Annotated in this window: 113 protein-coding genes and 1 pseudogene (2 of these 114 running past the window's edge); 68 read left to right on the top strand and 46 right to left on the bottom strand. The window is 72.9% G+C overall.

The window, feature by feature from the left end; genetic code table 11:
• From MET2598_RS0114550 to MET2598_RS0114540, 3 genes are all read left to right on the top strand, one after another.
• Positions 1–139, top strand: the 3' portion of a protein-coding gene (locus tag MET2598_RS0114550; RefSeq protein WP_018261303.1) for a hypothetical protein. 68 nt of this gene lie to the left of the window's left edge; the window shows 139 of its 207 coding nt (coding positions 69–207); the start codon falls outside the window, past its left edge; it ends in the stop codon at positions 137–139.
• A gap of 211 nt (positions 140–350) precedes the next feature.
• A complete protein-coding gene (locus tag MET2598_RS0114545; protein ID WP_012335192.1) occupies positions 351–560 on the top strand; it encodes a cold-shock protein in 210 nt (69 codons plus the stop codon).
• A 164-nt stretch (positions 561–724) separates the two neighbouring features.
• A complete protein-coding gene (locus tag MET2598_RS0114540; protein WP_012335191.1) occupies positions 725–952 on the top strand; it encodes a hypothetical protein in 228 nt (75 codons plus the stop codon).
• Between the two features lie 129 nt (positions 953–1,081).
• Here MET2598_RS0114540 and MET2598_RS0114535 read toward each other — a convergent pair whose 3' ends face one another.
• A complete protein-coding gene (locus MET2598_RS0114535; RefSeq protein WP_012335190.1) occupies positions 1,082–1,309 on the bottom strand; it encodes a hypothetical protein in 228 nt (75 codons plus the stop codon).
• A 187-nt stretch (positions 1,310–1,496) separates the two neighbouring features.
• Between MET2598_RS0114535 and MET2598_RS0114530 the strand changes: the two genes are divergently transcribed.
• On the top strand, positions 1,497–1,973 hold the full coding sequence (locus tag MET2598_RS0114530; RefSeq protein ID WP_018261301.1) for a MucR family transcriptional regulator: 477 nt from the start codon (positions 1,497–1,499) through the stop codon (positions 1,971–1,973).
• Positions 1,974–2,121: 148 nt separating this feature from the next.
• Here MET2598_RS0114530 and MET2598_RS0114525 read toward each other — a convergent pair whose 3' ends face one another.
• Positions 2,122–3,063, bottom strand: coding sequence for an alpha/beta hydrolase (locus tag MET2598_RS0114525; RefSeq protein ID WP_012335188.1), 942 nt, complete (start codon positions 3,061–3,063; stop codon positions 2,122–2,124).
• Between the two features lie 267 nt (positions 3,064–3,330).
• On the opposite strand from MET2598_RS0114525, the gene MET2598_RS0114520 reads away from it, so the two are divergent.
• Complete coding sequence (locus MET2598_RS0114520) at positions 3,331–3,780, top strand: cupin domain-containing protein (protein WP_018261300.1); 450 nt, start codon at positions 3,331–3,333, stop codon at positions 3,778–3,780.
• Between the two features lie 99 nt (positions 3,781–3,879).
• The gene (locus tag MET2598_RS0114515; RefSeq protein ID WP_036270376.1) at positions 3,880–4,746 is read left to right on the top strand and encodes a branched-chain amino acid aminotransferase; all 867 of its coding nucleotides are present in this window, start codon (positions 3,880–3,882) and stop codon (positions 4,744–4,746) included.
• Between the two features lie 105 nt (positions 4,747–4,851).
• Here the strand turns inward: MET2598_RS0114515 and MET2598_RS0114510 are convergent, their stop codons facing one another.
• The 3 genes from MET2598_RS0114510 to MET2598_RS0114500 form a co-directional block, all read right to left on the bottom strand.
• Positions 4,852–6,660: an NADPH-dependent assimilatory sulfite reductase hemoprotein subunit gene (locus MET2598_RS0114510; RefSeq protein WP_018261298.1), complete on the bottom strand. Its 1,809-nt coding sequence runs from the start codon at positions 6,658–6,660 to the stop codon at positions 4,852–4,854.
• A 216-nt stretch (positions 6,661–6,876) separates the two neighbouring features.
• Positions 6,877–8,646: a diflavin oxidoreductase gene (locus MET2598_RS0114505; protein ID WP_018261297.1), complete on the bottom strand. Its 1,770-nt coding sequence runs from the start codon at positions 8,644–8,646 to the stop codon at positions 6,877–6,879.
• 109 nt (positions 8,647–8,755) lie between these two features.
• Positions 8,756–9,253, bottom strand: a complete 498-nt coding sequence (locus tag MET2598_RS0114500; protein WP_012335183.1) for an Lrp/AsnC family transcriptional regulator — start codon at positions 9,251–9,253, stop codon at positions 8,756–8,758.
• Between the two features lie 277 nt (positions 9,254–9,530).
• Here MET2598_RS0114500 and MET2598_RS0114495 point away from each other — a divergent pair, with 277 nt between their 5' ends.
• The 7 genes and pseudogenes from MET2598_RS0114495 (at position 9,531) to MET2598_RS0114470 (ending at position 16,534) form a co-directional block, all read left to right on the top strand.
• Positions 9,531–10,322, top strand: coding sequence for a phosphoadenylyl-sulfate reductase (locus MET2598_RS0114495; RefSeq protein WP_018261296.1), 792 nt, complete (start codon positions 9,531–9,533; stop codon positions 10,320–10,322).
• A complete protein-coding gene (cysD, locus tag MET2598_RS0114490; RefSeq protein WP_012335181.1) occupies positions 10,319–11,254 on the top strand; it encodes a sulfate adenylyltransferase subunit CysD in 936 nt (311 codons plus the stop codon). Before MET2598_RS0114495 ends, cysD begins: the two co-directional genes overlap by 4 nt.
• A pseudogene (gene cysN, locus MET2598_RS42785) lies at positions 11,254–12,648 on the top strand (sulfate adenylyltransferase subunit CysN); the annotation flags it as partial. The gene cysD and the pseudogene cysN, both read left to right, overlap by 1 nt.
• A complete protein-coding gene (locus MET2598_RS42780; RefSeq protein ID WP_265576664.1) occupies positions 12,631–13,659 on the top strand; it encodes a sulfate ABC transporter substrate-binding protein in 1,029 nt (342 codons plus the stop codon). The pseudogene cysN and the gene MET2598_RS42780, both read left to right, overlap by 18 nt.
• Positions 13,656–14,552 (top strand): sulfate ABC transporter permease subunit CysT, encoded by an 897-nt coding sequence (cysT, locus tag MET2598_RS0114480; RefSeq protein ID WP_018261294.1) that lies wholly within the window; start codon positions 13,656–13,658, stop codon positions 14,550–14,552. Before MET2598_RS42780 ends, cysT begins: the two co-directional genes overlap by 4 nt.
• Positions 14,545–15,402, top strand: coding sequence for a sulfate ABC transporter permease subunit CysW (gene cysW, locus MET2598_RS0114475; RefSeq protein WP_012335178.1), 858 nt, complete (start codon positions 14,545–14,547; stop codon positions 15,400–15,402). The genes cysT and cysW overlap by 8 nt, the downstream gene beginning before the upstream one ends.
• A 1-nt stretch (position 15,403) precedes the next feature.
• A complete protein-coding gene (locus MET2598_RS0114470; protein WP_012335177.1) occupies positions 15,404–16,534 on the top strand; it encodes a sulfate/molybdate ABC transporter ATP-binding protein in 1,131 nt (376 codons plus the stop codon).
• Positions 16,535–16,606: 72 nt separating this feature from the next.
• On the opposite strand, the gene MET2598_RS0114465 is transcribed toward MET2598_RS0114470, so the two are convergent.
• Positions 16,607–17,176: a glutathione peroxidase gene (locus tag MET2598_RS0114465; RefSeq protein WP_012335176.1), complete on the bottom strand. Its 570-nt coding sequence runs from the start codon at positions 17,174–17,176 to the stop codon at positions 16,607–16,609.
• Between the two features lie 207 nt (positions 17,177–17,383).
• Here MET2598_RS0114465 and MET2598_RS0114460 point away from each other — a divergent pair, with 207 nt between their 5' ends.
• Both MET2598_RS0114460 and MET2598_RS0114455 read left to right on the top strand, forming a co-directional pair.
• Positions 17,384–17,581, top strand: a complete 198-nt coding sequence (locus MET2598_RS0114460; protein WP_012335175.1) for a hypothetical protein — start codon at positions 17,384–17,386, stop codon at positions 17,579–17,581.
• 123 nt (positions 17,582–17,704) lie between these two features.
• Complete coding sequence (locus tag MET2598_RS0114455) at positions 17,705–18,310, top strand: TetR/AcrR family transcriptional regulator (RefSeq protein ID WP_012335174.1); 606 nt, start codon at positions 17,705–17,707, stop codon at positions 18,308–18,310.
• Positions 18,311–18,321: 11 nt separating this feature from the next.
• Here MET2598_RS0114455 and thpR read toward each other — a convergent pair whose 3' ends face one another.
• Positions 18,322–18,864, bottom strand: a complete 543-nt coding sequence (gene thpR, locus MET2598_RS0114450) for an RNA 2',3'-cyclic phosphodiesterase (RefSeq protein ID WP_012335173.1) — start codon at positions 18,862–18,864, stop codon at positions 18,322–18,324.
• A gap of 55 nt (positions 18,865–18,919) precedes the next feature.
• Complete coding sequence (locus tag MET2598_RS0114445; RefSeq protein WP_018261293.1) at positions 18,920–19,681, bottom strand: arylesterase; 762 nt, start codon at positions 19,679–19,681, stop codon at positions 18,920–18,922.
• Positions 19,682–19,735: 54 nt separating this feature from the next.
• Here MET2598_RS0114445 and MET2598_RS0114440 point away from each other — a divergent pair, with 54 nt between their 5' ends.
• The 13 genes from MET2598_RS0114440 to MET2598_RS0114380 all read left to right on the top strand — a co-directional run bounded on the left by MET2598_RS0114440 (position 19,736) and on the right by MET2598_RS0114380 (position 34,171).
• The gene (locus tag MET2598_RS0114440; protein WP_012335171.1) at positions 19,736–20,431 is read left to right on the top strand and encodes an ABC transporter ATP-binding protein; all 696 of its coding nucleotides are present in this window, start codon (positions 19,736–19,738) and stop codon (positions 20,429–20,431) included.
• Between the two features lie 189 nt (positions 20,432–20,620).
• Complete coding sequence (locus tag MET2598_RS0114435; protein WP_018261292.1) at positions 20,621–23,206, top strand: ABC transporter permease; 2,586 nt, start codon at positions 20,621–20,623, stop codon at positions 23,204–23,206.
• A gap of 191 nt (positions 23,207–23,397) precedes the next feature.
• Entirely contained in the window at positions 23,398–24,222 is an 825-nt protein-coding gene (locus MET2598_RS0114430) for a Bax inhibitor-1/YccA family protein (protein ID WP_012335169.1), read from the top strand.
• A gap of 432 nt (positions 24,223–24,654) precedes the next feature.
• The gene (locus tag MET2598_RS0114425; RefSeq protein WP_012335168.1) at positions 24,655–25,599 is read left to right on the top strand and encodes an aliphatic sulfonate ABC transporter substrate-binding protein; all 945 of its coding nucleotides are present in this window, start codon (positions 24,655–24,657) and stop codon (positions 25,597–25,599) included.
• 155 nt (positions 25,600–25,754) lie between these two features.
• Positions 25,755–25,991, top strand: a complete 237-nt coding sequence (locus MET2598_RS0114420; protein ID WP_012335167.1) for a hypothetical protein — start codon at positions 25,755–25,757, stop codon at positions 25,989–25,991.
• 5 nt (positions 25,992–25,996) lie between these two features.
• The gene (locus MET2598_RS0114415) at positions 25,997–26,245 is read left to right on the top strand and encodes a hypothetical protein (RefSeq protein WP_018261290.1); all 249 of its coding nucleotides are present in this window, start codon (positions 25,997–25,999) and stop codon (positions 26,243–26,245) included.
• A 171-nt stretch (positions 26,246–26,416) separates the two neighbouring features.
• A complete protein-coding gene (gene groES, locus MET2598_RS0114410) occupies positions 26,417–26,731 on the top strand; it encodes a co-chaperone GroES (RefSeq protein WP_012335165.1) in 315 nt (104 codons plus the stop codon).
• 43 nt (positions 26,732–26,774) lie between these two features.
• On the top strand, positions 26,775–28,430 hold the full coding sequence (groL, locus tag MET2598_RS0114405; protein ID WP_018261289.1) for a chaperonin GroEL: 1,656 nt from the start codon (positions 26,775–26,777) through the stop codon (positions 28,428–28,430).
• 366 nt (positions 28,431–28,796) lie between these two features.
• Positions 28,797–29,531: a LuxR family transcriptional regulator gene (locus MET2598_RS0114400; protein WP_026190720.1), complete on the top strand. Its 735-nt coding sequence runs from the start codon at positions 28,797–28,799 to the stop codon at positions 29,529–29,531.
• Positions 29,532–29,610: 79 nt separating this feature from the next.
• Complete coding sequence (locus tag MET2598_RS0114395) at positions 29,611–30,216, top strand: acyl-homoserine-lactone synthase (protein WP_018261287.1); 606 nt, start codon at positions 29,611–29,613, stop codon at positions 30,214–30,216.
• A 38-nt stretch (positions 30,217–30,254) separates the two neighbouring features.
• On the top strand, positions 30,255–30,491 hold the full coding sequence (locus MET2598_RS0114390; RefSeq protein WP_012335161.1) for a hypothetical protein: 237 nt from the start codon (positions 30,255–30,257) through the stop codon (positions 30,489–30,491).
• A 191-nt stretch (positions 30,492–30,682) separates the two neighbouring features.
• Positions 30,683–31,852 carry a multidrug effflux MFS transporter gene (locus MET2598_RS0114385; RefSeq protein WP_018261286.1) on the top strand — a complete coding sequence of 390 codons (1,170 nt, stop codon included), beginning with the start codon at positions 30,683–30,685 and terminating at the stop codon, positions 31,850–31,852.
• 309 nt (positions 31,853–32,161) lie between these two features.
• The gene (locus MET2598_RS0114380) at positions 32,162–34,171 is read left to right on the top strand and encodes a putative bifunctional diguanylate cyclase/phosphodiesterase (protein WP_020493655.1); all 2,010 of its coding nucleotides are present in this window, start codon (positions 32,162–32,164) and stop codon (positions 34,169–34,171) included.
• 124 nt (positions 34,172–34,295) lie between these two features.
• Here MET2598_RS0114380 and MET2598_RS39160 read toward each other — a convergent pair whose 3' ends face one another.
• Both MET2598_RS39160 and MET2598_RS0114370 read right to left on the bottom strand, forming a co-directional pair.
• Complete coding sequence (locus MET2598_RS39160; protein ID WP_198293016.1) at positions 34,296–34,466, bottom strand: DUF2256 domain-containing protein; 171 nt, start codon at positions 34,464–34,466, stop codon at positions 34,296–34,298.
• A 3-nt stretch (positions 34,467–34,469) separates the two neighbouring features.
• Positions 34,470–35,336: a methionyl-tRNA formyltransferase gene (locus MET2598_RS0114370; RefSeq protein WP_012335157.1), complete on the bottom strand. Its 867-nt coding sequence runs from the start codon at positions 35,334–35,336 to the stop codon at positions 34,470–34,472.
• A 131-nt stretch (positions 35,337–35,467) separates the two neighbouring features.
• Here MET2598_RS0114370 and MET2598_RS0114365 point away from each other — a divergent pair, with 131 nt between their 5' ends.
• Together MET2598_RS0114365 and MET2598_RS0114360 are read left to right on the top strand one after the other, a co-directional pair.
• A complete protein-coding gene (locus MET2598_RS0114365; RefSeq protein WP_012335156.1) occupies positions 35,468–36,214 on the top strand; it encodes an SDR family NAD(P)-dependent oxidoreductase in 747 nt (248 codons plus the stop codon).
• A 6-nt stretch (positions 36,215–36,220) separates the two neighbouring features.
• Entirely contained in the window at positions 36,221–37,822 is a 1,602-nt protein-coding gene (locus MET2598_RS0114360) for a cryptochrome/photolyase family protein (protein ID WP_018261284.1), read from the top strand.
• Here MET2598_RS0114360 and bcsS read toward each other — a convergent pair.
• Positions 37,745–38,491, bottom strand: a complete 747-nt coding sequence (gene bcsS, locus MET2598_RS0114355) for a cellulose biosynthesis protein BcsS (RefSeq protein ID WP_018261283.1) — start codon at positions 38,489–38,491, stop codon at positions 37,745–37,747. The two genes, MET2598_RS0114360 and bcsS, sit on opposite strands and share 78 nt — an antisense overlap.
• Before the next feature lie 317 nt (positions 38,492–38,808).
• Here bcsS and MET2598_RS0114350 point away from each other — a divergent pair, with 317 nt between their 5' ends.
• On the top strand, positions 38,809–39,078 hold the full coding sequence (locus MET2598_RS0114350; RefSeq protein WP_012335153.1) for an usg protein: 270 nt from the start codon (positions 38,809–38,811) through the stop codon (positions 39,076–39,078).
• A 254-nt stretch (positions 39,079–39,332) separates the two neighbouring features.
• Complete coding sequence (locus tag MET2598_RS0114345) at positions 39,333–39,944, top strand: exopolysaccharide biosynthesis protein (protein WP_018261282.1); 612 nt, start codon at positions 39,333–39,335, stop codon at positions 39,942–39,944.
• A gap of 134 nt (positions 39,945–40,078) precedes the next feature.
• Here MET2598_RS0114345 and MET2598_RS0114340 read toward each other — a convergent pair whose 3' ends face one another.
• The 13 genes from MET2598_RS0114340 to MET2598_RS0114275 form a co-directional block, all read right to left on the bottom strand.
• Positions 40,079–40,684 carry a nucleotidyltransferase family protein gene (locus MET2598_RS0114340; RefSeq protein WP_018261281.1) on the bottom strand — a complete coding sequence of 202 codons (606 nt, stop codon included), beginning with the start codon at positions 40,682–40,684 and terminating at the stop codon, positions 40,079–40,081.
• The gene (locus tag MET2598_RS0114335; protein WP_012335150.1) at positions 40,681–41,709 is read right to left on the bottom strand and encodes a molybdopterin-binding protein; all 1,029 of its coding nucleotides are present in this window, start codon (positions 41,707–41,709) and stop codon (positions 40,681–40,683) included. Before MET2598_RS0114335 ends, MET2598_RS0114340 begins: the two co-directional genes overlap by 4 nt.
• A gap of 9 nt (positions 41,710–41,718) precedes the next feature.
• Complete coding sequence (locus MET2598_RS0114330) at positions 41,719–42,405, bottom strand: XdhC family protein (protein ID WP_012335149.1); 687 nt, start codon at positions 42,403–42,405, stop codon at positions 41,719–41,721.
• A gap of 36 nt (positions 42,406–42,441) precedes the next feature.
• Entirely contained in the window at positions 42,442–42,765 is a 324-nt protein-coding gene (locus tag MET2598_RS0114325; protein ID WP_012335148.1) for an XdhC family protein, read from the bottom strand.
• Between the two features lie 49 nt (positions 42,766–42,814).
• The gene (locus tag MET2598_RS0114320) at positions 42,815–43,999 is read right to left on the bottom strand and encodes a vWA domain-containing protein (protein WP_012335147.1); all 1,185 of its coding nucleotides are present in this window, start codon (positions 43,997–43,999) and stop codon (positions 42,815–42,817) included.
• On the bottom strand, positions 43,996–44,898 hold the full coding sequence (locus MET2598_RS0114315; RefSeq protein WP_012335146.1) for an AAA family ATPase: 903 nt from the start codon (positions 44,896–44,898) through the stop codon (positions 43,996–43,998). The genes MET2598_RS0114320 and MET2598_RS0114315 overlap by 4 nt, the downstream gene beginning before the upstream one ends.
• The gene (locus MET2598_RS0114310) at positions 44,895–45,224 is read right to left on the bottom strand and encodes a HigA family addiction module antitoxin (protein WP_012335145.1); all 330 of its coding nucleotides are present in this window, start codon (positions 45,222–45,224) and stop codon (positions 44,895–44,897) included. Before MET2598_RS0114310 ends, MET2598_RS0114315 begins: the two co-directional genes overlap by 4 nt.
• A gap of 188 nt (positions 45,225–45,412) precedes the next feature.
• Positions 45,413–46,216 (bottom strand): FAD binding domain-containing protein, encoded by an 804-nt coding sequence (locus MET2598_RS0114300; RefSeq protein ID WP_018261279.1) that lies wholly within the window; start codon positions 46,214–46,216, stop codon positions 45,413–45,415.
• A 16-nt stretch (positions 46,217–46,232) separates the two neighbouring features.
• Positions 46,233–48,602: a xanthine dehydrogenase family protein molybdopterin-binding subunit gene (locus MET2598_RS0114295; RefSeq protein WP_018261278.1), complete on the bottom strand. Its 2,370-nt coding sequence runs from the start codon at positions 48,600–48,602 to the stop codon at positions 46,233–46,235.
• A gap of 76 nt (positions 48,603–48,678) precedes the next feature.
• Positions 48,679–49,179, bottom strand: a complete 501-nt coding sequence (locus MET2598_RS0114290; RefSeq protein ID WP_018261277.1) for a (2Fe-2S)-binding protein — start codon at positions 49,177–49,179, stop codon at positions 48,679–48,681.
• A gap of 227 nt (positions 49,180–49,406) precedes the next feature.
• Positions 49,407–50,516, bottom strand: coding sequence for a UDP-galactopyranose mutase (gene glf / locus MET2598_RS0114285; RefSeq protein ID WP_018261276.1), 1,110 nt, complete (start codon positions 50,514–50,516; stop codon positions 49,407–49,409).
• Between the two features lie 175 nt (positions 50,517–50,691).
• Complete coding sequence (locus tag MET2598_RS0114280; protein ID WP_018261275.1) at positions 50,692–51,573, bottom strand: DUF707 domain-containing protein; 882 nt, start codon at positions 51,571–51,573, stop codon at positions 50,692–50,694.
• A 276-nt stretch (positions 51,574–51,849) separates the two neighbouring features.
• Entirely contained in the window at positions 51,850–52,314 is a 465-nt protein-coding gene (locus tag MET2598_RS0114275; protein WP_012335139.1) for a CoxG family protein, read from the bottom strand.
• 301 nt (positions 52,315–52,615) lie between these two features.
• Here MET2598_RS0114275 and MET2598_RS0114270 point away from each other — a divergent pair, with 301 nt between their 5' ends.
• The 9 genes from MET2598_RS0114270 to rpe all read left to right on the top strand — a co-directional run bounded on the left by MET2598_RS0114270 (position 52,616) and on the right by rpe (position 60,223).
• Positions 52,616–53,536, top strand: coding sequence for a branched-chain amino acid ABC transporter permease (locus tag MET2598_RS0114270; RefSeq protein ID WP_018261274.1), 921 nt, complete (start codon positions 52,616–52,618; stop codon positions 53,534–53,536).
• Positions 53,536–54,963, top strand: coding sequence for a high-affinity branched-chain amino acid ABC transporter permease LivM (gene livM / locus MET2598_RS0114265; RefSeq protein ID WP_018261273.1), 1,428 nt, complete (start codon positions 53,536–53,538; stop codon positions 54,961–54,963). The genes MET2598_RS0114270 and livM overlap by 1 nt, the downstream gene beginning before the upstream one ends.
• Entirely contained in the window at positions 54,963–55,820 is an 858-nt protein-coding gene (locus MET2598_RS0114260; protein ID WP_012335136.1) for an ABC transporter ATP-binding protein, read from the top strand. Before livM ends, MET2598_RS0114260 begins: the two co-directional genes overlap by 1 nt.
• Positions 55,817–56,518, top strand: a complete 702-nt coding sequence (locus tag MET2598_RS0114255) for a LysE family translocator (protein WP_018261272.1) — start codon at positions 55,817–55,819, stop codon at positions 56,516–56,518. Before MET2598_RS0114260 ends, MET2598_RS0114255 begins: the two co-directional genes overlap by 4 nt.
• Positions 56,515–57,291, top strand: a complete 777-nt coding sequence (locus tag MET2598_RS0114250) for an ABC transporter ATP-binding protein (protein WP_012335134.1) — start codon at positions 56,515–56,517, stop codon at positions 57,289–57,291. Before MET2598_RS0114255 ends, MET2598_RS0114250 begins: the two co-directional genes overlap by 4 nt.
• Entirely contained in the window at positions 57,291–57,650 is a 360-nt protein-coding gene (locus MET2598_RS0114245; RefSeq protein ID WP_012335133.1) for a DUF6867 family protein, read from the top strand. Before MET2598_RS0114250 ends, MET2598_RS0114245 begins: the two co-directional genes overlap by 1 nt.
• A gap of 127 nt (positions 57,651–57,777) precedes the next feature.
• The gene (locus MET2598_RS0114240) at positions 57,778–58,905 is read left to right on the top strand and encodes a branched-chain amino acid ABC transporter substrate-binding protein (RefSeq protein WP_026190718.1); all 1,128 of its coding nucleotides are present in this window, start codon (positions 57,778–57,780) and stop codon (positions 58,903–58,905) included.
• A 256-nt stretch (positions 58,906–59,161) separates the two neighbouring features.
• Positions 59,162–59,440, top strand: a complete 279-nt coding sequence (gene infA / locus MET2598_RS0114235) for a translation initiation factor IF-1 (RefSeq protein ID WP_012335131.1) — start codon at positions 59,162–59,164, stop codon at positions 59,438–59,440.
• 99 nt (positions 59,441–59,539) lie between these two features.
• Positions 59,540–60,223: a ribulose-phosphate 3-epimerase gene (gene rpe, locus MET2598_RS0114230; protein WP_018261270.1), complete on the top strand. Its 684-nt coding sequence runs from the start codon at positions 59,540–59,542 to the stop codon at positions 60,221–60,223.
• A gap of 33 nt (positions 60,224–60,256) precedes the next feature.
• Here the strand turns inward: rpe and MET2598_RS0114225 are convergent, their stop codons facing one another.
• Positions 60,257–61,420, bottom strand: coding sequence for a pyridoxal phosphate-dependent aminotransferase (locus MET2598_RS0114225; protein WP_018261269.1), 1,164 nt, complete (start codon positions 61,418–61,420; stop codon positions 60,257–60,259).
• Between the two features lie 247 nt (positions 61,421–61,667).
• On the opposite strand from MET2598_RS0114225, the gene MET2598_RS0114220 reads away from it, so the two are divergent.
• The 4 genes from MET2598_RS0114220 (at position 61,668) to aat (ending at position 65,273) form a co-directional block, all read left to right on the top strand.
• A complete protein-coding gene (locus MET2598_RS0114220; RefSeq protein ID WP_018261268.1) occupies positions 61,668–62,441 on the top strand; it encodes a DsbA family protein in 774 nt (257 codons plus the stop codon).
• Between the two features lie 140 nt (positions 62,442–62,581).
• Positions 62,582–63,061, top strand: a complete 480-nt coding sequence (gene accB / locus MET2598_RS0114215) for an acetyl-CoA carboxylase biotin carboxyl carrier protein (protein ID WP_012335127.1) — start codon at positions 62,582–62,584, stop codon at positions 63,059–63,061.
• Positions 63,062–63,071: 10 nt separating this feature from the next.
• Entirely contained in the window at positions 63,072–64,427 is a 1,356-nt protein-coding gene (gene accC, locus MET2598_RS0114210) for an acetyl-CoA carboxylase biotin carboxylase subunit (RefSeq protein WP_012335126.1), read from the top strand.
• Positions 64,428–64,586: 159 nt separating this feature from the next.
• Positions 64,587–65,273, top strand: coding sequence for a leucyl/phenylalanyl-tRNA--protein transferase (gene aat / locus MET2598_RS0114205; RefSeq protein ID WP_012335125.1), 687 nt, complete (start codon positions 64,587–64,589; stop codon positions 65,271–65,273).
• 177 nt (positions 65,274–65,450) lie between these two features.
• On the opposite strand, the gene MET2598_RS0114200 is transcribed toward aat, so the two are convergent.
• The 3 genes from MET2598_RS0114200 to MET2598_RS0114190 all read right to left on the bottom strand — a co-directional run bounded on the left by MET2598_RS0114200 (position 65,451) and on the right by MET2598_RS0114190 (position 69,539).
• A complete protein-coding gene (locus MET2598_RS0114200; RefSeq protein WP_198293015.1) occupies positions 65,451–66,362 on the bottom strand; it encodes an amino acid ABC transporter substrate-binding protein in 912 nt (303 codons plus the stop codon).
• A 2-nt stretch (positions 66,363–66,364) separates the two neighbouring features.
• On the bottom strand, positions 66,365–67,648 hold the full coding sequence (locus MET2598_RS0114195; protein ID WP_012335123.1) for a dicarboxylate/amino acid:cation symporter: 1,284 nt from the start codon (positions 67,646–67,648) through the stop codon (positions 66,365–66,367).
• 226 nt (positions 67,649–67,874) lie between these two features.
• A complete protein-coding gene (locus tag MET2598_RS0114190) occupies positions 67,875–69,539 on the bottom strand; it encodes an electron transfer flavoprotein-ubiquinone oxidoreductase (protein WP_018261267.1) in 1,665 nt (554 codons plus the stop codon).
• 211 nt (positions 69,540–69,750) lie between these two features.
• Between MET2598_RS0114190 and MET2598_RS0114185 the strand changes: the two genes are divergently transcribed.
• From MET2598_RS0114185 to moaB, 3 genes are all read left to right on the top strand, one after another.
• Positions 69,751–70,617, top strand: a complete 867-nt coding sequence (locus MET2598_RS0114185) for a uracil-DNA glycosylase (RefSeq protein WP_018261266.1) — start codon at positions 69,751–69,753, stop codon at positions 70,615–70,617.
• Between the two features lie 88 nt (positions 70,618–70,705).
• Positions 70,706–71,599 carry a KPN_02809 family neutral zinc metallopeptidase gene (gene ypfJ / locus MET2598_RS0114180; RefSeq protein ID WP_018261265.1) on the top strand — a complete coding sequence of 298 codons (894 nt, stop codon included), beginning with the start codon at positions 70,706–70,708 and terminating at the stop codon, positions 71,597–71,599.
• A gap of 97 nt (positions 71,600–71,696) precedes the next feature.
• Entirely contained in the window at positions 71,697–72,242 is a 546-nt protein-coding gene (gene moaB, locus MET2598_RS0114175; RefSeq protein WP_018261264.1) for a molybdenum cofactor biosynthesis protein B, read from the top strand.
• Positions 72,243–72,432: 190 nt separating this feature from the next.
• Here the strand turns inward: moaB and MET2598_RS0114170 are convergent, their stop codons facing one another.
• Positions 72,433–72,951 carry a hypothetical protein gene (locus tag MET2598_RS0114170; RefSeq protein ID WP_018261263.1) on the bottom strand — a complete coding sequence of 173 codons (519 nt, stop codon included), beginning with the start codon at positions 72,949–72,951 and terminating at the stop codon, positions 72,433–72,435.
• Between the two features lie 111 nt (positions 72,952–73,062).
• Between MET2598_RS0114170 and MET2598_RS0114165 the strand changes: the two genes are divergently transcribed.
• The 3 genes from MET2598_RS0114165 to MET2598_RS0114155 all read left to right on the top strand — a co-directional run bounded on the left by MET2598_RS0114165 (position 73,063) and on the right by MET2598_RS0114155 (position 75,299).
• Complete coding sequence (locus MET2598_RS0114165; RefSeq protein WP_012335117.1) at positions 73,063–74,199, top strand: PA0069 family radical SAM protein; 1,137 nt, start codon at positions 73,063–73,065, stop codon at positions 74,197–74,199.
• A gap of 173 nt (positions 74,200–74,372) precedes the next feature.
• On the top strand, positions 74,373–74,615 hold the full coding sequence (locus tag MET2598_RS0114160; protein WP_236728719.1) for a hypothetical protein: 243 nt from the start codon (positions 74,373–74,375) through the stop codon (positions 74,613–74,615).
• Between the two features lie 219 nt (positions 74,616–74,834).
• Positions 74,835–75,299, top strand: a complete 465-nt coding sequence (locus tag MET2598_RS0114155) for a helix-turn-helix transcriptional regulator (RefSeq protein ID WP_018261261.1) — start codon at positions 74,835–74,837, stop codon at positions 75,297–75,299.
• A gap of 430 nt (positions 75,300–75,729) precedes the next feature.
• Here the strand turns inward: MET2598_RS0114155 and MET2598_RS0114150 are convergent, their stop codons facing one another.
• Complete coding sequence (locus MET2598_RS0114150; protein ID WP_236728718.1) at positions 75,730–76,218, bottom strand: hypothetical protein; 489 nt, start codon at positions 76,216–76,218, stop codon at positions 75,730–75,732.
• 423 nt (positions 76,219–76,641) lie between these two features.
• Complete coding sequence (locus MET2598_RS0114145) at positions 76,642–77,541, bottom strand: LysR substrate-binding domain-containing protein (RefSeq protein ID WP_012335113.1); 900 nt, start codon at positions 77,539–77,541, stop codon at positions 76,642–76,644.
• 208 nt (positions 77,542–77,749) lie between these two features.
• On the opposite strand from MET2598_RS0114145, the gene bioB reads away from it, so the two are divergent.
• Positions 77,750–78,748 (top strand): biotin synthase BioB, encoded by a 999-nt coding sequence (gene bioB, locus MET2598_RS0114140; RefSeq protein WP_012335112.1) that lies wholly within the window; start codon positions 77,750–77,752, stop codon positions 78,746–78,748.
• 28 nt (positions 78,749–78,776) lie between these two features.
• On the opposite strand, the gene MET2598_RS0114135 is transcribed toward bioB, so the two are convergent.
• The 11 genes from MET2598_RS0114135 to tpiA all read right to left on the bottom strand — a co-directional run bounded on the left by MET2598_RS0114135 (position 78,777) and on the right by tpiA (position 88,877).
• Complete coding sequence (locus tag MET2598_RS0114135; RefSeq protein ID WP_018261260.1) at positions 78,777–79,643, bottom strand: SGNH/GDSL hydrolase family protein; 867 nt, start codon at positions 79,641–79,643, stop codon at positions 78,777–78,779.
• Complete coding sequence (locus MET2598_RS0114130; RefSeq protein ID WP_012335110.1) at positions 79,604–80,704, bottom strand: OpgC family protein; 1,101 nt, start codon at positions 80,702–80,704, stop codon at positions 79,604–79,606. Before MET2598_RS0114130 ends, MET2598_RS0114135 begins: the two co-directional genes overlap by 40 nt.
• A 99-nt stretch (positions 80,705–80,803) precedes the next feature.
• Positions 80,804–81,187: a hypothetical protein gene (locus MET2598_RS0114125; protein WP_012335109.1), complete on the bottom strand. Its 384-nt coding sequence runs from the start codon at positions 81,185–81,187 to the stop codon at positions 80,804–80,806.
• On the bottom strand, positions 81,184–82,779 hold the full coding sequence (locus tag MET2598_RS0114120) for a S10 family peptidase (protein ID WP_018261259.1): 1,596 nt from the start codon (positions 82,777–82,779) through the stop codon (positions 81,184–81,186). Before MET2598_RS0114120 ends, MET2598_RS0114125 begins: the two co-directional genes overlap by 4 nt.
• Before the next feature lie 127 nt (positions 82,780–82,906).
• A complete protein-coding gene (locus tag MET2598_RS0114115; protein ID WP_012335107.1) occupies positions 82,907–83,359 on the bottom strand; it encodes a DNA polymerase III subunit chi in 453 nt (150 codons plus the stop codon).
• A 31-nt stretch (positions 83,360–83,390) separates the two neighbouring features.
• Positions 83,391–84,545, bottom strand: a complete 1,155-nt coding sequence (locus MET2598_RS0114110; protein ID WP_018261258.1) for a glutathionylspermidine synthase family protein — start codon at positions 84,543–84,545, stop codon at positions 83,391–83,393.
• A complete protein-coding gene (locus MET2598_RS0114105; protein WP_018261257.1) occupies positions 84,545–85,162 on the bottom strand; it encodes a DUF1190 domain-containing protein in 618 nt (205 codons plus the stop codon). The genes MET2598_RS0114110 and MET2598_RS0114105 overlap by 1 nt, the downstream gene beginning before the upstream one ends.
• Before the next feature lies 1 nt (position 85,163).
• Positions 85,164–85,565: a DUF350 domain-containing protein gene (locus tag MET2598_RS0114100; protein WP_018261256.1), complete on the bottom strand. Its 402-nt coding sequence runs from the start codon at positions 85,563–85,565 to the stop codon at positions 85,164–85,166.
• Positions 85,566–85,729: 164 nt separating this feature from the next.
• Positions 85,730–87,358: a CTP synthase gene (locus MET2598_RS0114095; protein ID WP_012335103.1), complete on the bottom strand. Its 1,629-nt coding sequence runs from the start codon at positions 87,356–87,358 to the stop codon at positions 85,730–85,732.
• Positions 87,359–87,513: 155 nt separating this feature from the next.
• A complete protein-coding gene (gene secG, locus MET2598_RS0114090) occupies positions 87,514–87,942 on the bottom strand; it encodes a preprotein translocase subunit SecG (RefSeq protein ID WP_012335102.1) in 429 nt (142 codons plus the stop codon).
• A gap of 173 nt (positions 87,943–88,115) precedes the next feature.
• Complete coding sequence (tpiA, locus tag MET2598_RS0114085) at positions 88,116–88,877, bottom strand: triose-phosphate isomerase (protein WP_012335101.1); 762 nt, start codon at positions 88,875–88,877, stop codon at positions 88,116–88,118.
• A 161-nt stretch (positions 88,878–89,038) separates the two neighbouring features.
• Here tpiA and MET2598_RS0114080 point away from each other — a divergent pair, with 161 nt between their 5' ends.
• From MET2598_RS0114080 to MET2598_RS0114045, 8 genes are all read left to right on the top strand, one after another.
• Positions 89,039–90,937 carry a peptidyl-prolyl cis-trans isomerase gene (locus MET2598_RS0114080; protein ID WP_018261254.1) on the top strand — a complete coding sequence of 633 codons (1,899 nt, stop codon included), beginning with the start codon at positions 89,039–89,041 and terminating at the stop codon, positions 90,935–90,937.
• A 70-nt stretch (positions 90,938–91,007) separates the two neighbouring features.
• A complete protein-coding gene (gene trpE / locus MET2598_RS0114075) occupies positions 91,008–92,522 on the top strand; it encodes an anthranilate synthase component I (protein WP_018261253.1) in 1,515 nt (504 codons plus the stop codon).
• A gap of 39 nt (positions 92,523–92,561) precedes the next feature.
• Positions 92,562–92,786, top strand: a complete 225-nt coding sequence (locus MET2598_RS0114070) for a type II toxin-antitoxin system HigB family toxin (protein ID WP_012335098.1) — start codon at positions 92,562–92,564, stop codon at positions 92,784–92,786.
• 112 nt (positions 92,787–92,898) lie between these two features.
• Positions 92,899–93,519: an anthranilate synthase component II gene (locus MET2598_RS0114065; RefSeq protein WP_018261252.1), complete on the top strand. Its 621-nt coding sequence runs from the start codon at positions 92,899–92,901 to the stop codon at positions 93,517–93,519.
• A 41-nt stretch (positions 93,520–93,560) separates the two neighbouring features.
• Complete coding sequence (gene trpD, locus MET2598_RS0114060; protein WP_012335096.1) at positions 93,561–94,574, top strand: anthranilate phosphoribosyltransferase; 1,014 nt, start codon at positions 93,561–93,563, stop codon at positions 94,572–94,574.
• Between the two features lie 21 nt (positions 94,575–94,595).
• Positions 94,596–95,453: an indole-3-glycerol phosphate synthase TrpC gene (trpC, locus tag MET2598_RS0114055; protein ID WP_012335095.1), complete on the top strand. Its 858-nt coding sequence runs from the start codon at positions 94,596–94,598 to the stop codon at positions 95,451–95,453.
• A gap of 100 nt (positions 95,454–95,553) precedes the next feature.
• Positions 95,554–96,036: a cyclic pyranopterin monophosphate synthase MoaC gene (gene moaC / locus MET2598_RS0114050; protein WP_012335094.1), complete on the top strand. Its 483-nt coding sequence runs from the start codon at positions 95,554–95,556 to the stop codon at positions 96,034–96,036.
• The gene (locus MET2598_RS0114045; RefSeq protein ID WP_018261251.1) at positions 96,033–97,256 is read left to right on the top strand and encodes a molybdopterin molybdotransferase MoeA; all 1,224 of its coding nucleotides are present in this window, start codon (positions 96,033–96,035) and stop codon (positions 97,254–97,256) included. Before moaC ends, MET2598_RS0114045 begins: the two co-directional genes overlap by 4 nt.
• A 34-nt stretch (positions 97,257–97,290) precedes the next feature.
• Here MET2598_RS0114045 and MET2598_RS0114040 read toward each other — a convergent pair whose 3' ends face one another.
• Complete coding sequence (locus MET2598_RS0114040) at positions 97,291–97,554, bottom strand: hypothetical protein (protein WP_012335092.1); 264 nt, start codon at positions 97,552–97,554, stop codon at positions 97,291–97,293.
• A gap of 423 nt (positions 97,555–97,977) precedes the next feature.
• Here MET2598_RS0114040 and MET2598_RS0114035 point away from each other — a divergent pair, with 423 nt between their 5' ends.
• Together MET2598_RS0114035 and MET2598_RS0114030 are read left to right on the top strand one after the other, a co-directional pair.
• Positions 97,978–98,523, top strand: coding sequence for a sigma-70 family RNA polymerase sigma factor (locus MET2598_RS0114035; protein ID WP_012335091.1), 546 nt, complete (start codon positions 97,978–97,980; stop codon positions 98,521–98,523).
• A gap of 139 nt (positions 98,524–98,662) precedes the next feature.
• Positions 98,663–102,448 carry a glycosyltransferase gene (locus MET2598_RS0114030; protein ID WP_018261250.1) on the top strand — a complete coding sequence of 1,262 codons (3,786 nt, stop codon included), beginning with the start codon at positions 98,663–98,665 and terminating at the stop codon, positions 102,446–102,448.
• Positions 102,449–102,560: 112 nt separating this feature from the next.
• Here MET2598_RS0114030 and MET2598_RS0114025 read toward each other — a convergent pair whose 3' ends face one another.
• Genes MET2598_RS0114025 through MET2598_RS42155 form a run of 3 tightly spaced genes read right to left on the bottom strand, consistent with a single transcriptional unit; the run spans position 102,561 to position 104,466 of the window.
• Positions 102,561–103,427: a metal ABC transporter permease gene (locus MET2598_RS0114025; protein WP_012335089.1), complete on the bottom strand. Its 867-nt coding sequence runs from the start codon at positions 103,425–103,427 to the stop codon at positions 102,561–102,563.
• Positions 103,424–104,317, bottom strand: a complete 894-nt coding sequence (locus tag MET2598_RS0114020) for a metal ABC transporter ATP-binding protein (protein ID WP_018261249.1) — start codon at positions 104,315–104,317, stop codon at positions 103,424–103,426. The genes MET2598_RS0114025 and MET2598_RS0114020 overlap by 4 nt, the downstream gene beginning before the upstream one ends.
• Entirely contained in the window at positions 104,314–104,466 is a 153-nt protein-coding gene (locus MET2598_RS42155; protein WP_018261248.1) for a hypothetical protein, read from the bottom strand. Before MET2598_RS42155 ends, MET2598_RS0114020 begins: the two co-directional genes overlap by 4 nt.
• Before the next feature lie 148 nt (positions 104,467–104,614).
• Here MET2598_RS42155 and MET2598_RS0114010 point away from each other — a divergent pair, with 148 nt between their 5' ends.
• From MET2598_RS0114010 to MET2598_RS0113985, 6 genes are all read left to right on the top strand, one after another.
• Positions 104,615–105,136, top strand: coding sequence for a Fur family transcriptional regulator (locus MET2598_RS0114010; protein WP_012335086.1), 522 nt, complete (start codon positions 104,615–104,617; stop codon positions 105,134–105,136).
• Between the two features lie 414 nt (positions 105,137–105,550).
• Positions 105,551–107,026 carry a helix-turn-helix transcriptional regulator gene (locus MET2598_RS0114005; protein WP_018261247.1) on the top strand — a complete coding sequence of 492 codons (1,476 nt, stop codon included), beginning with the start codon at positions 105,551–105,553 and terminating at the stop codon, positions 107,024–107,026.
• A gap of 193 nt (positions 107,027–107,219) precedes the next feature.
• The gene (locus MET2598_RS0114000) at positions 107,220–107,564 is read left to right on the top strand and encodes a CsbD family protein (protein ID WP_018261246.1); all 345 of its coding nucleotides are present in this window, start codon (positions 107,220–107,222) and stop codon (positions 107,562–107,564) included.
• 54 nt (positions 107,565–107,618) lie between these two features.
• Positions 107,619–108,497 carry a hypothetical protein gene (locus MET2598_RS0113995; RefSeq protein ID WP_018261245.1) on the top strand — a complete coding sequence of 293 codons (879 nt, stop codon included), beginning with the start codon at positions 107,619–107,621 and terminating at the stop codon, positions 108,495–108,497.
• An 88-nt stretch (positions 108,498–108,585) separates the two neighbouring features.
• Positions 108,586–108,789, top strand: a complete 204-nt coding sequence (locus MET2598_RS0113990; RefSeq protein ID WP_018261244.1) for a CsbD family protein — start codon at positions 108,586–108,588, stop codon at positions 108,787–108,789.
• 59 nt (positions 108,790–108,848) lie between these two features.
• A protein-coding gene (locus MET2598_RS0113985; RefSeq protein WP_018261243.1) for a CsbD family protein crosses the window boundary here: on the top strand, positions 108,849–109,128 show its 5' portion. 59 nt of this gene lie beyond the right edge of the window; 280 of the gene's 339 nt are visible here — the first part of the coding sequence; the start codon lies at positions 108,849–108,851; the stop codon falls past the right edge of the window.

The raw sequence follows: 109,128 nt of genomic DNA, 5'->3' as shown, positions 1-109,128 counted from the left end.
CACCAGCAAGGGCATGACCCGGGCCGGCGCCGATCCGGAGGAGCTCGAAGGCGACAACACCGTCGAGGGCGACGTCGCCAACGACGTCACGCCCCAGGGCGGCATCGACCCCAACCAGCGCGGGCGCACCAATCCGTGAGCCGCTCGGCGCGTCCCGCGCCGCGCCGCGCGGCCTTGTTCCGGCCCCATACGCTCCCTACATGGGGTTCAGCGAATCGGGCCGACGACTTGCGCCTGATGCAAGCCGGGCCGGTCGGCCCATCGCTCTCCCCACCGCAGACGCCGTCGCGCCGAACAGCCCGTCAGGCCGCTTCGGTCGGGGATTCCTGCACGAGACGAGGACGACGTTAGTGAATACCGGAACTGTCAAGTGGTTCAACGACCAGAAGGGCTACGGCTTCATCCAGCCGGATGACGGGGGCAAGGACGTGTTCGTCCACATCTCCGCCGTGGAGCGGGCCGGCCTGCGCGGACTCGCCGAGGGGCAGAAAGTCTCCTACGAGCTGCAGACCGACAAGCGTAGCGGGAAGGTCGCCGCCGCCAACCTTCAGGCCGCCTGAGGGACGTGTTCCCGGCGGGCCGCTCGACGGCCCGCCTCCCAAGCGGCGGGCCGCCCGGCCCGTCCGCGGGCGGTGCGCCGCCCCGGCGTCGAACAGTTCCGGCGCCCACCAGGACGTCACAGGCGCTCGCTCACGAGCGCTGCAATGAGACAAGAAAAGACATCATGATATTCGAGTACACGCGGCGCTGCGGCGCCCCCACCGTCTTTAACGACGGCGTCACGTTCCATGTCGACCAGATCAGCCGCGTCCATGACGGCAACGGACCGGTCGACGTGAGTCACCTCATCGACAGGAGCTACGGCTACCACTCGTCGCGCGAGCTGCGCTGGCACCTCGCGGAGCGCTTCGGCCTGACGCCGAACGCCGTGGCCCTGCGCGAGGCGCACTGACCTTCCAAGAGACTCCTCCCCGAGAGACTCCTCCCACGAGGACCCGGATCATGCCCGAGGCGGGCCGGCGCGGGGCGCCGGCCCGCCTCTTCGCGTGAAGCGGACCTTCCTGCCCCGCGCGGCGCGGGCTCATGCCGCAGCGTTGCTGGTGCCGGCATCGGTCACGCGGGTCGCGAACGCGATGACGTTGCTCGCCTGAAGGGCCGAACCGCCGGATTCGCGCCCCTCCGACAGATGTTGCGTCCGCTGGGGCCCCGCGAATGCGATCCAGCGGGCGATCTTGCCCTTGGGATTGCGCTCGTGAACGCGCTGCATCCGCCGACGGGCCCAGGGCGGCACGGGACCGAAATCGCTCAAATCTGCCTCCATTCACCACGTTGCCAGCAGAGGCGATTGACATGTCTCCGTCATCACCCATTTGGGTGACTGACCTTGAACTAATCCGATCGGCTTCGGCCGCAGCCGGGCCTTCGCGGGTCGGACTAGGTCGAAGGTATGAGGCGCCGCGGGTCGGCGCCGGGACGAACGAGCAGAGGACAGCCTGATGACGGCGGAGAAGACTGGAGATGGCGGGAACGACGTCGCGCTCGCGAGCGACATCGTCTCGGCCTACGTGACGCGCAACGCGGTGCCGCCCACGGCGCTGCCGGAACTCCTGAGTTCCGTGCACGCGGCCCTGCGCGGTCTGCGCCACGGCGTGGCCGCCGAGCCCGAGAAGCTCGTGCCGCCCGTCTCCATCCGCAAGTCGGTCACGCCGGACTACATCATCAGCCTGGAGGACGGCCGGCAGTACAAGTCGCTGAAGCGTCACCTCGCGACGCGCGGCCTGACGCCCGAGCAGTACCGCCGCAAGTGGAACCTGCCGCCGGACTACCCGATGGTGGCGGCGAACTACGCGGCGCAGCGCTCCGAACTGGCCAAGAGCATCGGCCTCGGCCTCAAGCGCCGCCCGGCGGCCGCCCTGCGCGCCGCGCCGGACTCGGTCGTGACCTCGGCGGCGCGCCGCCGCCGGAAGGCCTGAACCCGGCCGTCGCGGCCGGCCCCGTCCGGTTCCGGCCCGGAGCGGCCCGGATTCGCGGCGGATCGGCGGACGATGCCGCGTGCGCCGAGCCTCAAGGCTCGGCGCCAGCGATCCGGGACCGATCGACCGGGCCGGGGCGCCGATGGGCTCAGGGAGCCGGCGCCCGCGCCGGTCCGCCCTCGGCGAGGGCCGCGCGCAGGGCGGCGCCGATCGCGTCGAGGGCGCGGCCCGCCTCCGGCAGGATGCCGGCCATCCCGTAGAAGTGGTGGATCATGCCGGGGTGGCAGGTGTGCCGCACGGGGATGCCCGCCCGCGCGAGGCGGGCCGCGTAGGCGGCGCCGTCGTCCCGGACCATGTCGCATTCCGCCGTGTGGATGTGCGCCGGCGGCAGCCCGGCCAGGGACGGGGCCCGCAGGGGCGAGAGGCGCGGATCGGCCGGATCGGCGCCCGCCGCGTAGGCGGCGATGTCGTGCGCCAGCGTCGCCCGGTCGAGACCGTGGCCCTCCCCGTAGAGGCGGTAGGATTCCCCCTCCCCGGCCGCGTCCAGGACGGGGCAGAGCAGGAGCTGCAGGGCGATGGCGGGCCCGCCCGCGCGCGCCGCCTGGCACAGGCCCGCCGCGAGGTTGGCCCCGGCCGAATCCCCCCCGACCGCGAGGCGCGTCGCGTCGAGGCCGCGGGCCGCCGCGAGGCCGGGCAGCGCCGCGAGCGCCGCGAGCGCATCCTCGCAGGCCGCCGGGAACGGATGCTCGGGCGCGAGCCGGTAGGTGGTGGCGAGGAGGGCGCAGCCGCTCGCCGCCGCGAGGCGCCGGGCGATCCCGTCATGGGCATCGAGGCTGCCGCCGACGAAGCCGCCGCCGTGGAAGTAGAGCAGGACCGCCCCGGTCGCCTCCACGGGCCGATAGAGCCGGGCGGCCAGGGACCCGGCCGGGCCGGCGAGGTCGAGATCCTCGACCGCGGCGACCGGGACCGGCGCCCCGGCCAGCCGGCCGAGCCCCTCCAGGCTCGCGCGCCGGCCTTCGAGCGTCGTCGCCCGCCCCCCCACGAAGGCGATCACCTCGAGATAGCGGCGAAGCCGCGGATCGAGCGCCATTAATCTTAATCCTCCGAAGTGTCGCCCACCTCCTCATTGTCCTCGGAGAAAGTGGAGGGCGAGATTGCGGCCAGACATTCCTTAGAAACAATGGCGGCGATCCGGCATTTTCCGCGGATCGGATTCAGGGTTCTTCAACGGCGTCATGTCACTGTTCGGTGTCGAAGGAACCGAACGGTGCATCGCGGGCCGGCCTCTTCCCCGGAGAGCGCCCGCCCTGCGCGCAACGCCGGAAAGCGCCCGGAACCGCAGAGGAGGTTCAAGATCATGTCGCTGCCGCCGATCGTCTACTGCCCCACCGAAGTCGCGCTCAAGTCCGCCCCGATCAATCCCCACTGGGTCCGGTCGGGAACGCCGGAAGCCCGCAACGCCCTCCTGTCGCGCAGCGCGGACGGCATGGCGAGCACCCTGCTCTGGGACTGCACGGCGGGCGAGTTCGTCTGGCACTACGATATCGACGAGACGCTCTACTTCCTCGAAGGCTCCGCCATCATCGGCGACGCCGACAACCCGCCCCGGCGCTACGTCGCGGGCGACGTGCTGTTCCTGCCCAAGGGGGCGATCGCGCACTGGCAGGTGGATTCCTACGTCAAGAAGGTGGCCTTCTGCCGCCGGGTGCAGCCGAAGCTGGTCGGGGTCGCGATCAGGGGGGCGGCCTTCCTGAAGCGCAAGCTCACCGGCGGCGGGATCCCGGCCCCGGTCTCGATCGGCGCCTGACGCAACGGAGCCATGCCGCGGCGGCGCGCGGGCCGGTCTGGACCGCCCCGTCCTGCGCGGGTCTGATGGCGGGCTCGCACCACGCGCCGCGGGGCGCCGATGACGGAGACGACTTTGTCCGAGACAACCTGGACCTTCTTCGAGGATCAGTGGCATCCGGGCAATGTCCGGATGATGGGCCCGCGCACGCACGGCGCGTGGCTCGGCTCCACCGTGTTCGACGGCGCCCGCTCCTTCGAGGGGGTGACCCCCGACCTCGACCTGCACCTCGCCCGGGTCAACCGCTCCGCGACCGCCATGGGCCTGAAGCCGGTCGTCGCCGTCGAGACCTGGCGCGACCTGGTGCGCGAGGGCTTGGCCCGGTTCGACGCGCGCACGCCCCTCTACATCCGGCCGATGTACTGGGCGGAGAGCGGCTTCGCGGGCGGCGTGCGCTTCGATCCGGAATCCACCAACTGGTGCCTGTGCCTCTACGAGGCGCCGATGCCGGTGCCGGGGCGGCTGTCGGTGACGCTCTCGCCCTTCCGCCGGCCGACCGCCGAGACGGCGCCGGTCGAGGCCAAGGCCGGCTGCCTCTACCCGAACGGGGCGCGGGCGCTGGCGGAGGCCCAGAGCCGCGGCTTCGGCAATTGCCTGGTGCGCGACGCGCTCGGCAACATCGCGGAATTCGCCAATGCCAACGCCTTCCTGGTGCGGGACGGCGTCGTCGCCACGCCGGCGGCGAACGGCAGCTACCTGGCGGGCGTCACCCGCAACCGCGTCATCGGCCTGCTGCGCGAGGCCGGCGTGACGGTGGCCGAGACCACCCTCACCTACGCGGATTTCGCCGCGGCGGACGAGATCTTCTCGACCGGCAACTTCTCGAAGGTAATGCCGGTGACGGGGATCGACGGGCGGGAATTGGAGCCCGGCCCGATCTACCAGCGGGCGCGGGACCTCTACTGGGCCTACGCCCACGGCGGATAGGCCGCGGAGCGCCTTCCGAGGCGGAATGGCCCAGGACCATTCCCCTCGGATTCGCGGTTCCGCAGCCTCGCCCAGCGCGCCGGTGACCGCCTCGGCGAGCGCGGCTCAGGCCACCGCCCGGAGCGGCCCGGTCCGGTCGTGGAAATCCGGGCCGTTGACCGTCCTCGCGACGTAGCCGGCGCGGATCACGAAGTCGCCGAAGCGCTCGCCCGGGATGCGCTCCCGCGCGTAGGCCGCGAAGAGCGGGTCGAGCAGGGCCGGGATGTCCGCCGCCGCCACGTCGTCGGCGTAGAGCTTGGACAGGCGCGAGCCGTCGAAGGCCGCCCCGAGATAGACGTTGTAGCGCTCGGGGCCGCGGCCGACGAAGCCGATCTCGGCGATGAAGGGCCGCGCGCAGCCGTTCGGGCAGCCGGTCATCCGGACGGTGATGTCCTCGTGCCGGAGGCCGTGCGCCGCGAGGCGCTCCTCCAGGCGGGTGAGCAGGTCCGGCATGAAGCGCTCGCTCTCGGCGAGGGCGAGCCCGCAGGTCGGCAGCGCCACGCAGGCGAGGCTGTTGCGGCGCAGGGCGCCCGCCCCGATGGTGAGGCCGTATTCCGCGACCAGCCGGTCGATCTCGGCGCGCGCCCCCGCCGGCACGTTCGCCACGATGACGTTCTGGTTGCCGGTGAGCCGGAAATCGCCCTCGTGGATCTCCGCGATGCGGCGCAGGCCCGAGAGGTAGCGCGGCCCGCCCTCGACGTCCCTGATGCGGCCGGACGGCACGTAGAGGGTGAGGTGGTGGCGCCCGTCCTCGCCCTCGACCCAGCCGTAGCGGTCGCCGTTGCCGGTGAACTGGAACGGCTTCGGCTCCCGCAGGGGCTTGCCGACCCGCCGCTCGACCTCGGCCCGGAAGGCCGCGAGGCCGTAGCGCTCGATCGTGTACTTGAGGCGGGCGTTCTTGCGGGACTTGCGGTTGCCCCAGTCGCGCTGGACGGTCATGACCGCCTCGGCCACCTTGAGGGCGTCGGCGGGCTCGCAGAAGCCCAGCAGGTCGGCGGTGCGCGGGAAGGTGTCGGGCTCGCCGTGGGTCATGCCCATGCCGCCGCCCACCGTCACGTTCCAGCCCTTGAGCGCGTTCTTCTTGTCCAGGATGGCGATGAAGCCGAGGTCGTGGGCGAACACGTCGACCTCGTTGGAGGGCGGCACCGCCACCACGGTCTTGAACTTCCGCGGCAGGTAGGTCCGGCCGTAGACCGGCTCCGCCGCCTCGTCCTCGCCGCCCGCCACGCGCTCGCCGTCGAGCCAGATCTCGCGCCAGGCGTTGGTCTTGGGCAGGAGCGAGTCGGAGATGTCCTTGGCGAGCCGGTAGGCGGCCGCGTGGGCGCCGGTCTGGGCCGGGTTCGTGGCCGCCATCACGTTGCGGTTGACGTCGCCGCAGGCCGCGATCGTGTCGAGCAGCACCGCGTCGATCGCCTGCAGGGTGCGCTTCAGGTTCGACTTGATCACGCCGTGGTACTGGAAGGTCTGGCGCGTCGTCGCCCGCAGGGTGCCGTTGGCGTAGGTGCGGGCAATGTCGTCGAGGGCGAGCCACTGCCTGGGCGACACCACCCCGCCCGCGATGCGCAGGCGGATCATGAAGGAGTAGGCCTTCTCCAGCTTCTTCCTGGTCCGCTCGGGCCGCAGGTCGCGGTCGTCCTGCAGGTACATGCCGTGGAACTTCACGAGCTGACCGTCATCCTCCGAGATGGCGCCGGTCGCGTGCTTGAGGAGCCCGTCCGCCAGGGTGCCGCGGAGGTAGCCGCTCGCGATCTTGATGTGCTCGTTCGCCGACAGGGCGGCGGCGCGGGCCGCCTCCGCGTCGGTGATCGGCCGCTCGGCCGGCGGCGTCTCGTAGGCCCGCGCGGGGGCGGGGGAGGCGGTCTTGGTGTCGTCCATGGCGGCGATCCGTGCCAGACGCGAAACCCCTCTCGGGCGGGAGAGGGGATGCCGCGATCGTCGTGGGAAACAGGGTGTCGTGCCAGCGGTCACGTCTCATGACCGCCGGGTCCGTTCTCGAATGGTCGCCGAGCCATTTGTCGTCGAGCGGCCGGCTCGTGTCGACCCTTCGAGAGGCTCAACGGCCCGATGCGGCGGCATCCCGGGCCGTCCGCATCAGTAAACGTCCTGCTGGTAGCGCTTGGCCTTCTCCAGGGCGGCCACGGCCGCCTCCGCCGCCTCGGGCGACAGGGCCCTCACCTCCGCGTAGGCCCGCACCAGGGCGGCCCGCACGTCCTTGGCCATCGCCTTGGCGTCGCCGCAGATGTAGAAGTGGGCGCCGTTCTCCAGCCACTCCACCACCTCGCGGCGCTGGGCGTAGAGCCGGTCCTGCACGTAGATCTTCTCGGGCTGGTCGCGCGAGAAGGCGACGTCGATGCGGTGGAGCGAGCCGTCCTCCAGGGCGTCCTGCCATTCGAGCTGGTACAGGAAGTCGTGGGTGAAGCGGCGGTCGCCGAAGAACAGCCAGTTGCGGCCCGGCGCCGCGGTGGCGCGGCGCTCCTGGACGAAGGCCCGGAACGGCGCGACGCCCGTGCCCGGCCCCACCATGATGATGTCCGTCGCCGGGTCGGCCGGCAGGCGGAAATGCCTGTTGGGCTTCACGCGCACCTTCAGCTTGGCGCCGGTGCGGATGCGGTCGGCGACGTGCACCGAGGCGACGCCCGTCCGGGCGCGGCCGTGGCTGGTGTAGCGCACCGCCGCGATCGTCAGGTGGGCCTCGTCCCCCACCTCCTTGCGCGAGGAGGCGATCGAGTAGGCCCGCGGCGGCAGCGGCCGGGTGATCTCGGCGAGGCCCTCGGCCGAGAGCTTGGCCGGGTAGGTCTCGAGCAGGTCGATCAGGTGGCGGCCCTCGATCCAGGCCCGCACCTCGTTCGCCTCGAGGAGGCGGCGCGCCTCCGCGTGGCCCGTCGCCTTGACGAAGCGCTCCACCGTGGCGGCCGAGAGCGTGGTGATGTCGCGCTCCGCGAGCAGGGCCCGGCGCAGCGCGTCGTCGCCCTCCAGGCCCGCCGCCCTCAGGATCTCCTCGACGAGGGCCGGGTCGTTCTCGGGGTAGAGTTCGAGGGAATCGCCCGGCTCGTAGGCCGGCGCGCCGTCCTCGAAGGCCAGCGCGAGGTGGACCGTCTCCTTGTCGGAGCGCGAGGAGTTCAGGTTGACGTGCTCGATCACCTCGGCGGTGACCGGCTCGCGGCTGACCTCCGGCGCCTCCCCGGGCGCCGCGCGGGCGAAATCCACCGCCACGACGTTGCCGGCGGGTTCGGCCGGGGCCAGGGCCCTGAGCGCGTCCTTGATCCAGCCGGCGGCGGGCTTGTCGAAGTCGAGGTCGCAATCGACCCGCGGAAGCACCCGCCGGCCGCCCAGCGCCTCGAAGCGCGCGTCGAGGCGCTTCCCGACCGCGCAGAACTCCGCGTAGGAGGTGTCGCCGAGCGCCAGGACCCCGAACTCGACCCCGTCGAGGCGCGGCGCGCCCTCCGCCATGATCTCGTTGTAGGCCCGCACGGCGCGCGCGGGCGGCTCGCCCTCGCCCCAGGTCGCGGCGATCAGGACGACCCGCTTCTCCCGCGGCAGGGCGGCGACGTCGAGATCGGCGAAATCGACCACCTTCGGCTTGAAGCCGGCCTTGCGGGCGAGCTTGGCGACGTCGCCCGCCAGCTTCTCCGAGTTCCCCGACTCGCTCGCGAACAGGATCGTCAGCGGCTCGGCCGCCCGCGGGGGCGCGGCGGGCTGCGGGGCCTCGGCGGGGGCGCCCGCGGCGGCGTCGAGCCCGGCCAGGAAGCCGGTGAGCCACGCGCGCTGGAGCGGCGTCGCCGCCCCCAGGGCGGCGTCGAGATGGGCCCGCTCGGCATCGCCGAACGGGGCCGTGCGGGGGAGAAGGGCGGATCGAGACATGCCCGCACCATGTGTGGCCAGGGCGGCCCCGAGTCAATGGGAATGTTCTTTTTAGAGAACGGGCCGGCCGGAGATCAACCTCACCGCCGCGCCGTACCGCGGGAGAAAATTATTTCCCCCCGGTCGCGGCGACCAGCGCGGGCGTGAAGGGCGCGGTCGGGAGCGGCAGCGCCGTCGTGCTCTTCACCTTCTCCATGGCGAAGCGCGAGGTGACGTTCTTGAGCGGCAGCGAGCCGATCAGCCGCTTGTAGAAGGCGTCGTAGGCCTGCATGTCCGACACCACGACCCGCAGCATGTAGTCGACGTCCCCTGCCATCCGGTAGAATTCGAGCACCTCCGGCATGGCGGCCACCGCCGAGGCGAAGCGGTCGAGCCACTCGCGGGAATGGTCGCTCGTCTCCACGGAGACGAAGACCGTGAGGCCGAGGCCGAGCTTGACCGGGTCGAGCACCGCCACGCGGCGATCGATCACCCCGTCCGCCTCCAGGCGCTGGATGCGCTTCCAGCAGGGCGTCTGCGACAAGCCGACGCGCTCGCCGATCTGGGCGATCGAGAGCGTCGCGTCCTGCTGGAGCAGGGCCAGGATCTTCAGGTCGATGGCATCCACGCGGGAAGCTCCGGTTTCTTGGAAGGATGTGTGGCCGGCTGCCGGGCTTCGGAGAAGAACATTCTCGCTCCGCCACCGTCCAGGGCCCGCGCGGCCCGCCTGACGCGCCTCGGCCGCGCCGCGGCGCAGCGAAACCCCGTGTACGCGGGGCCCCAAGCCTTGACACTGTTCGGTATAGCGAACACTTAGCGGGTCCGACAAGGCGCGTTCCGCTGCGTGTCCCCCGCAGCGGGTCCCCGCAGCGGGTCCCCGCAACGAGTGCCCGAAACGAGTGCCCATGACAGACGCCCTCGACCGCGCGGCGCAGGAGCTCAGCCTCGCGCTCGCCCCCCTCGACATCGCCGCCCGGCTCGCGCTGATCGACCGGCGCGTCGAGGGCCGCCTGGTCTTCACCACGAGCTTCGGGCTCGAGGACCAGGCGCTGACGCATCACCTGCGCATGGCGCGGTCGCGGGCCGAGATCGTCACCCTCGACACCGGCCGGCTCTTCCCCGAGACCTACGACGTCTGGGCCGAGACCGAGGCCGCCTACGATGTCCGCATCCGCGCCTACGTGCCCGACCGCGAGGCCGAGGAGCGCTTCGTGGCGCAGCAGGGGATCAACGGCTTCCGGCACTCGGTGGAGGCAAGGCAGGCCTGCTGCGGCCTGCGCAAGGTGGTGCCGCTCGGCCGCGCCCTCGCGGGCGCCGCGGCCTGGATCACCGGGCTGCGCGCCGGCCAGTCGGCGAACCGCGCCGAGACCCCGCTCGCGGAGGCCGACGCGGCGCGGGGTCTCATCAAGATCAACCCGCTCGCCGACTGGTCGCGGGAGGACGTGGCCCGCGTCGTCCACGAGAATTACGTCCCCTACAACGTCCTGCACGACCGGGGCTTCCCGTCGATCGGCTGCGCGCCCTGCACGCGCGCCGTGAAGGTCGGCGAGCCCGAGCGGGCCGGGCGCTGGTGGTGGGAGCAGGAATCCAAGAAGGAGTGCGGGCTGCACGTCGCCGGCGCCCCGGACCGCGGTGCCACCGCGCCGGCGCAATCGTCCGTCAGCCTGCCCTCGTCGAAGCCGGAGTTGGCCGCATGAGCGTCGCGCTCAGATCCTTCGCGGAGACCTCTCCGCGCCTCACCCACCTGCAGCGCCTGGAGGCGGAGAGCATCCACATCATGCGGGAGACGGTCGCCGAGACCGAGAACCCGGTGATGCTCTACTCGATCGGGAAGGACTCGTCGGTCCTGCTGCACCTCGCGCTGAAGGCCTTCGCGCCGGGCCGGCTGCCCTTCCCGCTGCTGCACATCGACACGACCTGGAAGTTCCGCGAGATGATCGCCTTCCGCGACCGGCGCGCGAAGGAACTCGGCCTCGACCTCCTGGTCTACACGAACCCGGACGGGCTCGCCCGCGGCATCGGCCCGGTGAGCCACGGCTCCGAGGTCCACACCGACGTGATGAAGACCCAGGCCCTGCGCCAGGCGCTGGACAAGCACAGGTTCGACGCGGCCTTCGGCGGCGCGCGGCGCGACGAGGAGGCCTCGCGCGCCAAGGAGCGCGTCGTCTCGCTGCGCACCGCCCAGCACCGCTGGGACCCGAAGCGCCAGCGCGCCGAGCCCTGGCACCTCTACAACCTCAAGAAGAGGCGCGGCGAATCCCTGCGCGTCTTCCCGCTCTCGAACTGGACCGAGCTCGACATCTGGCTCTACATCGAGCGGGAGAACATCCCGATCGTGCCGCTCTACTACGCGGCCGAGCGGCCGGTGGTGCGCCGCGAGGGTCAGCTGATCATGGTCGACGACGCGCGCCTGCCGCTGGAGCCGGGCGAGACGCCCGAACTGCGCAAGGTCCGCTTCCGCACGCTGGGCTGCTACCCGCTCACCGGGGCGGTGGAGAGCGAGGCCGCGACCCTGCCGGAGATCATCGGCGAGACGCTGGCCGCCCGCACCTCCGAGCGCCAGGGCCGGGTGATCGACAAGGACGGGGCGGGCGCGATGGAGCGCAAGAAGCAGGAAGGCTACTTCTGATGACGGTGCACCAGTCCACCCGCGCCTTCGGCTACGAGGCCTTCCTCGCCGCCCACCAGCGCAAGGAGGTGCTGCGCTTCATCGCCTGCGGCTCCGTCGACGACGGCAAGTCGACCCTGATCGGGCGCCTGCTGCACGACACCAAGCAGATCTTCGACGACCAAGTGAGCGCGCTGGAGCGCGATTCCCGCCGCCACGGCACGCGCGGCGGCGAGATCGACCTCGCGCTCTTGGTCGACGGCCTGCAGGCGGAGCGCGAGCAGGGCATCACCATCGACGTCGCCTACCGGTTCTTCTCGACCGAGCGGCGCTCCTTCATCGTCGCCGACACGCCCGGCCACGAGCAGTACACCCGCAACATGGCGACCGGCGCCTCGACGGCCGACGTCGCGGTGCTGCTCGTCGATGCCCGCAAGGGCCTGAGCCGGCAGACGCGGCGCCACGCGCTCCTGGTCTCGATGCTGGGCATCCGGCGCGTCGTGCTCGCCGTCAACAAGATGGACCTGATCGGCTGGTCGGAGACCCGCTTCGAGGCGATCGCGGGCGAGTTCCGCGCCTTCGCGGCCCCGCTCGGCTTCGCCGACGTGACGGCGATCCCGCTCTCGGCCGCGAACGGCGACAACGTCGTGCTGCCGGGCGCCGCCGCGCCCTGGTATGCCGGCCCGCCGCTGCTGCAGCACCTGGAGGAGGTGCCGGCCCACGCGGAGGAGGCCGCCCCCTTCCGCATGGCGGTGCAGTGGGTGAACCGGCCGAACCCCGATTTCCGCGGCTTCTCCGGAATGATCGCCTCGGGCCGGGTGGCGCCGGGCGACGCCGTCGCGCTGCTGCCCTCGGGCCAAGCCTCAACCATCGCGCGGATCTTCACGGCGGACGGCGACCTCGACGAGGCCGTGGCCGGCCAGTCGGTGACGCTGGTCCTCGCCGACGAGCGCGACGCCTCGCGCGGCAGCGTGATCGCGGCGGCGGGCGCCCCGCCGCGGGTCGCCGACCGGCTCGACGTGCGCCTGTTCTGGGCGCGGGAGAGCGAGGTCGCGGCAGGCGCGACCCTCGTCGCCAAGATCGGCACCGCGACGGCGAACGCGACCGTCGAGCGCATCGTCTCGCGCATCGATCCCGAGACCGGCCTGTCGGAGCCCGCCGAGCGGCTCGCCGTGAACGACATCGGCGACGTGGTGCTCAGCCTCGACCGGCCGGTGGCGGTGGACGCCTACCGGGAGAACCGCGACACCGGCAGCCTGATCCTGATCGACCGCGACTCCACCGACACGGCCGCCCTCGGCCTCGTCCAAGTCCCGGCCCAGGGCCCGGCCCAGAGTCCGGCCCAAGGCCCGGCGCGAGACCCGGTCGCCGCCCGCCGCGGCGGGTTCCTCTCCGGCCTGCGCCGGCTGTTCGGGGCGAAGGGGCTCGCGCTCCTCGCCGGGGCGGCCCTCCTCGGCCTCGCCGCGCCCGCGCGGGTCGAGGCGCAGGCGGTGCTGCTCAACGTCTCGTACGATCCGACCCGGGAGCTCTACCGGGCGATCGACGCCGCCTTCGCGGCCGAGTGGAAGCAGAAGACCGGCGAGAGCGTGACCGTGCGCGCCTCCCACGGCGGCTCGGGCGCGCAGGCCCGGGCGGTGATCGACGGGCTCCCCGCCGACGTCGTGACGCTGGCCCTCGCCAGCGACATCGACGCGATCGCGGCCCGCACCGGGAAGATCCCGGCGGACTGGCAGAAGCGCCTGCCCCACAACGCGACGCCCTATACGTCGACCATCGTGTTCCTGGTGCGCAAGGGCAACCCGAAAGCCATCAAGGACTGGAACGACCTGGTGAGGCCGGGGATCCAGGTGATCACCCCGAACCCGAAGACCTCGGGCGGCGCGCGCTGGAACTACCTCGCGGCCTACGCCTACGGGCTCGCCCAGAACGGCAACGACGACGCCAGGGCCAAGGCCTTCGTGGCGGCCCTGTTCAAGAACGTGCCGGTCCTCGATACCGGCGCGCGCGGCGCCACGACGACCTTCGTGCAGCGCGGCCTCGGCGACGTCCTGATCGCCTGGGAGAACGAGGCCTTCCTGGCCGACGAGGAGTTCGGGAAGGGCAAGTTCGACATCGTCGTCCCCTCGCTCTCGATCCTGGCCGAGCCGCCGGTGGCGCTCGTCGACGGCAACGTCGACCAGAAGGGCACCCGCCGCCAGGCCGAGGCCTACCTGCAATTCCTGTACGGCAAACAGGCCCAGGCCCTCATCGCCAAGAACTTCTACCGCCCGCGCGACGAATCCGCCGCCGCCAAGGAGGACCTCGCCCGCTTCCCGAAGCTGAAGCTCGTCACCATCGACGACACCTTCGGCGGCTGGGGCAAGGCGCAGAAGACCCATTTCGACGATGGCGGCGTCTTCGACGCGATCCTGAAGGCGCGGCAGTGAGCACGGCCTCGGCCCTGGGATCGCCCGGCGCCGGGCCGGCGCCGGCGGCGCGGGCCGCCCGGCGGACGTTCCGGCAGCCGAGCGCCCTGCCGGGCTTCCGCCTGACCTTCGGCTTCGCCGTCGCCTACCTGAGCCTGCTGGTGCTGATCCCGCTCGCGGTGCTGCTGCTGCGCGCCTCGGCGATCGGCCCGGCCGGCCTGTGGGCCCTCCTCACCGACGCGCGCAACCTCGCGGCCCTGCGCACCTCCTTCGGCCTGTCGCTGGCGGCGGCGGCGATCGACGCGGTGTTCGGGCTGCTCATCGCCTGGGTGCTGACCCGCTACCGCTTCCCCGGCCGCCGGGTGATCGACGCGCTCGTCGACCTGCCCTTCGCGCTGCCGACCGCGGTCGCCGGCATCTGCCTCGCGACGCTCTATTCCGGCAACGGCTGGCTCGGCGCGCCCCTGGAGGCGCTCGGCCTCAAGGTCGCCTACACGCCGCTCGGCATCCTGGTGGCACTCGTCTTCGTCGGCCTGCCCTTCTGCGTGCGCACGGTGCAGCCCCTGGTCGCCGAGATCGACAAGTCGAGCGAGGAGGCCGCCGCGATCCTGGGCGCGTCGCGCCCGCGCGCCCTCGCCACCGTGATCCTGCCGCCGCTCCTGCCGGCCGTGCTCACCGGCTTCGCCCTCGCCTTCGCGCGGGCGGTGGGGGAGTACGGCTCGGTGATCTTCGTCGCCGGCAACCTGCCCTACGTGTCCGAGATCGCGCCGCTCCTGATCGTGATCAAGCTGGAAGAGTTCAACTACACGGGCGCGACCGCGATCGCCGCCGTGATGCTGCTGATGTCGTTCGGGGCGCTGCTCACCATCAACCTGATCCAGGATCACAGCCGGCGGAGGTTCGGCCATGTCTGAGCCGGTCTCCCGCCCGGCCTACCTGACCGAGCCGCGCGGCGTGCGCCTCGCGCTCGTCCTGGCGGCCCTGGCCTTCCTCGCCCTGTTCCTGCTGCTGCCCCTCGTCGTGGTGTTCACGGAGGCGCTGAGCCGCGGCCTCGCCACCTACCTGGCGACCTTCGCGGAGCCGGACGCGCAGGCGGCGATCCGCCTGACGCTGCTAGTCGCGGTGATCGCGGTGCCGCTCAACGTGGCGTTCGGGATCGCCGCCTCCTGGGCCGTCGCGAAGTTCGACTTTCGCGGCCGCAACCTCCTGATCACCCTGATCGACCTGCCCTTCTCGGTCTCGCCGGTCGTCGCCGGGCTGATCTACGTGCTGATCTTCGGCTCCCAGGGCCTGTTCGGGCCCTTCCTGCAGCGCCACGGCATCGAGGTGATCTTCGCGGTGCCGGGGATCGTGCTGGCGACGGTCTTCGTCACGTTCCCGTTCGTGGCGCGCGAGCTGATCCCGCTGATGCAGGACCAGGGCACCACCGACGAGGAGGCCGCGTTGACCCTCGGGGCGAGCCCCTGGCGGGTCTTCCGGACGGTCACGCTGCCCAACATCCGCTGGGCGCTGCTCTACGGCGTCCTGCTCTGCAACGCCCGTGCGATGGGCGAGTTCGGTGCCGTCTCGGTGGTCTCGGGACGGATCCGTGGCCTCACCAACACCATGCCGCTCCACGTCGAGATCCTCTACAATGAGTACAACTACGTCGCGGCTTTCGGGATCGCCTCGCTCCTGGCTCTCCTCGCCCTCATCACTCTGGCGGGGAAGACTTTCCTGGAATGGCGCCACGCCGACGCCCTTGCGGGCCGGGGAGCGCACTGAGATGGTGGCGGGCTACGCCGACGCCCTCGCCGCGCCCCGCGTGCAGGCCCGCGGCGGGGAGGCCGCGGCCGCGCGCACCATGAGCAGCACCGGCACCGAGGTGCGGGTCGAGGGCATCGTCAAGAGCTACAGCGGCGACGGCCCGGCGGCCCTCGAAGGGGTGAGCCTGACCATCGCGCCGGGCGAGCTCCTGGCGCTGCTCGGCCCCTCGGGCTCGGGCAAGACCACGCTGCTGCGGGTGATCGCGGGGCTGGAGATCCCGGATGCGGGCCGGGTGTTCTTCGGGCCGCGCGACACGACCGACGTGCCGGTGCAGCGGCGCGGCGTCGGCTTCGTGTTCCAGCACTACGCGCTGTTCCGGCACCTGACGGTGTTCGAGAACATCGCCTACGGCCTGCGGGCGCGCGAGCGCGCGCGGCGGCCCTCCGAGGCCGAGATCAAGCGCCGGGTCGGCCACCTGCTCGACCTCGTGCAGCTGCCGACCCTGGCGGGGCGCTACCCGGCCCAGCTCTCGGGCGGCCAGCGCCAGCGCGTGGCGCTCGCCCGGGCGCTGGCGGTCGAGCCCTCGGTGCTGCTCCTCGACGAGCCCTTCGGGGCCCTCGACGCGCAGGTGCGCAAGGACCTGCGGCGCTGGCTGCGGGAGATCCACCGCGAGACCGGCCAGACCACGGTCTTCGTCACCCACGACCAGGACGAGGCGCTCGAACTCGCCGACCGGATCGCGATCCTCAACCTGGGCCGCATCGAGCAGGTCGGCGCGCCGCACGAGGTCCAGGACGACCCGGCCTCGCGCTTCGTGATGTCCTTCGTCGGGGAGACGGCGCGGCTCGACGCCGAGATCCGGGCGGGCCGCGTCCATGTCGAGGGGCGGCCGACCCTGGCGGCCTCGCCCGACTGGCCGGAGGGGCCGGTCGATCTCTGCCTGCGCCCCTGGCACATGAGCGTGGGCCAGGGCGAGGCGGCCCTGTTCGGCACCGTGCGCGAGTGGCGCCGCACCGCCCGCGGGACGGTGGCGGAGATCCAGCTCGACGGCGCCGACGGGGCGGTCGAGGTCAAGGTGACGGAGGTCTACCGCAAGGGCGACCGGGTGGCGCTCACGGCGAGCGAGGCCCGGGTGTTCCCGCGGGGCTGATCCGGTTCGCTGCCGAACCGACCGGCGCGAGGCCCCTCGCGGCGGGCGGGGTGACGGGGCGCCCGCCTCCCCTCACCCGGCCTGCGGCTCCAGTTCCCGCGCGATCGCCGTGATGACCCGCGGGTCCGTCGGCTCGACCGCGGTCGCGAAGGCCGCCGCCACGTGGCCGTCCCGCCCCACCAGGTACTTGTGGAAGTTCCAGTGCGGCGTCTCGCCGGGCCGCTCGCCCGCGGCCCAGCGGTAGAACGGGTGCGCCCCCGGTCCCGTCACCGAGGTCTTGGCCACGACCGGGAAGGTCACGCCGTGGGAGCGCCGCATCGCCTCCCGGATCGCGGCGCCGTCCAGGGGCTCCTGGCGCCCGAAATCCCCCGAGGGCACGCCGATCACCGTCAGCCCGCGCGGGCCGAAGCGCGTCCAGAGCTGCTGCAGCCCGGCGAGCTGCGGCGCGAACCCGCAGGCCGTGGCCGTGTTGACGACGAGGATCGGCTTGCCTTCCATCTCCGCCAGGGCGAGGACGGTGCCGTCCACCGTCTCGAACGAGAACGAGGCGGCCGTCAGGCCGGTCGGGGAAGGGGCGGCCCGGGCCGGCAGCGCCAGCAGGCCGCCGAGCAGGGCGAGCGCCTCGCGGCGGGCGATCGACATGGTTGGGGTCTCCGCATCGGATGACCCGCGCAAGATCGGCCGGGGCGGCCGCGCCGGCAAGGCGTCGGCGCCGCGCTCACGAGAATGTTGACCGCGCCCGTCCGGCAAGACCGGCCAAGCTGAGCCGTAGCGCGGCGCAGCACGCCGCACGATGAACTTTCCGTTCCCGGCCACGTTGGTGCGAGAGCGACGCTCGCGGAGACGATCATGGACCGGCACGAGATCCTGGACTATTTCGAGCACCGGCGCGACGGGGGATGGGTCTGCACCCGGCCCTTCACCTTGACCACGCGGCGCGAGAGCATCCCGATCCGTCCCGGCATGCGCTTCGCGTACGGCATGCGCGTCGGCGGCGTTGATCTGGCGGAATACCTGGAGCAGCTGGGCTCGCAATTCGGCTCGTGAGCCGGCCGATCCGGCTCTTGAGCCGGCCGGGGTGACGCAAATGCGCGACAGCCCGGGCAAACCGCCCGGGGGCGGGGCGATGCACTTTTGAACCGGTCCAAGGTCATCGTATAGGCTCGTCCGATGATCGCTGCCGAGCCGCCGGACGAGTCCACCGCGCCCACCACCCGCTGCCGCATCCTGGCGACGGCCGCCCGCTTCTTTCAGGAGATCGGCTACCAGAAGACCACGGTGGCCGACATCGCCAAGACCCTCGGCATGAGCCCGGCCAACGTCTACCGCTTCTTCGACTCGAAGAAGGCGATCAACGAGGCCGTGGTCGAGCGCCTGACCGGCGAGGTCGAGGCGATGATCGCCGCGGTGGCCGACCGGCCCGGCCCCGCCTCCGAGCGCCTGCGCGCGATCATCCACACCCTCCACCGCGACAGCGCCGAGCGCATCACCGCCAATCCGCGCATGCACGAGATGGTGGAGGCGGCGATGACCGAGAGCTGGGGCGTCTGCCACCACCACGTCGACCGCATCACCGCCGTGCTGGAGCGGGTGATCACCGAGGGGGTCGCCGCGGGCGAGTTCCGGGTGGGCGATCCGGCCCAGGCGGCCCGCTACGTGCAGACGGCGATCCTGCGCTACTGCCACCCGGTCCTGATCCAGCGCTGCCCCGGCGACGTCGCCCCGCCCCTCGACGGGATGATCGACTTCCTGCTGGCGGGCCTGCGGGCGGCGTGAGCCGCGGCGGCTCACGCCTCCAGCGGATAGGCGGCCTCGACCACGTAGGGCCCGCCCCCCACCGAGTCCCGCGACGAGTAGAGCACGACCCGCTCCGCCGTGAAGGCGAGCGGCGCGAAGACGCCCTGCTCGGCGAGGTACTGCGCCACCCCCTCGCGGGTCGCCTGCCGGCGCAGCCGCGCCAGGGTGACGTGGGGCGTGAAGCGCCGCGTCTCGGGCTTGAGGCCGAGGCGGCGCATCAGCCGCTCCTGCTCGGCCCGGACCTCGTCGAGGGCCGGCGAGGGCGCGACCCGGGCGTGGACGGAATGCGGCCGGTCGCCCCCGAAGCTCGCGAGCCCGTCGAGGACGACGGGGAGCGCCCCGCGCGGGCGGGTCTCGCCCAAGCCCTCGGCGATCTCCTCGGCGAGCCCCCCGTCCACGTCGCCGATGAAGCGCAGGGTGATGTGGTAGTCGGCGGGCTCGACCCAGCGGGCGCCCGGCAGGCCGAAGCGGTGGCGGCTGAGCGCCGCGCCCGTCTCGGGCGGGATCTCGAGGCCGGTGAACAGGCGCGGCATGGAACTCTCCGTCCTCTCGGTGCGGGGCGCCGCCGGGGCGCGTCGCCGGGCGCGGTCAGGGCGCCTTGCCGAGGCGCGCCGCGAAGGTCTCGACGGTGGGCAGGATGCCGGCGACGATGCGCTCGACGCCCCGGGCGGTCGGGTGCAGCCCGTCCGCCAGGGTCAGGCCGCGATCACCCGCGACCCCGTCGAGGAAGAACGGGTAGAGGACGAGCCCGTAGCGCTCCGCGAGGCGCGGATAGATCGCGTCGAACCGCGCCACGTAGTCCGGGCCGAGATTGCGCCCCGCCTTCATGCCGGCGAGCAGCACGGGGATGCCCCGCCCCCTCAGCCGCGCCACGATGGCGTCGAGGTTCCTCTCGGCGACCGCCGGGTCGGTGCCGCGCAGCATGTCGTTGGCGCCGAGTTCGAGGATGACGCCGTCGGTGCCCTCCGGCACCGACCAGTCGAGCCGGTCGAGCCCGCCCGTGGTGGTGTCGCCCGACACGCCCGCATTCTCGACCGTGACGGCGAGTCCCTTCGCCTTCAGGGCGCGCTCCAGAACGGTCGGGAAGGCCGCCTCGGCCGGCAGGCCGTAGCCGGCCGTGAGGCTGTCGCCGAGCGCGACGAGGTGCAGCGCGCGCTCCGCGGCGCGGGCGGGGGCGGCGGGGAGCGTCATCGCGGCGCAGAGGAGCAGGCAGAGGAGCGGGCGGAGGACCGGGAATGTCGCGAGACCGCCATGGTCGCGGCCTAGGCGCTGGCGGAGGCGGCGGCGACCGACCATATCGGTCGGGCGCCCGCCCGCGCGGTCGTCCGCGCGGTCGTCAATGCGGCTCAACTCTCATCCCTCCGGCGTTCTCCGCGACGCCCCCCACAGATCGGCGACGGATCCATGACCGACAAGGCCAGCGCACCGGCCATCGCCCTCGACGGCGTCGAGCTCAGCCTCGGGCGGGGCGCGGCGCGGGTCCACATCCTGCGGGGCATCTCCCTCGCGGTGGCGTCCGGCGAGGCGGTGGGCCTGGTCGGACCCTCGGGCTCGGGCAAGTCGACCCTGCTGATGACCATGGCGGGCCTGGAGCGGCCGGATTCCGGGCGCGTCCTCGTCGAGGGCACGGACCTGTCGCGGCTCGACGAGGACGCCCTCGCCCGGTTCCGCGGACGGCGGATCGGCATCGTATTCCAGTCCTTCCACCTCGTGCCGACGATGACGGCGCTGGAGAACGTGGCGCTCCCCCTCGAACTCGCCGACCTGCCGGACGCGCAGGCGCGGGCCGAGCGGGACCTCGCGGCGGTCGGCCTCGCCCACCGCCTGCACCATTACCCGGCCCAGCTCTCGGGCGGCGAGCAGCAGCGGGTCGCCATCGCGCGGGCGGTGGCGCCGGACCCGGCGATCCTGGTGGCCGACGAGCCGACCGGCAACCTCGACGAGGCGACGGGCGCCGCGATCGTCGAGCTGCTCTTCGCCCTCAAGCGCGACCGCGGCGCCACCCTGGTGCTGGTGACCCACGATCCCGGCCTCGCCCGGCTCTGCGACCGCACGGTGCGCCTGCGCTCCGGGCGGATCGAGGCCGCGGCGGCGGCGTGACCGCGTGTCGGCCTCCCCCGCGACCGCGCCGTCCTCCCCCGCGCGGGGAGGGACCATCGCCCGGCCGTCGCCGCGAGGCCGGCCCGGGCGGCGGGGCGTGATCCCGCCCGGGCCGCTTGCTGCCCGCGCCCTTGCCGCCCGCGCCCCTCGCCCCCGCAGGGCATCCCCAGCCTCCCGCAGGACACCCCCATGCACGGCAGCCTGCCTCCCCTGAGCGCCCCCGGGCGCCGCCCGGCGGTCCCGTCGCGGCTCCCGCTGATCCTGCGCCTCGCCCTGCGCGAGCTGCGCGGGGGGCTCGGCGGCTTCGCGGTCTTCCTCGCCTGCCTGGCCATCGGGGTCGCGGCGATCTCCGGCGTCGCCTCGGTGTCGCGCTCCCTCACCCGGGGCCTCGCCGAGCAGGGCCGGACCATCCTGGGCGGCGACCTCGCCTTCGGGTTGATCCACCGGGAGGCGAGCCCGGCGGAGCGGGCCGTCCTGGAGGCGAAGGGCCGCGTCTCCGTGGTGGCCTTCACCCGCGCCATGGCGGTGGCGGGGGAGAAGGGCGCGGCGCTCGTCGAGCTGAAGGCCGTCGGGCCGGATTACCCTTCCTCCGGCGACCTCGTCACCGCGCCGGCCCTCCCGCGCGAGACCCTGCTGGCGGAGCGCGACGGCGCCTTCGGGGCGGCGGTCGATCCCGCCCTCCTCGCCCGCCTCGACCTCAAGATCGGCGACCGGGTCACGGTCGGGAGCGCCACGATCGCGCTCAGGGCCGTGCTGCAGGCCGAGCCGGACAAGATCGCCAACGGGATCGGCTTCGGGCCGCGCCTGCTGACCAGCGAGGCGGCCCTGCGGGCCTCGGGCCTGCTCCAGCCCGGCAGCCTCAACCGCTGGGTCTACCGGGTCCGGCTCGCCGATCCCTCCGACGCGGAGGTCGAGCGGGCCGCGGACGCGGTGCGCGCCGCCCTGCCGGAGGCGGGCTGGGAGATCCGCTCGCGGCTCAACGCCGATCCGCGCTTCGCCCGCAGCGTCGAGCGCTTCACCCAGTTCCTCACCCTGGTCGGGCTCACGGCCCTGATGGTGGGCGGCGTCGGCGTCGCCAACGCGGTGCGCGGCTTCGTCGAGCGCAAGCGCGCCTCGATCGCCACCCTGAAGAGCCTCGGCGCCCCCGGCGGGCAGGTCGTCGCCCTCTACCTGACGCAGGTCATGCTGATCGCCGCGATCGGCATCGCGATCGGGCTCGCGGTCGGCACCGCCCTGCCCTACGGGCTCGTCCTCGCCTTCGCGGACCTGCTGCCGGTGCCGCTCACGCCCACGCTCGCCCCCGGCGAACTGGCGGTGTCGTCCCTCTACGGGTTCCTCACCGCCCTGGCCTTCGCGATCGGACCCCTCGGGCGCGCCCACGACGTCGCGGTGTCGGGGCTGTTCCGCGACACGGTCGATCCCGAGCGGCGCTGGCCGCGCCCGCGCTACCTCGTCGTGCTCGGCCTCGCCCTCGCGGGGCTGGTGGCGCTCGCCCTCCTCACCGCCTTCGACCGCCGGGTCGCCCTGATCTTCATCGTGGCGGCGGGCCTCGCCTTCGGCCTGCTGCGGGGCGTCGCCCTCGCCCTGATGGCGCTGGCCCGCCGGCTGCCGCGCCCGCGCGGCGCCGCGCCGCGGCTCGCCCTCGCCAATCTCCACCGCCCGGGCGCGCTCACGCCCTCGATCGTGCTCTCGCTCGGGCTCGGCATCACGCTCCTGGTGGCGCTGAGCCTGATCGACGCCAGCATCACCCGCACCCTGACCCGCTCGCTGCCCTCCCGGGCGCCGAGCCTGTTCTTCCTCGACATTCCGGGCCGGGACGCCGCGGCCTTCGACCAGTTCCTCGGCGGCGAGGCGCCGCGGGGCAAGATCGAGCGGGCGCCGATGATGCGCGGGCGCATCGTCGCCCTCAACGGGCGGCCGGCGAGCGAGATCAAGGCGCCGGAGGACGCCGCCTGGGTGCTCGACGGCGACCGGGGCATCACCTACGCGCAGGACCTCCCCGACGGCTCGCGGGTGACCGAGGGGGCGTGGTGGAATCCCGAGCAGGCCGCGACGCCGCTGGTCTCCTTCGACGACCAGCTCGGCCGGGCCCTCGGCCTCAAGGTCGGCGACAGCGTCACGGTCAACGTGCTCGGCCGCAACCTCACCGTGAAGATCGCCAATCTGCGCCACGTGGAATGGCGCACCCTCGGCATCAACTTCGTGATGGTGTTCTCGCCCGGCACCTTCCGGGGGGCGCCGCACGCCGACCTCGCGACCCTGACCCTGCCGGAGGGCCCGGACCCGGCCCTGGAGGCGAGGATCCTGCGGGAGGCCGCCCTGCGCTTCCCGTCGGTGACCAGCGTGCGGGTGAAGGACGCCCTCGACGCGGTGAACGACATCGTCGGCAAGCTCGTCTTCGCGATCCGCGGCGCGAGCGGCGTCGCCCTCGTGGCGAGCCTGTTCGTGCTCGCGGGCGCGCTGGCGGCGGGCCACCGGGCGCGCCTCTACGACGCGGTCGTGCTCAAGGTGCTCGGGGCGACGCGGATGCGGCTGCTCGGCGCCTACGCCCTCGAATACGGGGTGCTCGGCCTCGCCACCGCCCTGTTCGGCCTCGCCGCCGGCACGCTCGCCGCCTTCGTCATCGTCACCCAGGTGATGCGTATCGATTTCCGGCTCGATCTATCCGGGGCGCTCCTCGCCTGCGCCCTCGCGGTGGTGGCGGTCGGTCTCGGGCTCGCCGGGACCTTCAGGATCCTCGGTCAGAAGCCGGCGCCTTACTTACGAAATCTGTGAGCGTTTAATCCCTCGAACCGGCTGCGGCCGATTGACGGCCCCCTTCTCTGGGGTGCGGGGCCGGCACCGACCCTTGTGCGGACAAGCCCGGCCTCTCATATTCGGCGCACGACGCCCGGTTTCGGCGTCCGAGGATCGCGTGAGCCTCGATCACGAACTCCCACGCTAGAGAGCTTCCGAAGGAATCTCCCATGGCATTCGAGAACAGCCCGTTCCGGCAGGGCGGCGCGACCGGGTACGGAGCCCCCTCGGGCTACGCCCGCGGCCAAGTCGAGGTCGACCAGGGCCTGCGCGCGTTCATGCTCGGCGTCTACAACAACATGGTGCTCGGCCTCGCCGTCTCGGCGCTGGTCGCGCTCGGCGTCAACAAGCTCGCCACCACCGCCGTTCCGGCGGAGGCGGCCCGCAACGGCGCCGGCCAGATGGTGCGGATCGGCGGCCAGTACCTGACGCAGTTCGGCATCACCCTCTACACCACGCCCCTGATGTGGGTGGTGGCGCTGGCGCCGCTCGCCTTCATCTTCTTCTTCTCCTTCCGCATGGACCGGATGTCGGCGGCGAGCGCCCGCACGACCTTCCTGGCCTTCGCGGCGGTGATGGGCGCCTCGCTCTCCACGCTGCTGCTCCGCTACACCGGGGCCAGCGTGGTGCAGGTCTTCTTCATCACCGCGGCGGCGTTCGGCGGTCTCAGCCTCTACGGCTACACCACCGCGCGCAGCCTGTCGGGGATCGGCTCGTTCCTGGTCATGGGCCTGATCGGCCTCGTGATCGCGAGCCTGGTCAACATCTTCCTCGCCTCGAGCGCGCTGCAATTCGCCATCTCGGTGATCGGCCTGCTCATCTTCGCCGGCCTGACCGCCTACGACACGCAGAAGCTGAAGGAAATGTACCTGTACGGCAACTTCGACCAGGAGGCTGCCGCCAAGGTCTCGGTGTTCGGCGCGCTGACGCTGTACCTGGACTTCATCAACATGTTCCAGTTCCTGCTCGCCCTGATGGGCAACCGGAACGAGTAACGCTCGCATCTCTGCGGGGCCTCGCGGACCCCGGCCGCCCCCGGCGGCCGGGGTTTTTGCTGCGCGGGGGCGGTCGGGCGGGGCGCCGTTGCGGGACGCCCGCGACGGGGTGATCGGCCCCCGGCCGACCGCGCCCGCTCGCCGGCTCCCTCCCCGCCCGCACCTGGGCGCGAATGCCGCAATCGTGGGACGGTGTTTTCGCCTCCCGCCCCCGGAGCGCGAGCTTTCTTCCGGACGGATCCGCTTCGGAAGAACAAAATTGGCGATATCGTCAGGTCTACTCGCCGCGGACCGTCGCACATTCCCGTGCTGCGCCGTCTAGATATCGCGCGAAGTCTTGATTCCCCCTGCGGTCGCCTTAAGCGAGAGGGCTGTGTTCGGGTCTCCGAACACGGGATCCGCGATCCCGGACACCCTCGAAGGACCTGCCCCATGCGACGCAGAGACCTCCTCGCCGGCGCCTCGGCGCTCCTCGCCGCCGGCGGCCTTCCCGCCCGCGCGGCCGCGGCCCTCCCCAGGGAGCTGCGCCTCGGCTTCCAGAAATCCGGCCTGTTCGTCTCGGCCCGCCAGCGCGGCGTCTACGAGGCGCATTTCCGGCCGCTCGGCGTCCCGGTGCGCTGGGTCGAGTTCCAGTTCGGCCCGCCCATGCTGGAGGCGCTGAACCTCGGCGCCATCGACTTCGCCACGGTGGGCAACGCCCCGCCGATCTTCGCCCAGGCCGCCTCCGGCAACCTCCTGTACGTGGCCGCCCAGGAGGCGGGCGGCGAGGCCGTGATCGTGCCCGAGGGCTCGGGGCTGCGCAGCCTCGCCGACCTCAGGGGCCGCACGGTCGGGGTGCCCAAGGGATCGAGCGCCCACGCCACCCTGGTGGCGGCGGTCGAGAAGGGCGGCCTCGGCTGGGGCGACATCAACCCGGTCTACCTCGCCCCCGCGGACGGCGTCGCGGCCTTCGCCCGCGGCGCGATCGACGCGTGGTCGATCTGGGATCCCTACCTGGCGATCGCGGAGGGCAAGGGGGCCCGCGTCCTCGCCCACAACCACGAGGTGGCGAACCCGCACAGCTTCTACCTCGCCAACCGGGCCTTCGCCGAGACCTACCCGGAGGTGGTCGGTCAGATCGCGGACGTGCTGGCGCGGGAAGCCGCCTGGGCCGAGGCCAACCGCGACGCCTACGCGCGGACGTTGCACGAGGCGCAGGGCATCCAACTCGAGGTCGAGGCGGCGATCGTCGCCCGCACCCGCTTCCGGATCAAGCCGATCGACGAGGCGGTCCTGGACGGCCAGCAGGCCACCGCCGACCGCTTCCACCGCCTCGGCCTGATCCCGCGCGCGATCCGGGTCCGCGACATCGCCTGGGCCTGGATCCCCAAGGCCTGATCCGCGCCGGCCGGTTAACGAAATATTGCGTCGCGCCGGCGCGACGCAACATTTCGCCCCGAACCGCCGCGTCCGACGCAAAATCCCGGACATGGCCGCCCCCTATACGCAGCTCAGCTTGAAATCAGGGACGGAACGGGGCGGGGGCGGTCATGATGGGCGTGGCGAGACTGATCCTGTTGGGCGCGATGCTGGCGGCCGGCATCGTCGTGATGGCGAACGGGCACGGGCCGCGCCCGGCCGCCCTCAGCCATGCGGCGCCGGCCCCGGCGGCGCCGGACGCCTGCGCGGGCGCCGCCTGGCCCTACCGTCCGGCGGCCTGCACCGGGACCGCGCCGCGGCCCGCCGTGCGGGTGATCGGCGCCGCGCCCCTGCGCCTCGCCGAGCGCTGACGCCGATGCCCCATTTCAGCGCCGACCTCCTGGAGGGCGACCCGGACGGCGCCGCCCTCCTGCGCGAGATCCTCGGCGCCGGCGCCCGGGACCGCTGCAGCGCCTGCGCGCCCACGCCCCTCTTCGCCGCCCCGCCGCCCCCGCCGCCGAACGGGCGCGCCCCGCGCGCGCCCCGCCCGGAGGGCCGCGCCTCGCGCCCGCGGGTCCGCCGCCAGCTGCGCGAGCGGCGCGCCGGGCTCGCGCCCCCGGCCTGACCCGCCCCCGCGCCGGGCGGCCCTGCCTGGCACTCCCGAACAGGGAGTGCCAAAATTTTTTCGGCGCCCCCTTGAACGGCGGTGTCCGCGCTCCCAGCTTGGCGGCGGCCGGGCGGCTCAGGCGAGAGCCCGGCCCTGTACGACATGGTTGAGAAGCGCTGGAGACACTCGATGACGTTCCAACCGCTCCATGATCGCGTGGTGGTCCGCCGCATCGACGCGGAGGAGAAGACCAAGGGCGGCATCATCATCCCGGACACCGCCAAGGAGAAGCCCCAGGAGGGCGAGGTCGTCGCCGTCGGGCCGGGCGCCCGCGACGAGGCCGGCAAGCTCGTCCCCCTCGACGTGAAGGCGGGCGACCGGGTGCTGTTCGGCAAGTGGTCGGGCACCGAGGTCCGCATCGACGGGCAGGACCTCTTGATCATGAAGGAATCCGACATCCTCGGCATCCTGGTGGCGACCGAGGCCGTCAAGAAGGCCGCCTGAGCGGGGCCTTCGATCCACGTCATGTCTCCCGAGGAGTGACATTATGGCAGCCAAAGACGTTCGTTTCTCCGCCGATGCCCGCGAGAAGATGCTGCGCGGCGTCGACATCCTGGCCAACGCCGTCAAGGTGACGCTCGGCCCGAAGGGCCGCAACGTGGTGATCGAGAAGAGCTTCGGGGCTCCGCGGATCACCAAGGACGGCGTGACGGTCGCCAAGGAGATCGAGCTCGCCGACAAGTTCGAGAACATGGGCGCCCAGATGGTGCGCGAAGTGGCCTCGAAGACCAACGACCTCGCGGGTGACGGCACCACCACGGCGACCGTGCTGGCCCAGGCCATCGTCAAGGAAGGCGCCAAGTACGTCGCCGCCGGCATGAACCCGATGGACCTCAAGCGCGGCATCGACCTCGCCGTCGCCGCCGTCGCCGAGGACCTGAAGCAGAACTCCCGCAAGATCACCCGCAACGACGAGATCGCCCAGATCGGCACCATCTCGGCCAACGGCGACGCGGAGATCGGCCGCATGCTCGCCGAGGCGATGCAGAAGGTCGGCAACGAGGGCGTGATCACGGTCGAGGAGGCCAAGACGGCCGAGACCGAGCTCGACGTCGTCGAGGGCATGCAGTTCGACCGCGGCTACCTCTCCCCGTACTTTATCACGAACGCGGAGAAGATGATCGCCGAGCTCGAGGATCCCTACATCCTGATCCACGAGAAGAAGCTGTCGTCGCTGCAGGCGATGCTGCCGGTGCTCGAGGCGGTGGTGCAGACCGGCAAGCCGCTGCTGATCGTGGCCGAGGACATCGAGGGCGAGGCGCTGGCCACGCTGGTGGTCAACAAGCTGCGCGGCGGTCTGAAGGTGGCGGCCGTGAAGGCGCCGGGCTTCGGCGACCGGCGCAAGGCGATGCTGGAGGACATCGCGATCCTGACCGCCGGTCAGATGATCGCGGAGGATCTCGGCATCAAGCTGGAGAACGTGACGCTCCCGATGCTCGGGCGGGCCAAGCGGGTGCGGATCGAGAAGGAGAACACCACGATCATCGATGGGGCCGGGGAGAAGGCGGACATCGAGGCGCGGGTGGCGCAGATCAAGGCGCAGATCGAGGAGACGACCTCGGACTACGACCGGGAGAAGCTGCAGGAGCGCTTGGCGAAGCTGGCCGGGGGCGTGGCGGTGATCCGGGTCGGCGGCGCGACCGAGGTCGAGGTCAAGGAGAAGAAGGACCGCGTCGACGACGCCATGCACGCGACCCGCGCGGCCGTGGAGGAGGGCATCGTCCCGGGCGGCGGCGCCGCCCTCCTGCGCGCCAAGGCCGCGGCCCAGGGCGTGAAGAGCGACAACGCCGACGTCCAGGCCGGCATCAACATCGTGGTGCGGGCCCTTGAGGCCCCGATCCGCCAGATCGCCGAGAATGCCGGCGTCGAGGGCTCGATCGTGGTCGGCAAGGTCGCCGAGAACGGCTCGGCCACCTTCGGCTTCGACGCGCAGAACGAGACCTACGTCGACCTGATCGAGGCCGGCATTGTCGACCCCGTCAAGGTCGTGCGCACCGCCCTGCAAGACGCCGCCTCGGTGGCCGGCCTGCTGGTGACGACCGAGGCGATGGTCGCCGACGCGCCCAAGAAGGAGGCCCCGCCGGCCATGCCGGGCGGCGGCGGCATGGGCGGCATGGGCGGCATGGGCGGTATGGATTTCTGAGCCGTCCCACCACCGACTCGGAGCGAAGGGCCGCCGCGAGGTGGCCCTTCTGCGTTCCGGCCCGCCGGCGGTTGACAACCATCATTAACCATGGTTCGGACCGCTGCAGCTTATGGTGGTTTTCCTGGACAAGAAAATCTTTCTCTTCGGTTTCCGTGCCCTCCATGTCCCCAGGTGTCCAAGTTCTCGGGGCTTTTCGCAGTGCCCGGGTTGAGGCAGGATCGGGCAGCTCTGGGCGTTCTGCTCGGCGTTTGTCACGGAATTTGCATCGAAATCTTGCGGCAGGCGGGGGATGGTGGGGGATGGCGGCGGCCCGCGCCCCGGCTCCGGCCTGCCCGCGCGGCCCGGCGCCGGAAGGGGACGATGATGTCTAAGCGATCGCTCGATCTCTCTCGCGAGGTTCTCCAGGCCATCCACCGCACGGCGACGCCCGAGAATGTCCGCGACCAGCTCCTCAGGACCCTGGCGGGGGTGGGCGTCGAGCACGTGCTGCTCGCCACCCTGCGGATCTGCGACGCGGTGCCCTGCGATCGCCGCCCGACCGTGTTCGCCGGCACCTACCCGGACGAGTGGGCGCGGCGCTACTATGCCCGGGACTACATACTCCACGACCCGGTGGTGCGCGGCGTCGGCGAGCGCGGCAGCGGCTTCGCGTGGTCCGATCCGGGCCTCTGCGCCCCCGACGACCGCGCCGCCCGCCGCGTCCTCGACGAGGCGGGCGAGTTCGGCCTGCGCGAGGGCTTCACCCTGCCGCTCCTGACCCTGGAGGGCGACACGGCGGGCGTCAGCTTCGTCGGCGAGAAGCTCGACCTCAGCCCCGCCGTGCGCGGCATGCTCACCCTCGTGGGGACCTACGCGCTCGGTCAGGTGCTGCTGCTCGCCAAGGGCGAGACGGGCCCCCTCGCCGAGCCGCTCTCCCCGCGCGAGCGCGAGAGCCTGCAATGGGCCGCGGACGGCAAGTCCGACCAGGAGATCGCCGACGCCATGGGCATCTCCGCGCACGGCGCGATCCGCCACCTGCGCGCCGTGCGCCGCAAGCTCGGCACCACGAGCCGCGCCCATGCGGTTGCATTGGGATTGCGACTCGGTATCATCAGTTGAATTCCCAAAGTACAAGTTCTTGGACTATGGCGGCCCGCTGCCATGCGTAGAAGGGACTCCGCACCACCGGAGCCTCCCGATGATTCACGTTGTCGATGCCACCAACATCCACCTCTACGCGGCCGAGATGGAGCAGGCCTACCGGCTCCGCCACGACATCTTCGTCAAGGACAAAGGCTGGAGCGATCTGAGGAGGCCGGATCAACGGGAGGTTGATCAGTTCGATGACGAGCACGCGGTTCATCTTCTTGCCATTCAGGAGGATGACCTTGTCGGATACTCTCGCCTCCTGCCGACCACGCGGCCCTATCTGCTCTCCTCCGTCCTGCCCGAGCTGTGCGACGGGCCCGCGCCGTCGGCGCCGCACATCTGGGAATGGGGCCGGATCTGCGTCTCGGACCGGGCCCGCATCTCCGGCCGACGCCTGAACCCGGTCGCGCTCGCGCTGACCACCGGGATCGTCGAGTGGGGCCTGCCGCGGGGCGTCTCCCGCTTCATCTCGCAGAACCCGACCTCCTGGCTCCTGCGCCTGATCCAGCTCCACTTCCGCGCCTTCCCGCTCGGCCTGCCGCGGGTGATCGAGGGCGAGGAGATCATCGCCGTCGAGGCGGGCTTCGACGAGCGCACCCTGCGCCAGCTCCGGGCCGTGCGCGGCGCCGACCGGCCGGTCCTGGCCGCCGCCTGACCCCCTCGCCCAGTCCAGCCCCCGCCAGGAATCCCCCGATGCACCGCGATTCACCCTCCGCGCGCCCGCTCCTGCCCGAGGGCGCGCGCCGCTCCGACGACGTCCAGGCCGAACTCGCGATCCTGCGCGCCGCCGCCGCAGCGATCGACCTGCAGTTCCTCCCCGACCCGGCGGTGGCCGGCCGGCCGGCCGTCCAGGCGCTGATCCGCGCCGCCTGGGAGGTGTTTCGCGAGTCCGGCCGGGACGATGCCAGCGGCGAGCCCAAGCTCAACTGATGGAGGACGGGGCGGAACCCTGCCATGCCGATCCGGCATGGGAGTCCCGGCGCGGCTCGACTTAAGCTCGCGGTCCGCGGGGCGAGGCCGCGGGCGCGGCGCGACGCCGCGCGCGGGGCCCTCCCCGCGGAGGGAGGCGCCAGCGCGCCGGCGCGGGTCTCTCGCGTCCAGCCAGGGGATGCGACGAGACCGTGACGAAGGACGCGCCCGCCCGGGCCTCGCTGCCGCTGCTCGTCGCCGTGACGATGACCGGGACCGTGGCGCTGCACATCTTCGTGCCGGTGCTCCCGGCCGCGGCGGCGGATCTCGGCACCTCGCCGGTCGTGGCGCAGCTGACGATCACCCTCTACCTCGTCGGCCTCGCCTGCGGACAACTCGTCTACGGCCCCCTCTCCGACCGCTACGGCCGCCGCCCGGTGCTGATCGCCGGGATGGCGCTCTACCTCGCGGGGCTGCTCCTGGCGATCCCGGCGCGCAGCATCGGCGTCCTGGTGGCGGCGCGGGTGCTGCAATCGCTCGGGGCCTGCGGCGCCCTCGTGCTCGGCCGCGCCATGGTGCGCGACGTCTCGACCGCGGAGGACGCCACGCGCAAGCTCGCGCTCCTCACCATGGCGATGACCCTGACGCCCGCCCTCGCGCCGGCGATCGGCGGCGTCGTGGGCGGGGCCCTCGGCTGGCGGGCGGTGTTCGTGCTCCTCGCCGCCCTGGTCGCCGTCCTCGGCACCCTCGTGCTGCGCGGCCTGCCGGAGACGAACCGGCACCCGGTCGCCCTGCCGGGCCTCTCGGCCGTCGCCGCCTCCTACCTGCGCCTCCTCGGGGCGCCGGTCTACCGCGCCTACGTGGTGGCGGGCGCCTGCGCGGGGACGAGCCTCTACGCCTTCCTGGCGGTGGCGCCCTTCCTGCTCGGCGAGCGGCTGGGCCGGACGCCGCAGCAGGTCGGGTTCGACTGCCTGCTCGTCGTCGCCGGCATGGTGGCGGGGGCGTGGATCGCCGGCCGCCTCGCCGGGCGGATGCCGATCCGGCGCGCCGCGCGCCTCGGCAACGGCCTGTGCTTCGCCGGGGCGCTGGCGCTGCTCGCCGTCGATCGCGGCGGCGCGCTCGGCGTGGCGACCCTGATCCTGCCCCTCGTCCTCTACGCGGTCGGGATCGGGCTCCTCGGTCCGAACGCCGTGGCGGGGCTGATGAATGTCGACCCGCACGCCGCCGGGGCCGCGTCGAGCCTCTACGGCTTCCTGCAGATGACCCTCGGGGCCGCGTTCACGGTCTCGGTCGCGGCGTGGCACGACGGCACCGCGACGCCGGTCGCCGTGACCCTGCTCGCGGCGGCCAGCCTGGCGGCCCTGGCCCTCCGGCGGGGCTGAGGCGGGCCGGCCCCGATCCCGGTCGTGCAGCCGTCGCCCGCCGCCGCGGCTTTTGCTTGGGCCGTCCTGACTTCGCCCCAGTGCCGAGCCGGAGGATTATGCAAGCCTTAGGAATTGATCGGCAAAGCTCGACGACGAGCATCTTCGGTTTCTAGGCTGCACTCGCGGCAACCGGGGCGTGAATCGCGATCCGGGTGCTTCGACGTTGGGGAATGGCGCATGCCCGATCTGAGGTCCGCGGAACCCGGGGACGCATCGGCGCCGCACGACGTCCCCGGTCATCCGACCGGCCCGCGGGGGCCGGGCCCGATGCGGTCCCTTCTGGCCGCGGCATGGTCGGCCCTCGCGCGGGGCGCCGACGACGCCCTGCGGGCGCGCGGGCTCGGCGCCGAGGCGGCCGACCCGCTCCGGGACCGCATCCGCGTCGCGCAATTCGCCGAGATCAAGAAGCAGATCCCCGCGCTCTACGCCTGCCTGACGGCGAACGCCGTCGCCGTCGCCTTCACGCATGCGCGGCTGGCGCCGCCCTGGCTGACGGTCGGGGTGCTCGCCCTCCTGGTCCCGATCTGCATCGGCCGCGGCATCCACTGGTACCGGCTCGACGCCGGGCGGGTCGACGCGGCCGAGGCGGCGGCCCGCATGCGCCGGACGGTCGTCCTCACCGCCTTCCTGTCCCTCGCCTTCGTGGTCTGGGCCGTCATGCTCGACGGCTACGGCGGCCCCTTCGAGCGCGGCCACGTCGCGCTCTTCGTGGCCATCACGGTCATCGCCTGCATCTTCTGCCTGATGCACCTGCCGGCATGCGCCCTCCTCGTCACCGCGATCGTCACCGCGGCCTTCCTGGCGCACTACCTCACGACCGGCAACGCGGTCTTCGGCGCCATCTCGCTCAACCTCGCTTTCGTGGTGATGGTGATGGTGCGCGTGCTGCGCGCCAACTACGACTCGTTCCTGAAGCTGATCCATTCCCAGGCCGCCCTGATCCGCAAGCAGGAGGAGATGCGGCTCCTGGCCGAGGAGAATTTCCGCCTCGCCCACACCGACAGCCTCACGGGGCTGCCGAACCGGCGCTACTTCTTCGCGGCCCTCGACGGCCTGCGCGACGGGCCGGACCGGGCGGAGCTGGCCCTGGCGATCTTCGACCTCGACCACTTCAAGTCCATCAACGACAGCTACGGGCATTCGGCCGGCGACCGCGTCCTCGCCGAGACCGGCCGCCGCCTGGGGAGCCTCGCGGGGAAGGCCGTCAGGGTGGCCCGTCTCGGCGGCGACGAGTTCGGCGCCCTGATCGACGCGCGGGCCCTCGGCCGCGACGTCGCCGCCTTCTGCCGGGAGGTCTCGGACCTGCTGAGGCAGCCGTTCCGCGCCGGCGACATCCTCCTGTCCCCCGGCTGCTCCTGCGGCGTCGCCTTCGCCAGCGCCGCCGACCGCGACGGCGCCGCCCTGTTCGACCACGCCGACCACGCCCTCTACCAGTCCAAGCAGCATCGCCGCGGCGCCGTGACGGTCTACTCGAAGGAGCAGGACGACCTGATCCAGGCCGAGCGCGCCGTCGAGGCGGCGCTGCAGGCGGCGGGACTGGAGGCCGAGCTGGAGCTGCACTACCAGCCGGTCTACGACCTGGCCTCCGGGTCGGTTCGGACGGTGGAGGCGCTGGCGCGCTGGCGGAGCCCGCTCCTCGGCGCGGTCCCGCCGAGCCGGTTCATCCCGGTCGCGGAGCGCTGCGGCCTGATTCACCGGCTGACGCTCCTGCTCCTGGAGAAGGCGCTCGGCGAGATCGACCACCTGCCGCAAGCGGTCGGCCTGTCCTTCAACCTGTCCTCGCACGATCTCAGCTCGCCCGAGGCGACCGACGCGATCGTCGCGCTCATCCTGCGCAGCGGCGTCGCGCCGAGCCGCCTGACCTTCGAGCTGACCGAGACGGCGCTGATGGCCGACCTGGAGGCGGCGGGCCGCTCGGTCGGCAAGCTCCGCGCCCTGGGCAGCCGGATCGCCCTCGACGATTTCGGCACCGGCCATTCGAGCCTCGGCTACGTGCACCGGCTGGGGCTCGACCGGATCAAGATCGACCGCAGCTTCGTGGCGAGCGTCGACACGCCCACCGGCGAGGCGATCGTGAAGACGATCCTGCACCTCTGCACGTATCTCGGCCTGGAATGCGTCGCCGAGGGCGTGGAGACGGAAGAGCAGCTCGACCGCCTGCGGGGCTTCGGCTGCCGCCTGGTCCAGGGCTACCTGCTCGGCAAGCCGGCGCCCCTGCGCGAGCTCTGCCCGACGCCCGGCTCCGGCGGGATCCTGCCGCGGTCGCGCGCCGCCTGATACCGGACCCGCTTTGATCAAGCGGATCCCGTATGCCAAGCCCGCGCGGCGCCTGAGCGAAGCCGACATCCGCATGGCCGAAATCGGAGATGGCGAAGCCATCAACCGGAGGTCGGATGACGGCTCAGGACCGGCTCCGCCCCGCCCCGCCCCGCTTCGCCTCCCGGCGGCAGCGATCCGAGCAGTAGCGCACCTCCTCCCAGACCCGCTCCCACTTGCGCCGCCACGCGAAGGGCCGGCCGCATTGGGCGCAGATCTTCTCGGGCAGGTCGCCCTTGCGGCGCATCGGCGGCACGGCTCAGCGGCCGGTCTGGCCGGCCTCCGCCAGCGGCAGCGTGCTCCAGCGGGTGATCTGCACGAAGCCGTCCCGGGCGGCCACCAGCACGTGGCGGCGGTGGCGGTGCACGATCGCGCCCGGCGCGTAGCGGTGCGGCTCGACCCAGCCGTCGGCCGCCGCCACGAAGACCCGGGCGTCGTTGAGCCGCGCCACGGTCTCGATCGTCCCGAAGGCCCGCACCTTGCGCAGCACCGCGGCGACGGGCTGGCGGAAATCGAGGGTGCGGTCCGCATCCGTCACCCGCGGCCAGTAGGAGCCGTCGCCCTGCGGCTCCGGGGCCCGCCAGCGGGCGGGCAGGTCGCGGGCGATCGGTCCGGCGGCCAGCCGCATCGCGGCGATCTGGCAGCGGGCGAGCAGCGTCTCGTGGGTCTCGCCGGGCGAGAGCGGGAAGAGCTCCTGGGCGAGGATGTCGCCGGTGTCGAACCCCTCCTCGGCGAGGACGTGGGCGGTGACGCCCCAGGTCTCGTAGGAATCGAGGATCGCCTTGAACAGCGGGTAGGGGCCGCGGCCGGTCGGCAGCGGCGAGGGGTGGAAGTTGAGCGCGTAGCGCACCCGGCCCGGCCAGCCGGTGATCAGCCAGGGATAGCCCGCGACGACGAGCGCCCAGTCGCGGCCGTGCTCCTGGGTCAGCGCGTCGAGATCCGCCGGCCGCACCCGCGAGAGCTGGATCGGCACGCGGTGGCGGCGCGCCAGCGTCACCACGCTGTCGTTGAAGTCGTAGATGCCGTCGCAGGGCCGGGTGAAGAGCTTGATCGGCTGCCAGCCGGCCCCCGCCAGGGCCTCGAAGACGCCGCCGAGAAAGTCGATCCCCGCGAAGGCGAACTTCATGCCCCTGGCTCCCCCGGATCGCCGCCGGCCCCTGCGGCAGTTCAGCTCGGCTGACCCGAGCCCGTCCCGCCATACCTAGCGCCGGACGCGGGCCAAGGGGAGCCGCAAGGCGCGCGGCAAAGGGGGGCGGCATGACGGGCGGGGCGGCACGGGTTCTGATCTTCGGCGGCACGGGCGGGATCGGCCTCGCCGCGGCCCGGGCGCTGCGGGCGCGCGGCCGGCCCCTCCACCTCGTCGCCCGCGACGCGGGCCGGCTCGCGGCGGCCGCCGCCGAACTCGGCGACACGACCGTGACGGCGGGCGACGTCACCGACCCGGCCACCGCCGCGCGCGCCGCCGCGCAGGCCGGGGACGCGCTCGGCGGCCTCGTCTACGCGGTCGGCAGCATCACCCTGCGGCCGGTCGCGCGGCTGCGGGCGGAGGAGATCGAGGCCGATTTCCGCCTCAACGCGCTCGGCGCCTTCCTGGCCGTGCAGGCCGCCGCGCCCGCGCTGCGGGAGGGGGCCGGGACGGGCACGAGCGGGGTCGTGCTGTTCTCCACGGTCGCGGTCGCCCAGGGCTTTTCCGCCCATGCCAGCGTGGCGATGGCCAAGGGCGCCGTCGAGGGCCTCGCCCGCGCGCTCGCGGCCGAACTCGCCCCGAGCGTGCGCGTGAACGTCGTCGCCCCCTCCCTCACCCGCACGCCGCTCGCCGCGCCGCTCACCGCCAACGAGACGGTGGCGAACGGCATCGCCGGCATGCACGCGCTCCAGCGCCTCGGCCGGCCCGAGGATGCGGGCGGCCTCGCGGCCTTCCTGGTCGGCGAGGAGGCCGGCTGGATCACCGGCCAGGTGATCGGCGTCGATGGCGGGCGCTCGCGCGTCCGCACCAGGGGCTGAGGCGCCGTGCGGACGCTGCGCTTCGTGCTGGGCGACCAGCTCCACCCGCGCCTCGCCGGCCTGACCGACCTCGACCCGGCCCGCGACGTGGTGCTGATGGCCGAAGTCGCCGAGGAGGCGACCTATGTCCGCCACCACAAGCAGAAGATCGCGCTCGTCCTCTCGGCCATGCGCCACTTCGCGGCGGAGCTGAGGGCGCGCGGCGTCGCGGTCGACTACGTGGCGCTGGAGGATGCGGGCAATACCGGCTCCTTCGGTGGGGAACTCGCCCGCGCGGTCGCCCGCCACCGGCCCGACCGGGTGGTGGTGACCGAGCCCGGCGAGTGGCGGGTGCTCGCGATGATGCGGGATTGGTCGGAGACGCTCGGCGTTCCGGTCGAGATCCGCGCCGACACCCGCTTCCTCTGCCCGCGCGAGGCCTTCGCGCGCTGGGCGGAGGGGCGCGCGAGCCTGCGCATGGAGACCTTCTACCGGGCGATGCGCCGCCGGACCGGCTTCCTGATGCGGGACGGCGCCCCGGTCGGCGGGCGCTGGAACTTCGACCAGGAGAACCGCCGCAAGCTTCCGGCCGATCACCGCCTCCCCGCGCGCCTGCGCTTCCCGCCCGACGCGGTCACCCGGGAGGTGATCGCCCTCGTGGCCCGGCGCTTCCCCGGGCATTTCGGCGATCTCGACGGGTTCGGCTGGCCGGTGACGCGGGAGCAGGCCCTGGCGGCCCTGCGCCACTTCCTGGACGAGTGCCTGCCCGCCTTCGGCGACTACCAGGACGCGATGCGGGCGGGCGCCCCCTTCCTCTACCACGCGCTGCTCGCGCCCGCCCTCAATCTCGGCCTCCTCGACGCCGAGGAGGTCTGCCGGGCGGCGGAGCGCGCCCACGCGGAGGGGCGCGCGCCCCTCAACGCGGTCGAGGGCTTCATCCGCCAGATCCTCGGCTGGCGGGAATACGTGCGCGGCCTCTACTGGGCGAGGATGCCGGATTACGCGGCCACCAACGCCCTCGGGGCGGCGCGCGACCTGCCCTGGTTCTACTGGTCGGGCGAGACGGCGATGCGCTGCCTCGCCGACAGCGTCGCGGCGACGCGGGCCCACGCCCACGCCCACCACATCCAGCGCCTGATGGTGCTCGGCAACTTCGCCCTCCTCGCCGGGATCCGGCCCGCCGCGCTGGAGGAGTGGTTCCTGGTCGTCTACGCGGATGCCTACGAGTGGGTGGAACTCCCGAACGTCCACGGCATGGCGCTGTGGGCGGACGGGGGCCTGCTCGCCTCCAAGCCCTACGCGGCCTCCGGCGCCTACATCGACCGCATGTCGGATTACTGCCGCGCCTGCGCGTACGACGTGCGGCTGAAGAGCGGGACGCGGGCCTGCCCCTTCAACTACCTCTACTGGGCCTTCCTGATCACCCACGCGGAGCGGCTCTCGGGCAACCCGCGCCTCGCCATGCCCTACCGCACCCTCGCGCGGATGCCCGCCTCCCGCCGCCGGGAGATCCTGGCCGATGCCGCGCGCTTCCTCGCGGGGCTCGACGGGTCAGAGGGGCAGCCACAGGCAGGTCGCCAGGAAGAGGCCGGGACGCCGGACCTTTTCCTCGTAGAGCCATCCGGCTGAGACCCGCCCGTTGGCCTCGCCGAGGGCGAAGTCGGTGAGGTGGAGGCCGAGCGACCACTTCCGGTAGCCGGTCGCGTCGGCGTAGAGGGCGGCCTCCGGGCCCAGATAGGCCGGGCCCGCCCGCCATCCCCAGGAGACCCGGCCCCAGCCGTCCCGGCGGGCGCTGCCGGTGATCGCCGTGACGGTGAGGAGGGTCTCGGGCGTCGGCCGGGCCCAGACCTCGGCGTGGAGGCGCAGGCCGAAGCGCAGGGCGCGCCGCGGCGCGCCGCCGGTGCCCAGCGTCTCGAAGGACATCTCGGGACCGACGAGGACCGCGACGACGCCCCATTCCCGCAGCCACTGCCAGCCCCCCAGGGCGTTGGCGAGGACGGTGTGGCGGAACACCCGCGGCGGGCGCCGCCCGTCCGGGGCCGGGCGCCCGTACCAGTCGCGCTCGCTCCGCAGGCCGGTGCCGAACCCGCCGAGCAGGACGAATCCGTCGCTGACGAGGCCGCCCGGCGCGGCCTTGACGCCCGCGTTGACGAAGGTGGAGCGGCCCGCATCGAGGCCGCCGAACAGCACCGCCCGGACCTCGTCCCGGCCCTCGGCCGCGGCCGCCTGCGCCCAGAGCAGCGCGCCGCAGGCCGCCGCGAGATCGCTCCATCCGCGAAGCTGATTCGGGCCGCGCAAGGGACGATCCGGTGCGGTGCGGTGCAAACCGATGGAAAAGTCTTTTCCATCGTCTTTCGAGTCAACCCTCTTCCGTTAGGAAAATCGCAAGATGTCGGAACGAATCGGGATCGCCGCGCCTTCCTCAGAGGAAGTCCGGCGCGCGGCAGGGCCGGCGCGGGGCTGCTAGCAATCCCTCGCGGATGCTGCCAAAGCCTTGTTTTTGCACGCGAAAGCCGATTTTTGGTCTTGAGCTTAACGGTGCCTTCGCCCCATCATCGGACCGTTAGCCGGCAAGTTGCGCGGCCGCGATCGGTTCGGCCGAGGAAGGAGGTCCGATGGTTTCCAGGGAGTTCCTGCGTCAACTCGAGGGCTATGGTCTGACCACCGCGCAGATCCTGTACCGCATGCCCGACCATCCCGGGGTGCTGCAGACCTACGTCTGGCAGGATTACGATCTCGCCCCGAAATTCCCGGTCCTGCACGATTTCCTGGCGTTCTGGGAGCGCGAGCTGGAAGGCCCGCTCCATTCGGTGCGTGTGTCCCATTCGCAACTCATCAAGCCGGCCGAGTTCCGGACGGTGAACGGCGTGCTCACGCTGCACTGAACCGGGGGGCCTGCCTCAGGAAAGCCCGGTTGCTCGGCTGAAGACGGCCCGGTTGCCCTCTCGCGGGGGCGCGAGGATGGCTGCGGATGACGAGCACGCGCGCGCGGTTGGCGGCGGCGCCCCGGGAGCCGGTCGGGCTCCTGGACCGGGACGACGAATGCGACGCATCGCCCGCACGACGGGCGGTCGGGTTGGCCGAGGGGAAAGAACAGGTTAGAGCGGGCGCCGCGACCGAGGCAGCGGACGGCACCCCCTTGACCAAACCGACGCGAACCTCCGACGTCCTGACGGTGCTGGCCGCGCAGGAGGCCGACCGTCTCACGGTCGGGGACATCGTGGCGGTGCTGCGCGACCGGGCCTTCGCCCTGCTGGTGGTGCTGCTCGGCCTGCCGAACTGCCTGCCGATGCCGCCGCCGATCCCGCTGATCTGCGGGCTGCTGCTGGCGCTGGTGGCGGCCCAGATCGCGGCCGGGATGTCGGCGCCCTGGCTGCCGCGCGCCCTGCTCGGCCGCTCGATTGCCCGCTCCGACCTGCAGCGGGCGGTGGCCCGGGCGGTGCCGCTGCTGCGGCGCCTGGAGCGCTGGTCGCGCCCGCGCATGCGCGTCTTCGAGAACGAGGTCGGCATGCGGGCGATGGGCCTGCTGCTGCTCACCCTCGCGCTGGTCCTGATCGTCGCCGCGCCGATCGTCGGGCAGATCCCGCTCGGGCTCGCCGTGTCCCTGGTCGGGCTCGGCCTCGTCGAGCGCGACGGGATCGTGGTGATGGCCGGGCTCGGGGTCGGGGCGCTCGGCGTGCTGCTGAATCTCGGCTTCGTCTACGCGGTGTTCAGCGCCGTCGTGGGCCTGTTCAGCCTCGGAATCGCCTGATCCGACATCCGACGGATCGCGTCGCCATCTCCCATTTCGGCCATGCGGATGTCGGCGTCGCCCAAGCGCCGCGCGGGCGTGTGATCCGGGATCCGCTTTTCGGACGTGATCGTCCGGACAGCGGATGATTCATCTCAGAGCGGAGCGTTCGGGGATCGCGCGAGGCCGGCGAGGGTCTCGGGCGTGTCGACGTCGAGGAGGATCCCGGCCTCCTCGACCGGCCATTCCCGCACGTCCCTCCGCCCGGCGAGGAGCGGCCCCGCGCCCCGGTCCCCGGTGAGCGCCGCGAGCTCCGCCGCGAGCCGGCGGCGGTTGAGGAGCACCGGGTTGCCGCGCCGCCCGGCGCAGACCGGCACCACGGCCGCGTCGGTCCCCGCGAAGGCCGCCGCGAGGCCGGCCAGCAGCGCCGGGGGCACGCGCGGCATGTCCCCGAGCAGGATCATCGCGCCCTCCGCCGCCTCCGGCAGGGCCGCGAGCCCGGCCCGCAGGGAGGTCGACAGCCCCTGCGCGTAGGCGGGATTGCGCACGAGGACGAGGTCGAGGCCGGCGAGCGCCGCGCGCACCGCCTCCTCGGCGTGGCCGAGCACCGCGACGACCGGCCCGATCCCGGCGCGCAGGGCCGCCTCGGCGGCGTGGCGCACCAGGGGCACCCCGTCGAGCGGCGCCAGCAGCTTGGGCGCCGGGCCGAAGCGGGTGCCGCGGCCGGCCGCGAGCAGCACGAGGCCGACCGGCGGGCTCACGCCCCGTCCTCCGCCTCCGCCGGGGCGCCGCCCTCCCGCGGCTGCGGCCGGGAGACGATCTCCATCAGCAGCCCCCCGACCCCCATGCCGACGAGGTCCGCGCGCCCGACCGGGATGCCGGCGAGCAGCCGGTGCAGCACCCAGTCGAAGCCGTTCTCCTTCGGCGAGCGGGCGCAGCCCGGCGCCCCGATCACCGGGACCTCCCCGAGGCGCCCGAGCAGCAGGAGGTTGCCGGGATCGACCGGCATGCCGAGATGCTCGACCCGCCCGCCCGCCGCCGACAACCCGGCCGGGATCACGTCCCGCCGGTCCGCGATGGCCGAGGCGCCGAACACCACGACGAGGTCGGCCGGCGCCGCCACCGCCTCGCGCAGGGCGGCCGCGACGGATTCGGCCCGGTGCGGCACCCGCGTCTCGGCGGCGAGTGCGGCGCCGGCCGGCGCGAGGCGCTCCCCCAGGACCCGCAGCGTCTTGTCGACGACGCTGGGCTTGAGGCCCGGCAGCAGGGTGGAGACCACCGCGACCCGCCGCAGGCGATAGGGCGCCACCGCGACGGCCGGGCGGGGGACGGCCTCGCGCGCCCGGCGCAGGACGTCGCCCGGGATCGCGTAGGGGATGATCTTGACCGTGCCCACCATCTCGCCGGCGACGACGGGCTTGAACGGGGCGAGGGTCGCCAGGGTGACGGCCTCGTCGACCCCGTTGACGGCCGCGATCGCGCCGCCGTCGAGCACGAGCACGCCCGCCGCGGCGGCGTGGAGGTTGGCGCGGCCGGTGAAGGGAGGGGCGAGCTCGATCCCCTCCCCGGCCACGGACGCGGCGATCGTCCGGGCGGCCTCGTCCTCGCCGACGTCGCCCGGCTCCGGCGCCGCGACGACGACCTCGGCGATGCCGGCCTCGGCGAGGCGGCGGACCTCCTCGGCGCCGATCCGGCTGCCCTTGCGCAGCACCGCGCCGCCCGCCCGCACCGCGTGGGCCGAGATCAGCCCGACGGAATCCGCGACCGGGACGGGACCGAACCTCATCGGCTCACCTCACGGGCCGGCGCGGCGCAGGGCCGCGACGATCTCGGCGAGGATCGAGACGGCGATCTCGGCCGGGCTCACCGCGCCGATGGCGAGGCCGATCGGGGCGCGCAGCCGCCCGATCCGCTCCTCGGACAGGCCCGCCTCGCGCAGCCGCTCGACCCGCCGGGCGTGGGTCTTGCGCGAGCCGAGCGCCCCCACGTAGAAGCACTCCGCCGCGAGCGCCGCGACCAGCGCGGGATCGTCGATCTTCGGGTCGTGGGTCAGCGCCGCGACGGCCGTGTAGGCGTCGAGGGGCGGCAGCCCCGCCAGGGCCTCGTCCGGCCACAGCGCCACGAGGGGCACGTCCGGGAAGCGCTCGGGCGTCGCGAAGGCGGTGCGCGGGTCGATGATCGTGACGTCGAGCTCGACGAGGCGGGCCATCGGCGCCAGCGCCTGGCTGATATGGACCGCGCCGACGATCACCAGCCGCGGCGGCGGCACCTGCACGGTCAGGAAGACGGGCCCGCCCTCCGCCTCGGCGAGGCCGCTCCGGCCCGTCCGGAAGCGGGGCAGGAGCTCGGCCGCGAGCGGGTCGGCGGCGGCCTCGGCCTCGCGCACGAGGCGCTGCGCGGAGCCGTCGAGGGCGGTCACCAGGATCGCGGCGCGGCGCGCGGCGCGCTCGGCGTTGAGGGCCTTCAGGAGATCAAGCTGCATGGCGTTCCCCGCGCCGGACCCTCGCCGGGCTCCCCCTCACGCGACCCGCTCCACCAGCACCCGGATCCGCCCGCCGCAGGACAGCCCGACCCGCCACGCGGTCTCGTCGGCGACGCCGAATTCCAGCACGCGCGGGCGCCCCTCCTCGATCACCTCCAGCGCCTCGGTGATCACCGCGCCCTCGACGCAGCCCCCCGAGACGGAGCCGAGGAAATTGCCCTCCTGGTCGATCGCCAGGTGGCTGCCGACCGGGCGGGGCGCCGAGCCCCAGGTCTCGATCACGGTGGCGAGCGCCACGCCGCGCCCGGCCTCGCGCCAGGCCTGCGCGGCCGAGAGGATGTCGGTGTCGGTGGAGAGCATCGAGGATCTCCGGCGCCCCGCCGCGGGCGCGCTGCCGAGAAGGTAGGCATCAGCCGGCCCGGCGCAACCAAGCGCGCGGGTCGTCGGCGCGGACCGGCCCTGCGCCGAGCGCGCGGCAGAGATCCTCCATCGCCGCGAGGCTGTGGATCGGCCGGAAATCGTGGACGTGGGGCAGCATCGCCCGGATGCCGGCCGCCCGGGCCTCGAAGCGGTCGAAGCGCAGGAGCGGGTTCAGCCAGACGAGGCGGCGGCAGGAGCGCTTCAGCCGGTCCATCTCGAAGGTCAGTTCCGGCGTCACCTCGCGCTCCAGCCCGTCCGTGAACAGCAGCACCACCGCGCCCCCGCCGAGCACCCGGCGGGACCAGTGCCGGTTGAAGGCGTGCAGGGCCGCGGCGATGCGGGTGCCCCCCTCCCAGTCGCGGGCCCGGGCGCTCGCCCGGACGAGCGCCTCGTCCGGGTCGCGCCGGGCGAGTTCGCGGGTGATGTTGGTGAGCCGCGTCGCGAAGACGAAGCTGTGCACCCGGCGCCGCTCGCCGAGGGCGTGCAGGAAGTGGAGGAAGAGGCGCGAGTACTCCGCCATCGATCCCGAGATGTCGGCGAGGGCGACGATCGGCGGCGGCCGCACCCGCGGCGACCGGAACGCGAGGTCGATGCTTCCCTGGGCGCGCAGGGTGCGCTGGAAGCTGCGCCGCGGGTCGATCCGCCCGCGCGCCGTCGGGGCGAAGCGCCGGGTGCGGGCGGCGTCGTCGGGCAGCGCCAGGGCGGCGATCAGGCGGCGGGCCTGCGCCACCTCCTCGGTCGACATCTGGGCGAAGTCCTTGGCCTTCAGCACCTCGCGCTCGGAGACCGTGAGGGTGGCGCGCAGGGCCGCCTCGTCCTGCTTCGGCCGGGGCCGGGGGGCGTCGGGCGCGAGCGCCTCGCGCACCCGCAGGGCCCCGGCCTTCGGCGGCTCGCGCCCCCGGGCCGGCGCGACCGGCGCCATCTGGGCGATCAGCGCCTCGATGAGGTCGCGCCGCCGCCAGAACAGGCGGAACGCCTCCTCGAACAGCACCGAATGCTCGTGCTTGCGCACCAGGACGGCGTGGAGCGTCCAGTAGAGGTCCTCGCGGCTGCCGATCCGGGCCGCCACCACGGCCTCGACCGCGTCGATGACGTCCCCGGGCCCGACCGGCAGCCCGGCCCTGCGCAGGGCGCGGGCGAAGTGGGCGATGTTGTCCGGCAGCCGGCCCGTCATCGCGCGGCCGACCGCACCTCGTCGAGGAGCGCCTTGGCCCGCCCGGCCTGCATCGCCGCGATGTCGTCCTGGTACTTCAGCAGCACGCCGAGCGTGTCGGAGACCAGGGCGGGATCGAGGGCGACGGCGTCGAGCTCGACGAGGGCGGTCGCCCAGTCGAGGGTCTCGGCGACGCCGGGCGCCTTGAACAGGTCCTCCTTGCGGATCGCCTGCACGAAGGCGACCACGTCGCGGGCGAGCGCCTCCCCGGCGCCGGGCACGCGCCGGCGCAGGATGGCGAGTTCGCGCGCCGCGTCCGGGTAATCGACCCAGTGATAGAGGCAGCGGCGCTTGAGCGCGTCGTGGATCTCGCGGGTGCGGTTCGAGGTCAGCACCACGATGGGCGGCTCGGGCGCCCGCACGGTGCCGAGTTCCGGGATCGTGACCTGGAAATCCGACAGGATCTCGAGCAGGAAGGCCTCGAAGGCCTCGTCGGTGCGGTCGAGTTCGTCGATCAGCAGCACCGGGGCGCCGCCCTCCCCCGGCTCCAGGGCGCGCAGGAGCGGTCGCCGGATCAGGTAGCGCTCGGAGAAGAGTTCGGATTCGAGCCGGTCGCGGTCGACCCCGCCGCCCGCCTCCGCGAGGCGGATCGCCATCATCTGCCCGGCATAGTTCCACTCGTAGACCGCCGAGGCGACGTCGAGGCCCTCGTAGCATTGCAGCCGGATCAGCGGCCGGCCCAGGCTCGCGGCCAGGACCTTGGCGATCTCGGTCTTGCCCACGCCCGCCTCGCCCTCGAGGAAGAGCGGGCGCCTCAGGCGCAGCGACAGGAAGGCCACCGTGGCGAGCGCCCGGTCGGCGACGTAGCCGGCCGCGGCGAGGAGGTCGAGGGTGGCGTCGATCGAGGCGGGCGGGGTCATGCGGTCCCTGTCTCCGGGTCGGAGACCGGGACGTAGCGCGTCACGAGGATGCTGTCCGCCCGCTCGCGCATCGCATGCGCATCGAACCCTGCCTGCATGTGCAGCAGCGTATCCATGCTGACGCCGAAGGCCTTCTCCACCCGCAAGGCCATTTCGGGCGACAGGCTCGCCTTGCCGTTGAGCAGGTCGGAGAGCGTCGCGCGGCGGACATCGAGGATGTCCGCCGCCTTGCCGACCGAGAGGTCGAGCGGCTCGATCACCTCCGCGCGGATGAACTCGCCGGGATGCGCGGGTTTCATCCCGATCCGGATCGGCGGCTCGGCCATCGATGGTCATCCTCCAGGTCGAGGTTGTAGATCTCGCCCTCACCCATGTCGAACGCGGTGCGCCAGGTGCCGGAGGCCGAGACCGACCGCGTGCCGGCGCGACTCACCCCCGAACCGATCGATCCGCCGCCCATGCGCGGTCCTGCCGGACAGGGCTCACGCGGCCGCGCCCCGCGGGGCGCGCGCCCTCACCGGCCCGTCGCGGCCTGCACGGCCCGGCGCGCCATGACGCCGATCAGGTGCGCCCGGTACGCGGCATCCGCGTGGAGGTCGCCGATCAGGTCGTCCGCCGAGGCCTTGAGCCCGTCGAGGGACTTGGCCGAGAAGCGCTTGGCCAGGGCCTCCTCGGCCTCCCGCCAGCGGAAGACCCCGTTCGCGCCCGCCCCGGTGACGGCGACGCGGATGTCGCTCGGGCGCTTGGCCACGAAGACGCCGACCAGGGCGTAGCGGGAGGCCGGGTTGCGGAACTTCTCGTAGGCCGCCTTGTGGGGGATCGGGAAGGAGATTGCGGTGACGATCTCCCCCTCCTGCAGGGCGGTCTCGAACAGCCCGCGGAAATACTCCTCGGCCGGGATGCGCCGCGTGTTGGTGATGATCGTGGCGCCGAGCGCTAGGCAGGCGGCCGGGTAGTCGGCCGAGGGATCGTTGTTGGCGATCGAGCCGCCGATCGTGCCGCGGTGGCGCACCGCCGGGTCGCCGATCAGGCCGGCGAGTTCGGCCAGCGCGGGGATCGCCTCCCGCAGCTCGGGCGAGTCCGCGACGGCGCCGTGGGTCGTCATGGCGCCGATCGTGACCGCGCGGGGCGTGCGCTCGATCCCGGCGAGGTCGGGGATGGCCCCGAGATCGATCAGGTGGCCGGGCGCGGCGAGCCGCTGCTTCATCGTCGGGATCAGGGTGTGGCCGCCGGCCACGAGCTTGGCGTCCTCCTGCCGGGTCAGCAGGGAGACCGCCTCCTTGAGGCTCGCGGGGCGGTGATACTCGAAGGCGTACATGGGGCGGGCTCCCGGTTCACTCGGCGGCGACGGGTTCGGGCTGGCGGGCGGCCTGCGCGGCGCGCCAGACCGCCAGCGGGGTTGCCGGCATCGCGATGTTCTCGTGCCCGAGGGCGTCGGTCAGGGCGTTGATCACGGCGGCGGGCGCCGCGATGGCGCCGGCCTCGCCGCAGCCCTTGATGCCGAGCGGGTTGGACGGGCAGGGCGTCACGGTCATCCCGACCGCGAAGGAGGGCAGGTCGGCGGCCCGGGGCATGCGGTAATCCATGAAGCTCGCGGTGACGAGCTGGCCGTCCGCGTCGTAGACGGCGCCCTCGAACAGGGCCTGGCCGACGCCCTGCGCGATGCCGCCATGGACCTGGCCCTCGACGATCATCGGGTTGATGACGTTGCCGAAATCGTCGACCGCGGTGAAGCGCTCGATCGTGACCTGGCCGGTCTCGGGATCGACCTCGACCTCGCAGACGTGGACCCCGGCCGGGAAGGTGAAGTTGGTCGGGTCGTAGAAGGCGCCCTCCTTGAGGCCGGGCTCCAGCTCGGCGCCGCTGAACTTGTGGGCGACGTAGGCCTGCAGCGCCACCTCGCCGAAGCTCAGGGAGCGGTCGGTGCCGGCCACGGCGAAGCGGCCGTCCTTGAACTCGATGTCGCCCTCGGCGGCCTCCAGGGCGAAGGCCGCGACCTTGCGGCCCTTGGCGACCACCTTGTCGAGGGCCTTGGCGATGGCCGACATCCCGACCGCCCCCGAGCGGGAGCCGTAGGTGCCCATGCCGAACTGCACCTTGTCGGTGTCGCCGTGCACGATGCTGACGCTCTCGATCGGCACGCCGAGCCGGTCGCTGACGAGCTGCGCGAAGGTGGTCTCGTGGCCCTGGCCGTGGCTGTGCGAGCCGGTCAGCACCTCGATCGAGCCGGTCGGGTTCACCCGCACCTCGGCGGATTCCCACAGGCCGACGCCCGCCCCCAGCGCCCCCACCGCCTGCGAGGGCGCGATGCCGCAGGCCTCGATGTAGGAGGAGAAGCCGATGCCGCGCAGCTTGCCGCGCCGCGCGCTCTCGCGGCGCCGCCGCGGGAAGTGCTGGTAGTCGGCGGCCTCCAGCGCCTTGTCGAGGGAGGCGACGTAATCCCCGACGTCGTAGGTCATGATGACCGGCGTCTGGTGCGGGAAACTCTTGATGTAGTTGCGGCGCCGGAAGCGGGCCGGGTCCTGCCCGATCTGCCGGGCCGCGACCTCGACGAGGCGCTCGATCACGAAGGTCGCCTCCGGCCGGCCGGCTCCCCGGTAGGCGTCGACCGGCGCGGTGTTGGTGTAGACGCCGTCGACCTCGCAGTAGATCGCCGGGATGTTGTACTGGCCCGACAGGAGCGGCGCGTACAGGTAGGTCGGGACCGAGGAGGCGAAGGTCGACAGGTAGGCGCCGAGATTGGCCGTGGTGTGGACCCGCAGGCCGAGGATGCGGCCGTTCTCGTCGAGGGCGAGCTCCGCCCGGGTGACGTGGTCGCGCCCATGCGCGTCGGCCAGGAAGGCCTCGGTGCGGTCGCTCGTCCACTTCACCGGCCGGCCGACCTTCCTGGCGGCCCAGACGCAGACCGTCTCCTCGGCGTAGATGAAGATCTTGGAGCCGAAGCCGCCGCCGACGTCGGGCGCTACCACCCGCAGCTTGTTCTCGGGCGCGATGCCGATGAAGGCCGAGAGGACGAGCCGGGCGACGTGGGGGTTCTGGCTCGTCGTGTAGAGGGTGAAGGCCTCCTCGGCCTCGTCGTACTCGCCGATCGCGGCGCGCGGCTCGATCGGGTTGGGCACCAGGCGGTTGTTGACGATGTCGAGGCTGGTGACGTGCCTGGCCCGGGCGAAGGCGGCCTCGACGCTCTCCCGGCTGCCGAGGTGCCAGCTGAACACCACGTTGTCGGGGGCGACGTCGTGCACGGCGACCTCCGCGCCCCGCGCCCGGGCGGTCTCGACCACCGCGGGCAGCACCGCGTAGTCGACGCTGATCGCCTCGGCCGCGTCGCGGGCGGCGGCCAGGGTCTCGGCCACCACCACGGCGACGTGGTCGCCCACGTAGCGCACCTTGCCCTGGGCCAGGGCCGGGTGCGGCCCGGCCCGCATCGGGCTGCCGTCCTTGGAGTGGATCATCCAGCCGCAGATCAGGCCGCCGACCTTGTCGGCCGCCAGGTCCTCGCCGGTGAACACGCCGATCACCCCCGGCATCGCCCGGGCCGCGGCGGCGTCGATGCCGCGGATCTCCGCGTGGGCGTGGGGCGAGCGCAGGAAATAGGCGTAGGCCTGGCCCGGCCGGTTGAGATCGTCGACGTAGCGGCCCTTGCCGGTGATGAAGCGCTGGTCCTCCTTGCGGCGCACGGGGGCGCCGATGCCGCTCGCGGTCATGTTCCCTCTCCCGTCCCTCGTCGATGGCGTTCCTCGCGGGTCCCCGGGCCTCTGGCGGGCCGGTGAACCCCGCGCGCTACTCGGCGGCCTGCCGCAGGGGCGGCTCGCCGCCCATCGCGGTCGCGCCGGCCGCGATCGCCTTGACGATGTTGTGGTAGCCCGTGCAGCGGCACAGGTTGCCCTCGAGCTCGTGCCGGATCGTGGCCTCGTCGAGGGCGTGGCCCTTGCGCCGCACGAGGTCGACCGCCGTCATGATCATCCCGGGCGTGCAGTAGCCGCACTGGAGGCCGTGATGCTCGCGGAAGGCCGCCTGCATCGGGTGGAGGGCGCCGCCGGGCTCGGCCAGCCCCTCGATCGTGGTGACCTGCCGGCCGTCGGCCTGGACCGCCAGCACGGTGCAGGCCTTCACGGCCTGCCCGTCGAGATGCACCACGCAGGCGCCGCACTGGCTGGTGTCGCAGCCCACATGGGTGCCGGTGAGGCGCAGCGTGTCCCGGACAAACTGGACGAGCAGCGTGCGCGGCTCGATCTCGGCGGTCACGGCCTTGCCGTTCACCGTCAGGCTGACGGAGCTCATGGTGCTTTCCTCCTCGTCGGCCTGCCCGCCGGACCCTTGCGGCGGATCCTTCGCGCCGGGCGCCCGGGCCGGCCACCCTCTTGTTTCGGAATCGTTCGAAAACGAGTGTCAACCGGCCGCGGCGGGCGGTCAAGGCGGGCTTTGGGGGACTCTCGGGTGCCAAATGGCGCGGTTTGTGCCGGCGGGGGGCGGATCGGCGCGCGGCCGCGACGCCCGCGTCCGCGGCGTCATCCGCGCAGCTTGCTCACCAGGGAGATCGCCCGCCCGACCGCCTGGTCCATGTTGTAATACCTGTAATCCGCCAGCCGCCCGGCAAAGTGAACGGTCTTGGCGCGGTTCAGCAGCACGTACTCCCTGTGCAGCGCCTCGTTGTCGGCCCGCGGGATCGGGTAGTACGGAACCGTCTCGCCGGGGCGATGCGGGATCGGGTACTCGATCGCCACCATCGTTCTCGGGCCGCTCTCCCCGGTCAGGTGCTTCATCTCCGTGATGCGCGTGAAGCGCTCGCCGTTCGGGTAGTTGACCTGCGCGACCGGCTGGTGCAGCGGCTGATCGTAGACCTGCACCTCGAATTCGAGACTCCGGTAGGGTAGGACGCCGAGGCGATAATCGAAGAATTCGTCGATCGCGCCCGTGAAGAGAACATTCTTGTAACGAACGCGATCTCTGACGTCCCGCCACTCGGTTGCCAGGCTGACCTCGATCAGGCGCGACGCGAGCATGCGCTCGAACATCCTGGTGTACCCGGCGCGGGGCATCTTCTGGAAACTGTCCTGGAAGTAGCGATCGTCGTACGACACCCGGACCGGCACCCTATTGGTGACCGACGCGTCGATCTCGTCCGGCCGCAACCCCCATTGCTTGCTGGTGTAGCCGAGGAAGACGTGCTCATACACGTAGTCCGCGCATTCCCTCAGCAGCCCGTCCTGCTCGGATCTGAGCGCGAGGATCGTCGTGTTGGCTCCGAAACCGTACCGCTCGATCATCCTCTGTTTGATCCGGGCCGCCTTGCCGGCCGGAAACACGATGTCGAGCGAGGTGAAGTTGAACGGGATGGGGACGAGCCGGTTCTCGATCAGCGCGACCGCGCGGTGCTCGTAATCCCGCCACTCCGTGAAGCCCGAGAGGTAATCCGCGATCCGCGGCGCGTTGGTGTGGAAGATGTGCGGCCCGTAGCGGTGGTGCAGGATCCCGTCCTCGTTGCGGGCATCGTGCGGGTTTCCGGCGACGTGATCCCTGCGGTCGATCACGAGGACCGTCTGGCCGTGCACGCGCGCGAGGTGCTCCGCCGCCACCGCCCCGACGAAGCCGGCTCCGACGATCAACCAATCCACCATGACCATGCTCCGGTCGATCCGCCCCTGTCCGATCGCCCGGCCGGGCCGGCGGGCGGTCGCGCGGAACGAGGGCCGCGCCCGGTTCTCGTTCCTGCCGCGAGGCCGGCGGCGAGCCGGCATCGCGCCGCCCGGGGAGGCCCGGGCCGCGCCGCGTCGGCGGATCCGTCCGCCCCCGCTACGCCGGGGAGCCGCCGGGCGCGGCCGCGCCCGCCCCTCGGCCCGGCTCCGGCGCGGGTCGCAGGCTGTCCCGGACCAGCTGGTCGAAGCTCACCTCCTGCCTCGGCCGGACCTGCGCGTATCCCGCCAGCAGGCGCGCGATGAAGGCGTCGCGCGACGGCCCGTCCAGCCCGTACTCGGCGCCGTCGGTGCCGATGCCCCCCGTGGCGACGGCCGGCCCCTGCCGGAAGGCGTATTTCGCGAGGACGCCGTTCAGGTCCGCCAGCGGGTCGATGCCCTGCGCGGCGAAGTAGCCGTGCATCGGACCGCCGACCGGCCGGTCGTGGAGGACCGGCGTCTCGTCCACGATCGCGATCCTGTCCCGCGCGGAGACCAGCCGCGGCCAGAGAAAATCGAGTCCCCAGCCGCTGCGGTTCTCTCCGAATGACCCTTCCACCGTGCGGAGGAAATCTCTCGCGAAGCACGGCAACATGATCTCGACGAAGTTCGAGAATCTGAGTTTGAAGAGCGGGTTGCGCAAGGTGACGGCGTGGCTGAAGAAGCTGTCCTCATGCAGCGCCGGTTGGCTGAGTTCGAGCCCGTACTCCTCCGTAATCTCGAAGAAGCGGTTGAGTGTGGCGGTATCGGTCTGAATGTCGTCGTCTGCCAAGACGATGCGTTCGTATGAATAGACCGTGTCCCTGTATTCTGAAAGTAATGCGGCGACCGCCGTGAACTTCGATACCGGCATGACGTGTTTGAAGACGAATTCGTGTCCGAGCTGCTCGGGATCGGCACCGTAATAGCTGATCGCCAGATCCCAGTTGCGATGGGGGTCGCGCAGCCATTCCGGATGAGCCGAGCGATCCCCGGCCCTCACGATCACCAGATTTCTCGGCATGGCCCTCTCGGATCGGCAGCGATGCCCGGATCGACGCCCGCTAACTCTGCGTCAGAAATAGGCTGACGGCGCAGGTTTCGGCAATCGGACCACCCTGCGGCGCCTCGCCTCAAACCGGGCCCGCCGGTGTCGCCGGCGAATTTCAAGGGGGAGCGGCCCGGGCGCGCCGCGCCGCCGCCCTCGCGCGTTGCCGCGGTCCCGGGGCGCGCCCGGCCCCGCGGCGGGCCTCGTTCCGGCCCGCCCGCCGGCCGCCCCCGCGTTCGGGACCGCCTCGCCTCAGCCGGAGGCCTGCCCGCCCTGCACCTCCTTGGCGAAGGTCTCGAAGAAGCCATCCGCGTATTTCTTGGCCACGCCGTTGATCAGGCGGCCGCCGAGCTGGGCGATCTTGCCGCCCACGCTGGCATCGACGTCGTAGGTCATCTTGGTCTGGCCGCCCTCGACGGTTTCGAGGCGCACCGAGGCGCCGCCCTTGGCGAAGCCCGCCACCCCGCCCTGGCCCTCGCCGGAGATGCGGTATCCGTTCGGCGCGTCGATGTCCGAGAGCGTCACCCGGCCCTTGAAGGTCGCCTTGACGGGGCCGACCGCGACCTTGGCGGAGGCCTGCAGCTCGTTCTCCCCAACCTTCTCGAGGCTCTCGCAGCCCGGGATGCAGCGCCGCAGGACCTCGGGGTCGTTGAGCTTCTCCCACACCGTCCGCTGGTCGGCGGGCAGCACCACCTCGCCGCTCATCGTCATCGCCATCGCGCGCGTTCCCCCGGGGTTCCGTTCTCGCCCGACGATAGCGAAGCCCCCGCGCCCAAGCCAGCACCGCAAGCCAGCGCCGCGAGCCGGCGCCGCAAGCCAGCACCGCAAGCCGGCGCCGCGAGCCGGTGCCCCGACGGCTCCCGATCCCGCGCCCGCCTCCGCCCGATTGTGGAGTGGTGCGGCGCTTGCTAAGGATTTTGCCAAGGACCGCCCGTCACCCGGACATCGGGGGCGGGCTCTCGGAAGGCAGGGCCGCGACGCGCAAGGTCCGCGGGTCCGGGTTGGAGATCGCATCCGCATGGAGGTGTTCGCGCAGCAGCTCATCAACGGGCTGACGCTGGGGTCCATCTACGGCCTCATCGCCATCGGCTACACGATGGTCTTCGGCATCATCGGCATGATCAACTTCGCGCACGGCGACGTATTCATGCTCTCGGCCTTCATCGCGCTGATCGCCTTCCTGCTCCTGACCACGGTGCTCGGCATCGGGTCGGTGGTGGTGGCCCTCATCCTGGTGATGATCGTCGCGATGGCGCTCACCGCCCTGTGGGGCTGGGCGATCGAGCGGATCGCCTACCGGCCCCTGCGCGGTTCCTTCCGCCTCGCCCCCCTGATCTCGGCCATCGGCGTCTCGATCTTCCTGTCGAACTTCGTGCAGGTGGTGCAGGGTGCGCGCAACAAGCCGACCCCCCCGATGCTGCGCGACGTGATCGTGCTGTGGACGGGCGAGAACGGCTACGCGGTCGCCCTCTCCTACAAGCAGATCCTGATCATGGCGGTGACCGCGATCCTGCTCGCCGGCTTCTGGTACCTCGTGCAGCACACGTCCCTCGGGCGCGCCCAGCGCGCCTGCGAGCAGGACCGCAAGATGGCCTCGCTCCTCGGCATCGACGTCGACCGCACCATCTCGCTCACCTTCGTGCTCGGGGCGGCGCTCGCGGCGGTCGCCGGGACCATGTACCTGCTCTATTACGGGGTCCTGTCCTTCTCGGACGGGTTCGTGCCCGGCGTGAAGGCCTTCACGGCCGCGGTGCTCGGCGGCATCGGCAGCCTGCCGGGGGCGGTTCTGGGCGGGCTGATCATCGGGCTCATCGAGACCTTCTGGTCGGCCTACTTCTCCATCGAGTACAAGGACGTGGCGGCTTTCTCGATCCTCGCCATCGTGCTCATCTTCATGCCCTCCGGCATCCTCGGCCGGCCCGAGGTCGAGAAGGTCTGATGAGCGCCCCCGCCCCCGCTCCCGCCCTGGCGGCCGGCTCCGGCGCCGCCCGCCCCGGCCTCGACGTGGCCGGCATCGTCAAGGACGCGGCCCTGTTCGCCCTCGTGACCCTCGGCCTCTGCGTGCCGGTGGTCAGCTACCGCACCGCGCTCGGCGGCGAGACCGGCGGCCTCTACCTGACGCCCCGCTGGGGCCTGGTGGCGCTCCTGTGCGGCCTCGTCTTCGTCGGGCGCATCGCCCAGCGGGTCGTGCTCGCCAACCGCGAGGCCCGCCGGGCGCTCACGCCCTCGCCCCGGCAGGCGACCGAGGCGGTCGGCGCGGCCCCGAACGCCGCCCAGAGGATCAGGGGCCTCGCCCTGCCGGCCTTCCTGGGCGTCGCCCTGGCGCTGCCGCTCCTGGCGGTGCTCGGCACCGGCGGGCTCAACGAATCGCGCTACTGGATCGACCTCGCCATCCTGGTGCTCACCTACGTGATGCTGGGCTGGGGGCTCAACATCGTGGTGGGGCTCGCGGGGCTGCTCGACCTCGGCTACGTCGCCTTCTACGCGGTGGGCGCCTACACCTACGCCCTGCTCTCGACGACCTTCGGCCTCTCCTTCTGGATCTGCCTGCCGCTGGCCGGCCTGCTCGCCGCCTGCTGGGGCATGCTGCTCGGCTTCCCGGTGCTGCGGCTGCGCGGCGACTACCTCGCCATCGTGACCCTCGCCTTCGGGGAAATTATCCGCCTCGTCCTGATCAACTGGACGGACTTTTCGGGCGGCGCCGCCGGCATCTCGTCGATCCCGCGGGTCACGTTCTTCGGCCTGCCCTTCTCGGCGGACGAGGACGGCTTCGCCGCGACGCTCGGGATCGCCTTCAGCCCGATGCACCGGGTGGTGTTCCTCTACTACCTGATCCTGGCGCTCGCGCTCCTCACCAACGGGGTGACGCTGCGCATGCGCCGCCTGCCCCTCGGCCGGGCCTGGGAGGCCCTGCGGGAGGACGAGATCGCCTGCCGCTCGCTGGGCATCAACACCACCAACACCAAGCTCACCGCCTTCGCGCTCGGGGCGATGTTCGGCGGCTTCGCGGGCTCGTTCTTCGCGGTGCGGCAGGGCTTCGTGAGCCCCGAGAGCTTCAACTTCCTGGAGAGCGCCATCATCCTCGCCATCGTGGTGCTGGGCGGGATGGGCTCGCAGATCGGCGTGGCCATCGCGGCCGTGGCGATGGTGGCGGGGCCCGAATTGCTGCGCAACCTCGGCTTCCTCAAGGCCGTGTTCGGCGAGGGCTTCGACCCGAGCGAGTACCGCCTGCTGCTGTTCGGCCTCGCCATGGTGCTGATGATGATCTGGCGGCCGCGCGGCCTGATCTCGGAGCGGGCGCCCTCCGTGGTCCTGAAGGAGCGAAAGGCCATCGCGGGCTCCCTCGTGAAGGAGGGGCACGGCTGATGTCCGCCCTCGCCTCCCCCCGCCTCGCCGACCCGGTGCTCACGGTCGAGCACCTGACCATGCGCTTCGGCGGCCTCGTCGCCGTCAACGACCTCTCCTTCGTGGTCGGGCGCGGCGACATCACCGGCCTGATCGGCCCGAACGGCGCCGGCAAGACCACCGTGTTCAACTGCATCACCGGCTTCTACAAGCCGACCGAGGGCATGATCACCCTGCGCCACCGGGACGGGTCGAAGGACCTGCTGGAGCGCCTGCCCGGCTACGCGGTCAACCGCCGGGCGCGGGTCGCCCGCACCTTCCAGAACATCCGCCTGTTCACCGGCATGACGGTGCTGGAGAACCTGCTCGTCGCCCAGCACAACCGGCTGATGCGGGCCTCGGGCTTCTCGATCGCGGGCCTGCTCGGGCTGCCGGTCTACCGCGCGGCCCAGGCGGCGGCGGTGGCGCGGGCGGTGGAGTGGCTGACCCGCATCAACCTCCTGCACCGGGCGGACGACCCGGCGGGCGACCTCCCCTACGGCGACCAGCGCCGGCTGGAGATCGCCCGGGCGATGTGCACGGACCCGGTCCTGCTCTGCCTCGACGAGCCCGCCGCCGGGCTCAACCCGCGCGAGTCGCTCGAGCTCAACGGCCTCCTGCGGGCGATCCGGGACGAGTACGACACCTCGGTGCTCCTGATCGAGCACGACATGTCGGTGGTGATGGAGATCTCCGACCACGTCGTGGTGCTCGATTACGGCACCAAGATCGCGGACGGCACCCCGGCCGAGGTGCAGAGCGACCAGAGCGTCATCGCCGCCTATCTGGGCGTCGAGGACGAGGAGGTCGAGGCGGTCGAGGCGGAGGTGGGCGTATGACGCTCGACACCCTGGCGGGCTTCGCGGCGGCCTCTGCGATCCTGCTGGCGATTCCCGGCCCGACCATCCTGCTCGTCGTCTCCTACGCGCTCGGCGGGGGGATGCGGGTGGCCCTGCCGGCCGCGACCGGGGTCGCCCTCGGCGACCTCACCGCCATGACCCTGTCGATGCTGGGCCTCGGCGCCCTGCTGGCCGCCTCCGCGACCCTGTTCACGGCGCTGAAGTGGCTCGGGGCCGCCTACCTGATCTGGCTCGGGGTGCGGCTGTGGCGGGCCGGCGGGCGCCTCGACGCGCCGCCGGGGCGGGCGGCGGTGCCGCCGGTGCGGGCGGCGGTGTCGCCGGGGCGGGCGGCGGTGTCGCCGGGGCGGGCGGCGGTGTCGCCGGGGCGGGCGGCGGTGCCGCCCGCCAAGATGGCGGCCCATGCCTGGCTGGTGACCGCGCTCAACCCGAAGAGCTTGACCTTCTTCATCGCCTTCCTGCCCCAGTTCCTCGATCCGCGAGGGGACCTCTTGACCCAGATGGCGGCCTTCGAGACGATCTTCGTCGTCCTCGCCTTCCTCAACGCGCTCGGCTACGCCCTGCTGGCGGCGCGGGCGCGCGGGCTCTTCGCCGCCCCCGCGCGGGTGCGCCTGTTCCACCGGGTCGGCGGCGGCCTGCTCATCGGTGCGGGGCTCGCCGCCGCGAGGGCGACGCCATGACCGCCGAGCCCCTGCGCAAGCACGACCTGCGCGCCCGGGTGGCCGGCGCCCGCCCGACCCTGCTCAGCGTGCGGGGCGTGAAGACCTATTACGGCAACATCATCGCGCTCAAGGGCGTCGACCTCGACGTCGCCGAGGGCGAGATCGTCACGCTGATCGGGGCGAACGGGGCCGGCAAGTCCACCCTGATGATGACGATCTTCGGCAATCCGCGGGCGCGCGAGGGCACGATCACCTATGCGGGCCAGGACATCACGCGGATGCCGACCCACGAGATCGCCCGCCTCAACCTCGCGCAATCGCCCGAGGGCCGGCGCATCTTCCCGCGCATGACCGTCTACGAGAACCTGCAGATGGGCGCGGCGGTGAATGGCGGCGCCCATTTCGCGCAGGACCTGGAGCGGGTCTGCGCCCTCTTCCCGCGCCTGAAGGAGCGCCTGCACCAGCGCGGCGGCACCATGTCGGGGGGCGAGCAGCAGATGCTCGCCATCGCCCGCGCGCTGATGAGCCGGCCGCGGCTGCTGCTGCTCGACGAGCCCTCGCTCGGGCTGGCCCCGCTCATCGTCAAGCAGATCTTCTCGGTCATCAAGGATCTCAACGAGCGCGACGGCATGACCGTGTTCCTGGTCGAGCAGAATGCCTACCACGCGCTGAAGCTCGCCCATCGCGGCTACGTCATGGTGACCGGGACCATCACGATGAGCGGCACCGGCCAGGACCTCCTGAACGATCCTTCCGTGAAGGCGGCCTATCTCGAGGGGGGCCGGCACTGATGCAGGGCATCCTCTACGAGGAGAGCACGGTCTGGCTCTTCCTGCTCGTCACGGTGCTGATGGGCGGCTGGGCCGCCTGGATGCTGGCGCGGGGCATCGCCCTCGGCTGGCGGCCCTACTGGCAGGCCGTGCTGGGGCTCCTGCTCCTCGGCGCCGCGGTGCGCTTCATCCACTTCGCCCTGTTCGAGGGCACGCTCCTGTCGCCGCACTACTACGCGGTGGACACGCTCGTGCTGCTGGTCGTCGGCTCGGCCGGCTACCGCGCCACCCGCGCCCGGCAGATGACGACCCAGTATCGCTGGCTCTACGAGCGCACCGGCCCCCTGAGCTGGCGCGAGAAGCCGGGCGCGGGGGCATGAGCCACCCCGCCCGCGCGCACGAGGTCCGGGGATCGCCCCCGGTTCACCGGCCGAGACGGCCCAAGCCGAAACGGCCCAAGCCGAGACGGCCCAAGACGCGGACAGGTCCGATCCAGAGGAGTCCACGATGAAACGCATGCTGTTGCCCGGCCTCGTTGTGGCCGCCGGTCTCGCCTTCGCGGGCTCGGCCCAGGCGCAGATCAAGATCGCGGTCGCGGGTCCCATCACGGGCGCCAACGCGGCCTTCGGGGCCCAGCTCAAGAACGGCGCCGTCCAGGCCGTGGAGGACATCAACAAGGCGGGCGGCATCCTGGGCCAGAAGATCGTGCTGGTCGACGGCGACGACGCCTCCGATCCCAAGCAGGGCGTCTCGGTCGCCAACAAGTTCGCCGCCGAGGGCGTGAAGGCGGTCGTGGGCCACTTCAACTCCGGCGTCTCGATCCCGGCCTCGGAGGTCTACGCGGAATCCGGCATCGTCCAGATCACCCCGGCCTCGACCAACCCGAAATTCACCGATCGCAAGCTCTGGAACACGTTCCGGACCTGCGGCCGCGACGACCAGCAGGGCGCGGTGGCGGGCGCCTACCTGGCCAGCCACTTCAAGGGCAAGAACGTCGCCTTCGTGCACGACAAGACGCCCTACGGCCGCGGGCTCGCCGACGAGACCCTCAAGGCCCTCAAGGCCAAGGGCGGCAAGGACGTGCTGTTCGAGGGCATCAACCCGGGCGAGAAGGACTACTCGGCCCTGGTGTCGAAGTTGAAGCAGGCCAAGACCGACGTGGTCTATTTCGGCGGCCTGCATCCCGAGGCCGGCCTGATCGTGCGCCAGATGCACGACCAAGGCCTCAACGTCCCGCTGATGAGCGGTGACGGCATCACCGACAAGGAATTCGCCCAGATCGCCGGGCCCGGCGCGGACGGCACCCTGATGACCTTCTCGCCCGACGCGCGCAAGAACCCCAACGCCAAGGACGTGGTCGCGGCCTTCAAGGCCAAGAACATCGATCCGGAGGCCTACACCCTCTACTCCTACGCCGCCTTCCAGATCCTGAAGGCCGCCATGGAGGAGGCGAAGTCGACCGACGGCAAGAAGGTCGCCGAGATCATGCATTCCGGCAAGCCGTTCAAGACCGTGATCGGCGACATCGCCTACGACAAGAAGGGCGACATCACCCGTCCCGACTACGTCATGTACGTCTGGAAGAAGGCCGCCGACGGCCGGATCGACTACACCGGCAACGAGCTGACCCAGTAAGCAGGGGCGGCTCCGGCCCGGCCAGCGAGCCCGGCGCCCCGCGGCGCCGGGCTCCATTTTCTCACGATCGGTGGACTTCGCCACCGGTGCGGCTTGCGCCGTCCTCCGGCCGACCTTACATGCACTCTCGCGTTCGACGGACTCAAAGCCCCCGGGCCCTCCCGCCGTGCTCCTTAAGCCTCGACCGCTCGCGCTGGATTGGATCGATACGCATCCCGGGACGCCGCCCGCGACGGCTGCCGGGCGGAGAGTGTGGATGGCGAAGGAAGAGTTGATGCAGTTCGAGGGTCTCGTGCTGGAGATCCTGCCGGACGCGCGCTACCGCGTGCAGCTCGACCAGGGTCACGAGATCGTGGCCTACACGGCCGGCAAGATGAAGAAGAACCGCATCAAGACTCTGGCCGGCGACCGCGTCACCGTCGAGATGTCGCCCTACGACCTGGAGAAGGGCCGCCTCGTGTTCCGCCACAAGGACGAGCGCTCCTCCGGCCCGCGCCCGCCCTTCCGCGGCGGCAGCCAGTTCCGCCGGCGCTGAGGCGCCGACGCCCGTTCCCCTCCACCGCGATCGGCCGAGCCGGGGTTGTCCGAGACCCTGGCCTTTCGGCGTTCGGGAGGCCCTGCCGGAGGTTCCGCCATGACCCGCCCCCTCGTGATCGCCCCGTCGATCCTCTCGGCCGATTTCGCCCGGCTCGGCGAGGAGATCCGCGACGTCGTCGCGGCCGGGGCCGACTGGATCCACGTCGACGTGATGGACGGCCACTTCGTGCCCAACATCACGATCGGCCCGGACGTGGTCCGGGCCCTGCGCCCGCACACGCGGGCGCCCTTCGACGTCCACCTGATGATCGCCCCGGCCGATCCCTACCTCGAAGCCTTCGCAGGGGCCGGCGCCGACACGATCACGGTCCATGCCGAGGCGGGGCCGCACATTCACCGCTCCCTCCAGACGATCCGCGCGCTCGGCAAGCGGGCGGGCGTGGCGATCAACCCCGGCTCGCCGGCGAGCCTGGTCGAGCCGCTCCTCGACTTGGCCGACCTCGTCCTGTGCATGACCGTCAATCCGGGCTTCGGCGGCCAGAGCTTCATCGGCTCGGTCTGCGAGACCGTGGCGCGGGTGCGCGCCATGGCGGGCGGGCGGGCGATCGACATCGAGGTCGACGGCGGGGTCACGGCCGAGACGGCGCCGGCCGTCGTGCGGGCGGGCGCCAACGCCCTGGTGGCGGGGTCCGCCACCTTCCGGGGCGGGCGCGACGCCTACGCGGCCAACATCGCGGCCATCCGCCGGGCGGCGGAGGACGCGCGCGGCGCCTGGGTCTGAGGGCGGTCCAGGGCGGGAGGGCCTCCGGGCCCCTCAGGCGAGCCAGGCCCGCAGCCGCCGCACCGCCTCGTGCGCCTCCCGCTCCCCGCCCGCGAAGGAGAAGCGCAGGTAGTGGTGGCCCTCGGCGGGATCGAAGTCGAGCCCCGGGGTGGCGGCGACGCCCGCTTGGTCGAGCATGCGGCGGCAGAAGGCGCCGGCATCGTTGGTGAGCCGCGCCACGTCCGCGTAGAGGTAGAAGGCGCCGTCCGCCGGATGCGCGTCGCCGAGGCCGAGGCCGGGCAGCTCGTTGAGGAGGAGCGCCCGCGCCCGGGCGTAGTCGGCCTTGACCGCCTCCAGCTCCTCGGTGGCGTCGAAGGCCGCGAGCGCCGCCACCTGCGACAGGTAGGGCGCCGAGATGTAGAGGTTCTGCGCCAGCCGCTCGATCGGCCGCACCAGGGCGTCCGGCACCACCATCCAGCCGATCCGCCAGCCGGTCATGCAATAATACTTCGAGAAGGAATTGATGATCACCGCGTCCGGGTCGCTCCGGAGCGCGGTCGCGGCCGGGACCCCGTAGGTGAGGCCGTGGTAGATCTCGTCGGACACGAAGGCGAGGCCGAGCGCCCGGCAGGTGCGGCCGAGTTCGGCGAGGTGGACCGGGTCGATCATGGTGCCCGACGGATTGGCCGGGCTCATCACCAGGAGGCCGGAGAGGGGCTGCGCCGCGTGGGCCTCCCGCACCATGGCGGCCGTCGGCACGAACCCGTCCTCCCCCCGCAGGCGCAGCGCCACCGGCGCGAGGTCGAGGGCCTCCAGGATGCTGCGATAGGCCGGGTAGCCCGGCGCCGTGATGGCGACGCGCCCGCCCGCGTCGAACAGGGCCAGGAAGGCGAGGACGAAGCCCGCCGAGGAGCCCGTGGTCACCACGACCCGCTCGGGCGGCACCGACACCCCGTAGGTCTCCGCGTAGTGGCGGGCGATGCGCTCGCGCAGGGGGGCGATGCCGAGCGCCTCCGTGTAGGGGATGCGGCCCTGCGCGAGGGCGGCCTGCGCGGCCAGGATCGCGGGACGCGGCGCGGGCGCGGAGGGCTGGCCGACCTCCATGTGCACCACCGCCTCGCCGCGCCGCTCCTTCACGGCGGCGGCGGCGAGCACGTCCATGGCCAGGAACGGGGCGACCCGCGCGGCGCGGCGGGAGAGGAGGGAATCGCTGGGCATGGGCGGTCCGGGTGGTGGGGCGCCCCGCACCGGCCGCCGGGGGCGCGCCGGGGAGGCGATCCGGGCAGATAGGGCGTTGGCGCGCGGCCGCGCAACTCCGCCCGCCGGCCCGGCGACGCGACCGTGATTTGCCGCACGCCGCGAAACCGCCTAACCACGCCAGTAGAGCGAGTCCGCGACGGAGCCGTCCGACGCAGGACGCTGGGCGCCCAAGGACGAAGAGACGAAGACCCCAACGAGGACGATGATGCTGCCCCTCCCCCGCCTCCTGCCCGCCCTCGCCCTCACGGGGGCGCTCGCGATCGCCGCAGCCCCGTCCCGCGCCGAGGCGCCGATGACGGACGCGCAGCGCCAGGCCATCGAGGGCGTGATCCGCGACTACCTGCTGAAGAATCCCGAGATCCTGCAGGAGGCGATGACCGAGCTGGAGAAGCGCCAGCAGGAGGCGCAGCGCCAGGCCCAGGCCAGCGCCCTCAAGGAGACCCGCGACGTCCTGCACGATGCCGCGTCGAGCTACGTCGCCGGCAACCCGAACGGCGACGTCACTCTGGTCGAGTTCTTCGATTACAATTGCGGCTACTGCAAGCGGGCGCTCGGCGACATCCAGACCCTGATGAAGGCCGACCCGAAGCTGAGGGTGGTGCTGAAGGACTTCCCGGTGCTGGGTCCCGACTCGGTCGAGGCGAGCAAGGTGGCGCTGGCCGTCAAGCAGCAGCTCAAGGGCGACAAGCTGTTCGAGTACCACACCAGGCTGCTGGAGAGCCCCGGCCGCGTGAACGGCGACCGCGCCATCGCGCTGGCCAAGGAGATGGGCCTCGACGTCGCCCGCCTGCAGAAGGACATGCAGACCCCCGCGGTGCAGGCCGCGCTGCAGGAGAATGTCGGGCTCGGCGACAAGCTCGGGCTCTCGGGCACGCCGGCCTTCATCATCGGCGAGGAGATCATCCCGGGCGCGGTCGGCGCCGAGCCGATCCGCAAGACCATCGCGGGCGTGCGCCAGTGCGGCCACGCGACCTGCTGAGGCGCGCTTCCGCTCTATCCCGTCCCCCCCCGATCGGCTAAGAGCGCGCTCGCGGCGGCCATGGCCGCCGCCGGTGCGGCGCGCGGCCAGCCCGCGCGAGGTCGCCGCGCGCCCTTTCGCCAACCCATTGATTGCAGCGCATGTCCAAGCACGATCCGTTCGATCCCGACCTGGTGCGCCAGCTCGCGACCCTGATCGCCGAGACCGACCTGACCGAGATCGAGGTCGAGAAGGGCGACCTGCGCATCCGCGTCGCCCGCGAGCGCGCCGCGGTGACCGCCCACCTGCCGGTCGCGGTCGCGCCCGCCCCCGTCGCGGCGCCGCCCCTTCCTGCCGCCTCCGTCCCGGCCGCCGCGGAGCCCGACCCGAAGGCCCTCGCGGCCCATCCGGGCGCGGTGCTCTCGCCGATGGTCGGCACCGCCTACCGGCGGCCCTCGCCGGAGGCCAAGCCCTTCGTGGAGGTGGGAACCCGGGTGGAGAGCGGCGCGCGCCTCCTCCTGGTCGAGGCCATGAAGACCTTCAACGACATCGTGGCGCCGCGGGCCGGCACCGTGACGGCGGTCTTCATCGAGGACGGCCAGCCGGTGGAGTTCGGCGAGCCCCTGCTGGTGATCGAGTGACGGCGCCCCGATGTTCGACAAGATCCTGATCGCGAACCGGGGCGAGATCGCGCTGCGGGTCCTGCGCGCCGCCAAGGAGCTCGGCATCGCGACCGTGGCCGTGCACTCCACCGCCGACGCGGACGCCATGCACGTGCGGCTCGCCGACGAGAGCGTCTGCATCGGGCCGCCGCCCGCCCGCGACAGCTACCTCAACATCCCGTCGATCATCGCGGCCTGCGAGATCACCGGGGCGGACGCGGTCCATCCGGGCTACGGCTTCCTGTCCGAGAATGCCCGCTTCGCCGAGGTGCTCGGCCATCACCGCATCGCCTTCATCGGCCCGAAGGCGGAGCACATCCGGGTGATGGGCGACAAGATCGAGGCCAAGCGCACGGCGACCCGGCTCGGCATCCCCTGCGTGCCGGGCTCCGAGGGCGGCGTGTCCGACCCCGACGAGGCGCGGCGCGTCGCGGCCGAGATCGGCTACCCGGTCCTGATCAAGGCCGCCTCCGGGGGCGGCGGGCGCGGCATGAAGGTGGCGCGCAGCGAGGAGGACCTCGAGACGGCCCTCGCCACCGCCCGCATCGAGGCCAAGGCCGCCTTCGGCGACGACGCGGTCTACATCGAGAAGTACCTGGAGAAGCCGCGCCACATCGAGGTGCAGGTGCTGGGCGACGGGCGCGGCGGCGCGATCCACCTCGCCGAGCGCGACTGCTCCCTGCAGCGCCGGCACCAGAAGGTCTGGGAGGAGGGCCCCTCCCCGGCCCTCAACCCCGAGATGCGCGAGCAGATCGGCAGCATCTGCGCCCGCGCCATGCAGGAGCTCGGCTACACGGGCGCCGGCACGATCGAGTTCCTGTACGAGGACGGCGCCTTCTACTTCATCGAGATGAACACCCGGATCCAGGTCGAGCATCCGGTCACCGAGATGATCACCGGGATCGACCTCGTGAACGAGCAGATCCGGGTCGCCGCCGGGGCGCCCCTGTCCCTGCGCCAGGAGGACGTGCGGGTCGAGGGCCACGCCATCGAGTGCCGCATCAACGCGGAGCACCCGGCGACCTTCCGGCCCTCCCCCGGCACGATCACGTATTTCCACCCGCCGGGCGGGCTCGGCGTGCGGGTCGATTCCGCCGCCTTCCAGGGCTACCGGATCCCGCCCCACTACGATTCCCTCGTCGGCAAGCTCATCGTCCACGGCCGCACCCGCACCGAGTGCCTGATGCGCCTGCGCCGGGCGCTCGACGAGTTCGTGGTGGACGGGATCGACACCACCCTGCCGCTGTTCCGCACCCTGGTGCGCAACCCCGACATCCAGAACGGGTTGTACGACATCCACTGGCTGGAGGAATTCCTGAGGACCGGCGGACTCGACGTGGCCTGACGGGGCGGGACCCCGCTGGCGGGGCCGGAGCCCCGCTGGCGGGGCCGGAGCCCCGCTGGCGGGGCCGGAGCCCCGCTGGCGGGGCCCGGAGCCCGCGGCCATTTGCAAGGGCCGCCCGGCCCGTGGAGAATGCCCCCTCCTCTCGACCGGAAGCCCACGATGCACGGCAGCGTCTTCGTCGAGATCACGCCCGAGATCCTGCTCAAGGCCTACGCGGCGGGCATCTTCCCGATGGCCGAGGACGCCGACGACCCGGCGATCTACTGGGTGGAGCCGCGCGAGCGGGGCATCATGCCCCTCGACCGGTTCCACGTGTCGAGCCGGCTCGCCCGCACGGTGCGCTCCGACGCCGTCGAGGTCGCGGTCGACCGCGACTTCGACGCGGTGATCGCCGCCTGCGCGGCGCCGCGGCGCGACAGCGCCCGCACCTGGATCAACGGCCGCATCCGCGCCCTCTACGGCGAGTTGTTCGACCTCGGCTACTGCCACACGGTCGAGGTCTATGCCGGCACGCCGCGCAGCCTCGTCGGGGGGCTCTACGGGGTGGCGCTCGGGGGCGCCTTCTTCGGCGAGAGCATGTTCCACTTCGCCCGGGACGCCTCGAAGATCGCCCTCGTCCACCTCGCCGCGCGGCTCAGGCGCGACGGCTACCGCCTCCTCGACGCGCAATTCGTGACCAGCCACCTCGCGCAGTTCGGCGCCGTCGAGGTGCCGCGGCAGGTCTACAAGCGCCTGCTGCGCGAGGCGGTCGAGCACCCGGCGCGCTGGGACCCGGCCCCGCTCGCCGGGGCCGAGGCGGTGGCCTGGCTGGCGCGCCGCGAGCCGGGCCGGTCCGGGCCGGGATAATCCGGCAATTCGGCCGAACAAATCATCCCAAAAAAAGCTCCGCCGGCGGTGAGACATCGGCGGAGCAGGTCATCGACTGTGCCGAGAGCGGACCCGGCCCGACAAGAGTGGCACGCGATCCCGCGCTTGTACAGGGATGACCGTGGGGGAGCGGCGACCGGGGCGGGATCGGATCGCTCACTCTTCGAGACCGAGCAGCTGGAAGCTGGTGCGCAGTTCCTCCGACATGGGCAGGTTGAGCCGCGCGCCGTTCGGCAACCGCTTGAGGAACCACCGCTCGTAGAGCCAGCGCAGCTCGCGGGTGCCGGCGAGGCGCGCGAAGGCGGCGTCGACCACGCCCGCGAGCGCCGGGTCGTCCTTCCGGAACATGATGCCGTAGGGCTCGAAGGAGAGCTTGTCGGGCAGCACCGTGAAGCCCCGGCCCGCCTCGCCCGCCGCCGCGATCAGCCCGGAGAGGAGCACGTCGTCGAGCGCGAAGGCGTCGGCGCGCCCCTCCCGCAGCAGGGCGAAGGACTCGGCGTGGTCGCGCCCGGTCAGGACCTGCGCGTCGAGCCTGAGCCGCGCCAGGAGCGCGCGCAGCGCCGTCTCGTTGGTGGTCCCGGCCGTGACGACGACGCGCTTGCCGGCGAGGTCGCGGTAGGAGGCGATGGCCGAGCCCCGCGGCACCAGGAGCGTCGTCGCGCTCACGAAGGTGACGGGCGAGAAGGCGACGCTGCGCCGCCGCTCGGCATTGGCGGTGGTCGAGCCGCATTCGAGGTCGATCTCCCCCGAGAGCAGGGCCGGGATGCGGCTCTCCGAGGTGACCGGGACGAAGCGGATCCGCAGGTCGTCGCGGCCGATCGCCCGGCCGATCTCGTCGACGATCTCCTGGCAGAGGTCGATGGCGTAGCCGACCGGGCGCCCCTCGCCCCGCCCCTCCTCGACGAACGAGAAGGGGATCGAGCTCGTGCGGTAGCCGATCGCGACGACGCCGCTCGTCGCCGCCTTCCGCAGGGTCCCGGTCAGCACCTCGACGGCGCGGGCCGGCGCCGCGGCGGCGAGCGCCCCGGCCAGGAGGGCCGTCAGCGCGAGGGCGCGAAGCCTCCTCATGATCACTCGGCCGGCTCGGGCAGCGGGCTGACGTCGCGGTCGAGGCGCTGGTCGCTCCGGCTGAGCTGGCCTTCCCACTTGGCCACCGCGACCGTGGCGACGCTGTTGCCGAGCACGTTGGTGGCCGAGCGGCCCATGTCGAGGAACTGGTCGATGCCGATGATCAGGAGCAGGCCCGCCTCCGGGATCTGGAAGGTCGAGAGGGTCGCCGAGATCACCACCAGCGACGCGCGCGGCACGCCCGCCATGCCCTTCGAGGTCACCATCAGCAGGAGCAGCATGGTCAGCTGCTGGCTCAGCGTGAGCGGGATGTTGTAGGCCTGCGCGATGAACATGACCGCGAAGGTGCAGTACATCATCGAGCCGTCGAGGTTGAACGAGTAGCCCATCGGCAGCACGAAGCTGGTGATGCGGTTGGGCACCCCGAAGCGCTCGAGGTTCGAGAGGGTCTTGGGGTAGGCCGCCTCGCTCGACGCGGTCGAGAAGGCGAGCACGAAGGGCTCCTTGATCAGGTCGAGCAGGCGCCGGATGCCGCCCCCGCCGACCAGGGCGAAGCCGGCCAGCACCAGCAGGCCCCAGAGCACCGCGAGGCTGAGGTAGAACTCGACCATGAACTTGCCGTAGGTGACGAGCACGCCGAGGCCCTGGGTGGTGATGGTGGCGGCGATGGCCGCGAACACCGCCACCGGCGCGAACATCATCACGTAGCCGGTGATCTTCAGCATCACGTCGGCGAGGCCCTCGATCCCGTGGGCGAGCGCGTGGCCCTTCTCGCCGAGGGCCGCGAGCGCCACCCCGAAGAAGACCGAGAAGACCACGATCTGCAGGATCTCGTTGTTGGCCATCGCCTCGACGGCGCTCTTCGGCACCAGGTGGGTGACGAATTCCTTCAGGGAGAGCGAGGCGGCCTTGAGGTTGGTCGAGGCCCCGGCATCCGGCAGCGGAAGGTTGAGCGCCTCGCCGGGGCGCAGCAGGTTCACCATCACGAGGCCGAGGAGCAGCGAGCAGAGCGAGGCGCCCACGAACCACAGCAGCGCCTTGCCGCCGACCCGGCCCACCGCTGCCGTATCGCCCATGTGGGCGATGCCGACCACCAGCGTCGAGAACACCAGCGGGGCGATGATCATCTTGATCAGCCGCAGGAAGACGTCACTGATCAGGGAGATGTAGCCCGATATCTCCTTCGACGTCTGCGGATCCGGCCAGGTGATGCTGCACGCGTAACCGACCGCGATGCCGAGCAGCATGCCGATGAAGATGTAGGTGGTCAGGCGTGAGGATCGCATCGGGTCCCTCCCGGACACGGCCGCGCGGGGCGCAGAGCGTGACTTCAACCCAGAGTTCCAGCAAGGCGCGCACCAGACGGTAATCGCGGCTGTGCTGCGGAGTTCCTGAGCCGGGAGGGGCGCGGTCTCGGAGCGCCCGCCGGTCCCCGGGCGCGGCGTCGGCGGCAGGCGCCCGGGACGGGGATGCCGGAGGAAGGCCGGCGCCGCGCGCCGGCCTTCTGCGCCGTCACATGTTGACGTAGTTCGGCCCGCCCGGACCTTCCGGCGTCACCCAGTCGATGTTCTGGTTCGGGTCCTTGATATCGCAGGTCTTGCAATGGACGCAGTTCTGCGCGTTGATCTGGTAGCGCGGCGCGCCGCCCTCCTCGATCCACTCGTAGACGCCGGCCGGGCAGTAGCGGGCCGAGGGGCCGCCGAAGACGTCGTGCTCCGAGCGCTTCTGCAGCTCTGGATCCTTGACCTGGAGGTGGACCGGCTGGTCCTCCTCGTGGTTGGTGTTCGACAGGTAGACCGAGGAGAGCCGGTCGAAGGTCAGGACCCCGTCCGGGCGCGGATAGGTGATCGGCTTGACGTCCTTGAGCGGCTTGGTGCAGGCGTAGTCCGGCTTGCCGTGGCCGAGCGTGCCGAACAGCGACAGGCCGGCGAGCTCGTTGAGCCACATGTCGATCCCGCCGAGCCCGACCCCGACCAGCGTGCCGTACTTCGACCAGAGCGGCTTGACGTTGCGCACCCGCTTGAGGTCGTAGCCGATCTCGCTGTCGCGCCAGCCCCGATCGTAGGCGGTGATCTCGTCCTGGCGCCGGTCCGCCGCCACGGCCTCGTGCAGGGCCCTGGCGGCCAGGATCCCCGACAGCAGCGCGTTGTGCGAGCCCTTGATGCGCGGCACGTTCACGAACCCCGCCGAGTCGCCGACGAGGCAGCCGCCCGGGAAGACGAGCTTCGGCACCGATTGCCAGCCGCCCTCCATGATCGCGCGGGCGCCGTAGCCGATGCGCTTGGCGCCCTCGAACACCTCGCGGATCATCGGGTGGGTCTTGAAGCGCTGGAACTCCTCGAACGGCGACAGGGTCGGGTTCTCGTAGTTCAGGTGCGTGACGAAGCCCACCGAGACGAGGTGGTCGTCGAAGTGGTACAGCCAGGAGCCGCCGCCCGCCCGGTTCGGCAGCGGCCAGCCCATCGTGTGCTGGACGAGGCCGGGCCGGAACTTCTCAGGCTTGACCTGCCAGAGCTCCTTCACCCCGAGCCCGTACTTCTGGTGGTCGGAGTGCTGGTTGAGCTTGTAGCGGTCGATGACGCGCTTGGTCAGCGAGCCGCGGGCGCCCTCGGCCAGGACCGTGTAGCGGGCGCGCAGCTCCATGCCGCGGGTGAAGTCGTCGCGCGGCTCGCCGCTCCTGGCGACGCCGAGGTCGCCGGTCGCCACCCCCACCACGGCGCCCGCCTCGTCGAACAGCACCTCGGCGGCCGGGAAGCCCGGATAGATCTCGACGCCGAGCTCCTCCGCCTTGCGGCCGAGATACTTGGCGACGTTCGAGAGCGACCCGACGAAGTTGCCGTGGTTGGACATCAGCCGCGGGAAGGCGATGTTCGGCAGGCTGATGCCGCCCGCCGGCCCCAGGAACATGAACTCGTCCTTGACGACCTCGGTCCTGAGCGGCCGGTCGGGATCCTGGCGCCAATCCGGCAGCAGCCGGTCGAGTCCGATCGGGTCGATCACCGCGCCCGAGAGGATGTGCGCGCCGACCTCGCCGCCCTTCTCCACCACGACCACCGACACGTCGGTGCCGGCCTCGGCGGCGAGCTGCTTCAGGTGGATCGCCGTCGCGAGCCCCGCCGGGCCTGCCCCCACGACGACCACGTCGAAGTCCATCGCCTCGCGTTCCGGCAAGTCCATCCCCGTCCTCCTTCGCGCCCCTCATCCCGCGGGAGCGAGATGGTTCACATATAAACCAGATAGGTCGGGCTCAAGCGGTCCGCACTGGCCGGACCGTGCGACGCCGCGCCCTCCGGCGCAAGCCGACCAAGGACGTGGCGCGCGCCGTGCCGCAGGCGGCCGCGTCGCGAAGACCGTTGTCCACAGGCGGGCGGCTCGCCACATCTCTCCCATGACGGACGACCGCGACCTCCTCGCCTACCTGGATTTCCACGTCGCGGCGGGCGTCGACGCGGCGCTGGACGAGGCGCCGCACGACCGCTTCGCGGAGAGCGCCTCCCGCGGCCGGCCGGCCTCCGAGTCTCGCCCGGCGCCCGAGTCTCGTCCGGCCCCCGAGCCTCGCCCGGCGGCCGAGCCCGTCCCGGCGCCGGCCGCCGCGCCGCGCCCGCCCGCCCGGGCCAGCACCTTCGGCCGCTCGGCCGCGGCCGAGCCCGGGGAGGCGGCCGGGGACGCCCGGGAGCTCGCCCGCACGGCCGCCACCCTGGAGGAGCTGGAGCAGCTGCTCGCCCGCTTCGAGAGCTGCCCGCTGCGCTTCACGGCCAAGAACCTCGTCTTCGCGGACGGGGAGCCCACCGCGCGGGTGATGTTCGTCGGCGAGGCGCCCGGGGCCGACGAGGACCGGGTCGGCAAGCCCTTCATGGGGCGCTCGGGCCAGCTCCTCGACCGGATGATGGCGGCGATCGGGCTCGACCGCACGAACGCCTATGTGGGCAACGTCGTGCCCTGGCGCCCGCCGGGCAACCGCAACCCGACCCCGCAGGAGATCGCCACCTGCAAGCCCTTCATCGAGCGGCAGATCGCCCTGGCCGACCCGGACATCCTGGTCTGCCTGGGCGGCGTGGCGACCCAGACGCTCGCCGCCACCAAGGACGGGATCCTCAAGTCCCGCGGGCGCTGGTTCCCCTACCGCACGGAGCGGCGCGAGATCCGGCTGCTCGCGACGCTGCACCCGGCCTACCTGCTGCGCCAGCCCCTGCAGAAGCGCCTCGCCTGGCGCGACTTCCGGGTCCTGCGCGCCGCGCTCGACGCCCGGGCCTAAGCGGAACCGTGTTGGGCGGCGTCGATTACTCTTGAGCCCGGGGGCCGGCCCGCGTAGCCGTCCTGCCGGAACCGACGGGTGACGGATCATGCGCTGGGAAGATTTTCGGACCTCCGAGAACGTCGAGGACCGCCGCGGCGAGGGAGGGGGCGGCTTCGGCTTCCCCGGCGGCGGGGCGGGCGGCCTCGGCATCGGCACCATCGTGATCCTGTGCATCATCGGCTGGGTCACGGGCATCAACCCGTCGATCCTGATCGGCGGGGCCGAGATGATGAACCGGCCGCGCGCGCCGCAGGAGCAGCGCTCGGACGCGCAGCGCCGCACCGGCGCGCCCACCGACCAGACCGGCCGCTTCGCCGCCAACATCCTCGGCAACACCGAGGATGTCTGGAAGGAGGTGCTGCCGAACCAGACCGGGCGCCCCTACACGCCGACCACGATGGTGCTCTACCAGGGCGGCACGCGCAGCGGCTGCGGCCAGGCCCGGGCCGCCATGGGGCCGTTCTACTGCCCCCTCGACAAGAAGGTCTATCTCGACACCACCTTCTTCAAGGAGATGGAGACGAAGTTCCGGGTCAAGGGCGACTTCGCCTACGCCTACGTGATCGCGCACGAAGTCGGCCACCACGTGCAGGACGTGCTCGGCATCCTGCCGAAGGTGCAGAAGCGCCAGCAGCAGCTCGACGAGCGGAGCGCTAACCAGCTCTCGGTGCGGGTCGAGCTGATGGCCGATTGCCTCGCGGGCGTCTGGGCCAAGAACTCGGACGAGCGCTTCAACGCCCTGCAGAAGGGCGACATCGAGGAGGCGATGGCGGCCGCCAACGCCATCGGCGACGACCGCCTGCAGAAGCAGAGCCAGGGCTACGTGGTGCCGGATTCCTTCACGCACGGCTCCTCGGCCCAGCGCATGCGCTGGTTCCAGACCGGCTTCCGCAGCGGCCAGACGCAATCCTGCGACACGTTCCGCGCGGCGCAGCTCTGAGGACGCGGTCGCCGGGAGGGCGCGGGTGCCTCGCCCGGACCCGGCGCGCGTCGGCGACACGGATCATCCCCAAGGATCATCCCCAAGGATCACCGCCATGGCCCTCGACACCGGCCGTCCCTTCATCCCACTGCGGATCGCCGTCCTCACCGTCTCGGACAGCCGCAGCCTCGCCGAGGACCGCTCGGGCGACACCCTGGTCGGCCGCCTGACCGAGGCCGGCCACGGCCTCGCGGCCCGCGCGATCGTGCCGGACGAGGTCGAGGCCATCCGGGCGCAGGTGCGGGCCTGGATCGCCGATCCCGCCGTGGACGCGGTCATCACCACCGGCGGCACCGGCTTCACCGGCCGGGACGTGACGCCCGAGGCCCTGGAGCCCCTGTTCGAGAAGCGCATGGACGGCTTCTCGGCGATCTTCCACCGCATCTCCTACGACAAGATCGGCACCTCGACCCTGCAGTCGCGGGCGACCGCGGGGGTGGCGGGCGCCACCTACATCTTCGTGCTGCCGGGCTCGCCCGGGGCCTGCCGGGACGCCTGGGACGGCATCCTGGCCGCCCAGCTCGACTACCGCCACCATCCCTGCAACTTCGTCGAGATCATGCCGCGCCTGGACGAGCACCTGCGGCGCGGCGCCGGCTGACCCGCGGCGCTCCGCCCCGGCGCCGGAGCCTCGCGTCGCGATCAGGAACCCGGAGCAGGACCCGGCGGCGGCGCGAGCCGATCCTCCCCGAGAGCAGCACCCGATCACGTTGCAATCAGGTGCTGCTCTCGATCTTTGATCTTGCCGCATTTTCTGCGACGAACCGGCATCCACTTCGTCGGAAAATGCTCTAGTCGCGCACCAGCGCGCCGCCGAGGCGCCGCACCGGCCTGCGGCCCGCGAAGGGCAGCCCGGCCGCGAGCGCGTCGCGCCGCACCACGTCCCCGGCCCGCACCCGCCGGGTGCCCGCCAGCGCCTCGATCCGGGCGGCGAGGCGCTGGGGTAGCGGCGCGTGGGCGCGCCGCATCCGCCCGACCAGGAGGTCGGGCGCCGCCGTCCCGGTGAAGCGGTCGAGGGTGCGGATCCAGCCCTCCGCCGGCAGGTCGCCCGCCTCCAGGCAGAGCAGCCAGGTCCGGCGCGCCACCGCGGCCGCCGCGGCCCAGGGGTCGGCGCCCCGCGCCACCAGGGTGGCGCCGGTGCGGTCGGCCACCAGGGCGAGGTCGCGGTCCGCCGCGTCGGCCGCCACGATCACCGCGTCGCCGACCACGCCGGCCGCCACCCCCTCCACCAGCGCCGACAGGGTGTCGGCCAGCGCCTCGATGGCGCCGGGCCGCCCCGATTCGACGACGTGGATGACGGCCGTGATCATGGCGCGCCCTTAACCTACGCGACGTCCGGCGTCCTGCCTCGATGCGCGGCATTTGCGCGTGTTCTCTGTTTGTTCTAGAGGGAGCCGTCGGAAACGGGCGGGGAGAGGGCCGTGGCCGGGACGGAGGGGGGTGATCGGGGCGACCCGCGCGCGCGGGAGGAGCTGCGCCTCGCCGCGTCGACCCCGGCGGCCGCGCGCCGCCGCGGCCGGGGGGCCACCGCCAACCCGACCGGCCGCTTCGAGCCGGCGCGCCGCGAGGCCTTCGCGGATGGCTGGGAGCCCGACGAGGACCTGCCGCCCCTGCGCACCGAGGTGATGCTCGAGCGGGCGCGCACGATCATCACCCGCAACGATTCGCCCGACATCGGGTTCGACCGCTCGATCAACCCCTACCGGGGCTGCGAGCACGGCTGCGTCTACTGCTTCGCCCGGCCGAACCACGCCTATGCGGGGCTCTCGCCGGGGCTCGACTTCGAGACGAAGCTCTTCGCCAAGCCGAACGCGGCCGACCTGCTCGCGCGGGAGCTCTCGGCCAAGGGCTACCGCCCGCGCGTGATCGCCCTCGGCACCGCCACGGATCCCTACCAGCCGATCGAGCGGCGCCACCGCATCACCCGGGCGGTGCTGGAGGTGCTCGACCGGTTCAACCACCCGGTCGGGATCGTCACCAAATCCGACCTCGTGCTGCGCGACCTCGACCTGCTGCGGGCGATGGCGGCGAGGGGCCTCGTCCGGGTCGCCGTCTCGGTGACGACGCTCGACGGCGATCTCGCGCGGCGCATGGAGCCCCGCGCGCCCCGCCCCGGGAAGCGGCTCGCCGCGATCCGGGCGCTCGCGGCGGCCGGCATCCCGGTGGCGGTGCTGATGGCGCCCCTGATCCCGGCCCTCAACGACCACGAGATCGAGGCGGTGCTCGCCCGCGCCCGCGAGGCCGGGGCCACGGAATGCGCCGGCGTGCTCCTGCGGCTGCCGCACGAACTCGCCGACCTCGTCCGCGACTGGTTCGCCGCGCATTACCCGGGACGGGCGGCGCGGAGCTTCGCGCTCCTCGGCGAGGCGCGGGGCGGGCGGGCCTACGACGCGACCTTCGGCCGGCGCTTCACCGGCACCGGTCCCTACGCGGAGCTGCTGGCCGAGCGGGTGCGCCGGGCGGCCCGCCGCCTCGGCTACGGCGAGGGCCGCGCGCCCCTGCGCACGGACCTCTTCGCCGTGCCCGCGCCCGAGGGCGGGCAGTACCGGCTGTTCTGAGTCGGCGGGCGGCGCCGGCCCGCGGGGCCGCACCGACGCCACGGTGGCCGCGAGCCTAACCTATTTGGCGTATGGTGGCGTTTCGTAACCCGAACTAACTTTCTGTATCGGAGTGAATTCCAACGTTCTTTGGCTGGGGCTTGCCATGATGCAGCAGCATGACGGATGCGGCCATGCCCAGCACCATCATATTTGAAGCAATCAAGAGCGCGTCCTACGGCACGACGGAAGACTCGCAGCTGGTCTGGGCCGATCGTGCCCTGGTCGCCCTGCTGGTTCCGGCAGGAATGCGGTGGTACCTGCAGATGGGTCTCGGACCTTGCGACCGGGAAGGTCTTCTGTTCGACACGCTCGAGGCGGCCAGGGACTGGGTCCAATCCTGCCTCGACGGCGGTGCAATCAGAACTGCCAATTGAGCGGAAGCCCGGACCCCCGCCCTGGGCGGTGCGAAATCGCACAGGCGGTCAGTCGACTTTTAAAGCCAAGCGACTAGCTGTTGTCCTGATGAGACTTGGGGGGCTCAAGTGCTAGTCGGGACGCCTCTTCTGAAGGCGCTTGACCGTATATGCTGCGGTGGCGTCGTCATTTCGACGAGCGGTAAGGTTCTGGCCGTCAATGAGGTCGCCCGGAAGATATTGGATCAGGAGACGCGCAGCGTCATCGGACTGCATTTCGACTGCGATATCAGCGGGCGCGACGCCATAAAGCAGCTGCTGTCGCGCGGCAAGACACGGGTGCAACTCGAAAGTGAGAGCTGGGTGCTGATTGATCGCCCAGGCCAGCGTCCGCTGATCATGCACGCGACGCCCGTTCCGGTGCTCGGGGAGGATGGGCCGCACTCGGTGCTGATCCTGGTGGACCTCGACGACAGCACCCGCCCGAGCACGGCGGCCCTGGAGCGGATCTTCGGACTCACGCCCGCCGAGGCGCGCCTCGCGGTGAAGCTCACGCGCGGCGACACGCTGGCCGAGATCGCCGAGCAGCACGGCCTGAGCGTCCACACGGTGCGCACCCAGCTCGCCGCCGTCTTCAGCAAGACGAATACCAGCCGGCAGGCCGAGCTGGTCGCGCTGGCCCTGCGCCTGTCGATCCTGCCCTGATCCGGGATCCGGTCGATCCAGGCGGATCCCGGATCACGCGCGCGGCGCTTGAGCGAGGCCCACATCCGCCATCCCGAAGGGATCAAGCGGATCACCAGCCCGCGCGGCGCCTGAGCGAAGCCCACATCCGCCATCCCGAAGGGATCAAGCGGATGTGGGATGAGAGGGCGACGATCGCTCGACGCCCGGCGCCCCCGTCCGGCTCGGCTCTGTCCCGAAGGCGAGAGCGTGGGGCGGGACAGGCGTGGCAGCCACATCCCCCCTGGTGATCAGAGTTCCGAAGGCGGTGCGCGATCGCGTTCACGGACGGAATCCGGCGCCGTTGCCGGACCGCTGCGCGGCGCGCCCTGCATGAGGGGGACGGATGCGTCGTTCTCGGCCTCCGCGCCCCCTCCCGGAGCGCCCGCCCCCCGGCCGGCCGGGCGTCGGATCACTCGTCCTCCGGCAGGACCGCCGCGTCGGACAGCGCCACGATGCGCCGGTCGAGGGAGGCGATGGCCTGATCCGCCGCCCGGCCCCGCCCCGCCCGGCACTGCGCCTGCGCGGCCCGATAGTCGAGCAGCAGGGCGTTGAAGTCCGACTGGCCCGGTGCCGCGGCGACGCGGGCGCGGCGGGCGATCTCGCGCTCGAACCAGGGCCGCACGTGGTGCTCCATCGCCGCGCAGGGCTCCGGGAACCGGAGCCCGGCGGTGGCCTCGGAGACCGGCGGAGCGAGCAGCATCGTGGCCCAGAAGGCGGCGGTGGCGAGCGCGAGGGCCGACCCGGACACGCTCAGGACGGTTCGCCCGCGGCGCTCCTCCGGGGTGACCGGGCAGGGCGGCTGCCAGGCGAGCCGAACCGGCACCGGGCCGCGCTCCGGGTAGCAGTGGGAGATGTGGGACGAGCCGTCGCGATGACGGTGGAAGATGGGCGTCTGCACCGCGCGTCCTCCCTCGATCAGGTCCGCCGCCACGATCCCGCCCGGAGGGGGCCGGCCCCGCGGGACGGGGCGGACCGGTGGTGGTCGCGGCTGCGGATCGGCGGCGGGTGAGCGGGCGCGGTCCCCGCCGCGCTCCGGTCGCGCTCGGCGACCGTCTCACCCGCCCGGTCCCCGGCCTCGCGCAACGGTGCGGTCCGGCCGTGGGAATGCTCATTGGGATGGCACCGAAATCGAACGAAGTAAAGCGTCCAGTCGCCGCAGCGCCATATTGGCAGCGGTTGCCTCGTGTCCGCCCTCGAATGAAATACGGGAGCGTCATCCATTTGGATGAGGGACGGAAACGATTTGCCGATGACAGGTGCCTGACGGATGCGCAGCTGGCAGCGGTGACGACACCAGCGTCGGATGCGGGGCGGGCGCGGCTCAGCCGAGTTCGGTGAATCCCCGATCGATGCCGAGCTCGGCCGCGAGCCAGCGCGCGAAGGTGCGCAGCGGCGCGCGCCGCCGGGTGGCGGCCGGGAAGACGAGGTGGTGGCCCACATAGGTGACGTCCCGGGCGCGGTCCCGGAGCGGGGCGACGAGCCGCCCGCTCGCGAGCTCGCGCTCGGCGAGCAGGGTCGATTCGAGGGCGACGCCGAGCCCGTCCGCCGCCGCCGCGATGGCCAGGAAGCTGCGGTCGAAGCGCACGCCGAGGGGCCGCGGCGCCGGCAGGTCGTTGCGGGCGAACCAGAACGGCCAGCGCACGAGCTTGTTGTCGCTCTGGATCAGCACCTCGCCGAGGAGGTCGGCGGGCTCGCGGATGCGGGCCGCCCGGACGGGGTCGCAGAGGGGCATCACCGTCTCGGTGCAGAGGGGGACGACCACCAGCCCCTCCCCGCGCGGGGGGCCGTAGACGATGTCGGCGTCGAACTCGTCGGTGGTGAAGCGGGCGTAGTCCATGCCCGCGGCGAGGCGCACCTCGAAGCCCGGATGGTCGGCGAGGAAGCGGGCGAGGCGCGGCGTCAGCCACTGCGCGGCGAAGCTCGGGGCGCAGTGCAGGCGCAGGAGCTGCGGCCCCCTCGTCGCCACGAGGTCGAGGCCCCGGTGCAGTTCCTCGAAGGCGCGGCCGACATGCTCCAGCAGGGCCTCGCCCGCCGGCGTCAGCGAGACCCCCTGCCCCGCCCGCTCGAACAGCGCGACGCCGAGCGCCTCCTCCATCTTGCGGATCGCGTGGCTGACCGCGCTCGCCGTCAGGTTCAGTTCAGCCGCCGCGGCCTTGAAGGAGCGGCGCCGCGCGGCGGCCTCGAAGGACCGGACGGCGGAGAGGGGCACCGGGAGCGTCATGCGGCGACGATGGGCCCGCGCCCGCGCGCTGACAACGGCTCCGCCCCATGGAGGTTGTGACAAGCGCGGCGGATCGGGGTATGCGGGGCGAGAACGCTCCCCGAAGGGGATGCCGGTGCGGCGACGGGGCGCGCGAGACATCAGTGACGGGGGAGGCGCGGCCGGGTGCGGCGGCTGCGGCCGCTTCTCCCGCGACGCGAGGGACCCGATGACGACGACCGAGCGCTCCGACCCCGCCATCCGGCACGACTGGACCGTCGCGCAGGTGCAGGCGATCCACGACATGCCGCTCCTCGACCTCGTGCACCGGGCCTCCCTCGTCCACCGGGCGCATCACGACCCTTCGGACATCCAGCGGGCGAGCCTGCTCTCGATCAAGACCGGCGGCTGCCCGGAGGATTGCGGCTACTGCTCGCAATCGGCCCACCACAAGGAGACCGGCGTCGCCCGCCAGCGCCTGATGCCGGTCGAGGCCGTGCTGCGCGAGGCCGCGGCGGCCAAGGCGGCGGGCGCCACCCGCTTCTGCATGGGCGCGGCGTGGCGCAGCCCGAAGGACGGCCCGGATTTCGACGCGGTGCTCGCCATGGTGCGGGGCGTGCGCGGCCTCGGGATGGAGGCCTGCGTCACCCTGGGCATGCTGACGCCCTCCCAGGCCGAGCGCCTCGCCGAGGCGGGGCTCACCGCCTACAACCACAACCTCGATACCGGCCCGGACTACTACGACAAGATCGTCTCGACCCGCAGCTACGAGGACCGGCTCGCGACGCTCCAGGCGGTGCGGGATGCCGGGATCGGCGTCTGCTGCGGCGGCATCATCGGGATGGGCGAGGGCGTGACCGACCGGGTGGCGATGCTGCAGGTGCTCGCCAACCACGCGCCGCACCCGGAGAGCGTGCCGATCAACGCGCTCGCGGCGGTGCCGGGGACGCCGCTCGGCGAGCGCCCGCCGGTCGATCCCTTCGAGATGGTGCGGATGTGCGCGACCGCCCGCATCGTGATGCCCCGCGCCCGGGTGCGGCTCAGCGCCGGGCGCCGGGCGCTGTCCCGGGAGGCGCAGGTGCTCTGCTTCCTGGCGGGCGCGAACTCGATCTTCTACGGCGAGCGCCTGCTCACCACCGCCAATACCGACGCGGACGCGGACGCGCAGCTCCTGCGCGACATCGGCGTGCCGGTGCCGGCGATCTCGGCGCTCGAGGCGGCGGAGTAGCCCGGGCGGCGCCCCGGGGCCGCCCGGCTTAGGGGCTCGGCTTGCCGGCGGCGACCGGGGCCGCGGGCGGGGGCGTGGTCCCGGTCACGTCGGGCTGGAGCAGCGAGACGGTGATCGCCCGGGTGACGTGCTCGGCCATGCAGCGCTGGCCGAGATCCGCGAGCCGGAAGCCGCTGCCGAGCAGCCCGTCGCCCTTGGCGTGCAGCGCGAGGTAGCGCATCGCCTCGAAGCGCAGGACGAGCGGCACCTGCTTCTCGGCGGCCACGCGCTGGATCGCGCGCACGAAGCTGTTGTAGTAGTCGTCCTGCGCCAAGCTCGCGGTGTATTGCGGATCCACCAGCACGACGTCGATGTCGTGCGACTTGATCCAGTCGATCGTGTCCGCCAGGGAGGACGCGAAGGCCTCGACGTCGACCCGGGCGAGCGCGTCGTTGCTGCCGACCTGCCAGACCACGAGGTCGGGCTCGATCTCCGCCACGATGTTGCGCACCCGCTCGGTGGCGCCGTAGGTGATCTCGCCCGGCAGGCCGCGGCTGTCCACGTCGACGGTCACGTCCGGCAGGGATTGCTCCAGGGCCGATTCGAGCTTCACCGGGTAGGTGACGGCCCCGAGCCCGCCCGAGGTCGAGCCGAGCGAGAGGACGTGGATCGCCCGCTGCTCCCGCAGGGCCTTCTTGACGGCCCGGAGCTTGGCCAGGGTGTAGAGCTTGGAGCCGGGGACCCGGCACTCGGGCGACAGGCTCGGGTCCGGCACGTCGGGGCCGGGCGCCACCACGGTCGCGGCCGATCCCGGCCGCGGGGGCTGCTGGGCCTGGGCGGCGGCCGTGCCGAGCCCGACGAGCCCGAACCAGCAGGTCAGGCCGATGCGGGCGACCGAGGGGAGCGCGAGCGCCATTCCACGAACCATGCAGTGAACGCGAGTACAAACAGCCCCGATCCTACGACAAGAACATCGACGGCGAAACCGCCTCCGGTCCAGAACCTGACGAGTTGCGCCGCGAGGCTGCAGATCGACCCGACCGAGAACACCGCGAGGGAGTTGCGGCCCAGGGCGGCGAGCTGGCGCCCGAGCCAGGGGAGCCGGGCGTAGATCCACTCGAATGCGCCCTGGAAGGTCAGCAGCACGCCGATGAAGTGGATGAGTCGGGCCGGCGGCTGGTAGGACTTGTCGAAGGTGAAGAGGAGCCGCGGCTCGGGCACGAGGAGCGGGTCGGGCCGGATGTGGAACCACGCCAGCACCGCCCCGATCACCACGACCGCGATCCCGAGCGGGCGCAGGCGGCGGCGCCAGACCTGGAAGCTCTCCGATTCGCGCCGCCACTCGTGGGCCAGGAAGCCGAGCACCAGCAGCAGCTGCCAGCACAGGGGGTTGAAGAACCAGTGCCCCTCCCCCGGCCAGGACGGCAGGTTGATCTCCCAGACCAGCGCCGCGAGGTAGAGGGCGAGGGAGGCGGCGAGCGCCAGCGGCCGGCTCAGCCGCGCCGCGAGCACGAAGAGCGGCGCGAGCCCGAGCAGCACCACGTAGAGCGGCAGGATGTTGAAGAACCCGAGCTGGTGCAGGAGGGTGACCCAGCCGAGGGTGGTCTGGACCGGGTCGGTGAAGACCGGCCCGGCATTGTGCCACTCGAGCAGGAGCGGGTTGTCGAGGAGGAGGGCCGCCGCCGCCAGCATGGCGAGGGCGAGGGCCGTGATGACGATCTGCGCCCGGTAGACCTCGACCATGCGCGAGAGCAGGCGCAGCAGCGTGCGGCCGGCCGGCTCCAGCGCGCCGCTGCGGCCCCGGATCGCGATCCCGATCGACCAGCCCGCCAGGAACACGAACAGCTCGGCCGCGTCCGAGGTCCCGTACTGCGAGTAGGTGAAGCTCTCGAAGACGTTGCCGGGGATGTGGTTGATGAAGATGGTGATCAGGGCGAGGCCGCGCCAGAAGTCGATTGCGTTCGGGTCGCGCGCCATGCCGGTCCAGTCCTCGCCCTCTCGCGTCGCCGCGTCCGGCCCCGCCCGGGCCGGCGGGGCGACCGGAGCCCGCGCCGCAGGCCGGCGCGGTGCGCTTCCTCACTTGACGATTCGGTCGAGCCGGTTGTTGACGAAGAAATACAGCTCCTTTCCGCCGGGCTCGGCGTAGAGCACCTGCACCTCGCGCTGGCCCCGCCCGCTCTCGCCGACGAGCACGTCGGTCGGGGGCGCGCCCTTGAGCCGGACCAGCTCGCACTCGCCGATGCCCGGCGCGATCGCGGCGGCGCCCGCCGGCACCGGTCCCGTGCAGGTGCCGTCCGGAGCCAGCACCGGCCCCGCATAGGCGGGCGGGGCGGGCGGCGCGATCGCCGCCGCGGGGGCCGCCCGGTCGGGGTTGCCGCCGCAGCCAGAGAGCAGGGCCGCGCCGATCGCGGCCAGCGCCCGGCCCCGTCCCCGGCGGCTTCGTCCCCGGATCCTCGTCATCGTCCCTCGCCGCTTCCCTGCCGCGCCGCCAGCGCCGCCTCGTAGAGGCGCAGCGCCTCGCCCCGGAGCGCCGCCCGCGAGGCCTGGCGGGAATAGAACATGTGGCCGCCCGGGAAAACCGCCAAGCTGAGCCGTTGGCCCGGACCGTAGGCGGGGATCTGGTCGAGGATGAGCCGCGAGGCGAAGTAGGGCGTGACGAGGTCCGTGTAGCCGTGCGCGACCAGCACCCGCAGCGACCCGTCGAGGGCGAGGGCCTGCCTGAGGTCGCTCACCACCTCCGGCGGGGTGCGGCCGGAGCCCCAGTTCCACTGGCGGTTCACGCCGGTGCTGAGCAGCTCGTAGCGCAGATTCGTCACCCGCCAGTTCAGGGTGCGGGCGGTGAGGTCGACGATCGCGCTCGAGAGGGGCGCCTGCATGGCGGAGAGGAGCGGGTCCTCGAAGCCCGCATGGGCCGCGTTCGGCTCCGGGTCCCAGCCGGTGACGCCGGTGTCGTAGGCGCTGGCGACGCGCCCCTCCGCCCGGCCGCTCTCGCGCTGGTAGCTGCCAGTCGAGATCCGCCCGGCCTGCCGCCGCACCAGGTCCGGGTCGAGCCCGGTGAGCGCCGCGACCCGGCGGGCGAGCCGGTCGCGCGCCGCGCCGTCCCGCGGCCCGCGCAGCAGGTCGCTCAGGTACTCGCCGGTGGCGTAGGATTCGGCCTCCGCCAGCGCCCCCGGGTCCGGGCTGCCGCCGCGGCGCTCGATGGCGGCGGCGGCCAGGGAGGGCAGCCGGGTGACGTCGCCGAGGGGATTGTGCCGCGGCGGCTGAAGCCAGCCGAAATCGAGCACGGGCGAGAGCAGAACGAGGCCCGAGAGGCCGACCCCGACGTCGTCCTGGAGCTTGCGGGCGATGAGCGGGCCGCGGAAGCCGCCGTAGCTCTCCCCGAGGTAGAATTTCGGCGAGGTCAGGCGGTCGTTGGTGCGCAGCCAGCGGGCGATCGCCGCGGCGAGGACCGAGGCGTCCGCATCGACCGAGAAGTAGCGCTTGGCGTCGTCCCCGGCCGCCCGGCTGTAGCCGGTGCCGACCGGATCGAGGAAGACGAGGTCGGTGAAGTCGAGCCAGGTCTCGTCGTTGGGCAGCGGCACCGGCGCCGCCGAGGGGCTGATGCTCGGCCCGTCGAGGGGCAGGCGCCAGGGGCCGACCGCCCCGAGATTGAGATAGGCGGAGGCCGCGCCGGGACCGCCGTTGAGCGCGAAGGTGACGGGCCGCGTCGCCCGCGGGCGCTCCGGCAGGGTGAAGGCCGTGAAGGCGATCTCGGCCTGGAGCTTGCCGGCCTCGTCGACGAGGGCGAGGCTGCCGGCCGTGGCCGTGAAGGCGAGGCTGCGCCCGTCCGAGAGGGCGAGGCTGTGCTGCGTCACCGCGTCGGGGGGCAGCCTGCGCCCCTCGGGCGGGCGGGACTCGGGCGGGCGGGACTCGGACGGGCGGGACTCGGACGGGCGGGACTCGGGCGCGCGCGATTCCTGCGCGCGCGGGTCCTGCGGCCGCGGCTGCTGCGCGAGCGAGGGGCCGGGCGCTGCCGCGGCGAGCGCGGCGAGCAGCATCAGGATGCGGATCATCGGGTGTCCTCCGGGGCGGTCCTCATACCCGATCCGATAGACCCCCTCGGGATGGCGGATCGGGGCTTCGCTCACGCGCCGGGCGGGCGCGGGATCCGGGATCCGCTTCGATCGAGCGGATCCCGGATCAGGCCTTCTTCTGCCAGCGGCCGGTCTCGTCCTGCTGCCAGTAGGCGACGCTGTGCCCGGCCTCCTTGGCGGCGCGCCACTGCTCGCGGGCCAGGAGCAGCGCCTCCTGGTCGCTGCCGTCGAACAGGACGCAGATGCGCTCGTAGCGTCCCGCATCGGCGGGCAGGGCGGCGCCCTCGACCAGGAAGCGGATCGTGGCGCCGTTCGGGTTCGCGTCGCGCAGGGTGAGCACGACGGGCTGCGTGCCGGCGTCGGGTTCGCGGTCGGTGCCGTGGGGCAGGAAGCTCTCCTCCGAGAAGGTCCAGAGATGGTCGTCGAGGGCGGCCAGCCGCTCCTCGCTCGCCGCCTGCACGACGACGCGCCAGCGCCGCTCCAGGGATTTCTCCAGGAGGTTCGGCAGCACCGATTCGAGGGGCTGGCGCTGCATGTGGTAGAAGAGAATCTCGGTCACGCCGGCAAGATAGGGTGCGGGCGTGGCGGGGTCAGGGCGCGATCACGTGCGGCACGAAGCGCGCCCGGTTGCCGGTGATGAGGTCGCGGCTCGCGCGCAGGCACAGGCCCGACGGCGCCTCGCCGATGATCCAGCTCCCGGCGAGCACCCGCTCGCCCGCGAAGGCCGGCAGGTCGACCAGCGCCTGGCGGACGTGGCCCTCCGCCCCGTAGGGTCCCTCCTCGCGGGCCAGCACGGCGCCGTCGCGCACCATCAGCACGTTCGCCCCCTCCCGCGACAGGATCGGCTTCTTCACGAAAGTCCGGCCGAGGGACGCCTTGGCGGGATCGTCCTCGAAGTAGCACGGGAGCAGGTTCGGGTGGCCGGGCGCGAGGCGCCAGAGATGGGGCAGCAGGCCCTTCGTCGAGAGCACGGCCTTCCAGGGCGGCTCCAGGAAGCGGGTCGGCGTGCCCGGCAGCGCCGCCCCGAAGGCGTCCCGGAAGGCCCATTCCCAGGGATAGAGCTTGAACAGGGTGCCGAGCGCCTCGCCGAGCCCGTCCGAGAAGGCGCCGTCCTCGCGCAGCGACACCGAGGCGAGGGGCACGAAGCGGGTGGCGAGCCCCGCCTGGTGGGCGCAATCCTGCAGGTAGGCGACGGTGCCGCGGTCCTCGGGCGCGTCGGGCATGCAGGTGAAGGCGACCGGCCCCCCGATCGCCGAGAAGCGGGCGATCAGCCGCTCGTGGACCGCGTTGAATTGATCGCTGCCGGGCGGCAGCAGGCCCCGCGCCAGCAGATCCTCCAGCCACAGCCACTGGAAGACGCCCGTCTCGTAGAGGGCGGTCGGCGTGTCGGCGTTGTATTCCAGGAGCTTCGCCGGGCCGGTGCCGTCATAGGCGAGGTCGAGGCGGCCGTAGAGGGGGGGGTCGCCCCGCCGCCAGCTCTCGCGCACCGCGTCGAAGGCCGCTTCGGGCAGGCCCAGGGAGGCGAGGATTGCCTCGTCCGCGACCGCGCGGGCGACGAAGTCGAGGCAGAGCGCGTGGAGCTCCGCGCTCGGCGCCTCGATGTCGCGCTCGATCTGGTCGAGGGTGAAGGCGTAGGCGTGGCTCTCGTCCCAGTAGGGCTCGTCCGCGAAGGTGTGGAAGGCGAAGCCCGCCGCCGCGGCCCTGTCGCGCCAATCCGGCCGCTCGCCGAGGTCGAGGCGGCGCATCAGGCCCCTCCCCCGCCGGATCCTCCCCCGTGCCCCCCGGCCACCGCGCGGCCGGTGCCGCCGAATCCCCCGCTCGCCACCATCCGGGGCGTCGTCGCGGCGGTGCGGGCGACCGCGGAGGAGACCCGCGCGCTGCTCGACCCGCTGCGCGAGGTCCAGATCCGCCCGCCGCTGCTGGTGCAGTAGCTGCCCGCGAAGCCCCCGCCCCCGCCGCCGCAGGGCCGCGTCTCGTGGCGGAAGAGGGGCTGGACCGGGATGGCCTGCTCGGCCGTGCGGCCGATCATGAAGCCCGAGAGCAGCGGGATGAAGTGGCCCGCGGCCTCGGTCGCCACGAAGCCCCCGGCCGTGCAGCCGCCGCAGCCGTGATGCGCCTCGCAGGCCGCGTTCGTGTCGTAGCGGGGCGCCACGCGCGGGTAGAGGGCGCGGGCCTCGCGGTCGGCGGCCTCGCAATCGTCCCGGCTGCGCAGGCCCTGGCCCAGGCAGGTCGCGACGTCCCGGTAGACGAGGGTGTCCTCCTCCCGCTGCGACGGGTCGCGGCGGGCGAGCCCGTAGGCGGTGGCGCCGGCGCCCAGCAGCAGGGCCAGCGAGACGACCTGGGAGCGCTTGAGGTCCGGCATCTCAGTAGGTCATCGCGGCGGCGTTGACGATGCCCGCCGCGAGCGAGGCCGCGGCCAGGAAGATCGCGGGCGCGGTCTCGCCCGCCGCGATCTGGCGCGACAGGCCCGGCAGGACGAGCCGGACCACCCAGTAGACCGCCATCTGCACGATGAGCGCGACGAGGCCCCAGACCGCGCAGTCGAGCAGGCCCTGCGCGTTGTAGATCGCCACCGCGAGCGGCAGCGTGAAGGCCACGAGGCTGCCGCCGAGCGCGATCGCCGCCGCCGTCACCCCGGCGCGGATCAGCGCCAGCTCGTCATGCGCCGTCGCCAGCATGTAGACGACGAGGTAGGCCGCCACCAGCCCGGCGGCCACAGCCGCGTAGGCCAGGAAGGCCCCCAGCCCGGAAATCGACGCCAGCATCCCGGCTCCCCTCGGCCGCCTGCGACCTCGGGGATACTGGGTACACCGGCCGGCGGTCTCATGCCACATCCGCTCGATCCCTTCGGGACGGCGGATGTGGGCTTTCGCTCAGGCGCCGCGCGGGCGCGTGATCCGGGATCCGCTTGGATCGACCGGATCCCGGATCAGACCAGCCGGCTCTGCACCACCGCCGCCTCGATGAAGGACTTGAACAGCGGGTGCGGTTCGAAGGGCCGCGACTTCAGCTCCGGGTGGAACTGCACCCCGATGAACCAGGGATGGCCCTCGACCTCGACGGTCTCCGGCAGGAGCCCGTCCGGCGAGGTGCCGGAGAAGCGCATCCCCTTCGCCTCCAGCCGCTCGCGATAGGCCATGTTGACCTCGTAGCGGTGGCGGTGGCGCTCCTGGATGACCGTGTCGCCGTAGATCCGCGCGATGCGCGAATCCGGGGCGAGCGCCGCCGTGTAGGCGCCGAGCCGCATCGTGCCGCCGAGATCGCCCTCGGCCGCGCGCTTCTCCAGCTCGTTGCCGCGCATCCACTCGGTGAGCAGGCCCACCACCGGCTCGGGGGTCGGGCCGAACTCGGTCGAGTTCGCCGCCTCGATCCCGGCGAGGGAGCGCGCCGCCTCGACGACCGCCATCTGCATGCCGAAGCAGATGCCGAAATACGGGATCTTCTTCTCGCGGGCGTAGCGGGCCGCGCGGATCTTGCCCTCGGCGCCGCGCTGGCCGAAGCCGCCCGGCACCAGAATGCCGTTGAGTCCCTCCAGGAACGGCGCCGGATCCTCCCGCTCGAAGATCTCGGCCTCGATCCATTCCAGGTTGACCTTGACCCGGTTGGCGATGCCGCCGTGGGTGAGCGCCTCGATCAGCGACTTGTAGGCGTCCTTGAGGCCCGTGTACTTGCCCACGATGGCGATCGAGACCTCGCCCTCGGGGTTCTTCACCCGCTCCGAGATGGTGCGCCAGCGCGCGAGCTTGGGCGCGTTCGCGGCCTCGATGCCGAACAGGGCCAGCACCTCGCGGTCGAGCCCCTCCTCGCCGTAGGAGAGCGGCACGTCGTAGATCGACTCGACGTCCCGGGCCTCGATCACCGCCGATTCGCGCACGTTGCAGAACTGGGCGAGCTTGCGGCGCTCCTCGCGCGGGATCGGCCGGTCGCAGCGGCAGAGCAGGATGTCGGGCTGGATGCCGATCGAGCGCAGCTCCGCCACCGAGTGCTGGGTCGGCTTGGTCTTCAGCTCGCCCGCCGAGGGAATGTAGGGCAGCAGGGTCAGGTGGATGTAGGCGCACTGGCCGCGCGGCAGCTCCTGGCCGAGCTGGCGGATCGCCTCGAAGAACGGCAGGCCCTCGATGTCGCCGACCGTGCCGCCGATCTCCACCAGCACGAAATCGTAGGCCTCGTTCCCGTCGAGGACGAATTCCTTGATGGCGTTGGTGACGTGCGGGATCACCTGGATCGTGGCGCCGAGATAGTCGCCGCGCCGCTCCTTGGTGATGATGTCGAGGTAGATGCGGCCGGTGGTGATGTTGTCGGCCCGGGTCGCCGGCACGCCGGTGAAGCGCTCGTAATGGCCGAGGTCGAGGTCGGTCTCGGCGCCGTCGTCGGTGACGAAGACCTCGCCGTGCTGGGTCGGGCTCATCGTGCCCGGATCGACGTTGAGGTAGGGGTCGAGCTTGCGCAGGCGGACCTTGTAGCCGCGCTCCTGCAGGAGGGCCGCGAGGGCCGCCGAAGCGAGGCCCTTGCCGAGGGAGGACACCACGCCGCCGGTGATGAAGACGAACCGCGTCATGGGGCCTGCTCCATACAACGGCGGGGCCGAAACGCCAACCGCCGGGGCTCAAACGGGACCGGATCCGGGCGGCGGGGCCGGCCGGATCCACGTGCGGGATCGGGGCGGGCGCGGGGCCCGCCGCTCGTCTCGGCGAAGCGGGGACTCCGTCCGGCTCAGCGCGACTGGGGCGCCGCCGGGGCGGCGGGCGCGGCCGGGGCCGCGGGCGCGGCGGGCGCCGGGGCGGCCGGGGCCGCGGGCGCGTCGCCCTGCTGCTGGCGCAGCTGGTCGAGGAGGTTGCCCGAGGGCGGGGCCGCCGGCTGCCCCGCCGGGGCGCGGGTCTGGCCGGCGCCCTCGAAGATCGAGCGCGGCGCGGCGGTGCGGTGCGACAGGATCGCCAGCACCATGCTGGTGGTGAAGAACAGGGCCGCCAGGATCGCGGTGGCGCGGGTGAGCGCGTTGGCCTGGCCGCGGCCGGTGAGGAACCCCTGCGTGCCGCTGCCCCCGCCGCCGAGGCCGAGACCGCCCTCGGAGCGCTGCAGCAGCACGACGGCGATCAGCGCGAGCACGATGATCAGGTGGACGACGATCAGGACGGTCTGCATCGGGTTTCCAGGGGCGGCACCGCCGAGGGAGCGCCAACGTGCCTATGGCCGGCGCGCCGCCAGGGCGCCCGGGCCTCGAATTCGGGGGGTCCGTACACGAGAACGCCCGGCAGGCCAAGCGCGGCGCGGTGTCGTGGGGCGGGATGCCCTGCCGCGGCGCCGACCCGTCCCGCTCAGGCGTAGGCCGCCGCGATCCCCAGGAAATCCTCCGCCTTGAGGCTGGCGCCGCCCACCAGCGCCCCGTCGACGTTCGGCACCGCCATCAGCTCGGCGGCGTTCGACGGCTTCACCGAGCCGCCGTAGAGGATGCGCAGCCCCTGCCCCTCGGCCCCGAGCCGCTCCGTGAGGTCGCGGCGGATCAGCCCGTGCACCTGCGCCACGTCGGCGGGGGTGGGCGTGAGCCCGGTGCCGATCGCCCAGACCGGCTCGTAGGCGATCACCGTGTCGGCGGCCCGCGCCCCCTCCGGCAGCGAGCCGGCGAGCTGGCCGCGCACCACCTCGAGGGTGCGGCCGGCCTCGCGCTCCGCCCGGGTCTCGCCGACGCAGATGATCGCCACGAGCCCCGCCCGGTGGGCGCCGAGCGCCTTGGCGCGCACCTCGGCATCCGTCTCGTGCTGGTCGGCGCGCCGCTCCGAATGGCCCACGATCACGTGGCTGGCGCCGAGATCCGCCAGCATCTCGGCCGAGATGCAGCCCGTATGGGCGCCGCTCGCCGCCGCGTGCACGTCCTGGCCGCCGATCCGCACGGGCGAGCCCGCCGCCGCCTCCGCGAAGGCGCCGATCAGCGTCGCGGGCGGGCAGACCAGCACGTCGGCGCGCGAGGCCAGCGCCGGCGACAGCCCGGCGATCACCGCCTCCAGGACCGCGCGCGAGGCCCGGGTGCCGTTCATCTTCCAGTTCCCCGCCACAAGCGGACGCGGTCGCTCGCCTGCCATGCCGTCCCTCCGATCCCGTGCGTAGCCGGTAACAGACACCCTCAGCGTGCGCAAACCGCGACGGCGCCCGGCCTTTCCGCCGTGGCGCGGATCGGCTATCGCGTGCCCTTCGGATAAGAGGCGCCCGCGCGCAAGCGGCCGCCGGCTCGTCGAGGACGTCGATGCTTCAGGGGTTCCGCGCCGCCAGCGAGAGCTGGCTCGGCAAGATCGTCATCACGGTCGTGTTCGGCCTCCTGATCGCGGGCCTCGCGATCTTCGGCATCGGCGACATCTTCCGGGGCGGCGGCACCGCCGCGGTCGCCACGGTGGGGAGCACCAAGATCTCGGCCGAGGCCGTGCGCAGCGCCTACCAGAACCAGATCCAGCGCCTCGCCCGGCAGGCCCGCCGGCCGATCACCCCGGACCAGGCCCGGGCGCTCGGCCTCGACCGCGAGGTGCTGAGCGCCCTCGTCACCGAGGCGACCCTCGACCAGAAGACCCGCGAGCTCGGGCTGCGCGTCGGCGACGACGCGGTGATCCGCCTCATCAAGGAGGAGCCGGCCTTCAAGGGGGCGAACGGCGCCTTCGACATCGGCGTCTTCAACGACACCCTGCGGCAGGCCGGCCTCAGCGAGGCGGCCTTCGTGCAGGAGCAGCGCGCCGTCGCGGCCCGCCTCCAGCTCGCCGAATCGCTCACCGCCGACCTGACGGTGCCGCTCGCGGTGCGCGACGCGATCCACCGCTACACCACCGAGCGGCGCTCCGCCGCCTTCATCCTGCTGCCCGAGAGCGCGGCGGGCGAGATCCCGGCGCCCACCGAGGAGGAGGCGAGGACCTATTACGAGGAGCACAAGGGCGGCTTCCGGGCCCCGGAGATCCGGGGCGTGACCATCCTGGTCCTCGACCCGACCACCCTCGCCAAGCCCGACGCCGTGACGGCGGAGGAGGCGCGCGCCCGCTACGACGCCGACAGGGGCCGCTACGGCACGCCGGAGAAGCGCACGATCCAGCAGATCGTCTTCCCCAACGAGGCGGACGCCGCCGCGGCGCTCAAGCGCATCCGCGACGGCGAGGCGCCCTTCGAGTCGATCGCGGGCGAGCGCGGCCTCGACCCCAAGAGCCTCGATCTCGGCACCTTCACCCGCGCGGAGCTGTTCGACCCGGCCGTGGCCGACGCCGCCTTCGCCCTGCCGCAGGGCACGGTGAGCGAGCCGGTCAAGGGGCGCTTCGGCACCGTGCTGCTGCGCGTGACCGCGATCGAGCCCGGCAGCATCAAGCCCTTCGAGGAGGTGGCCGACCAGATCCGCACCGAGATCGCCCGCGAGCGCGCCCGGGACGGCCTGGAGAAGGTGCACGACGCCATCGAGGACCAGCGGGCCGGGGCCAAGCCCCTGACCGAGATCGCCCGCGAGCGCGACCTGCCCCTGGTCACCGTCCCGGCGACGGACGCGCAGGGGCGCGACCCGAAGGGCCAGCCCGTCGAGGGCCTGCCCGACAAGGACGCCGTGCTGCCCGCGATCTTCCGCTCCGAGATGGGCGCCGACAGCGAGGCCCTGCGCACCCGCGCCGGGGGCTATCTCTGGTACGACGTCACCCGGATCGACCCCGCCCATGACCGCCCCCTCGACGAGGTGCGCGACCAGGTCGCCGCCCAGTGGAAGGCCGATGAGGTCGAGAAGCGCCTCGCCGCCAAGGCCCGCGAGGCGGCCGAGTGGCTCGACAAGGGCGAGACGATCGAGGCCGTGGCCGCCGCCTACGGGGTGGAGGCGCGGCATGCGAGCGACCTCGCCCGCGGCCGGGCCAAGGACGGCCTCACCCCGGAGAGCGTCGGGCGCATCTTCGCCACCGCGGTCGGCAAGACCGGCTCGGCCAGCGCCGGGGACAAGGTCAGGGCCGCCTTCAAGGTCACCTCCGCCACCGTGCCGCCGCTCCCGTCGGGGCCGCAGGGCAGCGTCGAGCAGCAGTACCGCCAGGCGCTGGCCGACGACGTCCTCGCCGAGTACATCGCCGACGCCCAGAGGCAGGCCGGCGTCTCGGTGAACGAGGCCGCGTTCCGGCGCGCGATCGGCGGAGAATACTGATCCCGCGGGCTCAGGCCCCGAACCTCCGGCGCAGGGCCCGGCGCCCTCAGCCCCTTCCCCGGCTCGACCCATGCTCGTCACGCCCCCGCTCGACGCCGCGCAAGCCGCCCTCGCGGCCGGCACGCCCGTGCTCCTGCGCACCACGCTCGTCGGCGATCTGGAGACCCCGGTCGCGGCCTTCCTCAAGCTGAGGGCGGGGCGCGAGGGCGCGGCCTTCCTGCTCGAATCCGTCGAGGGCGGCGCCGTGCGCGGGCGCTACTCGATGATCGGCCTCGACCCCGACCTCGTCTGGCGCTGCGGCGGCGGCCGGGCCGAGCGGGCCGACGCGCCCGCCCTCGACCGCTTCGTCCCCGACGACCGCCCGCCGCTCGAGAGCCTGCGCGCCCTCATCGCCGAGTGCGCCCTGCCGCGGGACCCCGCCCTGCCGCCGATGGCCGCGGGCCTGTTCGGCTATCTCGGCTACGACATGGTGCGGGAGATGGAGCGGCTCGCCCCGCCGAAGCCCGACCCGATCGGCGTGCCGGACGCCATCCTGGTCCGCCCGACCGTGATGGTGGTGTTCGACGCCGTGCGCGACGAGATCGCGGTGGTCACCCCGGTCCGCCCCGCGGCGGGCGTCGCGCCCCGCGCCGCCTGCGAGGCCGCCCTCGCCCGGCTGGAGGCGGTCGCCGAGGCGCTCGAAGGGCCGCTCCCCGTCGAGGCCCGCGCCAACCCGGCCGAGATCCCGGCCCCCTCCCCGGTCTCGAACACCGCGCCGGAGGCGTTCCACGCCATGGTGGCGCGGGCCAAGGAGTACATCGCGGCCGGGGACATCTTCCAGGTCGTGCTCTCGCAGCGCTTCGAGGCGCCCTTCGCGCTGCCGGCCTTCGCGCTCTACCGCGCGCTGCGCCGGGTGAACCCGGCGCCCTTCCTGTGCTACCTCGATTTCGGCGCCTTCCAGATCGTCTGCTCCTCGCCCGAGATCCTGGTGCGGGTGCGCGACGGCAAGGTCACGATCCGCCCGATCGCCGGCACCCGCCGCCGCGGCGCCACGCCCGAGGAGGATCGGGCGCTCGCCGAGGAACTTCTGGCCGACCCGAAGGAGCGGGCCGAGCACCTGATGCTCCTCGATCTCGGCCGCAACGACGTCGGGCGGGTGGCCGAGATCGGCAGCGTGTCGGTCACCGAGTCGTTCTTCCTGGAATATTACAGCCAGGTGATGCACATCGTCTCGAACGTGGAGGGCCGGCTCGACCCGCGCCACGACGCGCTCGGCGCCCTGGTGGCGGGTTTCCCGGCCGGCACCGTCTCGGGCGCCCCGAAGGTGCGGGCGATGCAGATCATCGACGAGCTGGAGCGCGAGAAGCGCGGCCCCTACGCGGGCTGCATCGGCTATTTCGGCGCGGACGGGCAGATGGACACCTGCATCGTCCTGCGCACGGCCGTGGTGAAGGACGGCCGCATGCACGTCCAGGCGGGCGCCGGGATCGTGCACGATTCCGATCCGGCCTCCGAGCAGCAGGAATGCGTCAACAAGGCGAAGGCGCAGTTCCGGGCCGCCGAGGAGGCCGTGCGCTTCGCCGCCCAGGCGCGGCGGGGGCAGTGAACCGAATGCCGGTCATCCCAGGGCGAGACGTCGGGACCCATGCGCGTCGTGTCGAACAAGGCCCTGGTCGCGTTCGCGGCCCGTCACCCGGGTGCCGGCGCTCCGCTGCAGGCATGGCGCAGGATCATCGAGGCCGGCGATTTCGGCACCTTTGCCGACCTGAAACGCAGCTTCAACGCCGTTGACCGCCTCGGAAAATTCCACATCTTCGACATAGGTGGAAACAAGTTCCGGCTCATTGCGACGGTTCACGACAATTTCTGAAACCGGCCCCCTCGCGCGCCGGCCCGCCCGCTTCGCGGCATCGCGGCCCCCGGCTGCCCCTTGACCGCGCCCGGCCCACCGCCCAAACCGGCCCGGACCGCGAGCGCGAGCCATGGCCGACATCCTCGTCATCGACAATTACGACTCCTTCACCTGGAACCTCGTGCACCTGATCGGGCCGCTGGTCTCGGGCATCACGGTCCTGCGCAACGACGAGATCACCGTGCCGGAGATCCGCGCCCGCGCCCCGGACGCCCTGGTGCTGTCGCCCGGACCCTGCACGCCGAGCGAGGCCGGCATCTGCCTCGACGTGGTGCGGGAGCTCAGCGACGAGATCCCGCTCTTCGGCGTCTGCCTCGGCCTCCAGGCGATCGGTCAGGCCTTCGGGGGCGAGGTGGTCCGCGCGCCCGCGCCGATGCACGGCAAGGTCTCGACGGTGGAGCACCGCGCCACCGGGCTCTTCCGCGGCATCAACGGCCCCTTCGCGGCCACCCGCTACCACTCGCTCATCATCGAGCGGGCGAGCTGCCCGCCGGACCTCGTGGTCACGGCGGAGGCGGACGGGCTCATCATGGCGCTCGAACATGCGAGCCGGCCGGTCCACGGCGTGCAGTTCCACCCCGAGAGCATCCTGTCCCAGCACGGGGCGCGCATGGTGCGGAACTTCCTCGATCTCGCCGCGGCCTGGAACGCCGCCCGGCGGGGTGACAAGCGCGCCGCCGCGGTGCATTGACGCCCCGACAGGAAAGCCGCGCCGAGACATCAAGGCCCGTCATGGATTCGTTCAAGCCCTACCTGGCGAAGGTCGCCACGGGTGCGGCGCTCACGCGCGAGGAGGCCCGCACCGCCTTCGACCACCTGCTCTCCGGCGAGGTGACCCACGCCCAGGCGGGCGCCTTCCTGATGGCCCTGCGGGTGCGCGGCGAGGCGCAGGACGAGATCGTGGGCGCGGCGGGCGCCCTGCGCGAGCGCATGGTGCGGGTGGTCGCGCCCGCGGGCGCCATCGACATCGTCGGCACCGGCGGCGACCATTCGGGCAGCTACAACGTCTCGACGCTGGCCTCCATCCTCACCGCCGCCTGCGGCGTGCCGGTGGCCAAGCACGGCAACCGCGCCGCCTCGTCGCGCTCCGGGGCGGCCGACGTGCTGGCGGCGCTCGGCGTCAGGCTCGGGCTCGATCCGGAGGGGCTGGCGCGCTGCCTGGAGGAGGCGGGCCTCTGCTTCATGTTCGCCCAGGCCCACCACGCCTCGATGCGGCACGTGGCGCCGGTGCGGGTCGAACTCGGCACCCGCACCCTGTTCAACCTGCTCGGGCCGCTGTGCAACCCGGCCGGCGTGGCGGGCCAGCTGCTCGGCGTCTACGCGGGCTCGCTGGCCGAGCCCCTGACCCGGGTGCTCGCCGATCTCGGCAGCCGCCGGGTCTGGACCGTGCACGGCTCGGACGGGCTCGACGAGATCACCACCACGGGCCCGACCGCCGTCGTGGCCCTGGAGGACGGCGCGATCCGCCACTTCACCATCGACCCGCGCGAGGTCGGCCTGGCGCTGGCGAGCCCGGAGGACCTGCGCGGGGCGGATCCGGAGCACAACGCGGCGGCGCTGCGGGCCGTGCTCGACGGGGCGCGCACCCCCTATCGCGACATCGCGGTGCTCAACGCGGGCGCGGCCCTGGTGGTGGCGGGCGCCTGCGCGGGCCTCGGCGAGGGCGTGGCGCGGGCCGCCCAGGCGATCGAGACCGGGGCGGCCCGCGCCGTGCTGGCGCGCCTCGTCGCCGTCTCCAACGCCTGACCGGTCAAGAGGGGGTTGCCCGTGTTCGAGCCGAAGAGCCCTGCGCCCGCCGACCGGCCGGCCTCCGCCGCCCGCCCGGACGTGCTGGCCCATATCGAGGCCTACAAGCGCCGCGAGATCGCCGAGGCGAAGCTGCGCGTGCCCCTCGCCGAGCTGGAGCGCCGCGCCGAGAAGGCCGACCCGCCCCGCGGCTTCGCGGAGGCGATCCGGGCCGATCTCGCGGCGGGCCGCCCCGCCCTCATCGCCGAGATCAAGAAGGCCTCCCCCTCCAGGGGGCTGATCCGCGCGGATTTCGACCCGCCGGCGCTGGCCCGCGCCTACGCGGAGGGCGGCGCCACCTGCCTGTCGGTCCTCACCGACGAGCCCTCCTTCAAGGGCCGGCCCGAATACCTGACGGCGGCCCGGCAGGCCTGCCCGCTGCCGGTCCTGCGCAAGGACTTCCTGTTCGAGCCCTACCAGGTGGTGGAGGCCCGGGCCTGGGGGGCGGATTGCATCCTGGTCATCATGGCGAGCCTCGACGACGAGGAGGCGGCCGCGCTCGTCGCGACGGCGCACGACCTCGGCATGGACGTGCTGGTCGAGGTGCACGACCGCGCCGAGCTGGAGCGGGCGCTCCCCCTCGGGACCCGGATGATCGGCATCAACAACCGCGACCTGCGCACCTTCGAGGTCTCGCTGGAGACCGCGCTCGCCCTGCGGCCCCTGGTGCCGGAGGACCGCATCGTGGTGGGCGAGAGCGGCATCGCCGGCCATGCCGACGCGCAGCGGCTCGCCCGGGCGGGCATCCGCACCCTCCTGGTCGGCGAGAGCCTGATGCGCGAGGCGGACGTGACGGCGGCGACGCGGCGGCTGCTGTTCGGGGAGCCGGCGGGTTCGTGACCGTCGCGCCGATCGGCCCGCGGCCGATCCGGCCCTCCCTCGGCCGGCGCCGCGCCCCATCTCTCCGACGGCACGCGGTCGATCCACGGAGCGGTACCCCATGGCGAGCCTGACCCACCTCGACGCGACCGGCGCCGCCAACATGGTGGACGTCTCCGACAAGGCCGCGACGGCCCGCACCGCCCGGGCGGAGGGCGCGATCGTGATGCGGCCCGAGACCCTGCGCCTCATCCGCGAGGGCGATGCCAAGAAGGGCGACGTGCTCGGCACCGCCCGGCTCGCCGGGATCATGGCGGCCAAGCGCACCCACGACCTCATCCCCCTCTGCCACCCGCTCCTGCTGTCCAAGGTGCGGGTCGAGTGCGAGCCCGACGCGGCCCTGCCGGGCATCCGCATCACCGCCGAGGTGAGGGTCCAGGGGCCGACCGGGGTCGAGATGGAGGCGCTCACCGCCGTCTCGGTCGCCTGCCTCACCGTCTACGACATGGTCAAGGCCGCCGACCGGGGCATGCGGATCGAGGGGATCCGGCTCCTCGAGAAGAGCGGCGGCCGCTCGGGCTCCTACGCGGCGGATCCCGCGTGAGCGCGCTCCTGCCCGTCGCGGAGGCGCTCGCGCGCATCCTCGCCGGCGCCGCCACGGTCGCGGCCGAGACGGTGCCGATCGGGCGGGCCGCCGGCCGCACCCTCGCCGAGGAGGTGCGGGCCCTGCGCACGCAGCCGCCCTTCGTCACCTCGGCCATGGACGGCTACGCCGTGCGCAGCGCCGACCTCGCCGGGGCGCCGGTCACGCTCCGGCTCATCGGCACCAGCGCCGCCGGGCACGGCCTGCGCGGTCCGGTCGGCCCCGGCGAGGCGGTGCGCATCCTCACCGGCGCGCCGATGCCGGAGGGCGCCGACACGGTCGTCATCCAGGAGGATGCGGAGGCGCGGGGCGAGAGCGTGCGCCTCCTCGTCGCGAACCCGCCGGGGCGGCACCTGCGCGGCAGCGGCCTCGACTTCCGGCAGGGCGACCTGCTCCTGCCCGCCGGCACCCGCCTCGACGGGCAGCGCCTCGCGCTCGCCGCCGCGGGCGGACACCCTTCGCTGCGCCTGCGCCGCCGCCCGCGGGTGGCGATCCTGGCGACGGGCGACGAGCTGGTGCGGCCCGGCGAGCCCGCCGCCTGGGACCAGATCGTCGCCTCGAACGGCCTCGCGCTCGCGGCAATGGCCGAGGAGGCCGGGGCGGAGGCGGTCGATCTCGGCATCGCGGGCGACCGCTTCGCCGACCTCGAAGCCGCGATCGGCCGCGCCCGGGAGGAGCGGGCCGACCTCCTCGTCACCCTCGGGGGCGCCTCGGTCGGCGACCACGACCTCGTCCAGTCGGCGCTGGTGCGCCAGGGCCTCGCGCTCGGCTTCTGGCGGGTGGCGATCCGGCCCGGCAAGCCGCTGATGCACGGGCGGCTCGGCCCGATGGCGGTGCTCGGCCTGCCCGGCAACCCGGTCTCGTCGGTGGTCTGCGGCCTCGTCTTCGTGCGCCCCCTGGTCCGGGCGCTCCTCGGCGATCCCGAGGCGGGGGCCGACCGCAGCGAGCCGGCGATCCTCGGCCGCGACCTGCCGGAGAACGACGCCCGGCAGGACTACATGCGGGCGCGGCTCGAACCGGGCGGCGACGGGCTGCCCCGCGTCCATCCGGCGCCGCGCCAGGATTCCTCGATGCTCTCGGTGCTGGCCACCGCGGAGGCGCTGCTGGTGCGCCCGCCCCACGCCCCCGCCGCGAAGGCGGGCGAGCCCTGCCGGATCCTGCGGCTCGACCGGGCCGGCTGAGCGGCGGGCCGGCGGGCGCCGCCCGGCTCCGCCCCTATTGCCGCCGGATCGCGCTCGTCGGTTCCCCCTTGTCGAAGGCGGTGATCGCGGCCCGGCACTGGGCCGACAGGCGTCCGCGGTTGCGCTCGAAGCAGCGCTCGACCTCGGGACTGTCCGGGTCGGCCCCCGCGCAGAGCCGGAAGTAATCGCTCGCGCAGTTCATCTGCAGGCCCGGATCGTCGCGCTGCGCGAGGGCCGGCGTGATCGTGAAGGTGAGGAAGGCCGCGAGGGCGGCCGAGGCACGAAGCGACGAAACCAAGAGAGAATCCCCGATTGCAGGTCGGGTCCTAAGGTTAGGAGGGGGACCGGCCCGGGCAAGCGCATCCGCGCCACAGCGCCGCGGCGTCTCTGCCTCGTCCGAGCCCGCCGCGGCGCGCGCGGCTCCGACGCCTCGCTCGCGCGCCCGTCCGCCGGCAGAAATCCTCCTCGACGGCGAAGCTAAAGGCAAAGTTTCTCGATTAAGATTGGCTGAATATCTTTTTCAGATCTCATTAAAGCCGGGGTCTTTAGTGCGGCATCGGAGACCGAATGCGGCCATCGACGCATTCATGACGGAACACGAGGGAAGCGGCGAGGGGACGGGGTCGGCCGGGTGAGGATCCCCGGCCCGTCCCTCGGGGATCCCGCTGCCGCGCGCCGCGGCCGCGGCGGGACCGGGGAGCGGTGCGGAGGAGGAAGCCCGATGACCGGCGTCGACCCCGAGATGCGCGGGCTCCTGCTCGGGGCCATCCCGGCCCTGCGCGCCTTCGCCTACTCCCTCACGCACGACCTCGACCGCAGCGACGACCTCGTGCAGGAGACGCTGGTGCGGGCCTGGACCAAGGCCCACACCTTCGCGCGCGGCACCAACCTGACGGCGTGGCTGTTCACGATCCTGCGCAACGTCTTCTACTCGGAGCAGCGCAAGCGGCGGCGCGAGGTCGAGGACGTGGACGGGGCGCGGGCGGCGCGGCTCTCGGTGCTGCCGGCCCAGGAGGCGCATCTGGAGTTCGGCGCGTTCCGGGCCGCCCTCGCCGCCCTGCCGCCGCAGCAGCGGGAGGCCCTGGTCCTGGTGGGCGCCCAGAGCTTCACCTACGAGGAGGCGGCCGCCATCTGCGGCGTGGCGGTCGGGACGATGAAGAGCCGGGTGAGCCGGGCGCGGGAGCGGCTCGCCGAGGCGCTCGGCCTCGAAGGGCCGGAGGAGCTCGGCCCGGACGCGGCCACGCGGGCGGCGCTCGGCGAGCCCTGAGCGGACCGAGCCGGCCCGGCGTTGCCGCCGCCCCTCCCGCCGTGCTAGAGCGACGTCCGTTCCGGGTCGACCGGGTTTCGCGCTAGATCTTTGTTTTCTTAGCGCATTTTCTGCGTCCGACCGACATCCGCGGCCGTGGATGATGCGCCGGCGCCTCACCCGCGCCGGCCCCACGGACGTCCTCGCAGGGGTCAGCCACGTGCCGAAGCGCCGGATCAAGCTCCTCGCCAAGCTCGGCCGGAAGATCCGGTCGGTGTCCTGGCGGTTCGGGAGGGACGCCTTCGACCCCGACTTCTACGCGCAGCTCTATCCGGACCTCTCCGGCCTGAAGCGGCACGCCCTGCGGGAGCACTACGTCCGGCACGGCCGCGCCGAGGGCCGCTTCCCGACGCGCGACGCCTACCTGGCGGACCTGACAACGCGCCACGGCGCGCTGCCGGAGGATTTCAACCCCGGCCTCTACGGCGACCTGAATCCCGACCTCGCCCGGCGCTTCACGCGGGACTGGCAGTTCACCGCGCATTTCCTCAAGCACGGGCGTGAGGAGAAGCGGCTCTACGCCCTCGACATCGCGGCGGAGGCCGAGACCTTCGCGCGGCTCGCCGGGGCCGAGCCGCGCGAGGGCTTGGCGCTGTTCACGGGCTTCCTCGCCGCGCACGGCCTGGCGCCGGGCCGCTGGCTGCGGCGCTTCGACCTCGCCCAGTTCATCCACCTGAACGCCGACTGGCTCCCTGCGCCGCCGCGGACCCGGGCGGAGGGCATCCGCCTCTTCGTCGAGCAGGGCATCGACCGCCTCGCCCCGATCCGCACCGACGCGATCTTCGATCCGGCCTTCTACCGGGCGACCTACCGGGTGGAGGGAGCGGCCGACGACGCGGCGCTCTACCGGCACTGGCTGCGGCAGGGCATCGAGCAGGACTTCGCGCCGAACGAGGCGGCCCGCATCGCCCTGCTGATCGGCGAGAGCGCCTTCCCGGCCGCCTTCGCGGTGGAGACCTATCGGGCGTCCCTGCCCCGCGGCGCGATGAGCCGCACCGACCTCTTGGAGCACTGTCTCGACCACGGCTTCCCGGAGGGCCGCCTGGACGTGGTGACGGGGCCGGAGGCCGCGGCCTTCCTCACCCTGGTGGGCCTGCGCTGCCTGCTGCGCCAGCGCTTCGCGCTCGCCCGCCGGGCCTACGACGAGGCGATCGCGCGCGGCGGCCCGACCGCCCGCCGGCTGCACGGCCGCGGCGAGGCCGCGCGGGCCCTGGGCGACCTCGCCGCCGCGGCCGCCGATTACGCGGCCGCCGCGGCCGACCCGCGGTCGAGCCTCTGGAGCCACATCCACGCCGCCGAGTGCCTGGCCGCCACCGGAGATCTGCCGGCCGCCTGCGCGCAGATCCGGGCCTCGTCGCCGCGCTGGATCAAGGACGCGCGCTGGCGCGAGGCGGGGCTCGGCATCCTCGGCCGGGCCTTCGACGCCGCCTGCGAGGCCGCCCGCGCGGAGTACCGCCAGGGCCGCCGCGCCGAGGCCGACGCCCTCCTGGACGAGGCCCTGAACCGGCTCGCCGCCGACCTCCCCCTCGCCGCCCCCTTGCCCGTCCCCTTGCCCATCCCCTCGCCGCGGCCGACCGTCGCCATCCTGGCCAACCTCGATCTGCCCCAGTGCGTCCACTACCGCGTCGAGCAGCGCCGCCGCCAGCTCGAGCACGCCGGATGGACCGTCCGCGTCTTCCCCCCCGACCAGGCCCGGGCCTTCCGCCAGGCCCTGCACGCCGCCCGCGCCGCCCTCTTCTACCGCCTCCCCGCCTTCCCCGACATCCTCCACAGCATCCTCTACGCCCGCGCCCTCGGCCTGCCCACCTTCTACGACGTCGACGACCTCATCTTCGACGCGCGCTGCTACCCCGACCCCTTCGACAGCTTCGAGGGCCAGATCTCCCCCGAGGACTACGTCGGGCTGCAGTTCGGCGTGCCCCTGTTCCGCTTCGCCCTCGCCCAGTGCGACGAGGGCCTCGCCTCCACCCCGGCCCTCGCCGAGGCCATGCGCCCGCTCCTGCGCACGGGCCGCTGCCACGTCCTGCGCAACGGCCTCGACCAGCGCAACGCCCCCTTCCTCGACCGGCCGGACCCCGCCCCCGCCCGCCCGGAGGCGCCCGTGACGCTGTTCTACGGCTCGGGCACCAAGGCGCATAACCGCGACTTCAACGCCCTGGCCGGCCCGGCCCTGCTGCGCCTGCTGGAGCGCCACCCGCAGCTGCGCCTGCTGATCGCCGGCCACCTCACCCTCGATCCCGCCTTCGCGGCCCACCGGGACCGGATCCGCCGCCTCGGCTTCACCGCGCAGGTGGAGGATTACTGGGAGATCCTGTCGGGGGTCGACGTGAACCTGGCGGTGCTCGCCCCCGGCGCGGCGGCGGACGCCAAGAGCGAGATCAAGTGGCTGGAGGCGGCGGTGGCCGGGGTGCCCTCGGTGGTGAGCGGGACGCGCACCTACCGGGAGATCCTGGTCGAGGGCGAGGACGTGCTGTTTGCCGACACGCCCGAGGAGTGGGCCTCGGCGCTGGAGCGGCTGGTGGGGGATGCCGGGCTGCGGCGGCGGATCGGCCTGGCGGCGCGGCGCAAGGCGCGGCGGGATTACGGGCTGGCGGCGGGGGCGGGGCGGGTGGCGTCCGTGCTGGCGCGGCCGGCGGCGCCCGCCGTGGCGGCGGCGCGGCCGCGGATCCTGCTGGTGAACGTGTTCTTCCCGCCCCAGACGATCGGCGGGGCGACGCGGGTGGTGCGCGACAACCTCGACCACTTCCTGGCGGCGGCGGGGGAGCGCTACGCCTTCGCGGTGGCGGCGAGCGACGAGGGGGTGCAGCCGGCGGGCCGGGCGCGGCTGGACGGCTACCGGGGGGTTCCGGTGCTGCGGCTGTCGACGCCGCTGGAGCCCGGGATGGACTGGCGCCCGTTCAACCCGGCGCTGGGGGCGCTGTTCGGGGAGTTCCTGGACCGGCTGTGCCCGGACCTGGTGCACTTCCACTGCGTGCAGCGGCTGAGCGGGTCGGTGGTGGAGGCGGCGCAGGCGCGGGGCCTGCGGCACGTGGTGACGGTGCACGACGGCTGGTGGATCTCGGACCACCAGTTCCTGCTCGACCGGGACGGGCAGGTGGTGCGTCCCTCGCCGGACCTGCTGGAGGCGGCCTCGGACGCGCCGCACGGGGCGGGGGCGCAGCTCCTGCGGCGGCGGCGGCTGGGGCGGCTTCTGTGTGGGGCGGACCGGGTGCTGGCGGTGTCGGAGAGCTTCGCGGGCCTGTACCGGGCGGCGGGGTTCCCGGAGGTGCGCAGCGTGCCGAACGGCCTGTCGCTGGGGCGGGTGCCGGCGCGGCGGGCGGGGCGGGGTCCGCGGGTGCGGCTGGGCCACGTGGGGGGTCTGGAGGCGCACAAGGGGGCGCCGCTGCTCGAGGTGGTGCTGCGCACGACGCCGTTCCGGTGCCTGGGCCTGACGCTGGTCGACCTGTCGCGGGAGCCGGGCTCCGCGAGCGAGGAGGTGTGGGGGACGACGCCGGTGCGGATCGTGGGCCCCGTGGCGCAGGAGGAGATCGGGGGGTTGTACGGGGAGCTTGACGTGCTGCTGGTGCCGTCGCTGTGGCCGGAGAGCTTCGGTCTCGTGTCGCGGGAGGCGCGGGCGTTCGGTCTGTGGGTCGTGGCGAGCGACCGGGGCGCGGTGGGGGAGGAGGTGCGGCCGGGGGTGGACGGGTTCGTGATCGACGTCTCGACGCCGGGCCCGCTGCGGGAGGTGCTGGGGGCGATCGACGCGGATCCGGCGCGGTTCCAGGCGCCGCCGCCGCCCGGCCCGCCGCTGCGCCGTGCGGCCGACCAGGGCGACGACCTGCTGCGGCTCTACGACGAGATCCTGGGTACGAAGCGGCCGGCCGCGGGGCGCCCGGCGGCCGAATAGGCCGCCGGACCGGCCGCGTCATGCCGACGGTCACGGCTCATGACCGCGGGTTCCGCGCTCCGTCGGATTTCGGACCGACGGCCCGAAGCGTCAGCGTCCTTCGCCGTCGGCGTCAGGCCTCGAGGTGGCGGCCGGGCAGGAGCCGCCAGAGCAGTCCGCCCCTGAGGCCGAGCAGCATCGAGGCGACGTAGAAGCCCCCCGCCGTGAGCACGATCGCGGGCCCGCTCGGCAGGTCGCCGTAATAGGAGACCAGGAGGCCGGCGAAGCTCGCCGCGAGGCCGATGCTCATGGCGACCGGGATCAGCCCGGAGAGATCGGCGGCCCAGAACCGCGCGCTCACGGCCGGCAGCAGCATCAGCCCGACGGCGAGCAGCGTGCCGAGCGCCGCGAACCCGCCGACGAGGTTGAGCACGACGAGGCCCAGGAAGGCGTAGTGGACCGGCGCGCTCGCCCGGCTCACCGAGCGCAGGAAGAGCGGATCGACGCATTCGAGCACGAGGGGCCGGTAGGCGGCGGCGAGCCCGAGCAGCGTGACCGCCGCGATCGTGCCGAGGAGCAGCAGCGCCGCGTCGTCGAGGGCCAGCACCGTGCCGAACAGGATGTGCAGGAGATCGACCGAGGTGCCGCGCAGCGAGATCATCAGCACGCCGGCGGCGAGCGCCAGCAGGTAGAGGGCACCCAGGCTGGCATCCTCGCGCAGCTCCGTCGCCCGCGAGACGGCGCCGGCCAGGAACGCCACCGCGAGCCCCGCCGCGAGGCCGCCGAGCGTCATCGCCGGCAGCGACAGCCCGGCCAGCAGGAAGCCCGCCGCGGCGCCGGGCAGGATGGCGTGGCTCATCGCCTCGCTCATCAGGCTCATGCGGCGCAGGGTGAGGAAGACGCCGACCGGGGCCGCGCTCACCGACAGCGCCACGCAGCCCGCGAGCGCCCGGCGCATGAAGGCGAAGTCGGTGAAGGGGGCGGTGAGGAGGTCGATCACGCGGCGTGCTCGCAGTCCTGAGGCCCGCTTGCCTGCGGCCCGCTTGCTAGCGCTCCCTGCCCGTGCGAGGCCGCCGCGGGAGGAGCATGGTCGTGCGCGCCGTGGGCATGTGCGTGGCCCGGGGCGGGCGGGCCGTGCGGGGCGCCGCCGCGGCAGACAGGGGCGGCCTCGTCCCAGGCCTCGCAGAGCTGGCGCGCCCGGCGCAGGTTCGCCGCCGTCAGCACCGCCTCGGTCGCGCCCCAGGCCACGACCTCGCGGGCGAGCAGCAGGGCAGAGGGGAAGTGGCGCTGCACCTGCTCCATGTCGTGCAGCACCGCGATCACCGTGCGCCCCTCCGCCCGCCAGCGCTCCACCAGCCCGAGGAGGTCGGCGGTGGTCCGGCCGTCGACGGCCGCGAAGGGCTCGTCGAGGAGGACCGCGCGCGCATCCTGCAGCAGCACGCGGGCGAACATGGCCCGGCGCAGCTGGCCCCCCGAGAGGGTGCCGATCGGCCGCCGCTCGAAGCCGGTCAGGCCGACCGCGGCCAGCGCCTCGTCCCGCGCGGCGCGGTAGGGCCGCAGGCTCCGCCAGGGCCCGACGCGGCGCCACAGCCCCATGGCCACGAAATCGTCCACGCTTATGGGGAAGCCGCGATCGATCTCCGCCGCCTGGGGCAGGTAGGCGATGTCGCGCCGCCGCAGGCCCGGATGCTCGATGCGCCCTTCGAGGGGCGCGACCTCGCCGATGATGCCCTTGAGCAGGGTCGATTTGCCGGCCCCGTTCGGGCCGATCACGGCGAGCGCCGCCCCGGCCGGCACCACCCCGTCGAGATGGTGCACGGCCGGGTGCCGATCGTAGCCGAGGGTGAGGCTCCGGAACGCCAGCGCGCCCGCGGCGAGGGATGCCGTCATGCGCCGATCGCCCAGGCAATCACCCCCCAGACCCCCGCCGCGAGCAGCCCGGCCAGGGCGAGCCGCGGCGCGAGCGCGAGCCCGAGCAGGGAGCGGGGCGGAGCGGATCCCGGATTGCGGTGGGCGGACCCGTGCGGCAGGGCTTCCATCGCGGCCTCTCCTCGTGCGATCGGGGCGGAGGGCTCGTCGCCCGCGCAGGTGCCGTCCCGGCCCCCATCTGCTAGACGGGCGGGGCGCCCTTGACGGCCGGAACCTGTTACACTGTAACATATCGGGCGTGTCAACCGGAGAGCGGAGATGAGCGAGCCTGCGGGGACGGACCATGGCTGCGGCGAGGGCCGGGCGGGTCTGCGCGCGCGGGCCGAGCGCCTCTGCCGCGAGCGCGGGCTGCAATTCACGCCGCTGCGCCAGCGGACGCTGGAGGTGATCGCCGGCGAGGCGCGCCCGCTCGGGGCCTACGACATCGCCGAGCGCCTGAGCGCCCCGGGACGGCGGGTGGCGGCCGTCTCGGTCTACCGCGCCCTCGACTTCCTCACCGAGAACGGCCTCGTGCACCGGATCGCGAGCCGCAACGCCTTCGTGCCCTGCGAGCACGCGCATCACGAGGGCGAGGGGGTGGTGTTCCTGATCTGCCGCGCCTGCGGGGCGGTGGACGAGACCAGTTCCGAGGAGATCGAGCGCGGCCTCGACCGCACCCTCGCCCAGGCGGGCTTCCGCCCGGCGAGCCGCATCGTCGAGATCGAGGGCGAGTGCGGCGCCTGCCAGGAACGCGGCGCTGAGCGCGGCGCGGAGCCCGGGGCGGAGCCGGGCAAGGCCTGATCCCGCGCGGGGCGCCCGCCCGGTCCGGCCGCCCAGCCCGCAACCGTGAGGACGCCAAACTTTCGCGCCCGTCAGACCTGCGGCGGATGGGCGCATGCGCGCCCGGCCCCGGCAATCCCGCGGGCCCGGTTTCCTAGCGCAGAAATACTCCTCACCAGTAGTGTCACGGGCCTTCCACCCTCCCCGCGAGATCCCGCGCGGCCTCCCGAGACGCGTTGCAAGACAACGGCTTGGGATTGAGTCCGGCCCGTCTCCCGAGTGGGCGCTTTTCGCCCTTCTTCCCGCCGCCGGATCTCACGGACGGCCGCGATGATCCCGGTATACCAGAGCGCCGGGCCCGAAGGACGCGGAACCGAAGCGATTTCTTCCTGTTGAGGGCCGGACCAACGCAGCGGAAGAGGCGGAAGGCGGAACGTGACCGAGGGCGTGGAGCGATCGGATTTGCGGCAGATCATCGCCGGACTGAGCGAGGGCGTGATCCTGGTCGAGCCGGATGAGCGGATCACCTGGGCGAACGCGGCCGCCCTGGCCATGCACGGGGCCGGGAGCCTCGACGAGCTCGGGCGCAGCGTCGCCGATTACCGGGCGCGCTACACGCTCCGCGACCGGAACCACCGCGCCCCCGAGCGCGACCCGATCGAGCGGGTGGTGGCGGGCGAGACCATCCGCGACGTCGTGGTGGAGGTGCGGCGCGCCGACGATCCCGAGACCGGCTTCGTGCAAAGCCTGCGCAGCCTCGTCGCCACGGACCGGGCCGGCCGGCCGAGCTGCCTCGCCCTGATCCTCAAGGACGTGTCCGGCGAGGTCGAGGCCGAGGAGCGCTTCGAGAAGACCTTCAACGCCAACCCGGCGCCGGCCGTGATCTGCCGCCTCTCGGACCTGCGCCACGTCAAGGTGAATGCGGGCTTCCTGAAAATGACCGGCTACGCCCGCGAGGCGGTGATCGGGCGCAGCGTCTACGAGGTCGACGTGCTGGCGGGTGCCCAGAACCGCGACCTCGCGATCCAGCGCCTCAACGAGGGGGCGACGATCCCGCAGATGGAGGCCTGCCTCGACCTGCCGGACGGCTCGACGCGGTTCGTGATCGTGGCGGGCCAGCCGATCGAACTCGGGGACGAGCCCTGCATGCTGTTCTCGTTCGCGGATCTCGAACTGCGCCGCAAGGCCGAGACGGCCCTGCGCCGGAGCGAGGAGCGCTTCGCGAAGGCCTTCCGGCTCACGCCGGTCCCGACCGTGCTGGCCCGGGCGTCGGACCTCGCCGTCACGGCGATCAACGAGGCGTTCACGCGGGTCTTCGGTCTCGGCGAGGATCGGGTGATCGGGCGCTCCCCGGCGGAGATCGGGCTCTTCGCCTCCGAGGCGGACCGCCTCCGGGTCGAGGAGGCGATCCGCCGCTCCGGCTTCGTGCAGGGGCTCGACGCCTGCCTGCGCCACGAATCCGGCGCCGCGCTCGACTGCCTCGTCTCGGCGGAGCGGATCGAGATCGGCGAGGAAGCTTGCGCGCTCCTCGTCCTGCAGGACAATACCGAGCGCAAGGCGACCGAGCGCGAGCTGTTCGAGGCGATCGAGACCGTGATGGCCGACACGTCCTGGTTCAGCCGCGGCCTGATCGAGAAGCTCGCCAGCCTGCGCCGGCCCGGGCGCGACGGCCAGCAGGACGGCGCGCCCAAGCTCACCGCCCGCGAGCGCCAGATGCTGTCGCTGATCTGCGCGGGCCTCGACGACGGGGCCATCGCCCGCCGGCTCGGCCGCTCCCGCAACACCGTGCGCAACCACGCCGCCGCGCTCTACCGCAAGCTCGGCGTCCACAAGCGCACGGAAGTCATCCTGTGGGGCTGCGACAACGGATTCCCGCTCGGAAGCACCGCTACGCAGTCGTCTTCATACTAGTACATTTCTACTATTGAAGATCGATGCGGCGTTTCTACATGATGAGTGCGCGCAGTTCTTGCCGGTGATCCGGAATAACTGTTGGGCAGACCATCAAGACATCCGGTCAAGGTCGCGGAGTGACCTGGACACGGTCGGTCGCGGCGTGTCGCCGATCGCGGCGCGACGCCTGCAGCAAGCGAAGGAGAGAGACATGGTCGATACGGATCGCATCACCGGGGCCGCCCGGGAGCTCGGCGGCAAGGTGCAGGGCGCGGTCGGCGACCTCGTCGGGTCGCACCGCGACTCGGCCGAGGGCCGCTTCCGCGAGGCGCAGGGCCAGGCGGAGAACCTCTACGGCCAAGCCAAGGACGCGGTGCGCCACGTCGCCCAGGAGGCGGCGGATTACGCCGAGGACGCCTACGCGCAGGGCAGCGGCGCCCTGCGCCACGGCCGGCGCGAGGTCGGCGCCCAGGTCGCCGAGTACCCGGTCGCCGCGCTGCTGATCGCCGGGCTGGTCGGCTACGGCCTCGCCCTCCTGGTGCACGGGCGCCGCTGACGGCGCCCCCCAACTCTCGCCCCCAAATCTCGCCCCACGACTCGGAGCATCATCGTGGCTTCCTCCTCCACCCTCCCGTCCCTCGCCGCGAGCGACACGCGGGCCGTCGCCCTCAACCAAGTGTCCTGGGGCGCCGTGATCGCGGGCGCCGTGACGGCGCTGGTGGCGCAGATCATCCTCAACATGGTCGGCCTCGGCATCGGGCTCGCCAGCCTCGGACCGAGCGCCGCCGACAATCCGGCCGCCTCGACCTTCTCCCTCGGGGCGGGGCTGTGGTTCGTGGGCTCGGGGATCGTCGCCTCGCTGGCGGGCGGCTTCATCGCCGGGCGCCTGTCGGGCAAGCCGCTCGCCGGGGCGGCGGGGCTGCACGGCCTCGTCTCCTGGGCGGTGACGACCCTCGTGGTGCTCTACCTCCTGACCTCCGCGGCCGGCAGCCTGGTGGGCGGCGCCCTGACGGGCGTGGCGACCACGCTGGGCGGGGCCGGCACCCTCGTGGGCGGCACCGTGCAGACGGCCGCCCAGGCCGCGAACCCCCTCGAGGGCATCGAGGAGAAGGTGCGCCAGCAGGCGAACGGGCAGGACCCGCAGGCCCTGCGCGACGCCGCGGTCGCGGCGATGCGCGCCGTGCTGACCGGTGATCCGGCGCAGAAGCAGCAGGCCGAGGCCCGCGCCGCCGACGCCCTCGCCAAGGCGCAGGGCATCCCGGTCGAGCAGGCCCGCCAGCAGGTGCAGGATTACGAGACCCAGTACGCGCAGGCGGTCGCGACGGCCAAGACGAAGGCGCAGGACGCCGCCGTCGCGGCGAAGTCGGCCGCCACGCAGGGGGCCTTCTCGGCCGCCATCGCCCTGATCCTCGGGGCCGTCGCGGCCTTCCTCGGCGGTCTCGCCGGCAGGGTCTCCCCGCTCGCCGCCGCCGAGGCGCATCGCCTCTGATCGGCGGGAGGCCCGCGGGGCCGACGGGCCCCGGGGCTCCTTCCCGGCCGCCGCGCGGCCATCCCTCCCTCACTTCCGGAGACACGCGATGAGCAGCACCACCGACAAGCTCAAGGGCCTCGCGAACGAGGCGGTTGGCAACGCCAAGCAGGGCGTCGGCCAGATGACCGGCAATGACAAGCTCGTGGTCGAGGGCAAGGCGCAGGAGCTGAAGGGCGAGGCCCAGCGCGCGGTCGGCGAGACCAAGGACGGGATCGCCTCCGCGGCGGACGCGATCAAGAGGAAGCTCTGACCGGATCCCGGCCGGCGGTCCCCGCCGGCCCCTTCCCTCTCGCGGACAGGATGGACGACATGAACAGCGACGGGCTTCACGGCGGCGCCCGCCACCTCAAGGGCCGGGCCCAGACGGTGCTCGGCGGCCTGACCGGCGATCCGGGCCGGCAGGTGCGCGGGGCCGTGAACCAGGTGCTCGGCGGCGCGCAGTCCGCGTACGGCCAAGCCCGCGACCGGGCCGAGGATTGGATCGACGACGGGGCCGCACTCGCCGGCGAGGCGCGCAGCCGCGGCGCCGCCTACGGCCGCCGCGCCCTCCGCCACGCGGAGAACCACCGCGCCGCGACGCTCGTCAGCC

Source organism: Methylobacterium sp. WSM2598, assembly GCF_000379105.1.
Classification (GTDB): Bacteria; Pseudomonadota; Alphaproteobacteria; order Rhizobiales; family Beijerinckiaceae; genus Methylobacterium.
This window is presented reverse-complemented; position numbering and strand designations above follow the sequence as displayed.

Coding starts and splice junctions, on each gene's coding strand:
- MET2598_RS0114105 (WP_018261257.1), bottom strand. CDS start 85,162: ATGCCGGACCTCAAGCGCTCCCAGGTCGTCTCGCTGGCCCTGCTGCTG.
- infA (WP_012335131.1), top strand. CDS start 59,162: ATGGCGAAGGAAGAGTTGATGCAGTTCGAGGGTCTCGTGCTGGAGATC.
- MET2598_RS0114290 (WP_018261277.1), bottom strand. CDS start 49,179: ATGAGCTCCGTCAGCCTGACGGTGAACGGCAAGGCCGTGACCGCCGAG.
- MET2598_RS0114220 (WP_018261268.1), top strand. CDS start 61,668: ATGCTGCCCCTCCCCCGCCTCCTGCCCGCCCTCGCCCTCACGGGGGCG.
- MET2598_RS0114160 (WP_236728719.1), top strand. CDS start 74,373: ATGCCCAGCACCATCATATTTGAAGCAATCAAGAGCGCGTCCTACGGC.
- MET2598_RS0114135 (WP_018261260.1), bottom strand. CDS start 79,643: ATGGCGCTCGCGCTCCCCTCGGTCGCCCGCATCGGCCTGACCTGCTGG.
- MET2598_RS0114145 (WP_012335113.1), bottom strand. CDS start 77,541: ATGACGCTCCCGGTGCCCCTCTCCGCCGTCCGGTCCTTCGAGGCCGCC.
- trpD (WP_012335096.1), top strand. CDS start 93,561: ATGGATTCGTTCAAGCCCTACCTGGCGAAGGTCGCCACGGGTGCGGCG.
- MET2598_RS0114200 (WP_198293015.1), bottom strand. CDS start 66,362: ATGAGGAGGCTTCGCGCCCTCGCGCTGACGGCCCTCCTGGCCGGGGCG.
- MET2598_RS0114330 (WP_012335149.1), bottom strand. CDS start 42,405: ATGCAGCTTGATCTCCTGAAGGCCCTCAACGCCGAGCGCGCCGCGCGC.
- ypfJ (WP_018261265.1), top strand. CDS start 70,706: ATGCGCTGGGAAGATTTTCGGACCTCCGAGAACGTCGAGGACCGCCGC.
- MET2598_RS0114295 (WP_018261278.1), bottom strand. CDS start 48,602: ATGACCGCGAGCGGCATCGGCGCCCCCGTGCGCCGCAAGGAGGACCAG.
- MET2598_RS0114435 (WP_018261292.1), top strand. CDS start 20,621: ATGCACGGCAGCCTGCCTCCCCTGAGCGCCCCCGGGCGCCGCCCGGCG.
- MET2598_RS0114415 (WP_018261290.1), top strand. CDS start 25,997: ATGCCCCATTTCAGCGCCGACCTCCTGGAGGGCGACCCGGACGGCGCC.
- MET2598_RS0114325 (WP_012335148.1), bottom strand. CDS start 42,765: ATGCTCTCCACCGACACCGACATCCTCTCGGCCGCGCAGGCCTGGCGC.
- MET2598_RS0114530 (WP_018261301.1), top strand. CDS start 1,497: ATGACGGCGGAGAAGACTGGAGATGGCGGGAACGACGTCGCGCTCGCG.
- MET2598_RS0114525 (WP_012335188.1), bottom strand. CDS start 3,063: ATGGCGCTCGATCCGCGGCTTCGCCGCTATCTCGAGGTGATCGCCTTC.
- MET2598_RS0114010 (WP_012335086.1), top strand. CDS start 104,615: ATGAGCGAGCCTGCGGGGACGGACCATGGCTGCGGCGAGGGCCGGGCG.
- trpE (WP_018261253.1), top strand. CDS start 91,008: ATGCTCGTCACGCCCCCGCTCGACGCCGCGCAAGCCGCCCTCGCGGCC.
- MET2598_RS0114425 (WP_012335168.1), top strand. CDS start 24,655: ATGCGACGCAGAGACCTCCTCGCCGGCGCCTCGGCGCTCCTCGCCGCC.
- MET2598_RS0114370 (WP_012335157.1), bottom strand. CDS start 35,336: ATGAAGTTCGCCTTCGCGGGGATCGACTTTCTCGGCGGCGTCTTCGAG.
- MET2598_RS0114495 (WP_018261296.1), top strand. CDS start 9,531: ATGACAGACGCCCTCGACCGCGCGGCGCAGGAGCTCAGCCTCGCGCTC.
- MET2598_RS0114100 (WP_018261256.1), bottom strand. CDS start 85,565: ATGCTGGCGTCGATTTCCGGGCTGGGGGCCTTCCTGGCCTACGCGGCT.
- MET2598_RS0114430 (WP_012335169.1), top strand. CDS start 23,398: ATGGCATTCGAGAACAGCCCGTTCCGGCAGGGCGGCGCGACCGGGTAC.
- MET2598_RS0114335 (WP_012335150.1), bottom strand. CDS start 41,709: ATGAGGTTCGGTCCCGTCCCGGTCGCGGATTCCGTCGGGCTGATCTCG.
- MET2598_RS0114395 (WP_018261287.1), top strand. CDS start 29,611: ATGATTCACGTTGTCGATGCCACCAACATCCACCTCTACGCGGCCGAG.
- MET2598_RS42155 (WP_018261248.1), bottom strand. CDS start 104,466: ATGGAAGCCCTGCCGCACGGGTCCGCCCACCGCAATCCGGGATCCGCT.
- livM (WP_018261273.1), top strand. CDS start 53,536: ATGAGCGCCCCCGCCCCCGCTCCCGCCCTGGCGGCCGGCTCCGGCGCC.
- cysW (WP_012335178.1), top strand. CDS start 14,545: ATGTCTGAGCCGGTCTCCCGCCCGGCCTACCTGACCGAGCCGCGCGGC.
- MET2598_RS0114250 (WP_012335134.1), top strand. CDS start 56,515: ATGACCGCCGAGCCCCTGCGCAAGCACGACCTGCGCGCCCGGGTGGCC.
- MET2598_RS0114320 (WP_012335147.1), bottom strand. CDS start 43,999: ATGACGGGCCGGCTGCCGGACAACATCGCCCACTTCGCCCGCGCCCTG.
- MET2598_RS0114240 (WP_026190718.1), top strand. CDS start 57,778: ATGAAACGCATGCTGTTGCCCGGCCTCGTTGTGGCCGCCGGTCTCGCC.
- MET2598_RS0114315 (WP_012335146.1), bottom strand. CDS start 44,898: ATGACCCCGCCCGCCTCGATCGACGCCACCCTCGACCTCCTCGCCGCG.
- MET2598_RS0114380 (WP_020493655.1), top strand. CDS start 32,162: ATGCGGTCCCTTCTGGCCGCGGCATGGTCGGCCCTCGCGCGGGGCGCC.
- MET2598_RS0114070 (WP_012335098.1), top strand. CDS start 92,562: ATGCGCGTCGTGTCGAACAAGGCCCTGGTCGCGTTCGCGGCCCGTCAC.
- MET2598_RS0114510 (WP_018261298.1), bottom strand. CDS start 6,660: ATGGACGACACCAAGACCGCCTCCCCCGCCCCCGCGCGGGCCTACGAG.
- MET2598_RS0114540 (WP_012335191.1), top strand. CDS start 725: ATGATATTCGAGTACACGCGGCGCTGCGGCGCCCCCACCGTCTTTAAC.
- MET2598_RS0114440 (WP_012335171.1), top strand. CDS start 19,736: ATGACCGACAAGGCCAGCGCACCGGCCATCGCCCTCGACGGCGTCGAG.
- rpe (WP_018261270.1), top strand. CDS start 59,540: ATGACCCGCCCCCTCGTGATCGCCCCGTCGATCCTCTCGGCCGATTTC.
- MET2598_RS0114460 (WP_012335175.1), top strand. CDS start 17,384: ATGGACCGGCACGAGATCCTGGACTATTTCGAGCACCGGCGCGACGGG.
- bioB (WP_012335112.1), top strand. CDS start 77,750: ATGACGACGACCGAGCGCTCCGACCCCGCCATCCGGCACGACTGGACC.
- MET2598_RS0113990 (WP_018261244.1), top strand. CDS start 108,586: ATGAGCAGCACCACCGACAAGCTCAAGGGCCTCGCGAACGAGGCGGTT.
- MET2598_RS0114270 (WP_018261274.1), top strand. CDS start 52,616: ATGGAGGTGTTCGCGCAGCAGCTCATCAACGGGCTGACGCTGGGGTCC.
- MET2598_RS0114390 (WP_012335161.1), top strand. CDS start 30,255: ATGCACCGCGATTCACCCTCCGCGCGCCCGCTCCTGCCCGAGGGCGCG.
- MET2598_RS0114110 (WP_018261258.1), bottom strand. CDS start 84,545: ATGCGCCGCCTCGACCTCGGCGAGCGGCCGGATTGGCGCGACAGGGCC.
- thpR (WP_012335173.1), bottom strand. CDS start 18,864: ATGCCGCGCCTGTTCACCGGCCTCGAGATCCCGCCCGAGACGGGCGCG.
- cysD (WP_012335181.1), top strand. CDS start 10,319: ATGAGCGTCGCGCTCAGATCCTTCGCGGAGACCTCTCCGCGCCTCACC.
- MET2598_RS0114035 (WP_012335091.1), top strand. CDS start 97,978: ATGACCGGCGTCGACCCCGAGATGCGCGGGCTCCTGCTCGGGGCCATC.
- MET2598_RS0114400 (WP_026190720.1), top strand. CDS start 28,797: ATGTCTAAGCGATCGCTCGATCTCTCTCGCGAGGTTCTCCAGGCCATC.
- glf (WP_018261276.1), bottom strand. CDS start 50,516: ATGGTGGATTGGTTGATCGTCGGAGCCGGCTTCGTCGGGGCGGTGGCG.
- MET2598_RS0114225 (WP_018261269.1), bottom strand. CDS start 61,420: ATGCCCAGCGATTCCCTCCTCTCCCGCCGCGCCGCGCGGGTCGCCCCG.
- groL (WP_018261289.1), top strand. CDS start 26,775: ATGGCAGCCAAAGACGTTCGTTTCTCCGCCGATGCCCGCGAGAAGATG.
- accC (WP_012335126.1), top strand. CDS start 63,072: ATGTTCGACAAGATCCTGATCGCGAACCGGGGCGAGATCGCGCTGCGG.
- MET2598_RS0114365 (WP_012335156.1), top strand. CDS start 35,468: ATGACGGGCGGGGCGGCACGGGTTCTGATCTTCGGCGGCACGGGCGGG.
- MET2598_RS0114505 (WP_018261297.1), bottom strand. CDS start 8,646: ATGTCTCGATCCGCCCTTCTCCCCCGCACGGCCCCGTTCGGCGATGCC.
- MET2598_RS0114000 (WP_018261246.1), top strand. CDS start 107,220: ATGGTCGATACGGATCGCATCACCGGGGCCGCCCGGGAGCTCGGCGGC.
- MET2598_RS0114255 (WP_018261272.1), top strand. CDS start 55,817: ATGACGCTCGACACCCTGGCGGGCTTCGCGGCGGCCTCTGCGATCCTG.
- moaC (WP_012335094.1), top strand. CDS start 95,554: ATGGCGAGCCTGACCCACCTCGACGCGACCGGCGCCGCCAACATGGTG.
- MET2598_RS0114130 (WP_012335110.1), bottom strand. CDS start 80,704: ATGGCGCGCGACCCGAACGCAATCGACTTCTGGCGCGGCCTCGCCCTG.
- MET2598_RS0114515 (WP_036270376.1), top strand. CDS start 3,880: ATGACGGAGACGACTTTGTCCGAGACAACCTGGACCTTCTTCGAGGAT.
- MET2598_RS0114030 (WP_018261250.1), top strand. CDS start 98,663: ATGATGCGCCGGCGCCTCACCCGCGCCGGCCCCACGGACGTCCTCGCA.
- MET2598_RS0114310 (WP_012335145.1), bottom strand. CDS start 45,224: ATGGCCGAGCCGCCGATCCGGATCGGGATGAAACCCGCGCATCCCGGC.
- MET2598_RS0114080 (WP_018261254.1), top strand. CDS start 89,039: ATGCTTCAGGGGTTCCGCGCCGCCAGCGAGAGCTGGCTCGGCAAGATC.
- accB (WP_012335127.1), top strand. CDS start 62,582: ATGTCCAAGCACGATCCGTTCGATCCCGACCTGGTGCGCCAGCTCGCG.
- MET2598_RS0114125 (WP_012335109.1), bottom strand. CDS start 81,187: ATGACGAGGATCCGGGGACGAAGCCGCCGGGGACGGGGCCGGGCGCTG.
- MET2598_RS0114065 (WP_018261252.1), top strand. CDS start 92,899: ATGGCCGACATCCTCGTCATCGACAATTACGACTCCTTCACCTGGAAC.
- MET2598_RS0114465 (WP_012335176.1), bottom strand. CDS start 17,176: ATGTCGATCGCCCGCCGCGAGGCGCTCGCCCTGCTCGGCGGCCTGCTG.
- groES (WP_012335165.1), top strand. CDS start 26,417: ATGACGTTCCAACCGCTCCATGATCGCGTGGTGGTCCGCCGCATCGAC.
- tpiA (WP_012335101.1), bottom strand. CDS start 88,877: ATGGCAGGCGAGCGACCGCGTCCGCTTGTGGCGGGGAACTGGAAGATG.
- aat (WP_012335125.1), top strand. CDS start 64,587: ATGCACGGCAGCGTCTTCGTCGAGATCACGCCCGAGATCCTGCTCAAG.
- MET2598_RS0114280 (WP_018261275.1), bottom strand. CDS start 51,573: ATGCCGAGAAATCTGGTGATCGTGAGGGCCGGGGATCGCTCGGCTCAT.
- MET2598_RS0114470 (WP_012335177.1), top strand. CDS start 15,404: ATGGTGGCGGGCTACGCCGACGCCCTCGCCGCGCCCCGCGTGCAGGCC.
- MET2598_RS0114420 (WP_012335167.1), top strand. CDS start 25,755: ATGGGCGTGGCGAGACTGATCCTGTTGGGCGCGATGCTGGCGGCCGGC.
- MET2598_RS0114020 (WP_018261249.1), bottom strand. CDS start 104,317: ATGACGGCATCCCTCGCCGCGGGCGCGCTGGCGTTCCGGAGCCTCACC.
- secG (WP_012335102.1), bottom strand. CDS start 87,942: ATGCAGACCGTCCTGATCGTCGTCCACCTGATCATCGTGCTCGCGCTG.
- MET2598_RS0114120 (WP_018261259.1), bottom strand. CDS start 82,779: ATGATCCGCATCCTGATGCTGCTCGCCGCGCTCGCCGCGGCAGCGCCC.
- MET2598_RS0114095 (WP_012335103.1), bottom strand. CDS start 87,358: ATGACGCGGTTCGTCTTCATCACCGGCGGCGTGGTGTCCTCCCTCGGC.
- MET2598_RS0114275 (WP_012335139.1), bottom strand. CDS start 52,314: ATGGCGATGACGATGAGCGGCGAGGTGGTGCTGCCCGCCGACCAGCGG.
- MET2598_RS0114195 (WP_012335123.1), bottom strand. CDS start 67,648: ATGCGATCCTCACGCCTGACCACCTACATCTTCATCGGCATGCTGCTC.
- MET2598_RS0114245 (WP_012335133.1), top strand. CDS start 57,291: ATGCAGGGCATCCTCTACGAGGAGAGCACGGTCTGGCTCTTCCTGCTC.
- MET2598_RS0114455 (WP_012335174.1), top strand. CDS start 17,705: ATGATCGCTGCCGAGCCGCCGGACGAGTCCACCGCGCCCACCACCCGC.
- MET2598_RS0114300 (WP_018261279.1), bottom strand. CDS start 46,216: ATGTACGCCTTCGAGTATCACCGCCCCGCGAGCCTCAAGGAGGCGGTC.
- MET2598_RS0114260 (WP_012335136.1), top strand. CDS start 54,963: ATGTCCGCCCTCGCCTCCCCCCGCCTCGCCGACCCGGTGCTCACGGTC.
- MET2598_RS0114520 (WP_018261300.1), top strand. CDS start 3,331: ATGTCGCTGCCGCCGATCGTCTACTGCCCCACCGAAGTCGCGCTCAAG.
- MET2598_RS0114185 (WP_018261266.1), top strand. CDS start 69,751: ATGACGGACGACCGCGACCTCCTCGCCTACCTGGATTTCCACGTCGCG.
- MET2598_RS0114190 (WP_018261267.1), bottom strand. CDS start 69,539: ATGGACTTGCCGGAACGCGAGGCGATGGACTTCGACGTGGTCGTCGTG.
- moaB (WP_018261264.1), top strand. CDS start 71,697: ATGGCCCTCGACACCGGCCGTCCCTTCATCCCACTGCGGATCGCCGTC.
- MET2598_RS0114170 (WP_018261263.1), bottom strand. CDS start 72,951: ATGATCACGGCCGTCATCCACGTCGTCGAATCGGGGCGGCCCGGCGCC.
- MET2598_RS0114350 (WP_012335153.1), top strand. CDS start 38,809: ATGGTTTCCAGGGAGTTCCTGCGTCAACTCGAGGGCTATGGTCTGACC.